This window comes from Mucilaginibacter calamicampi, assembly GCF_042676765.1.
Taxonomy (GTDB): Bacteria; Bacteroidota; Bacteroidia; order Sphingobacteriales; family Sphingobacteriaceae; genus Mucilaginibacter; species Mucilaginibacter calamicampi.
Genome location: NZ_JBHTHU010000019.1, coordinates 57,672 through 173,014 on the forward strand (window position 1 = coordinate 57,672; position 115,343 = coordinate 173,014).

Below are 115,343 nucleotides of genomic sequence, written 5' to 3' on the forward strand. Positions count from 1 at the left end.
CATTACCTGGGGCGATTTTGAAAAAGTGGAGCTACGTGTTGGCACCATACTGCAGGTATTGGATTTTCCCGAAGCGCGAAAACCTGCTTATAAAATTCAGGTTGATTTTGGCGCGTTCGGTATAAAATGGTCTAGCGCTCAAATAACAAAGCATTATACTAAAGAAGAATTGCCCGGGCGACAAGTTGTGGGGGTGATCAACTTCCCTAAAAAGCAAATAGCCAATTTTATGTCGGAGTTTTTGGTTACTGGTTTTGCTGATGAGAACGGGGATATAGTATTGGCTGCCGTGGATAAACCGGTGCCTAACGGAAATAAATTAGTATAGGGTATAGCGATGGGTTCAAACCCATCGCTGTATAAAATGCACAGGATATGACATTAACCAACTGGATATTTGGGCCACAGGCAATAGGGCTGCTATTTTTACTGATAGGCATCATAACCTATTTTTTTCCGGCTAAAACAGTTAATACCTGGTATGGCTTTAAAACGCCTTCGTCAAAGAACAATCAGCAAACCTGGGATGTGGCTAACCGCTTCGCGGCTATTTTCTGTATAAAGGCGGGTTTAACGCTGGTAGTGGGTGGTATACTGATCAATCTTTTGATCAGTAGCATGTTAATGCCTGTCAGAACTCAGCAAATGCTGCACATTATATCATTTATGGGCAGCGGAGTTTTTATTGGGCCGCTGTTGATGGTAGCCACAGAGAAGTATATAGAGAAAACTTTTAAGCAATAGCATGAGATACGTGAGTTTTGGCGATGAGCCTGCCGTTAAGCCCGATGACTTTTTTATGAACGAGGCGCTTAAAGAAGCCCGGGTTGCCTTAGGCGAGGATGAGATACCCATTGGCGCGGTGGTGGTTTGTAAAGGGCAGATAATAGGGCGGGGGCACAACCTAACAGAACGTTTAAACGATGTATCGGCACATGCCGAAATGCAGGCCCTTACCGCGGCCGCTAATTTTATGGGTGGCAAGTATTTAAAAGAATGCACACTATATGTAACGCTGGAGCCCTGTGTAATGTGCGCGGGCGCATCTTACTGGTTCCAGGTGGGCAGAATAGTTTTCGGCGCTTACGACCCACGTATGGGCTTTGGGCGACTTAACCAAAAGATCACTCACCCTAAAACCATTATAGAAGGCGGCATCCGCGAAAATGAATGCGCCGAGTTAGTTAGGGGTTTTTTCAAGAGCAAGAGGTAGGTTATTCTTTTTCATAAGATCATCTTAATCATTTGTGCAAGTGATATACCAATAATGGTTGTCAAAACCATGTATCTGAAAGCCGTTTCTGATGTACGATTTAAAATAAGTTTTCCTATGTAACTCCCTGCAATGCTTATGCCTATTAGGAAGGGGATGAGAATTAAATAGGCGGCTTTGAAATAGCCATTGCTTACATACACCACAGCACGACTGCTGTCAACCCCGAGGTCAATAAGTGCGGAAGTGGCTATAAAAACAGCTTTAGGGAGCTGAAATGCCGCCAGCGTTATACCTCTAACAGCGCCGCCGGTTCCGGTTAGCCCCGCAAGCAAACCTGATGAGGCCCCTCCGGCACATAAATTAAAATTAGTTTGTTTTACAGTTTTGTTAAAGTTAAAAAGTAAATAGCAGGAGAGCACCATTAAGCCTAGGTTCATTAACAGGGTTAATAACTCTGTAGGCAAAAATGTAGTAAGCCATGCACCTGCCAAAACAAATGCAACTGCCGGTACACCTAGTTTTACGGCTATTTGCTTATCTATACCCTCCCTGAAAAGCGTTATTTTAGATAGGTTGCTGAAAATATGAAAAACGGCAGTGATGCCCAACACCGCCTTAAAATCAAAAAATAGGGAGGCAATAGGTACGAATAATATAGATGAACCGAAACCAGATACCGTGCCGATAACTTCAGATACAAAGGCCAGCCCTACAAATAAGTAGTATTTTTCCATCATTTTTTAAAGTATTAAAGGTAATGTGTCTGTTAGGTTGATAAAGTGATGGCCGTCATTTGTTAAGGCGAGAGCGGTCAGATTCCACTTAAGATGGGATACTTTAAATCCTACAATCCTTAAATCCAATAAATCATAGTTCAGACAAACCCCCAAAAAATATATATTTGCCCCTATTATGAGTAACAATACCGACGAACTTTTCAAAAACGTTATAGCACACGCCAAAGAGTATGGCTTTGTTTTCCCCAGCAGTGAGATATATGATGGCCTGAGCGCTGTGTATGATTACGGGCAAAACGGTGCTGAACTAAAAAATAACATCAAAACGTATTGGTGGAAAGCCATGGTGCAGCTGAATGACAATATAGTTGGTATTGACTCTGCTATATTTATGCACCCCAAGATATGGAAAGCCAGCGGCCACGTTGATGGTTTCAGCGATCCGATGATTGATAACAGGGATTCAAAGAAACGTTATCGTGCAGATCAGCTGCTTGAAGACCGTATTGCCAATTACGATGCAGAAGGTAAAACAGACGAAGCTGAAGAGCTGCAAAAGGAAATGGACGAAGCCCTTAGAGCCGAAAACCTGGCCCGACTGCGCGAATTGATAATTGAGCATAAAATTCTTTGCCCTATAAGTAAAACAGGCAACTGGACAGATGTGCGCCAGTTTAACCTGATGTTCAGCACCCAGATGGGCGCTGTAGCTGATGATGCCGATGTGGTTTACCTGCGCCCTGAAACTGCGCAGGGGATATTTGTAAATTACCTTAATGTGCAAAAATCGGGTAGGATGAAAATTCCTTTCGGTATTGCGCAAATAGGCAAAGCTTTCCGTAATGAGGTGATTGCCCGCCAGTTCATTATCCGTATGCGCGAGTTTGAGCAAATGGAAATGCAGTTTTTTGTGCGCCCCGGCACGCAGAAAGACTGGTTTGATAAATGGAAAGCAACCCGCTTAAAATGGCATTTGGCCTTAGGTACAGACGCGGCTAAATACCGTTACCACGAACATACCAAGCTGGCACACTATGCTGATGCCGCTTATGATATTGAGTTTGAATTCCCATTCGGCTTTAAAGAAGTTGAAGGCATCCATAGCCGTACTGATTTTGATTTGAGCCAGCACCAGCAGTTCTCGGGTAAAAAAATGCAATATTTTGATCCGGAGTTAGATGAAAGCGGAAAGCCATACGGTAACTATGTGCCTTATGTTATTGAAACCTCTATTGGTTTGGATAGGATGTTCTTGTTGACGATGATCAACGCTTACGAGGAAGAGGATCTGAGTACGGAAGAAAAACAAGACAGCCGCACTGTGTTGCGCCTGCACCCTTGTTTAGCACCTGTTAAAGCCGCTATTTTCCCGTTAACCAAAAAAGACGGTTTGCCTGAAAAAGCCCGCGAGATAATGGATAAGCTAAAGCTTGACTTTAACCTGCAATACGAAGAAAAGGACGCTATAGGAAAACGCTACCGCCGTCAGGATGCTATTGGTACGCCATTCTGCATCACCGTGGATCACCAGACTTTAGAAGATAATACCGTAACCATTCGCCACCGCGATACCATGGCCCAGGAACGTGTTCCGGCTGATCAACTGGAAAAAATCATCGGCGATCTGGTTAGCTGGAAGAATTTGTTGGGGTAAAGCATTAAATCCACGCATCCGTGCGGCGAACGAGGCGATTTTTTAAATCCACATTTATTTTTTGTTTATTGTAAGCTTAGGTTTATAGTTAAATTGATAAGAAGAAGATGGATCATAAAGAAAGAATGTTAGCGGGTTTGCCCTACAAGGCCTGGCTGGATGGCCTTGCCGAAGAGCAGATGGCCAATAAAAAACGGGTTTATAAATTTAATCATTGCCCGCCCGAAGATCTGGATAAGATTGAAGAGTACACCCGCGATATTTTAGGACAAGCCGGAAAGAATGTAAAAATAATGGCGCCGTTTAGCTGCGATTACGGCAGACACATTGAAGTTGGCGATAACTTTTTTGCCAATTATAACTGCGTTATATTAGATGTGGCCAAAGTTACCATAGGCGATAATGTAATGCTGGCACCCAATGTTACTATTTCAACCGCGGGCCACCCCGTGCACCCCTTGTCGCGCAACTCGGGTTATGAGTATGGCATCCCTATAAAAATTGGCAACAACGTTTGGCTTGGCGCTAATGTAATGGTTAACCCCGGCGTTACAATAGGGGATAATGTGGTAATCGGATCAGGAAGCGTAGTAACCAAAGATATTCCGGACAATGTTATAGCGGTTGGTAACCCCTGCCGTGTGCTACGCGAAATTACCGACGAAGACAGGCATTACTATTATAAAAATAACAGGTTTGATATAGAGGATTATTGACTTTTTGGTGGGAGGCTTACAGGCGCTCACAGGGATTCACGAAAACGCTGAGCCCCCTTATGATCAATCAAATTTGGCAACGATCTGAATTATTCTTCATCAATTATAAAAGCCACCCGCCCCACCTGGCCGTCTTCCAACCTCACCTTTATACCGCGCGAATGAAAGGATGAGCTGGTAAGCAGATCTTTAACAACACCACGCGTTAGTTTACCACTACGCTGGTCTTTTTTTAAGATGATATCAACTTCAAGGCCGGCATATATATCGCTTCTGTTTTGTCCGCTCATATATTTTTTGTCATTGCGAGGTACGAAGCAATCGCGAACTTTGCATGCGCGCTTTCCTCCTTGCGATTGCTTCGTGCCCGCAAGGACAAGCGGCTTATCACTAACATCACTTTACCAATCGTGCTACTGCCCAGCTTACCTTTTCAAAATTAAAGCTGTTTACCAGCGTTTCCATTGCAGCTATTATACGGTCATTTTGCAGGTTGCCGATACTTCCTTCGTGAGTGTGATTAACTTGCTTTGCAGGGTCAAATTCGCCTTTTTCAATAGCCAGGCCAATTTGTTTATAAGCATCGCGGAAAGGCGTACCACTTAAAACCATGCGGTTAACTTCTTCTACACTAAACAGGTAAGCGTATTTTGGATCGTTTAATATTGCGGTGTTAACAGTAATATTTTGCAGCATAAAAGTTGCCATTTGCAGGCAGCTTTTCAGCTCAGTAAAAGCAGGGAAAAGCAGCTCCTTCAGCAATTGCAGTTCACGATGATAGCCAGATGGCAGGTTGGTTGTCATCATTGCTACATCATTAGGCAGGGCTTGTAAGCGGTTGCACTTGCCGCGCATTATTTCCCAAACATCAGGGTTCTTTTTATGCGGCATAATACTGCTGCCGGTGGTTAATGTATCCGGATAACTAACAAAGGCAAAGTTCTGACTTAGGTACAAGGTTTGGTCCATTGCCATTTTTGCCAGCGTAGCTGCTACTGACGATAAAGCCTGTGCTATTACGCGTTCCGTTTTGCCCCTGCCCATTTGCGCGTAAACTACGTTGTAATTAAGGCTTTCAAAACCAAGTAATTCGGTTGTCATGGTTCTGTTTAGCGGGAAAGATGAGCCATAACCAGCCGCAGAACCCAAGGGGTTTTTATTGGTGATCTTATAGGCTGCCAATATCATTTCCAGATCGTCCGTCAAACTCTCTGCATAGGCCCCAAACCACAAGCCAAATGACGATGGCATAGCAACCTGTAAATGGGTATATCCAGGCAGCAAAACATCTTTGTGTGTTTCGCTAAGCGCTATGAGTTCACGGAAAAGTATATCGGTTTCATTTACTACCTGTTGCAATTCATGCCTGAAAAATAATTTCAGATCAACCAGCACCTGGTCGTTACGCGAGCGGCCGCTATGTATTTTTTTACCGGCTTCGCCAATGCGCTGCGTAAGCAGCATTTCTACCTGCGAGTGAACATCTTCAACACCGGCTTCTATCTTAAAATTGCCCTTCTCAATATCCGCATAAATGTTTTTGAGTTCGCGTTGTACCAGTTCCAGGTCTTCGGCGCTCATCAGGCCGATGCTTTGCAGCATTTGAGTATGTGCCAACGACCCCAGCACATCAAAGGCAGCCATCTGCGCATCAAATTCAGTATCCCTACCTACGGTGAAATTCTCTACCAGTTTATTAACGTCGATGTTTTTTTGCCAAAGCTTACTCATGTCGATTTACGATTTTAGAATTACGATTTACGAATGCGTAAGTCGAATATTCAATTGCGGCGTAACGTATTAATTGCCGCGACAATTATAGAAAGAAGTTCATTACCTTCCTTATAAATAGGTGCTATTTTTTCTTTTAATTCGGGATTTAACTCCAGCAATAATTCGTTAAAGAATAATGTTTCGTCCAACTCCTCTTCAACAATCTTTAATTTATTAATAAAATCGGCTTTTGATTTCGCTCTGCACGCCGCTCTGTAATTGGCACCTGTAGAACTGGCACTTCTATTTAACTGGTCGGAGTAGTTGCGATTTACGACGTTATTAGGCAGACTCAAAACCAACCTGGCGTTTGCGATAGCATAATTTTTCGTCCGACTTTTCATTTCTTCTTTTGTCATTTCAAATAAGTTAGGTTCTGAAAAATACAAAAAAATATTGCGCCGATAAATCGTAAATCTAAAATCGTAACTCGTAAATTAATTCAAACTATTTTCTCCAACATAGCCACATACAGCTCAATTCCTTCTCTAATCTCTTCTAAATAAACAAACTCATCCGCCATATGTGATCGCGCTGAATCTCCCGGCCCTATCTTAATTGTTTCTATATCTAGTAATGATTGGTCTGAAGTTGTTGGCGAGCCGTAAGTGGTTCGCCCCAATGACAAACCAGCTTTAACTATGGGGTGCCCTTTATCAATAGATGACGGTTTTAACCGGGTTGACCGCGCCTTTACGTCGCATTTAACATGTTCACGTATTATATCTAAGACTTCTTCGTTCCTATACGCATCGGTTACCCGCACATCAACTACAAAGCTGCAACTTGCAGGCACCACATTATGCTGCGACCCTGCATTAATTACCGTAACGGACATTTTTATCGGCCCAAATGCCTCTGACTCCTTTGGGAACTTAAACCCGCGGAACCATTCAATGTCTTTCATGGCGTTATAAATGGCATTCTCGCCTTCCTCGCGGGCAGCATGCCCAGCTTTACCGTGGGCAACACAATCCAGCACCATTAGGCCACGCTCGGCAACGGCCAGTTGCATCAGGGTAGGTTCGCCTATTATACCAAAGTCAATTTTACCCAGATCAGGAAACACTAATTCAATGCCGTTAAGGCCTGATATTTCTTCTTCGGCTGTAGCAGCCAGGCAGAAGTTATATTTCAGATCAGCACGCTCGTAAAAATAAAGGAACACCGCAATTAGCGATACCAGGCATCCTCCTGCATCATTGCTGCCCAAACCGTAAAGCTTGCCGTCCTCAATTTTGGCATCCAATGGATCGCGTGTATAGCCCGAGTTAGGTTTAACCGTATCATGATGTGAGTTAAGCAGAATAGTGGGCTTTGCCGCGTCAAAATGCTTATTACGCGCCCAAATGTTATTGAGCTTACGGTTAGGCGTTATGCCCTTTTCTTTTAAAAAATTTTCAATAATATTAGCCGTGCCTTCTTCCTGTCTGCTGAATGATTGCGTGGCAATTAATTTTTGAAGTAACTCAACCGCTTGCTGGTAAAGGGTATTGATATCTGGCATATTAACAAATTGTACTAATCAAACAATCCCTTATCCCTATCCATAAACTGCGGACGGGGCAAATCAAGCCCAAGTTTTTTATTCATTTGTTCTGATACATAATCTGCCAGCTCCGGCGAGTAGCGCTCATCGTGCTGGTGCATAAAAAACCAAACAGACTGCAGGCCCATGTCCCGCCACTGCTTAATGCGGTCTACCCAATTATCAACGCGCTTATAATCTGTGCGGTGCAGGCTGTTGCCCACAAAACGGATAAACGCGTGGGGGGTGGGCAAGGTCATATGCACTACGTCGCGCCTGCCTGAAGCATCCGTTATTACGGCGCCAATGCCTAATTCATGCAATAGGTTAAACGCGCTTTCGCGGGCTTCGCTATTGGCGTACCATTCTTTATGCCGCAACTCAACAAATACGGGCACATCTTTAGGTAAATGTTCCAGATATGCTTTTACTTCAGGGAAACTTTTAGGTGTAAAATTATCGCTTAACTGCAAAAATAAAGGGCCCAACTTATCGCCAAAGGCCATAATGCCTTCATAAAATTGGGTGGTTATCTCATCGGCATTTTTTAAGCGGCGTATATGGCTTATGCTTTGCGAAAACTTAGGGCAGAACTTAAAATCGGGGTTACTATCCGCCTTTTCTTTCCATTTAGTAATAGTGGCGGCGGGGTACACATTGTAAAATGTTGCATTAAGCTCAATGCTATCAAAATGCTTTACGTATTCATCTAAAAAATTGGCGTCTTTTGTTTTAGGGGGATAGATCTTGCCCACCCATTCTTTACGGCCCCATTTAGCGCAGCCCACATGCACCGCAAAGGGCGATTTGCCTTTAGCTGCATTAAGCGTTTTAACGGTAAGTTCAGGGTCAGGCGGAAATGAAAAATCAATTCCGTCTAATTCTTCTGATGATACCCGGCCAAATTCCATATTTTGAGCTATTTTACCCGCAAGTTAATACTTTTACGGCACACCACATTTGCTATAATATTATTTTGCCGTAAGCGTTTCTATCTTGCATACCCACAAAAATTTAATACCATGTTTAACAGATACATAATTACTGCAGCGCTGGCTTTTTGTACTGTAGGCGCCAACGCTCAATTACTGATACAACAGCAGATAACCAATATTGCTAAAAATGCTAAAGGCATTGTAGCTGTAACGGCATTAAATATTGAGACCCGCGATTCAATATCCTACAACGGCGACGCGCAAATGGTTATGCAAAGCGTAATGAAATTCCCAATAGCCTTGGCCGTAATGAACCAGGTAGAAAAAGGTAAATTAAAATTAAACCAAACTATAAAAATTCGCGAGCGTGATCTGCACCATGCAAACGGACCGCTTTATGAGAAATATCCGAAGGGTGTTGAGATGACCATAAGCGAGTTGTTAAGCTATATGGTATCATTAAGCGACAATAATGCATGCGATATTTTGCTGGATAAAGTGGGGGGTGTTAAGCCTGTAATGGATTATTTAGGAAGTATTGGCATAAAAGGGATTGTAGTTGACGCGTCAGAAGCTGACATGGCCGCTGCTTGGGAGGTGCAATATACTAACTGGTGCAAACCCGCCGATATGGTGCATTTGCTGGATGTTTTTTATAAAGGCAAAGCGCTTAACAGAGCCGGTACTGATACTTTGATGAAGAAAATGGCGGAAACCACCACCGGCCCAAAACAAATAAAAGGGTTATTGCCTGCGGGTACTATGGTAGCCCATAAAACCGGCCGCTCTGCTACTAACAGCACGGGTTTAACACCCGCAACGAATGATGTGGGGATAGTTTTCTTACCCAATGGTCAGCACCTGGCTATAGCGGTTTTTGTTGGAAATTCAACTGCTGATCTGGATACCCGCGAAGCTGTGATTGCCCAGATTACTGAAGCCATTTGGGATAAAGCGGTTTCGAAAGACAGAGCGCTAAATAGTAAGTTTTAAACCATCATAGGCCAGTTCTATTCCCGCCGGTAATTCGGCCGAAACATCAGCATGTTTACCCAGGCGGTGACTTATATGGGTAAAATAGGTCGTTTCAGCGCCAATTTCCAACGCGAAATCAATAGCCTCCTGAAAAGTAAAATGCGAGATGTGCTCCTGTTTTTGCAGCGCGTTGAGTACCAGTATTTTGGTTCCTTTTAATTTCTCCTTTTCGCTGTCTGCAATGGTCTTGGCATCAGTTATATAAGTAAAATCATTTATCCTAAAGCCTAATACGGGCAGCTTGTAGTGCATCACTTCTATTGGGGTAAAGCCGATATCCCCAACGGTAAAAGGTTCAGTAGTTATGGTGTGCAGATTAACCTGCGGAATGCCGGGATATTTATGCTCATCAAAAACATACGGAAACTCTCGCTTTAATGTATTCTGTACGCGTGCATTGGCATAAATATCCATAGGTGCCTGTTGTTTATAATTAAAGGCCCTTATATCATCCATGCCGGCTACATGGTCTTTATGTTCGTGCGTAAAAACCAGCGCGTCTAATTTTTGAACGTTAGCCCGCAACATCTGGTACCTAAAGTCGGGGCCAGAGTCAATTACAACCGTAGTGGTGTCACTTTCAACCAAAACAGAGCTGCGCAGCCGTTTATCGCGCTTATCCGGCGAGGTGCAAACCTCGCAACCACATGCAATTACAGGCACCCCCTGCGACGTTCCGGTTCCTAAAAAAGTAATTGTCACAGTTGTAGTTTGGTTTGTTTAAGCTGCTGTAAAAAAGCGGTTTGCTTATCATCCAACAGGGCATGATCTATCTCCAGTTCGCGCAGCAGCTCGGCAATGGCCAGCACTTTGCTCTCCAGGTTTGAGAAACGGTTTATAACTATTATTTTGCTGTTTTGCAGCAGGCATGCCCCTGTTTTAAAGTTCCCCTTTTCATAACGCACTTTGTAACCGCCGGTTTTTAGCAGCAGTTCCATTTTTTCCAGTGTATGGGTGGTGAGGGTTAGCATAATTTCAAAAGTAGTGTTTTGTTGGCAAGTGCGGAAGACGGAAAGCAGGAAAGAATATTTACCGGTAAATTTGCGCTTGTTTTTCCATCTGAAAAAAACAAAAATGCAAACCCTGTGTTTTTTACCTACCAATTGGAGTACTACGAAAATGACAAAAAAGATTTTAGTGATTGATGATAATAACGATCTGCTCGACTTGATGAATGAAGCGCTTACCGCCGAAGGCTACGAAGTTGAGTGTGCATCGCATGTTGATAATATATACGAATGTGTACGCAATGCGCGGCCCGGACTGGTTTTAATGGATTATATATTAGAAGGCATTAACGGCGGCGAACTTTGTCATCAATTAAAGATCAATCCGCGTACCAGCCATATCCCCGTGATAATGATAACAGGTTATGGCCGTGTGCTTGAATCCCTGGGTAGCTACGGCGCAGATCATTTGTTAACCAAGCCTTTTGACCTGGATGAGATGCTGACTGTTGTTAACGGGTATTTTTCGGGTAAATTGGCTGTAGCCTGATATTGTTAGCTTGCTTTTGCAAGATTTATAGTAAAGGTAGTGCCTTGTTTTTCAATGCTGTTTACCTTTATATCTCCGCCATGTTTGGTAACTATTTGCCGTACTATGCTAAGGCCTAAACCTATTGACTCTTCGCCGCGAACACCGCGACGGCTGGCTCTTGAGAAACGCTCAAAAATAAAGGGGAGTAACTCTTCGGGAATACCCATGCCAAAATCCTTTACATCAATTAAAACTTCGTTATCTGCCACGCGCAATAATATTTCAATATGGTTGCTCGGCCCCGAAAACTTTATGGCGTTGCTGATAAGGTTATCCATTACCCGTTCCATTTTCTCAGTATTTATCAGGGCAAACACTTGCTTATCAAAGCCATAATATAAAATATTGGTTTGCCCATGTTTACTTTTAACCCACTCATCCACAATTTTTAGCAGAAACTGGTTAAGTTCAATTCTCTCCGTGTCAAAATCGTGGTGCTGCTCATCATGCGCGGTTTCCAGCAGATCGTTAATAATGCCCGCGGCTTTATCGCAAGATGATTGTATCATATCCAGGTTCTCATGGTCCGCATCTTCCATTTTTTCCTCCATCTTCATAATGGCGGCAATGGTTTTTATGGCCGAAAGCGGATTGCGCAGATCATGCGCCACAACACCTAATATTTCGTTCTTGGCTCGTATGGCCTGTTCAATCTCGCGATTTTTTTGTTCAATTGCCTTTAGTTTTAAGTAATTGTCGGCCCGGTAAGAGAAGGTATATCTTGATATGCAAAAAAACACGATCAGCAGTACAAGTGATGCCAGGTTATTCATCACAATCTCGTTAACGCCATTTTGGTAAAAAGGCAAAAGCAGCGAAAAACAAATACCGGTAACCAGCGCCAGGAAAATGGTTTCAAAATGCTCAAAAGTGTAAAATACTGCTATCATAATTAGCCCTATCAGATACATTACGAGTGTATTGCGAGGGTTATGCATGGTGAAAAAAGTGGCCCGCATAAAACTCAGCATAACAAAAAGCGCAAATATCAAAGTAAAAGCGCGCGCCAGCATTCTAATGGTAATGGTTTGTTGATAATGCTTAAGCAAAAAAACAGCCCCAACGTAAAAAAAGGGAGAAACAAGGATGGAGATCCAGTTGGCCTGGCTAAACTCGCTTATATGCTCAACATTCTCTACAGGCAGATCTGTTAATACTACTAAAAGCCTTAAGGATACGCTAACAATAAAGTAAACTAAGCTCAATACTTTTACAGAGCGCAGGTTTTGAAATGTACTATAATGATAGAAGGCAGAGCGATTAAGCGAATTGATCCGTGTGAAAAAATGAACCCTCATCAGATTACAATTAATACGCAGATACGGTTATATGTTAGGGGGCATACAAGCATTCTCATCAATGGATTAAATTGTCATAGGCGGTATAAATCTACTTATTATTTATTATTTACGTTATAACAACCCCAATTAGTTTTAAAAAAATTACAGAACTAAAACCATCTGATTTTGCTATTTTGTGCAGCTGAAAATTAGTAAAACAGATATTTAATTGTAATGACTTATTGCTTAGGGATTAAGGTTAAAGAAGGGTTGCTGGCCATTGCCGATACCCGCATAACATCAGGAACAGATACCACTGTAAAAAAGAAGATATCAATAGAACAAAAAGATAAATTTTCTCTTTTTATTATGACGAGCGGCCTGCGTTCCACCCGTGATAAGGCGATAGTATACTTTAACGAACTGCTGGAAACAACAGAATACAATAAGTTGTATAAGGCGGTAAACGCATTTGGCGAGCAAATAAAAAGGGTAGCTGCAGAAGATAGAGAGTCGCTTGAAAAGGCGGGTTTTAACTTTGATCTGCACTCCATAATAGGCGGGCAGCTTAAGGACGATGATGAGCATAAGCTTTTCCTGCTTTACCCCGAAGGCAACTGGGTTGAGTTGGGGCAGGGGGCGCCATTTATAATTATTGGTAACTCGGGCCACGGCAAACCCATACTTAACCGCACACTTAACGAAAACTCAAGCTTGCGGCTGGCGCTTAAGGCCGGGTTCCTTTCGTTTGATTCTACACGGGTAAGTTCAAACAATGTTGACTTCCCGATTGATGTTGTTTTATATAAAAAAGACAGCTTTGAAATAGTAGAAAAACGATACGAAAAGAAGGACCTTGAGAATATTTCAACACAATGGGCCGAAGAATTAAAAGCTGCGCTTGATAACATTGCAGAAGACTGGATGGACGCGGCGTTTGATAAGTTACCTTAAAAACAGATAAAATGAAATTCAACGTATTCACCGAAATGGAATACCAGGTGGGGGCAAAGAGTACGTTGATATTGAGCATCAACGCGCTGCGCAATCAGCACCAAACCGTACTAAGCGAGGAGTTTACCTTATCGCCTTACATAAAAACCGAAGAATTGCCCGCCGTTAGCGGCGAGAATCGCCTGATACGTTTTGAGGTTGAAGACCCCGTGCTGCTTAAGGTAAGTTATAAAGCCACAGTTGATAATTGCTTTAAACTGGTTGATTTTGCAGATAAGCCGGATATTCCTGTTGCGCAGCTAGACCCCTCTGTAATTCCATACCTTAACCCAAGCCGCTATTGCCAGTCTGATAGATTATTCAGATTAGCTAATAACCTCTTTGGTAATATTGGTAACTCATTTGTTAAGGTATTAACCCTAACACGGTGGATAAACAAGAACATAACTTATTTAAGCGGTTTTAGCAATACGCATACATCTGCATTTGATACCGTTACTGAACAAGCCGGCGTATGCCGTGATTTTGCGCATTTGGGCATTACCCTGTGCCGCGCATTGAATATTCCGGCGCGATACTTTACCGGCTATTCTTACCAACTTAAACCGGCCGACTTTCACGCGTGTTTTGAAGCTTATTTGGGCGGCGAGTGGGTATTGTTTGACGCTACGGGCCTTGCACCCTTAAACGGTATAGTTAAAATCTCAACCGGCAGGGATGCTGCCGATGCTGCTATTGCCAACTTGTTTGGCAATGTGCTGTTTACATCAATGCTTGTTGGCTGCGAATTAGCAGAAGGAGAGGTTTTTGAATCTTTTTACTATAACGGCAATGATACCGTAGGTATTTGCTACCTGTAAAATTACTTTTCACTGCTATAACTCCCTTTAAGTCAGACTTAAATGCAATTAACCTAAGGTTAATTATTGTACAAAACACACACGTGTGTTTAAAATACACTTATAAAATTATTTGGCCTGTACAAGAAAAATTTTTTGCCTTTTTGTAACATTATTGTGGTTAAAATGTTATATCTTTAAATAACCAATCAATTTAAAGGCTAAAATTATGAAAAACGCAATTTTTGTGTGCTTAATGGCTTTCGGTTTACAAGCTACAGCGCAATGCCCTATTAACGAGGTTTTAACTACCCGTAGTCCACAAAACATTACCAATTTGATTGAAAATAATACGGAATGCTTTAAGCAGGCGCTAACACAAAACCCGGAATACGCAGCGTTTAAAACCTACCTTGATTATATTTACAATACAGCAGCCGATTGGATCTACAATTCGTACCCGGAAAAAGACAAACAGTTTAATGAGTTTTATGCAAAGTGGGGCAAGGATTATCCTACCATGACCTCGCCTGCGCCAAATATCCCTGAGTTTTACCGCGAACTTGCCGCTATGGTAGCCGCCGACCCACAGTTTTTTAAGCAGGTAAGGCCTACCAAAATGCCTTTACGCTACATGCAGTGGGTGTTTGTTAAAAATCTGAAGCAAAAATACGGCGAACAGGTAGTTGTTAATTTAGCCAATGCAGCCGGTAAATTAGCCAACTTGCAAAAAGCTCCTGTTTACAGTTATTACGATATGCTGGCAGACAGCGGTTATTAAGATACCCTACTATATAGTTTTAGAGGGCTAAAGGTAAAAGGCCGGTTTTTAGGGACAGAAAACCAATAAGGCTTTTGCTTTTAGCCCTTCTTTTTTTAGCCTAAAATATCAGCAATTTCTGTGAATCCTTTTTCGCGCGCCAGATCAGCGGGTAGTTTGCCGCCTTCCATGCGGATATCAACAAGGGCTCCTTTTTCAAGCAGTAGAATTATCAGTTCCAGATTGCCGTTTTGTGCGGCGGAGTGAAGCGGCGTAACACCCATTTGTTGTTTTACATTTATATCCGCGCCATTTTCTACCAGCATGCGGGCAATATCTGTATAGTTGCCTGCCGCGGCCGAATGCAAAGGAAAAACGTTATAGCCATTTTTTGAAGGCAGGTTCACGTCGCCTCCTTTTAAAACCAAATATCGCGCAGCTTCAAACTGCCCAAAGTAACAGGCCAGGCCTAAAGCCGTAAAGCCGTCATCAGCATATTTGTTAATGGCATCGGGGCTGGTGTAAATAAGATGAGCAAGTGTATCAAATTTTCCCGTTGCCGCTGCTTCAAAAAGGTTCAGTTCGCCGGTGTAATTCAATAACAAGGTTGTAACATCGGGCTTTTTGTAATAGCAGGATAGCATTAAAGGCGATACATGAAAGCTGGTTATTTTGGTGGCCAAAGCCGGGTTTTCATTTAGCAACGCGGTTAAGCCTTCCAGGTTTGCCTCGGTAACATATTGCTCAAGTAGTTCTGTACTCATTGATTTCAATATTACTAAAAAATTTAAAACTTTAGCCGCATAGTTGTTTAATCTGTGTAACTTTATATTTGCATATACTACGCTATAATTTGGATGCCAATTAAAGGAAATCAATTTAAATCAAATAGTTTCAGGGAAGAAAATTCGCCGCGTCAGCCGTCAGACAAAGGCGCAAAGGTGCGTTCATCAAGGCCGGTGAGCGATAGTATGCCGGTTTTTAACCTGCAGGACGGGCGCGTTATTAAAATAGCCGGATTGTTCTTCCTAATACTTTCCATCTTTTTTCTCATCGCTTTTACATCTTACCTGTTTACATGGGAGCAAGATCAGAGTTATGTTTCTGCCAGCAACGGCGGCTGGAGCAATCTTTTTAAAACACAGCAGGAACTGTTGGATAAGGGAATTACTGATGCCGTGGTTGATAACTGGCTGGGCAAATTTGGCGCGCTGTTGTCAAACCAGTTTATATTTGAGTGGTTTGGTGTGGCATCGTTCGTGTTTGTATTTGTGTTTTTTATTATAGGGTACCGCATGCTGTTTAAGGTGCACATATTCTCTTTAGGCAAAACCCTAGGCTATTCTTTTTTTGTGCTGATATTTTTATCAGTCGCTGTGGGGTTTGTGCACGGCTTTATTATTGATTATCCTCACTTTTTAGAAGGGCAGTTTGGCTTTTGGAGCAACCGCCTGCTTGATGCGCAGATAGGCCAGGCCGGAACCGGCGGTGTGTTGGTTTTTGCAGCGCTTACCGTATTAATTATTGCCTACAACATAGATTTTAAATTACCGGAACGCAAGCCGAAACTGGCCATAGCCGAAGATGATGGCATAATTGCCGAACCTGAGGCTATTGAACTTATTGAGGAGATACCATCAAAGCCAGTAGAGTGGCCGCGTGCATCAGCCGCTAACACGGTAAAAACTGAAGCAGTTAAGCCGGTTGAACCCGAGCCGGTATTTCATGAAACAGTTGTATTGAGGCCCGATGATGAGAGTGCCGACCCTGAAATTGGTAACGATATCCCCCTTACTTTAGAGGTAGAACGCCCTACACCAGAGTTAAATGTTGAAAAGGCCGATGATGAAAAGGCCAAATCGCTGGTTGATCAGTTTGGCACGTATGACCATAAGCTGGACCTGGCATCCTACAAAATGCCACCCTTGGATCTGCTGGAAAATTATGGATCAAATAAAATACAGGTTAACTCAGAAGAGTTAGAAGCTAACAAAAACAAGATAGTTGAAACGCTCAATCACTATAATATTGAGATAGATAAAATAAAAGCTACTATAGGGCCAACGGTAACACTTTACGAGATAATACCTGCACCCGGCGTACGTATTTCAAAAATTAAAAACCTGGAAGACGATATAGCCCTTAGCCTTGCCGCTTTGGGTATCCGTATTATAGCGCCAATGCCGGGCAAGGGTACCATTGGTATTGAGGTACCTAATCAGAATCCTGAAATGGTTTCTATGCGATCTATGATGGCATCTGAGAAGTTCCAGACCACCACGATGGAATTACCCATAGCTTTGGGTAAAACTATCTCTAACGAAGTATTTATTGCTGATCTGGCCAAAATGCCACACCTGCTGGTTGCAGGTGCTACAGGGCAGGGTAAATCGGTAGGTATAAACGCTATATTGGTTTCGTTACTGTATAAAAAGCACCCTGCCGAATTAAAATTTGTGTTGGTTGACCCTAAGAAGGTGGAGTTAACCTTGTTCCGCAAAATTGAGCGGCACTTTTTGGCTAAGCTGCCTGATGATGGCGACGCGATCATTACCGATACAAAGAAAGTTGTAAATACACTTAACTCGCTTTGTATTGAAATGGATCAGCGTTATGACCTGTTAAAAGACGCGCAGGTACGTAACCTTAAGGAGTACAACGCCAAATTCATCAACCGTAAAATAAGCAACCCCGAAAAGCACCGTTACCTGCCCTTTATTGTACTGGTGATAGACGAGTTTGCCGATTTGATGATGACGGCCGGTAAAGAGGTGGAAATGCCTATAGCCCGTATTGCGCAGCTGGCCCGAGCGGTGGGGATACATTTGGTTATAGCAACGCAAAGGCCATCGGTAAATATCATTACGGGTACTATTAAAGCTAACTTCCCGTCAAGGTTGGCATTCAGGGTGCTGTCAAAAATTGATTCGCGTACAATATTAGATGCCGGCGGTGCCGATCAACTGATAGGAAGGGGAGATATGCTGTTCTCAACAGGCAGTGATTTGATACGCCTGCAGTGCGCATTTGTTGATACGCCCGAAGTAGAAAAAATATCAGATTTTATTGGCTCGCAACGCGGCTATCCGAGCGCGTATGAACTGCCTGAATACGTAGGCGAAGGAGACAGCAGTGGCCCTAAAGATTTTGACCCCGATGACCGCGACCCGATGTTTGAGGAAGCCGCGCGCCTTATTGTTATGCATCAGCAGGGTTCTACCTCATTAATTCAGCGTAAGCTAAAATTGGGTTATAACCGCGCAGGGCGCATTATAGATCAATTAGAAGCCGCTGGTATTGTTGGGCCGTTTGAAGGCAGTAAAGCACGCGAGGTATTGTATCCTGATGAATACTCTTTGATGCAATATTTTGAAACGTTGGAGAATAAGGATTAAATCTAATTTTTACCGAATGTCTTTTCGAACTGTGCAGAATATCGCTTTGAAAAGATTACCCATTATATTAAAAGGCACCCACTCCAATAAACGTTCCCAACAAAAAACAGTCCTACTTAAAATGAAGAAATTAATAATATACGCTGCTTTACTTTTATCGTCCGCTAATGTTTTCGCTCAAAAAGACGGTGAAGCCAAAAAGATATTAGATGCGGCTGCTGCCAAATACCGCACTTTTACTACTATAAAAACAGATTTTGTTTTTACCATTGATGCCCAGGCTTCGGGTATCAGGCAGTCGCAAAACGGCGTGCTGATAACGCAGCCTAAAGCCAACAAATTTAAGATCACACTTTATAAGCCGGGTTCTGCCGATCTGCAGCAGGAAATAACAAGCAACGGCAAAACTCAATGGACCTATTTGAAAACTGAGAAAGAAGTGACGGTGAATGACGCCGGTAAGGCCGCCGACAGCTTTAACCCTGCTCAGCTTTTTACCTTATATCAAAAAGGCTATAAATACCTGTTTACCGGTACCCAGAAAATAGGAGGTAAGCTATATCAGATAGTAGACCTTACGCCGGAAGACAGCAAGGCCTCCTTTTTCAAGATCAGACTTGCTGTTGATAAAACTTCAAAGCAAATTTACAGCGCAACTATTTTTGATAACACCGGCGGCAAGTACACCTACACTTTACGAGGTGCTGCAACCACTACTGATGCCCCTGAAAGTACTTTTATCTTTGATGCAAAGACCCATCCGGGTGTTGAGGTGGTGGATCTGAGGTGATTTCGGATTGGAAATTCTGCTAAAATACTTTTTGTCATTCTGATCAACAGCGAAGAATCTTATACGCTTTAACAAGCCGGGCGCTTGGTGTAACATTGCTTTATAAGATTCTTCGCTGTCGCTCAAAATGTCAACTAATCATCGTTTCAATCCCAGAACTTAATAACGCCATGTAAAAGGAATGTTATGCAGGCTTCATGTGCTTTACATTCCCTACTTTAGACACTGCAATATTTTTAATTAGAATGAAACCATCACTTTACTTTACTGCTGCTATTTTAACTTTAGCAGGGCTTACCAGTTTGACCATTAACTCCAAAAATATACTGCCGCCGGCTCCCACCATTAAAGTACCTGAAGGCTTTTCTGTAAATATTGTGGCCGATACCTTAGGTCCCGTTAGGCATCTTGCTGTTACGGCTAATGGTAATATCTACGTTAAGCAAAACAATGTACGTAACAGAAAGGGACTGTATTACCTTACCGATAATAACAAAGACGGTTATTTTGAAACCAAAGCCGGGTTTGGTGATTACCCTGGTACGGGCATAAAAGTTATTAACGGCTATTTATATTCTTCATCCAACAGTGCTGTATATCGGTATAAGCTTAACGCTAAAAATGAAGTTATTGATGCGGATAAGCCTGAGCTGATTGTTACTGGCCTGGTGGATAAGCGCGCCGATAATGCCAAGGCTTTTGTTATTGATGATAAGAATGATCTGTATGTAGCGGTAGGTTCTTATTCTGATGCCTGCAGGGCGCAGGGTTCAATTGTGGGGATACCTGGCTGCCCCCTGCGCGATTCGGTAGGTGGGGTATGGAAATTTAAGGCTGATAAAGCGGGCCAAACTTATGCTGATGGCATCAGGTTTGCCACCGGAGTTAAAAACTCGATGGGTATAGATTTTAACCCGGTTACCAAAACTATTTTTGTTACCCAGCATGGCCGCAGTCTGGATAATAAATTCCCACAATATTATACATCACAGCAGGTAGCGCAGTTACCCGCCGAAGCGTTGTACGAATTGAAGCAGGGTGCTGACGCAGGCTGGCCCTTTGCTTACTATGATAATTTTCAGAATAAATATGTACAATCACCGGAATATGGCGGTGATGGTAAAAAATCTCCGGATGTAAAATATCTTGAACCCTTAACTGTTATTCCTGCGCACTTTGCGCCAAACGACCTGCTTTTTTATACAGGTAAAAGTTTTCCTGCAAAATACCGTAACGGTGCCTTTATGGCCTTTCACGCGCAATCGCCTGAGATGCAAAAGGGATACCTTGTAGCTTTTGTGCCTTTTAAAAATGGTAAGCCATCAGGCAATTGGGAAGTATTTGCTGATAATTTTTCGGGCCAGGCAACAGGAAGCACGGGCATTCAATACCGCCCAACCGGTTTGGCACAAGGGCCGGATGGATCACTTTATGTTGCGGATGATTTGAAGGGTACCATTTTTAAGATAAGTTACAGCGGCAAATAAGTAAAGCCCTAAAACAATAAAAGGCGACCAAGGCCGCCTTTTATACACAGGTATTTAAATAATATATATTACGGCTCTACAATAGGAACAGCCACAACTTTATAGGTGTTGGTGCCCGGGATCTCTTGATAATAATATTGATCAGGCGATACTAAAAATGTCTCTCCGTTTAACTTCACCCTTCTTGTATCAGGTGGCAGATCGGTTACAATTTCTCCTACATGTGATTCAGCGATAGTAGGCGCAGGCATATCGGCCATATTGCTGGTATCCAGTTGGCCGTCTTTGCCTACAACTTCGTAAACTACACTGCCGTCATCACGGGTAGTAGCTAAATAGTAAACGCCGTTCAATTCATAGTACTGCTCGCCATTAATTATTATAGATTCTGCACCATCAGGCAAACTACTGATAGCTGCGCCAAGTGGCGGTTCAACCACAGTATACTGATTGTTGTTATACTGATAGTAATAACCACCGCTCAGGTAAAACTGTGAGCCACCCCAGTAAAACGGATAATAGCCGTAAGGTAATACACCTAAACTAAAACCAAGGCGGGGATAATACAGGGTGCTGTATAAGCCGCGGTTAAAGTAATAACCACGAGAGCCTCCCCAACGGCCGTAAGTGTTACCGTAATAACGATTACCATAACCTCTGTTGCCATAGTTTACACCGCCCCCATAATAACGGCCACCTCTGTAAAAACCACCACGACCCACATTGGCGCCCGAACCATACCGGCCGGTTGCAACGTTAGGGCCTACAGTACCACGACGTCCGCCATAAACTCCGTATGCATTGTTATTAGCGCGTGGCGAAACAGCATTAGGCTGGCGGGTTGCCATATCGCGGTTAAAGCCACCACGGCGTGCATCGGCTGAATTGTTTGAGCGTGGAGAAGTAGCATTAGGCTGCTGGGTAGACATGTCGCGGTTGAAGCCACCACGGCGGGCATCGTTACCACCGCTTTGTGGTCTCTGCGAAGGAGAAGAAAAACCACCCCCGCGGTTAAAGCCACCACCACCTTGCGCTCCTCCACCACGAGAAAAGCCACCACCGCCGCCGGCAGCGCCGCCGCCACCACCGCGAGAAAAGCCACCGCCTCCTCCACCGCCACCACCGGTTCCGCGGCGTTGGGCGTCGGCCGGCATGGCTAAACTAACACACAATAAACCACTAAAAGCGGCCACTGCTAAATATTGAGATATCCTTTTCATAATTGATTAAAAAATTTATAATTCATTGCAGAATTATCTGCCATATTGTATAGACTATATTTTTGTTAACGGTTTAATCGATAGTAAATTATTTTAATGAAAAAACAGCGCTGATTGGCGTTTACAAACTGGCTTTGCTATATTTATAAGAACTTAATATGGAGATATATGAAAGTAAAAGCATTTGTTTTTAGCCTGGCTGTACTTTGCTGCTCAGCCATGATAGCGCACGCGCAAACTAAACCCGTGTTTGATGCCGCTTTAGCTAAGAAGCTGGGCGCGGACGATTATGGCATGCGCCACTACGTAATGGCCTTTTTAAAAACAGGCCCCACAAAAATTACAGATAAGGCAGAGCTGGCCAAACTGCAAAACGCGCACCTGCAAAACATACAGCGGTTGGCCGATGAAGGCAAATTAGCTGTTGCAGGCCCTTTTACTGATGGCAAGGAAATAGAGGGAATATTAATTTTTAACGTTAAAACGGTTGAAGAGGCGAAAGCTTTAACAGAGACCGATCCGGGGATAAAGGCCGGCGTTTTCGCGATGGAACTACACCCGTTTTATTGCAGTGCCGCGTTAGTAGAGGTTGCCGCCACGCACGAAAAAATACAAAAGAAGGGCATAACGGATAGATAGCCACCAAGGCAATACAGGCCGCCTGGTGTGTTAATAAAAAGTTACGATAAAATAACCCGTGAACGGCAAATATCACGTTTTGCTAATACGCCATTTCTTTTCAGCTTTGTTTGCAAATTCTTTTTTTGGGTGATGGCTTATAGATATTATTTGTTATTTAACTCATTGTAAATCAGTATTTATAATGAGTTTTTGCTGAGTAGTTTCAATAAAAAACAAGACTTTTTAAGTGTTCAAAAGTTTTAATAAAACCCCACATTTGATAATCTGAACTTAACATTGGCTTAATGGTGCGCCGGTAATTTTGGCGGTATTATTAAGCACTATGTTGAAATCAAAGTTTACCCTCCTCACAGTTTTTATAGTTTTCATAATAAACTTAAATCTTTCGGCCCAGAATGCGGGTAAGATATCAGGCAAAGTAACCGACCAGAAAAGTGGCGAAACACTTATTGGCGCTACCATTGCTATTGATGGCACAACCAAAGCTGTTGCAGCTGACGTTGACGGCAAATACCTGCTTTCAGGCCTTCAGCCGGGCAAGTATGCTTTAACTATCAAATATATTGGCTATCAAAGCAAATCTATATCTGATGTTGAGGTTAAAGCGGGTGATGTTACCAACCTGGATATTATATTATCAGAAGCTGCAACGCAGGCACTGGGCGAAGTTGTTGTAAAAGCAACGTTCCGCCAGGCATCTGCAGCGTCACTTTATGCTCAGCAAAAAAACAGCGTTTCTATTTCAGACGGTGTATCGTCAGAGATCATTAAACGCTCGCCAGACAGAAATACTGCCGACGTATTAAAACGCGTTAGTGGTGCAACTGTACAGGATAATAAGTTTGTAGTGGTACGCGGGTTAAGCGACCGTTACAATAATGCTATGCTGGATGGCTCATGGTTGCCAAGCACCGAGCCAAACAGAAAAGCGTTTTCGTTTGACATTGTTCCGTCAAACCTGGTTGAAGCGCTAACAATTACCAAAACAGCTACACCAGATCAGCCTGCTGATTTTGCCGGTGGTTTGATAAATATCACTACTAAAGATATTGCCGATAAAAATTTTATATCGTTTAGCATTGGTGGTGGCTACAATACGGCATCAACCTTTAAAAATTTTAAAAGCGGTACCCGTAACGGCTCTGACTATTTAGGTTTTGATAATGGCGATAAGCAATTACCTTTAGGGTTTCCATCAATTGCCACGTTAGGTAACGGCCTTAGTTCTGACCAAAATAAAGCTGCCCTGGTAAAATTTTTACCAACACGCAACTTTACTGTGTTTAACAATACAGCGCTGCCTACCCAAAACTACCAGTTTACTGTGGGCAAGGTAAAGGATTTTGAAAACGGTAACCGTTTCGGGGCCATATTTGCTTTAACGTACCGTAACTCGCAAACCATACAGAACAATGTACTGCGTCGTGATTATAACAATGAGTATAATGACAACGTCTACAAATTCTCAACTAACGTTGGCGGTTTATTAAACCTGGGATATTCTTTCGGAAAGAGTAAGATCACGTTTAAAAATATCTACAATAGGATATATGATGACCAATACTTACAAAGAACCGGTACAAACGAGAGCTCAACTGCCGACGTAAGGTATTTTGCGTTTGACCTTCTGCAAAAAGCTTTATTAAAATCAACATTGGAAGGTAACCACCCTGTGGGCGAAAAAGGCGCTAAAATAAACTGGGTATTAGGTTACAATAATGTGCTGAACGACCAGCCTAACCAACGTAAAATAAGCTATAATGGTCCTTACCACGGTAACGGCCCTTTCTATGCCAACGTTACAACTTTAGGTAAAGACAACACAACCTTATTTTCTAAACTTAACGAAAACTCTTTTACAGGTGCAGTAAACTTTACTTTACCGGTTAAAGTATTTAAGCAAAGTGCGTCTTTCAAAACGGGAGTGAGTTCTCTTTACAGAGACAGAACGTTTAACGCGCGTTTCCTGGGTGCGGTGCTTAACACAAGCAATCCTAATATAGAGCCTAATGATGTAAGACAATTGCCATTAAATCAATTATTTTCTAAGGATCTGATTGGTAAAGGGGCTTATACCTTAAGTGAAATTGTATCACCAATAGACTCTTATTCGGCTACTTCGTCTACCAATTCGGCTTATGCCATGTTAGACAATAAGTTGGGCAAAAACCTGCGTGTTGTTTGGGGTGCAAGGGTAGAGCAATTTAATTTAGACCTTTCAACCAAAGACAATGATCCGGCTAACAGGGCAAAACGTAATTATGTAGATATATTGCCATCTGCCAACATAACTTACAGTATTACCGAGAAAACCAACTTTAGGGCTTCTTATTCTCGTACCCTGGCCAGACCGGAGTTTAGAGAGATGGCCCGTGCCCAATACTATGATTACGAAATACTTGCCACTATAGTAGGTGACCCGAATCTTAAAAAATCAACTATAGATAATTTTGACTTGCGCCTGGAGTTTTACCCTTCGGCCGGACAGATCATTTCAGTTTCGGGCTTTTATAAAAAATTCCAGAATGCTATAGAGACTTATAATGACGACGCAGCTTCTTCAACCCGTCAGATCAAGTATTTCAATTCAACCAAGGCTGATGTTTACGGACTGGAATTTGAGTTCCGTAAATCACTTGATTTTATAGCTGACAATGATTTCCTGAAAAATACTACAGCTTACACCAACGTAGCCATTATCAAATCAAATGCCGTTAACCCTAACATCGGTTTAACATTTAAAGAGAAAGAACGCCCTTTGGTTGGCCAGGCTCCTTACGTAATAAACGGTGGTTTAACACACACGTTTCTTGATAATAACTTAACATTTAATGCGCTATACAACAGGGTTGGCCGCAGGCTATCTGTCGCTGCAGGCGCGCAGTACGAAAGTATTTGGGAAGCCCCAAGAAATGTTTTGGATATGCAGTTAGGTATTAAGGTATTAAAAAAGAAAGGCGAGTTAAAGTTAAATGCCGGCGATATACTTAACCAGAAGGCTACTTTTTACTATGACATGAACAAAAATAAAAAGTATGACCCTCAAAACGGCGACTATACCCAAAGTAGCTACAAACCGGGCAGCAACTACTCATTTGCCTTTAGCTACACTTTTTAATGTTAACGCAGGGTTAATAAACCACCGTGTTATTTAATATTTATTTAAACAGCATATAACATTCAGTTCAATCGCCGTAGGTTACTTTGAGCCATAGAAAACATTAAAAAAAGACTAACGTAACATTAAAGCAACAAAAATGAAAAACATTCTATTATTAACGGTTGTGGGTTTAGGCATGCTTGTATCAAGCTGTTCAAAAACAATTGACGACGACATTATAAACCCGCCGGCGGCGGAAAACGTAGTAACTGTATCTGCAGACATAACGACAAATACAACATGGTCTGCAGACAAGATCTACTTTTTAAAGGGTAACGTTTTTGTAACCAGCAATGCTACATTAACTATTGAGGCCGGAACGCTTATTAAAGGCGATAAATCAACAAAAGGTGCTTTGATAATAACCCGCGGCGCTAAAATTAATGCTGTAGGTACAGTTGATAAACCAATTGTATTTACATCAAATGTTGCAGCAGGCGGCCGTTCACAAGGCGATTGGGGTGGTGTTATCCTTTTAGGTAAAGCTCCAAACAACCAAGGCGAAAGCGTTGCAATTGAAGGTATATCTGATGCTACCGATAAAGGTAAATACGGCGGTACTGATGCAAATGACAACTCAGGTACTATGAAATACGTTCGTATTGAGTATGCCGGTATTGCGCTTAGCCCTGATAACGAGATCAACGGTTTAACTTTTGGTAGCGTTGGTGCAGGTACTACAATTGATTACATTGAAGTTTACCGCTCTGGCGATGACGCTTACGAATGGTTTGGTGGTACTGTAAACTGTAAACACTTATTAGCCATTGATACTTTTGATGACGATTTTGATACAGACTTTGGCTTCTCTGGTAAAGTTCAGTTTGGTTTAGCTCAACGTTTAGCTGCCACTGCTGACGCATCAGGTTCTAACGGTTTCGAGTCTGACAACAACGGCGCAGGTGACGCAAAAACTCCTCAAACCAGCGCTGTGTTTTCAAACATGACCATCTTAGGCCCACGTGAAGCTAATCCACAGCCATCAGGTGTAAGCATCAATGCTAACTTCCAGCACGCTGCACAGATTCGTCGTAACTCATCTATAAGCATATTGAACTCTGTATTTGCAGGTTATGTTCAAGGTGTATTTTATGATGACGCTTTGCCAACAACCGGTACTGCAAACTCTTCAAATAACTTGCTTTCAGGTTCATCAGTATTTGCTAACAACATTATTTACGGTACAGGTTCAAATAACATAAAGGCTTCAAATGCTACAGCGCTTGGAAGTATTACTACCTTAATAAACGCTTCAACCAACTTATTGAACGACGCGCTTTACGCAAACGCGGTATATACTGATCCTTACAAATTTTCAGCTGACATAGCTGGTGGAACAAGGGCTGGTACACCTAACTTTACTCAGATTGCAGCATCACCTGCTTTAACAGGCGCGGCATACACTAATGCTAAAGTTACAGATGCTTTCTTTGATAAAACAGGTACTTTCAGAGGTGCATTTGGTACAAGCGACTGGTCTGCTGGTTGGGCTTCATACAACCCACAAGTATTAGCTTATGATAAACCAGGTGCTGTAAAGTAATCGGGAATAATTATTAATATAAAAAAGTCGCCCTCATATAGAGGGCGACTTTTTTTTGTTATATGCCTTTTTAGTGAGATTATTTAAGGGTAAAAATTGTCAGGCCGCGCCCCGGTTGTATTTGTGCTTGTAGTCAATAGGAGAGAGCCCTGTTATCTTTTTAAAAACTGTTCTGAAGGTTTTAATGTCCAGATAGCCAATATCATACATTACTTCGTTCACATTCTTCCGGGTGTTTTCCAGCTCTTTTTTAGCAGCTTCTATTTTTACGCGCTGAATGTACTCGGCCGGGGTGTTGTTAGTTGCTTTTTTAAACCGGCGCGCAAAGTGCCTTGTGCCGATAGCAAAGCGGGACGCCAGCTCATCAACCGATATTTTTTCTGTGATGTTTTGCTCAATAAACTCCTGCGCTTTTTTTATCGGTTCGTCCTCGTGCTTCTTTTGGCCATTAAACATAATAAACGGCGATTGACTTTTACGGTCAATCTCTATGGCGAAGAATTTGCTGGCGCGGATTGACATTTCGCGCCCTGCATATTTTTCAATCAGATGTAGCAGCAGGTTCCAGTAAGATGCCGCGCCGCCGCTTGAGTATAATCCATCCACTTCTGTAATAATACTTCCGTCGGTAAGTGTTACATCCGGATACATCTCTCTAAACTCGTTAGCGAAGAGCCAGTGAGTTGAGCATTCCTTGCCTTTTAAAAGGCCGGTAGCTGCCAGCAGAAAAGCCCCCAGGCATAATGAAACTACTTCTGCGCCATTTTTTTGCTGCTTAACTATCCACGGTATAAAATCTTTATTCATTTCAACAGCGGCCCGCATATTGCCCGACAGGGCCGGGATAATAACAATATCCGTTTTTGAAACATCCTTACAAAGCACATCTGTATTTACAGAAAATACCCCGTCGTTTAACGGTACATGCTTATCAAAGCCAACTAATTGCACACTAAAGGCAGGTTCGCGCCCCATTTCTTTAAGAAAATGGTTAACTGCCGTAAACATATAACGAGGATCAACAATCGCTGCCGGAACAGCCTCATAGGGCACTAAGATAGATACGTGTTTCATACAGGTTTTTTGCTGTTGGTATACCAAATTTAATAAATAAGTTGGCACAATTACAGCACGTTGGGGGCATAAAGTCGTAATCGCATCCTTAATAAGTCGCATTTGCACATTACTGGCCTGCTAATATGCTGGCTACTTTTGTATCGTAACAATTAAAACTTAAAGCGATGAAACCAAAAACCATTAAAATTTTATACTGGGTGTTCACCATCCTGTTTGCATTTGTAATGCTTGGGTCGGCCATTCCTGATATCCTGGTGATGCCACTGGCTGTTAAAGGTATGCATGATGGGCTGGGTTATCCGGTTTACTTTATACCTTTTATAGGAACGGCTAAAGCTATTGGCGTTATAGCCATTTTGGTACCGGGCTTTCCGCGTATAAAAGAGTGGGCGTATGCCGGTTTAATGTTTGACCTGATAGGCGCGACGTATTCAATAGCCATGGCGCCAAATCCCGATGGCCCATGGTATGTAATGCTTGTGCCGTTAACCTTAGGCGCGTTAGCTTATTTCTTTTATCAGAAAAAACTTAGGGCATCTGCCGTATAACAAACGGTAGGTATGCGGAAATTGATAATATCGGTTAATGTAACGCTGGATGGATTTATGGCGGGGCCCGACTGTGAGTTGGACTGGCACTTTACCCGGTGGACCCCCGAAATGGCCGAGGCGCAAACCAGGCAATTAAGCCGTGCCGGCACCATACTATTAGGGCGGGTAACTTATAATGCCATGGCAGCTTATTGGTCGGCAATAAGGTCTGATCTTAGCTTTCCACGCGAGGACCTGGCATTTGCTGATTTGATGAACAGCAGGCAAAAGGTGGTTTTTTCGCGTACGCTAAAAGATCTGACCTGGGAAAATTCACTACAGGTAAGCGGTAATTTGGGTAGCCAGATATATAAGTTAAAAAAGCTGGAGGGTGATGATATTATAATTTATGGCAGCAGTAAGCTAACCGGTGGCCTTATGCGACTGGGCTTAATAGACGAATACATTTTGTGGATACACCCGGTAATACTTGGAACCGGTAAGCCGCTATTTAGAAAAGCTAAGGATATTACCAACATGCGGCTTAGTAATATGCAACAGTTTGATTCGGGCGTAATGTTGTTGCATTATAGCCGGACTTGATAGAGAATAAAGCATCTTTTCTTTGTTATTCATAAAGGTTATTATCTACCTTTATTAGGTAATAGAAAAGAGGTTTCATCAGAAGATGAACCTGCTTCTTATCAATTAAACAGTATATAAACTTTATGAAAAAGTTACTATCAGTAAGCCTTGCATTGCTTTCGTTCATGCTTAATGCAAATGCTCAGCAAAAACCTGTAAAGCAATTTCAAGCTACCGATGAATCGCTTAAGCAATATCAATATCCGGCGTGGTTCAGAGACGCTAAATTTGGTATATGGGCGCATTGGGGGCCGCAGGCGGTTCCGCGCCAGGGCGATTGGTATGCCAAAAACATGTATGTTGAAGGAAGCAGACAAAATACCTACCATGTTGAGCACTATGGTGCGCCATCGAAATTTGGTTATAAAGACATTATACCGTTGTGGACCGCGGAGCGCTGGGATGCAGACAAGCTAATGGCTTTATATAAAAAAGCCGGAGCTAAGTATTTTGTTACTATGGGCTCTCATCATGATAATTTCTTCCTTTGGAACTCAAAAATACACAAGTGGAATTCCGTTAATATGGGGCCGCATAAAGATGTGGTTGGCCTTTGGCAAAAAGCGTCAAAAAAATACGGAATGCGGTTTGGCGTATCCGAGCACCTGGCAGCTAGTTTTAACTGGTTTCAACCAAGTCACGGTGCAGATAAAAAGGGACCCAACGCAGGTGTGCCTTATGACGGGCGCGATCCGAAATATGCTGAGCTTTATCACCAGGCGAATCCTGACTCAACTGATATGAAAAAGTGGATAACCGATAACGCGGGTTGGAAAAAAGAATGGTTAAGTGATGTAAGCGAATTGATAGACAACTATCACCCTGATCTTATTTATTCTGATAGTCCGCTTCCGTTTGGTGATGTGGGCCGGGCTATGGTTGCTCATTTTTATAACGACAATGTAGCAAGGAACGGTAAACTGGAAGCGGTATATACACCCAAGGAACCGTCTGAAGGCAAATGGGCACAGGACGTAGAGCGTGGCGTGCTTGATTCAATTAGTGTGTACCCATGGCAAACAGATACATCAATAGGCGATTGGTATTACCGCACCGGACAGAAATATAAAACTGCTGATGAGATAGCTCAGTTGTTGCTGGATGTTGTTAGTAAAAACGGGAACCTGCTGATCAATGTGGTGCAAACGCCCGAGGGCGATCTGGAACCGGATGTGCTGGCTATACTAGACAAAATAGCAACCTGGACCGCCGCCAACGGCGAGGGCATTTACGCCTCGCGGCCCTGGAAGATCTATGGTGAAGGCCCGTCTACCATTAAAGCCAACCAGCGCAAGGGGCAGTTTGGTGGTTTAAGCGACTCGGGCGGATATGGCTCTGCCGACTTTCGCTTCACTACAAAAAACGGCAACCTTTATGCGTATAACATGAATGTGCCGGATGGAGATATCAAGATCAACTCGCTTGGCAAAAAATCAGCTTTGCTTAATAAAAAGATTGCTGCAGTTGTAATGTTAGGCAGCAAGGAAAAGTTAAAGTGGACACAAACAGATGATGCCCTGATAATTAACAAACCGGCCAATATGCCGCAGGGACTGGTAACAGGCTATAAAATAGAATTCAAGAAATAAAAAACCCGCCTTTGAAAATGGCGGGTCGGTTATGATAAATTATTTCGGGTTACAAATAGCAACCGTAGTTTTAGCTGCAGTACTATTTGTTTCTGCCGCTCTTGACTCATTACCACATTTACCCAGCAGGGTGTAAATTATAATAAATATTACTATAGTTGAGAGGCATCCGCCTCCCAACTTTTTAGCGCCCCAGGCAGCTATAATACCTCTGAAGAAATTATTCATTATGACTGCTTATCGTTAAAGTTTTGCTTTAAATTATCTACGGTTTGCGTAGCAAACTGCTTGGCGTCATTCAACCAATCAGGGCCGTTATCTGTAAGATCGTCTAAAATGCTGGTGCCGTCTTCACGTTTTTTAGTAAGATAGTTAACACCGTATACTACTGCCGCGCCTACTAAGGCTAATTTTATAATGTTCATATCGTTTCTGTTTTTTTAATATGAACATAGGAAGACGTATTAGGTTTGCAGAAATAAAAAAAGCCGCGAAACGCGGCTTTTTTTTAAAGTGCTCCCGACGAGATTCGAACTCATATCGATGGTACCGGAAACCATAATTCTATCCGTTGAACTACGGGAGCAATCAGGGGCAAATATATTAAAATTAGCTGTGTTTTCATTTCTTGATCTACATCAAGTGCGGGCCTTAAAATGCGGGGTACATTTGTAGTGTAATAATTAAATATCACTCACAAATAAAATAAACACACAATGAAAAATACAATAAACGGCATTCACCATATAACAGCAATAGCAGGCAATGCCAAACGCAATTTTGATTTCTACACCAAAGTTTTAGGTTTACGCATGGTTAAAAGAACCGTAAACTTTGACGACCCCGAAACCTACCACTTTTACTATGGCGATGAGTACGGCACCCCCGGCACCATATTAACTTTTTTCCCCTGGGCTAATATAATGCAGGGCAGGCGGGGCGCAAGGCAGGCAACCGAGATTGGTTACGCAGTACCCGCCGGAAGCCTTGATTTCTGGCAGCAGCGCTTTGAAGCCCACAATGTGATCTACAACAAAGTGGCCGAAAAATTTGGTGATAAATACCTTACCTTTTTAGACCCCGATGGTTTAAAATTGGAACTGATAGAAGCCAAAGCTAACGATGATAGGAAAGGTTGGGAAACCGGCGAGATCAAAGCTGAACACGCTTTAAAGGGGTTTTACAACATTACCATCACCACCAACAAAATGCAGCCTACTGCCGACATTTTAACCCAGGTTTTTGGTTACCGTTTGCTTGAACAAAATGTTAACCGCTACCGCTTTATTACAGATGCCACAGACACTGCTAATATTGTGGACCTGGTGGAGGTGGCAGGCGAAGTGGCAGGCCATGTTGCAGGGGGTAGCGTGCACCACGTAGCTTTCAGGGTGGAGAATGAGGAGGTGTTGATGCAGTTTAGAGACAAGATAGTGGCTTTGGGCCTGCACATTACAGAGAAGATAGATCGCAATTACTTTTATTCACTCTACTTTCGCGAACCGGGTGGAGTATTGTTTGAAATTGCTACCGATAACCCGGGCTTTGATGTTGATGAGCCTGTTGCCGAGTTGGGCAGTCATTTAAAGTTGCCTGCTCAGTATGAGAACCGTCGTGATGAGATAGAAGCCGTATTGCCAAAATTAGATTGAGATGTACACACACGATAATAATTACATAAGCGCCGGTACGCCGGTGCAGCAAGCCAAAACCGCCCTTGTTATGCTGCATGGCAGGGGCGGCGGTGCTGCCGATATCATAAGGCTGGCAAAGTTATTTAATTTACAGGATGCCTCCATTTATGCGCCGGAGGCTACCAACAACAGCTGGTACCCATACAGCTTTATGGCGCCCGAAGCGCAGAATCAGCCGGCATTGGATTCGGCAATTGAGGCGGTTGATCATTTGGTTAAGCAAATTGAAGCGGACGGCGTGGCGGCTGACAAAATATACTTCCTTGGCTTTTCGCAGGGGGCCTGTTTAACATTGGAGTATATTGGCAGAAATGCCGGGCGTTATGGCGGCGCGGTTGCCTTTACCGGTGGATTAATAGGGCAGGAGTTAATAACCGAACGTTATAAAGGTGATTTTAACGGTACACCCATATTGATCACTACGGGCGACCATGATCCGCACGTGCCGCTTAAAAGGGTAGAGGAATCGGTTATGATATTGAAAGGTTTGGGCGCTGATGTTACCTTAAAAGTGTATCCCGGTAAGCCGCACAGCATATCGCCGGATGAGATAGCGCTGGCTGACAGCGTGGTGTTTAACAGGTGAACTTGTCTCGCTTGGGTGTGGGACAAGTTGAGACAAGGTGGGACAGTTTTTTGAGTAAACAGTTGGAAGTAAGTGGTTTGGAGTTTTGAGTTGGGACAAAGTGAGACAACTTATAAGTCAGGAAAATTAGCTGTAAAAATTGGTTAAACGACTGATAATTAGAATGATGTAAAAGTGAGAAATTTTGTCCCACTTTTTTGTTTCGTAAGGTGGTTTCATGGTTGGGGAGCCATTTGCGGCCTTAGGTTTTAATTTGTCTGATTAACTATTCTAATCACCACTCACCAAATACAATTTTACTATCTTGGCTTGTCAACCCGGCATTCACAGCATGTTAACCGATATCATTTTAAAAAGCATTGGCAGGCACATCCAGCTTACCGACGATGAAGTAGCTTATTTCGTCAGCTTACTACATCCTAAACAATTAAACCGCAAGCAGTTTTTGTTGCGGGAGGGCGAAGTTTGTAAATATTCCGCTTTTGTTAACAGCGGCTGTTTGCGTGGCTATACCATTGATGAACACGGGCAGGAACACGTTTTAAACTTTGCCCCTGTTGGGTGGTGGATAGCTGATATGTATAGCCTGATAAGTCAGCGCCCCGGCAATTTGTACATTGAAGCATCGGATAGCTGCGAGATTTTACTGCTATCCAAAATAAAGCAGGACCTGCTCTTTCATGAGGTCCCCAAGTTTGAGCGCTTTTTCAGGATAATAACAGAAAATTCATTGGTCGCCTACCAGCAGCGTTTAATGGATAATCTGAGTCTAACGGCCGAGGAGCGCTATAATAACTTTTGTAAACGTTATCCAACACTTATTAATGATCTGCCTAAAAAAGATATAGCATCCTACATAGGTGTTACGCCTGAGTTTTTTAGCAGGATGATGGGAGCGAGGCTTAAGCTAAAAGCTGAAAGTTGAGTACAAAAATGTCATTTCGATGAGCAGTGCAAAGGACAAAGTGATGGGGGCGAAGAGAAATCCTTTTGAAGCGGCGGGGATAACCGGTCAGTTCGAAAAGATTTCTCCGTCGCGCCCGCACACAGCCCCACCCCTGCTCCATCGAAATGACAAAAAATATTATTCAGTTCGAAAAGATTTCTCCATCGCGCCCGCGCACAACCCCACCCTTGCTCCATCGAAATGACAAAAAATATTATTCAGTTCGAAAAGATTTCTCCGTCGCGCCCGCGCACAACCCCACCCTTGCTCTGTCGAAATGACAAAAAATATTTATAAAAACAAAAACAGCGATGGTTAAACCCCATCGCTGTTTTCATAAAACATGTACATGTTTATTAACTCAGCTTCAATGGGATCTTCTTGCCGGTTTTAACTGCTTCGTAAACAGCGTCAATTATTTTGGCATCCTTTACAGCTTCTTCACCGTCAACGGGTACAATCGGGCTTTTTCCTTCTAAAAATATGCCCGCCATTTCATCCATTTGGATGGTTTGCTGCATGGGTGGCGATACTGCTTTCAGATCTCCTTTATTGGTTCGGCCTTTTAATGGTCCGTAACCGTTGGCCGGGTTTAACTCCGCATATCCTCTTTCACCGATCAGTAAAAAGCGGTCAACATTGTTCATGGCATAGGTAGAAAGGCAAGATGCAACGGCACCACTCGGAAAGCCCATCTGGAACATAATAGTTTCATCTACACCTTCTTTAAATTTAACCGGATCGCTCTTTGGCGGCTCTTGCGCGGTAACCCATATAGGGTCTTCGCCTACCATATAACGGGCACCGTTAACAGCGTAAATACCAATATCCATCATAGAGCCACCGCCGGCTTTTTCTCTGTCTAAACGCCATTGGGTTGGGTCGCCAATTCTAAAACCGCCGTTGCCGGTAAAATACTTTATCTTACCAAAATCGCCTGCGTTACGCATGGCAATTATTTCCAGGTTTTTAGGTTCAAAGTGCATGCGGTAGCCTACCAGCAATTTAACACCGGCTTTTTTACAGCCGTCAACTATCTCCTGCGCTTCTTTGGCATTCCTACCCAGCGGTTTTTCGCTTATTATAAACTTGCCTGTTTTTGCGCCTCTTAATACATAAGGTTGATGCAAAAAGTTGGGTACAGTAAAATATATAGCATCAATGTCAGGGTTGTTCTTTATATCTTCAAAGTTGTCGTAGTTGTATACGTTCTTATCGGGTATACCGTATTTTGTTTGCCAGTCTTTAACCTTTGATGGCGTACCACTAACAACACCTACCAGTTTAGCTTTTGTGCTTGCCTGTAAAGCGCGTGCTACTATGTTACCATAGGTGCCTATGCCTACCATTGCTACACGTAAAACAGGTCCGTCATAAGGTTTATCGCTTATTACGGGTTTGTTTTTTGCCCAACCGGTTACGGGGGCCAGATTTATTGCCAGAGCCGACAGGCCAAGCTTCTGTAGAAAGTTTCTGCGAGAGTCCATAAATTATAGGTTAAAATTGGTACTCAATTATACAAATAATGGTTTGATAAACAAAACGCTATCCTTTTTATTAGTTGTGTTAAGTAATTCTGTTTTGGTGTATTGATCAGTACATCAACCTGAAGGAGGCAAGCCAGGTATATTACTGTAATGCCAGAAATAGCTTCATTTCTTCGGGCATTGGATAAGTTTTACATAACCTTCTCATCAAAACTATCTCACCTAAATGGAAAGACAAATGGTTAGACATATCCTGTAATGTTTTTAATTTAAAGCTTATATCGTGCTGATGCGATGATAAGGTGGGTGGTATTGCTTTTATAGTAAGTAACTGAGTGTTGAAAATGGCAACAGCGTTATCTATTTCATTTTGATCTGCCGGTTGCTCTGCTTCAATCCAGGTTTCTGTTTCTGTTATAGATGTTTCCGGTTTATTACCTGTTAGCAGTGATATTTGATTTTTTTGCCAGATAATTAAATGATTTAAAATTTGCCACAGCGTTTTTGGCGTTTCCGGGGTTTTGGCGGCAACAATACTAACTGTTAAATTCTCAAACACCTTAAAGGTATCAAAGGCTTCAGAAAAGAGATATTCAAACTGCATGATTATTAAATAAGATTAACTAAATATAGCTGTATTATTCAGATTAAGCAGCCATGCCGTGGCCCCCAAAAACAAAAACACCGGTATGATTTTACTCACACCGGTGTTTTATATTGTTTAACACTATAAAGTGTTGGTATTATTATTCAAAGAAAGGTACGCCTTGTGTAGCATACTTTTTCAATCCTTCAACGTTAACGTCAACACCAATACCTGGTTTGTCAGATACGGTCATGAAGCCTTTTTCAATGAATGGTTTGTCGTACACAACCATGTCTTTCCACATTTGGTCGGTATCGCTTTTTGTTTGCCACTCTAAAATCTGGAAGTTAGGTACTGCAGCACAAACGTGAGCAGAAGCCATAGCACCAACCATTGTACCCACCATGTGCGGAGAGAATGGAGTGTAGTAAGCATTAGCCAATGCAGCAATACGCTGACCTTCGCCTAAGCCACCGCATTTCTGCAAGTCGGGCATAATGTAATCAACCATGTTTTCAGACAATAAGCGTGTAAACCCATAAGTAAGGTAAACGTTCTCGCCACAGCAAATAGGTGTGCTGGTTTCGGCGCTTATTGATTTGTATATTTCAGGATTATCAGCCGGAATCGGCTCCTCTAACCACATCAGGTTATAAGGCTCTAACGCTTTAGCGGCTTTACGGCCGGTAGGCGCATCGTAACGGCCGTGCATATCGCAGCAAATATCAATTTTGTTGCCTACTTGTTTCCTGGCAGCAGCAATAGAGTTAACCATTCTGTCAATCTCCATTTGGCTGGCGGTCCAGTTAGTACGATCCCATTTGTTAGGGTCATTGGCCTCATCAAGGTCAAATTTAATAGCAGTATAACCACGGTTTACTACGTCTTGTGCTGCTTTAGCAAAAGATTCAGGAGTTTTACCACCTACAGCGTAGAATTCAGTATCGCAGTAAACACGCACTTTATCGCGAAATTTACCACCCAATAACTGCCAGATAGGTAAACCAAGGGCTTTACCGGTTAAATCCCACAAAGCACATTCAAGAGCCGTTAACGTAGCAATAAAAGTACCTCCCTGCGCGCCACCGAACACACCGCCTTTACGAATTTGTTCGAAAATTACATTCGGACGTAATGGGTTTGCAGTTCTGGTTAAGTTACCAGCCATACGTTTAAGCAAATAATAGCTGCCAACGCTGGCATCTACAGATTCGCCCCAGCCTGTAATGCCCTGGTTAGTTTCTAATTTAACAAACATACCACCTGCTCTTGAATAAGCTACTTTAACTGCAGTTATTCTAAGGTCAGACGGTGCTGACATCATTGAGGTTCTTTCTTTTGCATCCTCCAGGCCTGTGCCGAAAGTTTGGATCAAAGGCGTTGAAGCTAAAGCAGCGGCGCCTACGCCGGCTTTAGTTAAGAACGAACGCCTATTTTGTTGTGTTGACATAATAAGTTATTTAAAAAAAAGTTGGTTATAATTTAGTGTACGTTAGCTACTTCGTTAGCTGCAATTATTTCATCAACCTGAGCTTTTGCAACAGGTAGTTTTATTTTTTTGTCTTTAGCGGCTGCCTTTAACCAAGCCAAATAATCAGCTCTGATAGCAGGTGGCCAACCGGCATCCATTTGTCCCGCTGTATATTTGCCTTCAGCGGTGCGGATGTGAGCGAACATGTCTTCAAGGCGTGTTCTTTCAGATGCTTTAACTACTTGTTCTGCCAGATGTGGCGGAATGAAGATAACTACACCTTGTTTGCCTAATACCACATCGCCCGGCATAACAGTAACCTGGCGTATGCGGGTAGGTTTGTTAAAACTCAATATCATGGTGTTTTGGTCGCTGCCCGGGTTGTGGTACGATGGCGTATAGCTATCTATGAATGAGGTAAACCCGCCCATTTCTTTTAACCCTTCAAGGTCTCTAACAGCGCCATTATATACAATACCTGTTCCGGTTCTTTTATAAATATCTGCTGCCACACGGTCGCCAATAGTTGGGCCGTTTTTATGCAAGCCAAACTGATCTGCCACGTAAACGTCGCCTTTTTGCAATTGCTCAACGCCCCAAACGTTTTGCGCACGGCGACCTTCTTTTTTACCTCTATCATCTATTGCTTTCCACATATCAGGCCGATAAGGCACAAATTGGGTTGTGAAAGCGCGGCCACAAAGTACGCTGTCCGGATTTATTTGAATGGGCCAGTCTTCTGCCAATTGATAGTTGAATCTTGAACCGCCCATGGTAGCCCATGCTTCTTCAATACTAACCGATTTCATACGTTGGATGATATCGTCTGCTACTTTAGGGCGTCCGTCCGCAAAACGCTCACCCTTCCACGAAGGGGTAAGGAAGATAAGCTCATCCCTGTCGGCCTGGTTAACCTGGGGGCCAGCAGGAGCCTGCGCAGCAACTTGAGCTGATGCGTTAACAGCAACACCAAGTATTAAAGCAAGGGCAACTATCTTCAGGTTTATCTTCATTATGGTTATATAATAATTGGTTAAATAATTATGGCCCCTAAGCTACATAAATATTTTACACCTATATTTTTAGGTTACGTAAAATTTTTAGGATAAAACTATTTTATTTATTAGGTGTTACAACGTTTTTGCAAAGGATAAAAAACAGTAAAAAACAATCTACCATTTATAAACAGTGTTGAATTTTGTACAAAATTTATACTTTAGCGGCATATATTTGTTACATTATTAGCCGCTTACCCCCTCTCGGCTTATAAACCAATTATTATATAATTTATTTAGATCTGAATGAATCAGTTGTTACTTCAACAAGATACTTCAAAGGAATTGGCAGACTTTGCGCATATAAAGGAGTTTGCCTATAAAAAGAATACCACCATCCAACTCAACTCATTTAATGTAGGGCCGATGGATTGCATAGGTATTTATTATGTATTAGAGGGTAAACACAACTGGGTTATAGGCGCAACAGAGCATACACTTTATCCGGGGGATATAGCGGTTATACTACCCGGCGAAAATTTTGGCGGAAAAAACAACATACTCAACATAGGCTCTTTAATGTGGGTTAAGCTCAATGTTCAAAACCATAGGCAGTTGATAGGAGACTGGAGCCAGTTAAGTAAAAAGGAACGAAACGCGCTTGAACAGATATTATCGGTAAATAAAGATCTACTGGTTCTGAACATTAAAGAGGCTCAGTCTTTGTTTTTCGATCTGAAGTACGAACTTCAGAACGCGGAGGTAGGATTTTGCACGCGCATTACGCAATTATTAGATCATCTGTTTATTATTATATGCCGGCAGCTGATACGCCAAAACCACTCGCGCCGCGATTTTCCCACAACCTTTTTAAGGCTTGAGCAAACCTTGCGTCAAAACCTGGCAAGGCAGTGGACAGTTGAAGAGATGGCAGCTTTCGCCGGGATGGGTACAACCGCTTTTACCGAGAAGGTTAAAAATTACTCGGGCTTTTCGCCATTGAACTATCTTATAAATTTACGTATTACCGAAGCCATTAAATTATTAAAGCGTAACGAGGTAAATGTTACAGACATTGCCCTTGCTATTGGTTTTTACTCATCGCAGCATTTTTCAACCACATTTAAAAAACTTACCGGATATACGCCAAGCGAGTTCAGAAAGAACAATATTCAAACTAACAACCTACAACCATGAACAGTATAATAGCCATTGAATTAGGAACTAACGCGGTGCGGATATTTGCCTTTGACCTTATGGGCAATATCATCGGCTTCGCAAAAGGGCATTATCCTACTTTTCATGAAGGGCCTGACAATAGCGAGCAAGACCCCGAGCAGGTTTTTATAACCATGCTCTACGTTTTAAAGAATTTATTGAACGAGACGCTTTATCCGCAAAAGTATGTTGTGGGTTGTATATGTTTTAGCGCTTCAATGCACAGTTTGCTTACGGTAGATAAAGATGGCGTTCCGTTGGGCAACGTAATGACCTGGGCTGATAACCGCGGAAAGGAAGAGGCTGTAGAACTGAAGGAGTCTGAACTTGGGCGTAAAATATATGAAGCAACCGGCACGCCGATACATCCCATGTCATCAATGGTTAAAATAGCCTGGCTTAGAAGGAATGATCCGGATAAATTTAAACGGGCCAGCAAATTCCTGCCTGTTAAAAGTTACATCATTCAACAGCTTACCGGCGCATGTATAATAGATTATAGCATTGCTTCGGCAATGGGCCTGATGAATATGCATAAACTGGAATGGGATGCTACCGCGCTTGATTTTGCCGGTATAACCGCGCAACGGCTGCCTGAGCTTGTGCCGGTGTTCTACTCAGGGGCCAGGCTTAAAAAAGAGTTTCAGAAAGCGCTGCGCCTGCAGCCCGAAGTAAAGATCATTGTGGGATCAAGCGATGGATGTTTGGCAACGCTTGGCGCCGGCGTATGGGAGGAAGGGAAGGCCACCATTACCATTGAAGACAGCGGTGCATTCAGAATAATTGGCGACACCATCATTAAAGATCATAATAAGCAGATATTTAACTATGTGCTTACCAAAGAGCACATAGTAAGTGGCGGGCCAACTAATAGCGGTGGTGTTATTTTTGAATGGTTTACCAAGCGCTTTGGCGATTTTAAAAAGGCGTTCGATATAGATCACTCCATGGGCAATTTGATAAGGGAGGCTACTGATGTTGCAGTAGGATCAAACGGCTTGTTATTTCTTCCGTATTTGCTGGGAGAAAGAGCCCCGATTTGGAACGCTAATGCCAAGGGTTGTTATTTTGGAATTAACATACGGCACGAACGGAAGCACTTTATAAGGGCTACTATTGAGGGTATACTTTATGAAATGTATAGCATTGGCAAAACCTTTGAAAACCATCGCGCTATAAATAGTTTGTCTATTAACGGCAGTTTTGCCTCCATTCCTTTTTGTACCCAGATAATTGCCGATATTTTTAACAAACCTGTTAGTACAATAACTCATGGAGACACCATAGGCGTGGGGGCATTTTTATTAAGCGGAACCGAAATGGGCATGTACAAAAATCTGCGCGAAGCATCAAATACGATAAAAATGCATCAAATATTTCTGCCTAACGCTAATGACAATGCTACTTACATGCAATATTTTGCAGTATTTGAAAGTCTTATAGAGAAAATAGGTGTAGAGTTTGACAATATATCTAAGTTGCAAAATATAAAATAAGGCAGGTATCTATTGTATTTTGATGCTTAATTGTTGTTTTTGTTGCCAATAATTAATTTTTACATGTCAAAAGGTAAAAATATTATAAAATTGAATTTTCCCACTAGGGTAGGCTAAAAAAGCCATCCCTAGTTTTTTTGTGTAAAAATCACCGCTGGTTTTATTTAGTAGACTTGCTTCTTTATTTTGTCATTCTTTGTAACAATTATAAAACAATTGTAAATTATTACCCCGGTTTAAACTATTAGTTGCCACGCTATTAAACAAATAGCAAATATGTTGCTGTTTAATTAATACGATGTTGTACGACCTTTAAAAGATTATAACCGATACATTTTTTCAAATCAGGGCGTTCAGAAAGCAGTGTATGGTAATTGTATATTTTTTTAATAAACAATTATGCAGTTGGGTGTGCGTTATAACAAAATTAGATGTTGTAACTCAGTTAATAAATTTAAATAACCTAAATATTAGTAACCAAAACCATAAAATATGAAGAAAAAAGTACATTAATCTCCCATTGTTAGCGTTTCCGGCGCAACAAAAAAGCCTCTGCCAAAATGGTCAGATTTTGATAAAGGCATCAATCAAAAAAATATAAGTCATTGATTTTAAACCAAAATTATGAAAAAAAGAAGAGGAACACCTTCGTACAATCGTATTGTTACAAGTGTTTTCGCATTACTTTTGTGTGCATCTGCAGCTCAGGCAGACAGCCCAAAAACGAATAAAAACAGCGGTGCCTCCGCAAACGTTTTAGGTAACGTATTACAGGCAAAAACCGTAACAGGTAAAGTTGTTGACGACAAGGGCGAGATCCTTGTGGGGGTAACCGTAACAGAGCAAGGTACCCAAAAAGCTACTACTACTGATGCTAACGGTAATTACACCTTATCTGTAACCAGCGACAATTCTATATTGGCGTTTAGTTACATAGGTTTTGAAACTCAAACACAAACTGTTGGCGCACGTACAGCAATAAACGTAACATTAGCACCTACCAATGGCGCGCTGCAAGAAGTTGTTGTAACCGCTTTGGGTATTAAACGTGAAGCAAAGAAATTAGGTTATGCCGCAACTACTGTAAAGGTTGACGAAATAACTCAAAACCGTACTACTAACGTTATGTCTTCATTAGAAGGTAAAGTTGCCGGTTTGAATATTTCTCCTCCTGCAGCAGGTCCGGGTTCAAGTACCCGTATCCGTTTGCGTGGTCAGGCTGCTTTTGGTGGTAACAACGTTAACACCAGCAACTCTCCGCTTATTGTTGTGAACGGTTTGCCGATGGATCAAGGTGAGCAAGCCGTTGGCCCTAACAACACTACAGACAGGGGTGATGCGCTACAACAGATCAACCAGGATGATATCGAGTCATTCAACGTGTTGAAAGGTTCTACCGCGGCAGCGTTATATGGTTCAAGAGCAGCAAATGGTGCAATCATCATCACTACCAAAAGCGGATCTAAAAACAGCAAATTTGGCGTTGAGTTTAATTCAAACTTTGCATCAGACCAGGTATTAGATTACAACCGTTACCAAACTCAATATGGTATGGGTTTATGGGATACCGGTTTAGGCGGTGGCAAAATGCCTACAACTGTGGCAGAAGCCATAGCCGGTGGTGGCCAAACCTGGGGTGCTAAACACGATCCATCAAAAAACGCAATGTATTTTGACGGTGTGTTAAGACCATACGTAGCTCATCCAAACCGTATTACTGAATACTACAGAACCGGTACTTCGTTTAACAATACCATAGCTTTATCAGGTGGCAACTCAACTACCAGCTATCGTATGTCTTATTCAAATCAGGATGCTAAAGGTATCTCCCCGGTTAATGATTATCATAAAAAGATAGTTAACCTTGGTTTGAACAGCAAGGTTGGCGAAAAGTTAACCCTTACCTTTAACCTGAACTATGCTAACGAGATAAACAACAATCCACCGCAGGTAGGTTTCCAGGGCGCAGGTGCTCCCAACTTCTTCTATCGTATGAGCCCGTCAATTCCGATTGATGCATTAAGAGATAGCGCGGTTGACCCTGCTACAGGTGCTGAGCGTGTAACATCAGCTTTCCAAACTACTTTGTTAAACCCTTACTTTTCTAACCCACGCCAGTTTAACAAAAGAAATGGCGACCGTTACCTTGCAACAACTACAGCCAGATACGATTTCAATAAATATCTGTATTTACAAGGCAGGGTTGCTATGGATCACCAAACACTGCTTACAGAAGGCAACACGCCACATGGTGTTGGTTCTGCCAACCTTTTGCAAAATGGTAACGGCCCGGCTTACAATGGTAACTACAACGTTAACATGTCAAGACAGCGTAACATGAACTACGACTTCCTGATGGGTACTAACAACCACAAGTTTGGCGATTTTAGCGCTGAGTTAACTGTGGGTGGTAACATTCGTGATGACCGCGGTAGTGGCATAAGAAGCCAAACTGCAAACGGCTTGGTTATCAGAGATGTTTATACCATTGAGAACGGTGTTCAGAAAAATGTTAACTATGATTATAACAATCTTGGTGTTAACTCTTTATATGGCATTGCCGATTTTGGATATAAAAACTTCCTGTATTTAACCGTTACTGATCGTGTAGACTGGTTCTCGGTATTAACTTTCCCAAGCACTCTGGTTCAAACCAAAAATAACGCGTACAATTACCCATCGGTAAGTGGTAGCTTTGTTTGGTCTGAGCTGCTACCTAATGTAAGCTGGTTAAACTATGGTAAATTAAGAGCCAGTTATGCTGCTACCGGTAGCGCATCTGGTATAAACAATTTCTCTGGCGTACTTAATTATAACTTAGCTGCCAACCAGTTTGTGGCAAACGGCATAAGTTACAATACTGCAAGCTATGGCGCACAAAATCCAAATCCTTTGGTTGAGCCTTTCGGTGTAACCGAGAAAGAAGTTGGTTTAGAGATCAAAACACTGGGCAACCGTTTAAATTTTGATATAGCCGCTTACGATAAAACAACCAACAAACAAATCCTGATCGCACCACTTTCAGCTGCTTCTGGTGTTACCTCAACTCCTGTAAACCTTGGTAAATTGCAAAATAAAGGTTTGGAGTTCTTAGTAGAAGGTACGCCAATCAGAACTCAAAACTTCACATGGGTTTCTTCAATGAACGCATCGTACAACGAAAGCCGCGTTTTACAATTAGCTGCCGGTGCAACAGACCAGTTGGTTAACGAGTTTAACGCTAACGGTAACGAGTTTTTGGGTAAACTGATGTATAAAACAGGAATGGCTATGAACCAGTTACAGTCATTCACGTACTTAAGAAACGCTGCCGGACAAATAGTAGTTGGAGCTGACGGTAGATTGTTAAGATCTGCAAGCGAAGTAACTTTTGGCCAGGCTGATCCGAAATGGATAGGTGGTTGGCAAAACACATTCCGTTACAAAAGGTTAAGCTTATTGGTACATGTTGATTATAAATTTGGTGGTAAAACATTCTCTTCAACCGCGCTTAACGGTTTAAGACAAGGTTTAACACAAGCATCATTAGTTGGTCGTGAAGGTGGTGTAAAATTCCCTGCTGTAATTCAGGGCACTGGTGCAAACAATGCCGACAGAGCTGTTGGTGTTATCCCGCAAACCTTCTACACAGACTATCGTAACTTACAGATAGCTGATCCGTTCGTGTTTAACAGCGACTTTATAAAACTAAGGAACATTACTTTAACATATGATTTCTCAGACATGATCAAAAATGTTAAAGGTATAAAAGGATTAACCCTATCTGCATCATGCCGTAACGTTGCAATACTGCACAAAGCTATCCCGGATGTTGATCCGGAATCAATGGCTTCTACCGGCGATACAAGACTGGGATATGAGCAAAGTGCGCTGCCAACAACACGTACTTTTGGTCTTAATTTAAACGTAAAATTCTAAATCGGGCATTATGAAAAGAATAAATAGTATTAAATTTTTATGCGTAGCGGCTACGGTTTTTGGCCTTGCCAGTTGCGATAAAGGTTTTGTAGAAAAAAATCAAAATCCGTACGCGTTTACAACCGTGGAGCCAAGCATATTATTAAGCTCAGCCGAACGCTTTGTTAGTGCCGGATCATGGGAAGTTGAGGGTACCGTAGCGCAACAATTTGTAAATGCTTACAACTCTGGCGCAACCATCGGTTATCAGTTTAATAACCTGAATGGTGCCGAGACCTACAACAACACCAGGTGGAACCAGATGTTTAACCAGCCCAACGGCGCTCTGCGACTTTTAGATCGTGCGCTTGAATTGGCTAAGGGAGACGCTAACAAAGCCAACCTGTTGCAAATGATAAGGATATTAAGAGCCATGAACTATATGATATTAGTTGATAGCTATGGCGATGTGCCATACACAGAAGCTAATAAAGCATATACAGGTACGGCTGTAAGTATTTTAACCCCTAAATACGACAAGGGAGCCGATATTTATACCGACTTGTACAAGGAACTTAAAGAAGCAAGAGCGGCTTTAACCACAACTGCCTCTGCTACAAACACTGGTGTTGCTGTAAATACTGATATACTTTACGGAACCAGTATTACCAGTACCGTTGCAACCGTACAAATACCTAAATGGCAAAGGTTTGCAGGTAGCTTAATGCTGCGTTTGGGTATGCGTTACTCTAAGTTAGATGCTACTAAAGCGCAAGCTATTGTAGCAGACGCGTTAAGTGGCCCGGGAGTTATGGCATCAACAGCAGATGATGCGTTCGTTCCGTTTAACGCTACTGATGGTAACCCGTTAAATGCTGGTCCGAGAGGCACAAACCCTTTCAACTATTATTTGTACGACTCATTTGTTAACCAGTTAAAAAACACCCGCGACCCACGTGGTAAGTATATTGCGGCTTATTATCAAAATCCAAATACAATTGGCGGCGCACCGCAGGATACTGTATTGGCCAACCAATTTGGTTTCCCTCTGGGTTATGATAACTTAACAATAACAGCCAAAGCTGATTATAAAGGTGCTGCTCAGGCAGGTGCAGGTTTTAGATACAGCCAGTTAAACTACAACAGCTTTGGTAGCAATACCGCGCCAATTTTTGTTTGTACTTATGCGCAAACACAGTTGTTGCTGGCAGAAGCGCGTTTAAGAGGCTGGATAGCCACCGGAACTACAGATGGCTACTACGCTACTGCGGTTAGGTCAAATATGGATCGCTTCGCATCATATCCTAACGCTGCTGCTATCCCTGCACTTAACTATGACTCTTACATGCGTCAGGCATCTGTTGCTTTAACAGGCGATTTTAATACTGACCTTGCTAAGATAAATACGCAATATTGGGTAGTATCATTAGGTAACACCGCCGAAGTTTTTGCTAACTTCAGAAGAACCGGTTTACCTGCGTTAACGCCTAACCCTTATGGCACACCGCTGCCTGCATCAACCGGTGGTTTTGCACGTAGAATGCCATACCCAAGCATTGAGCGCTCAGCAAATGCAGCAAGCTATAACGCGGCTGTTGCAAGCATGGGTGGCGATGATGTAACACAACGTGTTTTCTGGGACAAACCATGATAATTTACCAGATGTAATTTCATCTGCTAAAACCCGGGCGAAAGCCCGGGTTTTTTTGTTTAAGCGGGTATACCTGCTTTTGGCCCTGCTTTTTGCAATTTATTTTCAAGTGTATTTATAACAATTAAAAATGGTTTTATACATTAGCGAAAAGAAAACCAAACGTTATAACCTGGTTATTGTGTGTAATTTGCAGCACGTATAAACCATTTAAAAATCGCCATCAGCCCTGATTTTTTACAGATTGTGTTATGAAATGTAATTGGCTGAATAAAAGTGTATTAATACCAAACTTTAATATAATATGAGAAATCTTGTTCTGGCGTGTTGCCTGGTAATTGCCTCAGGGGCAACTAAGGCGCAGCTTGTGTTGCCCAAAAGCAAGCAAACAACTATCATCAATCCGGTAAACCTGAGTTACCGTTTCGCGCTTGACGGAACGTCTCGTCGTGAGGCAGCGGACCCGGCAATGATAAATTTTAGGGGAGAGTATTATCTGTTTGCATCCAAATCAGGCGGTTATTTTCATTCTACTGATCTTGTAAACTGGGACCTGATAAAAACCAACGATCTGCCGCTTGAAGACTATGCGCCAACTGCAATGGTTTACAGAGGCGAAGTATATTTTATGGCATCGGGCAATAACCCACTTAAAATTTACAAAACGGCAGATCCTAAAACAGGAAAATGGACCGTAGTTCAGGACAAGTTCCCCATAACTATGATAGACCCGTTTTTATTTGCCGACGATGATGACCGGGTATATTTTTATTACGGATGTTCAAACGTTAACCCATTGTATGCAGTTGAGCTGGATCCAAAGACCATGCTTCCGTTAGGGCAGCCAACCGTGTTTTTTAACAGCGATAAAGAGAACCATGGCTGGGAGCGCCGCGGCGATTACCAAACTGTTGATGGCCGCCCGTGGATAGAGGGAAGCTGGGTTACTAAACACAACATGAAATATTACTGGCAATATTCTGCACCGGGCACAGAGTTTAAAAGCTATAACGACGGTGTTTATGTGTCTGACAAGCCGATGGGCCCATTTACCTTAATGCCTAATAACCCGGGCTCAATGCGCCCCGAAGGTTTTGTAGCCGGTGCGGGCCATAGCGGTACCTTTAAAGATAACTATGGTAACTACTGGCGCGTATCTACCGATGTTATATCAGTAAAACATATGTTTGAGCGCCGCCTTAGCCTGTTCCCTTTGTTTTTTGATAAAGATGGTATATTCCATACCTATACAGATTTTGGCGATTTCCCGCTTACCTTGCCAAAAAAACAACTTTCAAGCCCTGCTGAGTTAAAGCCTAAATGGATGTTGTTATCCTATAAAAAGCCTGTTGAGGTTTCGTCAGCTCAGGAAAAATATCAAAAAGAGAATGCTTCTGATGAGGATATACGCACTTATTGGAGCGCTGCCACGGGCGATAAAGGGGAATGGATTACCATGGATCTTAAAAAAGTCTCTACTGTAAATGCAGTGCAAATTAATTACGCTGAAAACGAGGCCAGTTCCTTCGGCCGTAGCGATAACGATTATTACCAGTATTTGCTGCAATACTCAACAGATAAGAAAACATGGAAAACCCTTGCCGATAAACGCACTAATAAGATAGATGCCCCGCACGATTACCTGGAACTAAGTGCACCTATAAAGGCGCGTTACATTAGGCTAACCAATTACAAGGTACCATCAGGCAAATTTGCCATTGCAGATCTGCGCGTGTTTGGAAAAGGCACAGATGGCGTAATGACCCAAAAGAACGACATATTTGTGAGCCGTTCAAAATCAGATCCATGCGTGGCAGACATATCATGGATAAAAACGCCAAACGCGGTAGGTTACAATGTGCGTTACGGTACAGCGCCCGATAAGTTGTATCATACCTATCAGGTTTTAGGAACCGAAAAGGTAACCATTAGAAGCCTTAACAAAGCGGAGAGTTACTACTTTACTGTTGACGCGTTTAACGAGAGTGGTATTAAATCAGGTAATCCTGTTATTAAAGTTGACTAATTAAATACTTACACAAATTAATATATGAAAAAAACTTTGTTATCTGTAGGCACGCTGGCGTTATGGGCCCTTGGCGCATCGTCGGTTTTCGCTCAAAGTGCAAAAGCTACAATAGGCAATGATAATGGCATGGTTATAAGCCGCCACATTTACGGGCAGTTTGCCGAGCATTTGGGCCGTGGCATTTATGATGGTTTTTGGGTTGATGCTAAAATGCCTGTTAAAAAGCAGGATAGGGTTAGATTGGATATTGTAGACGCGTTAAAAAAGATAAAAATACCTAACCTGCGCTGGCCCGGCGGTTGCTTTGCCGATGAATACCACTGGCGCGATGGCATTGGGGTACGTACCGGCAGGCCCAAAATGGTTAATACTAACTGGGGCGGGGTAACCGAAGATAACAGCTTTGGCACACACGAGTTTCTGGAACTTTGCAAACTGTTAAACACTGAGCCTTATATAACCGGTAACGTAGGCAGCGGCACCGTTCAGGAAATGTCTAACTGGGTAGAGTATCTTAACTTTGATGGGAAGAGCCCGCTTAGCGATCTTCGCGCTAAAAATGGCCACCCAAAACCATACAACGTAACATTTTGGGGCGTAGGTAACGAAAGCTGGGGTTGCGGAGGCAACATGACGCCGGAGCACTATGCCGACGAGTACAAACGTTACGCCATCTTCGCTAAAGACTACGGCAATAACAAGCTAAAGAAAATTGCTACCGGCCCTGCCGGTGATAATTACAACTGGACCGAAGTTGTAATGAAAAACGTTAAAAAGGATATATGGGGCATTGCCTTGCACTACTACACACTGCCTACCGGCGATTGGAACGATAAAGGCCCGGCTACCGGGTTTACCGAGGCTGCCTATTTTAATACATTAAAAAACGGCCTCAGGATGGAAGAGTTTGTTACCAAACACTCGGCCATTATGGATAAGTATGATCCGGATAAAAAAGTTGCTTTGGTGGTTGACGAGTGGGGCGTTTGGACCAACTCTGAACCAGGCACAAATCCGGGATTTTTGTATCAGCAAAACAGCTTACGCGATGCATTGGTAGCGGCAACTACGCTAAACATTTTTAACAACCATGCCGATAGGGTAAAATTGGCCAACCTGGCGCAAACCATTAACGTTTTGCAGGCATTGATCTTAACACAAAAAGAAAAGATCATTCTTACACCAACCTATCATGTTTTTGATATGTTTAAGGTACATCAGGATGCTAAACTACTGCCAATTAAACTGGATGTTCCGGATTACGAGTTTGACGGAAAGAAACTGCCTGCGGTTAATGTATCAGCATCAAAAGATGCCGCCGGGAAGATCCACCTTACTATAGTGAACATTGACAACAATAAAGCAATTGACTTTAAGGCTGATTTAGGCAATGCCACCTGGAGCACAGTTAGCGGCCAAATACTTACCGGTACAGATGTTACAAATATTAATACTTTTACTAACCCCAATAATATTAAACTTGTAGCGTTTAACGATGCGAAAAAGGACGGTAACAATATATCTGTTAAATTGCCGGCGCATTCAATCGTATCGCTTGAATTAAAGTAAACCAAACCATAAATAAACTGGATAATGAGAACACAATCAAAAATTTTCGTGGCAGCTTTAATAGCGGTTGCAGCTGTAGGTAACTATGCCTGTACGCCACCCACTGAAGAGAAAACAACAACAACAGAGAATACTATGGAGCAAACAAGTGCTGCACTTCCTGACAGCAGTAATTTTACAGGTACAGTAAATGGGAAAGCTACCCATCTTTATACCTTATCTAACAAAAACGGTATGACGGTAGCCATAACTAACTACGGCGGCCGCATTGTAAGTTTAAATGTTAAAGATAAAACCGGCGCGTTTAAAGATGTTGTGTTAGGTTACGATGACGTAAAAACCTACCAAAAACGTGGCGAGCCTTACTTTGGCGCGCTGATAGGCCGCTACGGCAACCGAATTGGAAACGGCAAATTTACTTTAGATGGTAAAGAGTATACCCTTGAGTTAAATGATGGAAAAAATACCCTGCATGGTGGTGCCCATGGCTATTGGATGCAGGTATGGGATGCAAAACAGGTAGGTAACCAAAAATTAGAATTAACTTATCTTTCTAAAGATGGCGAAGCAGGCTACCCGGGAAATTTGAATGTTAAGGTGGTTTATACCTTAACTGATGACAACGCAGTGCAGATTGATTACAGTGCTACAACTGATAAAACTACAGTAGTTAACTTAACCAACCACGCCTACTTTAACCTGAATGGTGCAGGCGATTCAACCATACTTAACAACGAGCTACACATAGCTGCAGATGGCATTACACCGGTTGATAATACATTGATCCCAACCGGAAAGATCACTCCTGTAAAAGGTACCGCGTTTGATTTTACTACATCAAAAGCTATAGGTAAAGATATTGGCGCTGCCGAGGAGCAATTAAAATTTGGTAAAGGTTATGATCATAACTTTGTGCTTAATAAACACACATTAAAAGATGTGGTAGCAACTGTTAAAAGCCCTGTTACCGGTATTGTTATGGATGTTTACACCGAGGAGCCCGGCCTGCAGTTTTACAGTGGCAACTTTTTAGATGGCCGTACTAAAGATGGTAAAGGTAAAGTAGCTTATGGATTGCGTTCAGCTTTATGTTTGGAAACACAACATTTCCCGGATGCACCTAACAAGCCAGAGTTTGCCTCAACCACTTTAACCCCTGGCAAAACTTATAAAACTACAAGCATTTACAAATTTAGCGTAGCTAAATAAGGTATTTTGCATTGATAAATATCAAAGCAGACCGGCTTCCGGTCTGCTTTTTTTGCTTTTAAGCAATTTTATCTGGTTATGCATAATTATATTCGGCCGCAATTTAAATTGATATGAACGCATCTGCCCTTGATAAATTAGAACAACTAACCAACCTCAGTAAAGGCTATAAGGCTTTTCTGTATGATTGCGACGGTACGCTGGCAGATAACATGGCAGCCCATAAAGAGACCTATTTAAAAGTAGCCCTAAGCAAGGGACACGTTATTAACGGCGATATTATTGATGAATTAGCTGGCTGGCCCGTTATAGATGTTATTAACGAAATGAACACACGTTTCGGCACTGATTTCGATGCAGCCGAGTTTAAGGAATTAAAATACAAGCTTTTTTTGAGTGAGTACATACACCTTACTCAGCCTGTAGAATTTGTTGCAGAACATTTAAGGGCCCATGTGGGCAAGGTTATGATAGGAGTGGTGTCGGGCAGTGGCCGCCAGGCTGTTGAAAAGACGCTACAGGTTTTAGGATTGCTTGATCTGGTTAACGTAATAGTATGCGCCGGCGAAACAGAAAGAGGCAAACCTTACCCTGATCCGTTTTTGGCTGCCGCTAACCAGCTTAATATACCTGCTGCCGATTGCCTTGTTTTTGAGGACGGAGCCGCAGGCGAGGATGCCGCCAAAAGTGCCGGTATGCAATGCATAAGAATTGATAAGTTATAAAGTAAAAACTTACAACTTGAACTTTTGTGCTAATTGTAAAACGTTGCAAAACAACTCCCGTGCAACTATTGCGTTTGCGTAAAAATCTTCTCTTTTTAGCTTTCCAACTATTTCGTTTGCGTAAAATTCTATATCGTTTGCGTAAATTTTTAGCCCAATAAAGCACCTCTTTAAACATTTGTGATATAATTTTGGTGATATGTGATAGTGCAAAACAAGCGTCCGCCGCAAATTAGTGGCGGTAATTAAAGGCATTATCACTATAAATTATAGACCAATATATCACCCTGTGATACTTAACCATTTCTAATTGTTTTATCTGCTATGTTGTTTTTACAGTAAACAAGTTTTAACTGTATTCAACCTATTTAAATAGAATAAAATGCTATGTGTGGTATGCCATAAGTTAAATTATTAGTAACCCGATTATAAATTAAACCAGTAACCAGTTAAATGACAAAAAAAGAAGAGACATAATAACCCGCTAATTAATCGCATGTCAAGGACAGGTGGTTATTTTAAATTATAATGAATCTTAAATAGTAAAACTAATTATATGAGCAAACTTCAACTTTTTATTAATGTAAAGTGGTGGAAAACGATATGCCTGATCGCAATGATCAGCCTGGTTTCCGCTGCTGCCTTTGCGCAGGGAATAGCGGTTAGAGGCCGTGTTTTAGACGACAAAGGCGAACCGCTTGTTGGCGCAACCATTAAGGCAACAGGCACACAAAATGCCGTTACTGCCGACGCCAGCGGTAACTTTTCAATCACTGTACCCACAGGTACAGCAAGCATAACCATTACCTTTATTGGGTATGTAGATGTGGTTAAACCTATTGCTACCGGCAATCCCAATCTTGGAACTATCACTATGGCTGCTAATGCACGCGACTTGAACGAAGTTGTAGTGGTTGGTTACGGTGCTTTGAAAAGAACTGATGTAACCGGTACTGTTACTTCAATTGATGCAAAAGTATTACAGGAAATACCTGCAGCTACGGTTACCCAGCAATTAGTTGGCCGTGTTGCCGGTTTAGATATTGTTAACGGTAACATTACCATAAGGGGTGCCCGTACAATTACAGCAGGTTCAAACAACGTAGACAGGCCGTTAATTGTAGTGGATGGGGTGCCTTTTTATAATGACATCAGTAATATTAATCCAACCGACATTAAAAGCGTTGATGTATTAAAGGGCGCATCATCAACTGCTATTTATGGTTCACGCGGTTCGGGTGGTGTTATCCTGATCACAACTAATAGAGGTCGTGTTGGCAGAAGCCAGGTTTCATACGACACGTACATAGGTGTTAACAGGTTACAAGGCAAACTTAAAACTGAAGATGCCGAAGGGTACGCCAGACTTAAGGATGTAACTTTAGAAGGCGCTATCCTTCAAGGAAACGCAGGCGCAACCCCTTATGGCCTAACTCCGGCAGAAACCGCTGCCCGGGCTAAGGGAGTGAACAATGACTGGGTGAACCTGTTAGTTAAAGACGCTATTATATGGGACCAAAACCTACGCGTTTCAAGCGGTACAGAAAAAACACAGTTTAATACTGCCTTGGGTTATCGTACATCATCAAACGACAATCTGCAACCTAATAACAGTACAAAACGTATTACCTTCAATATAAACATTGACCATCAAATTAGTAAAGCCCTTAAAATAGGTGGTTCAATCCGTAATACACTCAGGCTTCAAGATCGTTCTGGCGGCGACCAGTTAGGCACCGCCCAGTGGTACAGCCCCTTGGCAGAAGTATATGATGCAGCTGGTAATATGATTGTAAGGCCGCTTGTAGGTCAGAATGATGAATCTACAGGTAATCCGTTGCTGCGCGCGCAACAACGCGATCAGTATTATGACTATGAGAGAGCTTTAGTTAGCGATAACATAGTTTACGCAGAACTTAAGCCGATTGATCATTTAACTTATAAGTATACTATTAACTATAACTATTCGCAATCAAACCGTGGCCAATACAATGGTATTAACGGCACTAGCATTGCAAATATAGCCGCAACTACGGCGAGTACAACCAACAACTCGTTCTTCAGGGTAGCGCAGGAGCACTTATTAACGTATGACAATACTTTCGGCAAACACCACCTTAACTTAACGGGTGTATTCACTGCTGAGCGTAACCACACTGAAAACTCTAACGTAAACGCGCAGGGCATTCCATCTGATGCTAATAAGAATTCGCGCCTTTCAATGGGTACTGTTACCGGTACAGGTGGGTCATGGAGCGAGTTAGGATTTTTGTCATATGTTGGCCGTGCAAATTACACCTTTAACAATCGGTATAACGTTACAGCAACAATGCGTGCTGACGGTAACTCAACGCTGGCTGATGGAAAGAAATGGACTTCATACCCATCGGTTGGTTTAGGCTGGACCATTACTAACGAGGATTTCATGAAGAAATATGACTTCGTAGATAATTTAAAACTGCGTGCTGGTTATGGTGAAAACTCAACCATAAATAACAGCGCCTATCAAACTTTAGGTCAGTTAGACAACGCAGCATACCAATACGGCGGCTTAACTACAGGTAATTCACAAGGTGTACGTTCTACAAATCTTGTAAATCCTACCCTTACCTGGCAGCGTACGGCTGAAACTAACATCGCATTAGATTTTGCCTTATTCAGAAACCGTATCAGTGGTAGCATCGAGGTTTTCCGCCAAAAAACTACCGGTATCATCCTTCCTAACATCCTGCCGTCTACTTTAGGCGCAGCAAGTCAGAATGCCAATCTAGGTACTACTGAAAACAAGGGTATTGAATTTACGTTAAGCACGGTTAATATTCAAAACTTAGGTGGTTTTAGCTGGTCTTCAGACTTTAATATCGGTTTCATACGCGAAAAGATCCTTGAATTGCCTAACGGTTCAATGCAGAATATAAATTCTGGTCAATTTGTAGGTCAGCCATTATCTGTTATCTATGATGTCAGAAAGATCGGAATTTGGCAGTTGTCTGATGCTACGCAAACTGGTACGTTGACTTATCCGGCTACAACCGGCACCACTTACCCAGTTTATGGCAACGTTAGGGGCCAAACTTCTCCATTGCAGTGGCCAGGTCAGATCAGAGTAGAAGACGTTAATAAAGACGGAAAGATTGATTTTAACGACAACCAGATAATTGGCCACTTTAACCCTAATTACACCTTTGGGTTCACTAACAGGGTATCATACAAAGGTTTTGATGCAAGTTTGGTGATTACCGCTCGTATGGGCTTTACTACGCTGGTTCCTTATGTATCATCATCTAACTCAGGTACAACAGGCTGGCAGTTTTTAAACACGGGCCGTCATAATCAGCCGGTTATTGATTACTGGACCCCGCGTAACCCTACCAACGCGTTCCCTATGCCAAATAACCAGCGCTTTCCTGACTACATGTCAACGTTGCAATATTATGATGGATCATTCATCCGTGCAAAAGCGCTTAATTTAGGTTATAATTTACCGTCTGGTATAGCCAAAACTATAGGCTTATCCTCGTTAAGAGTTTATGCTAACGTAACTAATCCATTTGTTATCTACTCGCCTGTTAGCAATTACAGTTTCTCAGTTGTTGACCCAGAGTCGGTTAATGCCACTCCAGTGGGCAGCAGCACCAATGGAAACATAGCTCAGGGGCCTGGTAATACAGGCAACAGATCTGTAGGGCTTAATGCCGGTACGCAAAGACGTGAGTTTTATTTTGGAATAAACGCTAGATTTTAATTAAAGGAGACATATTTTATGAAAATATTTAAAAAAACAGGAATTATTCTTGCCTCCGCAGCAATAATAGGTACAGTTTCCAGCTGTAAAAAGCTGTTGGTTGAAGAACCAAGGGATCAATTGTATCCCAATTACTTTAGTACCGCAGGTGGTATAGCAGCGGGCGTCACCGGTGTTTATAGTGACCTGAGAGACTATTATCAAGGTGATAGAGCCGATTTTTGGCTAGGTACAGATGAAGCGATATTGGGCGAATTGGGATCTGGCGTTGGTAACAACAACCAAATGGTAGATTGGAACGGTCTTACCAGTTCAAATGGGCCAGGTTTCGGCGGCTTATGGTCTGATATCAATACATTGAATGGAGTTTTGCAATATGCTGAGGCAAGTACTCAATTAACTGCGGTGCAAAAAGCTCAGTATATTAACCAGGCCAGATTTTTACGCGCATTTATATACTTCCGCCTGGTGCAACAGTACGGTGGTAAAACCGCTACACAGCCAGGTGGTATACCTTTACACACCACTTTTATTACTGAAGCTACAACTGCTGATGCCCCTGCTAACGCAGCTGACATTTATAACCAGATAATTAAAGATCTGAATGATGCTATAACCGGTTTACCTGCTAAAGTTGATGCAAGCAGTCCATTTTCTGCTGCGGGTGTTGGTAAAACAGGTACAGTTGGTGTAGCCAAGGCTTTATTAGCAAAGGTTTACTTAACGCGCGGTTATCTATCAGAGATAGCCCAGCCGGGTGATTTCCAGAAAGCGGCTGATCTTTGTGCTGATGTGATAACCAATAAAGTTACTTATGGGTTTGACCTTTGGCAGGACTATGCTGATGAGCACAAGGTTGAAAATGACTACGGTAAAGAAAATATGTTTGCAGTAGACTACGGTCTGGGTGGCGCAGACGCTCAATACACAGCTTATAACCAAGGTCCATCCGGCGGTTATGGTATCAATCTACTGTATGTTATCTGGCGTTGGAACTATATAGGTTCTGCAGGTATTGACAATGTTGGCGGTATAGATAACATACCACAAACAGTTAATACAAGCAAGCAGCCTATGGTTCGCGACAACTATAACGGTCGTCCGTATGCACGTGTTGCTCCAAATGGCCCGTATATTTACAGACTTTGGCCTGCAGGTCAATACCCTGACAGCCGTTTTGATGCAACATTCCAAACATTCTGGATATGCAACAAAACTTTAGCTGCCGGTACAACCAGCACAGGTGGTTCAAAAGGCGTTTTAACTAAAACCAGCAATTTTTCTGAAACATCATACAACATTCCGGTTGATGGTGATACCGCTATCCTTATTGCACCAGGCGATGTAACTATGGCCAGAAGAGACGCTTTCAAAGGATTAATAATTGAACCGTTACAGGTAAACAACATTAGGTGGCCGACGGTAAAGAAGTTTGACGATACGCGTCGTATCAGATTGAACGACTTCTCGGCACGCCCGATAATATTGATGCGTTTTTCAGAAGTTTACCTAATGCAGGCTGAAGCAAACTACATGGCTGGCAACACCGCTGCCGCTATTACTGCACTTAACGTGCTTAGAACACGTGCTGCTTACCGTGTTCCGGCTGATGGCGATCGTATCCCAAAAAGTAATTTTAGGGTTACCAGCGCAAATATGGCTGCAGCTAATGCCGCAAACGCACTCGCTATGCAATTAAGCGCTACTGAGATAGCTCAAATGGGCGTTGCTTATAGCAATACTGTGGGGTCACCATTAAACGGTATGGACATTATATTAGACGAATACAGCAAAGAGCTGTTCGGCGATCAACGTCGTTGGGAAGACCTGTCAAGAACACGTCAGCTTGTTCGTCGTGTTAAAATGTACAGACCAGGTAGCCTTGCAGCCACAAACGTTAAAGATGATTATATGCGCAGAGCTATACCTCAGGATTTGATTAACGCCGTGTTAACAGGCCCTAAATATCCTCAAAACAACGGTTATTAATAAGGTTTAGCTACTTAAGTAGTTTAATTAACCCGCTCTATTATTAGAGCGGGTTTTTTGTTATGTAATATTTACCTAAAAGTTAGTTAATATGGTATGGTGACGGTAGTGGTAATACGCGCGTATTTTTTATATTTGACCTTTAGTCACAAATCAAAAAAATGCAAAAGTACCATAACCAAACTCGTTTATTATTAGCGGTAGATTGCATTGTTTTTGGATTTGACGGCGAATTGTTAAAAATATTATTGATACAGCGCGGTTTTGAACCCGAAAAAGGCAACTGGAGTTTAATGGGCGGCTTTGTGCAGCCAGATGAAAGCCTTGATCAATCGGCCAACCGAATACTTAAACAATTAACCGGATTAGATGGCGTATACCTGGAGCAGTTGCAAACTTTTGGCGATCCGGGCCGTGATCCTAAAGAACGTACTGCATCGGTTGCCTACTTCGCGCTGATAGATACATCAAAATACGAGAAACAGATAAGCCACGACTATCATGCCGAATGGTTCCCGCTAAAAAAAATACCTAAACTAATATTTGACCAGCCCGCTATGGTTGAGATGGCGCGAAAAAAAATACGCTACAAAGCAGCGCTTCACCCTATTTTGTTTGAGCTTTTGCCTGCCAAGTTTACCATACCGCAACTGCAAAATTTATACGAAAGCGTTTATAATACCACAATTGATAAACGGAATTTTAGCAAGCGGGTATTAGCTACAAAATTGCTTATAAAATTGCAGGATAAAGATAAATCGGGATCAAAGCGGGGGGCTTATTACTATCAGCTTAACATGCAGAACTATTACGCTAAGTTTCAGGCTTTTTTAAATTTTATACCTAATCCGGATAATCTTACAACGTAATTTTCTGGCTTTTAAGCCTGCAATGTTTGGAAAAAATATTTCATTTTATAAAAAATTAAGTGTTATTTAGACACGAATTTTAACCATCTATGGAACTTAATAAATATGTAATTGGTGTTGATTATGGCACTGATTCTGTGCGCGCAATTATAGTTGATGCCGCTAACGGAAAAGAATTGGCATCGTCTGTTCACTACTATCAGCGTTGGCAAAAGGCACTTTTTTGTGATGCGCCTAAGAATGTTTTCAGGCAGCATCCGCTTGACTACCTGGAGGGCATTGAAATAACCATTAAGGATGCTATACAAAAAGCAGGCGGTAAGGCCGTTGCCGATAATATACGCGGTATATCTGTTGATACAACAGGCTCAACACCTATAGCGGTTGATAAAACAGGAAAGCCTTTATCGCTAACGCCTGAGTTTGAGAACAATCCTAACGCCATGTTCATTTTATGGAAGGACCATACAGCCATTAAAGAGGCTGCAGAAATAAATGACCATGCTACAAAATTTGATATCAACTATTTAAAATACGTTGGCGGTATTTACTCGTCAGAGTGGTTTTGGGCCAAGCTTTTACACATTATCCGTGTTGACGAGCAGGTGCGCAAGGCAACCTACTCATGGGTAGAGCATTGCGACTGGATACCGTTTGTATTAACCGGTGGAAAGGACGCTTCGCAAATAAAAAGAAGCAGATGTGCTGCAGGGCATAAAGCCTTATGGGCCGAAGAGTTTGGTGGTTTACCGCCGGATGAGTTCTTTTCAACTTTAGATCCTTTACTGGCCGGCTTCGCTTCGCGGTTGTTCAGAGATACTTATACGTCTGATGTATCTGCCGGAAGCATTAGCGCTGAATGGGCAGCTAAACTGGGCCTTCCTGCCGATGTTAAAATTGGTGTTGGCGCTTTCGATGCGCACATGGGCGCCGTTGGCGGGCAAATTGAGCCTTACTTTTTAAGTAAGGTTATGGGTACATCAACCTGCGACATACTGGTTGCCCCTAATGCCGAAATGAAGGATAAACTGGTTGCAGGTATTTGCGGCCAGGTTGATGGTTCGGTTATACCGGGTATGGCGGGTTTAGAAGCAGGTCAGTCTGCTTTTGGCGATACTTATGCATGGTTTAAAAATATTGTATCATGGCCGTTAAATAACCTGTTAAGCAGCTCAAAGGTTATTGATGAGGATACCATTGAAGCCTTGAAGAACGAAATTTTTGAAGAGATAATTCCTGAGTTAAGCCGCCAGGCGGCATTGTTACCTATTGAAGAAACCAACGAACTGGCTATTGATTGGTTTAACGGCCGCCGCACGCCTGATGCTGATCAGTCGCTTAAAGGCGCTGTTATCGGTTTAAATTTGGGTACAGATGCACCACGCTTTTTCAGGGCCATTGCAGAAGCTACCTGTTTTGGCGCCAAAAGCATTGTTGAGCGTATGATAGATGAGGGTGTACCTGTTAAAGGTTTAATAGGTATTGGGGGCGTTGCTAAAAAATCAGCATTCATTATGCAAATGATGGCTGATATAATAGGCATGCCTATTAAGATACATCAGCACGTGCATACCTGCGCGTTAGGCGCTGCCATGTTTGCATCAGTAGTTGCAGAACTGCATCCTAATGTAGAAGCAGCAATGGAGGCAATGGGCGGTGGCTTTGATGTAGTGTATGAGCCAAACGCAGAACTTAGCGACGTATATGCCAAACGCTACAAGCAATATAAAGGCCTTGGCGATTTTATAACTTTCCAAACCAGGCAAATAGAACAATCACTTTCAGCATGAGTACCTATCAGCATATAAAAGAGGAAGCTTACGCGGCTAACATGCAGCTTCCAAAATTGGGCTTGGTGTTGTTTACCTTTGGCAACGTTAGCGCGGTTGACAGAAGCGCCGGTGTATTTGCTATTAAACCAAGCGGTGTGCCTTACGAAGACCTTACACCGGATAGCATGGTAATAGTTGACTTTGACGGTAATACTGTTGAAGGAAAGCTAAGACCATCATCAGATACTAAAACCCACGCTGTGTTGTACAAGCATTGGGATACCATTGGCGGCATTGTGCATACGCATTCCACTTATGGCACTGCATGGGCACAGGCACAAAGAGATATCCCAATTTTCGGCACTACACATGCCGACCATTTAACAACCGATATTCCCTGTGCGCCGCCCATGGATGATGAAATGATAAAGGGCAATTACGAGTATGAAACCGGTTTCCAGATCATCAATCACTTTAACAAATTCAACCTGGATTATAAAGAGGTAGAGATGATACTGGTGGGTAACCATGCACCGTTTACCTGGGGTAAAACAGCTGCTAAAGCCGTTTACAACAGCGCCGTTTTAGAAACCGTGGCCCAGATGGCTTTTTTAACCGAGAGGATCAATCCGCAGGCACCAAAATTAAAAGATACCCTAATAAATAAACATTTTCAGCGTAAGCATGGCCCCGATTCTTACTACGGCCAAAGCTAAGATACGCGACGCACACCCGACCGATAATAAATACTAAATAAAAAATGATTGATTTAAAAAAACTAGAAGTCTGGTTTATAACCGGAAGCCAGGACCTGTATGGCGAAGAAACCCTAAAACAGGTAGCCGTACACTCACAACAAATTGCAGCGGGTTTAAATACCGCCGGCCAAATACCGGTAACTGTTGTCTACAAACCGGTAGTTAAAAGTACAGACGAGATATATAATACCATTGCCGAGGCTAATAACGCGGCAAACTGTATCGGTATCATCACGTGGATGCACACCTTCTCGCCTGCTAAAATGTGGATCCGTGGTTTAAGCATTCTAAAAAAACCGATGCTGCACCTGCATACCCAGTTTAACAGGGATATTCCATGGAACTCAATTGATATGGATTTTATGAACCTTAACCAAAGTGCCCACGGCGACCGCGAGTTTGGTTTCATGGTATCGCGAATGCGTTTGGAGCGTAAGGTAGTTGTTGGCCACTGGCAGGAGGATGAAGTTGCTGAGCAAATTGGCAGCTGGTCTAGAGCAGCCGCGGCCTGGCACGATTGGCAAGGTGCTAAATTTGTTCGTTTTGGCGATAATATGCGCTATGTTGCCGTTACTGATGGTGATAAGGTAGAAGCTGAACTACAGTTTGGTTTCTCTGTAAACACCCACGGTATTGGCGACCTGGTTAAAGTGATTAACGAGGTAAGTGATGCCGCGGTAAACGAATTGATTGCTGAATATGAGGCAACGTATGATATGGATGCTTCATTACGCAAAGGCGGAGCGAAACACCAATCTGTATTTGACGCAGCTAAAATTGAGTTAGGCTTGCGCTTTTTCCTGGAGGAAGGAAACTACAAAGGCTTTAGCGATACGTTTGAAGATCTGCACGGCATGATACAGTTACCGGGAATTGCTGCACAGCGTTTAATGGAAAGTGGTTACGGCTTTGCCGGTGAAGGCGATTGGAAAACAGCTGCTTTGGTACGTGCCTGTAAAGTTATGGGCAGCGGCTTAGCTGGCGGAAACGCTTTTATGGAAGATTACACTTACCATTTTGATCCTAATAACTCATTGGTGCTGGGTTCGCACATGCTGGAGGTAGATTCATCTTTGGCTAGTGGTAAAGCAACTTTAGAGGTGCATCCTTTAGGCATTGGCGGTAAAGCTGATCCTGCGCGTTTGGTATTTAATGTTGCCGGCGGCCCTGCGCTTAACGCATCATTAATTGATATGGGCAACCGTTTCCGTTTATTGATAAACGAAGTGGAAGCTGTTGAGCCAACCAACGAGTTACCTAACTTACCTGTAGCACGTGTGCTTTGGAAACCGTTACCTGATATGAAGACGGCCTGCGCGGCGTGGATCTATGCAGGTGGTGCCCACCATACAGCTTACAGCCAAAATTTAACGGCAGAGCATCTGTATGATTTCGCATCAATTGCGGGTGTTGAGTTTATACGCATTGGTAAGGATACCCGTATTGACCAATTACGCAATGAATTAAAATGGAACGACAGGTTCTACAAATAAAAATTATGCAACTTGATTTTAAAAGCCGTCCCAGCAATACTGCGGGGACGGCTTTTTATTTAGTATTTTTCCTGAGACGCTTTCAGATAGTACCTCAGGCTCAATGTTATTAAGTTGAGGTGAAATGCATCGTAGATGCAAAAGGTCGGTAAAAACAATAAAAGACAATTACAGGCATGCCAACTGAGTTGCGTACCTACGGCACGGAAGCCTTGTTTTCTCTTTTCTACCGACCTTTAACTCCTACGGAGTTCTTTTTAAGATAGATGATATTGGGCTCACAGGGCTCACGGTAGCTCACAGGGCTCACGGTGGCTCACCCAGCTCAGAGCCACCCCATTGTTATTTATTTTCCCCGCTTATCATTCAAATACCCCGACGGCAGCATCCCGAATTTTCCCTTAAACATCCGCGAAAAATAGCTTGGCGTTCCAAAGCCGGTCATGTAAGCTATTTGTGCTACGTTGTAGTCGCTTGTTTGCAGCAATGCAGCGGCTTTTTCAAGTTTAACAGATCGCATGTATTCAATAGGCGTGAGGCCGGTTAACTCAATTAGTTTGTAGTATAAAGAGCCCCGGCTCATACCCGCATGTTTGCTTAACTCCTCAACAGACAAATTGGGATCGCTAAGGCGCGCATCCATAAATGATATCAATGAATTGAGAAGTTTTACGTCTGCCGACTCTGTTTCGGGCAGTTGCTCTGCCACCATATGGATCTGTTTGGAGTAAGTATCTTTAAGGCTCTTATTTAACTCGAGCAGGTTGCTTATACGCGCGTGCAAGATCTGGAAGTTAAAAGGTTTGGTCAGATAATCATTTGCGCCGGCGTTAAGGCCTTTAAGCTGTTCGTCTTCACCATTTGCAGCGGTTAGCAGTATTACGGGGATATGGCGTGTGCGTTTGTCGGCTTTTAGTTTTTTACTTAACTCCACACCATTCATTTGCGGCATGCTCACATCACTTACCACTAATTGCGGATGTGCCGACAGCGTTTTTTGCCAGCCCTCTTTACCGTTTACCGCTTCAATTATTTGATAATATTTTTCCAGGTGTTCGGCCAGGTACTGCCTAAATTCATCATTATCTTCTACCAGCAATATGCGGGGGATCTGTTCCAAAGTAATTGCCCGGTCTGTTTGGTCATCATCAGTTTGCTCTTCCGTTGCAACGAGTACTCTATCTTGTTGCGGTGCGCTAACCGGTTTTGGCGCCACAGCAGCGGGTTTTAGCGGTAGTTCAACGATAAAGCGCATGCCGCGTTCGGGTAAAAGTTGGGCAACGATACTGCCATTGTGCAACTCAACAAATTCTTTTATAATGGATAAGCCAATGCCAGTGCCCTGGTTAAGAATATACGATGGCTGTCGCGATTGATAGAAACGGTTAAAAATATTCGCGAGGTCCTCTTCAGGCACGCCAACCCCGGTGTCTGATACAATAATTGTAATGTATGGAGTAACGGCATTTTCATTCACTTCTGTCTCCAGGGTGATCAACCCTCCGGCAGGGGTAAACTTAAAGGCGTTTGATAGCAGATTGAAAATTATACGCTCCAGCTTGTCATGATCAAACCAGGCTTGCCAATTAGGGCGCGCGTTTTTTATTTCGAGCGATATTTGCTTCTTTGTGGCTATGTCCGTGAATGAATCTGCTGTTTCCGTTATAAACTTTATCGCATCAGCAGCAGTTAGATCAAGTTTTAGCTGATGCTCCTCCATTTTACGGAAATCCAACAATTGATTTACTAAATTGAGCAAGCGCCGTATGTTTCTGTTTATTACATTCAGCTCTTTATTGGCCTCGTCTCCTAATTTTTTACCTATTAATTTTTCAACCGGAGCAGCGATAAGGGAAATAGGAGTTCTAAACTCATGACTAAGATTGGTTAAAAACTGAATTTTTTCCTTGTCCAACTCATGCAATTGCGCTGCTTCCCTTCTTTCTGTTTCAATCATTTGTTCAACCCTAAGGTCTTCCTGTTCACGGGCAAACTGTCTTTTTAGATTGTTAATACCTCGTTGTCTTATCCAAAGAATAAGCACGCAAATAGCCACGGCATAAATAAAATAGGCATAAATGCTTCGCCAAAAAGGCGGCGAAACAATAATTGTAACAGATGTTATAACGTTATTAGAAAACTTGTCGTTGTTGTCTGCCTTAACCTTAAATACATATTCGCCCGGGGCTATATTGGTATAATTAGCTACCCTTGTTTTGCGCACATTATTCCACTCCTTATCAAACCCCTCTAATATATAGGCATAGTTGTTTTGCATTGGCGACGTATAATCCAACGCAACGTAGCCTATTGAAAAGTTTTGCCCGTATTTTAACTGTATTTCTTTGCTGATAGCTATCTGCTGTTGTATGGGCGCGTCCTCGCCGGGTATAATCGGTACATTGTTAACTTTCAGATCAGTTAATATTACCCGTGCCGGCGCAGTAGCCTCAGGCAACGCAGCAGGATTAAAGAAATTAAATCCTTCTTCGCCACCAAAATAGATGTCGCCGCTCAATGTTTTTACAACGGAGGTTCTGTTAAAAGAGCCTTGTTGTACACCATTCTCATTGGTAAAATTGCGGAACGTTTTTTGCCTCCTGTCAAACAAACTGATCCCCATATCCGTGCTTAACCAAAGACCACCGCGCTCATCCTCGGCAATTGCTTTTATGCTTGCATTGGCAAGTCCGTTTTTTTCGGTATAGGTTGCAAATTTTTTTGTATTGGCATTAAAGTAGCTCAGTCCCTGGTTGGTGCCTGCCCACACTGTGCGGTCTTTTGATACATAAATGGTTTGAACTATATCGTCAGAAAGGTTATTGTTTAATTTGTCATACCTTGATACGGCACCGTTTGATATATGATAAACAGCAATGCCGGTGCCGTTTGATGCTATCCACACATCGCCGTTGGGCCCCCGGGTTATAGCATTGATGAAATCGTTTAGCGGAGATTTTTGCGCAAAGGCAGAAGCTGATTTATTGTTGAACTGATTAAATTTGCCTGTAGCAGGGTCGTAAATACTAACACCGCGTCCTATGGTACCAATCCATATTTTTCCGTTCCCATCTTCCATCAAAGCCGACACATCGTTACCGGCTATGGTGTTAGCTGTTCCATCCGCGGTAAACTGCCGGTAGGTGCCGCTTGCCGGATCAACACAAAAAAGCCCGTTGTTGTAAGTGCCTGCCCACAGATTTCCCAGGTGGTCCATATGTAAGCTTAATATAACACCCGCCTGTTTGCCGGTTACTTTGCTTTGCAGCGGGTAACGTTTAAGTAAACGCGTATTTTTATCAAACAGCGACAGGCCCCCACCGTCTGTGCCCAGAAATACTTTTTCGTTTTTATATTCTGCAAAGCAATTAACCAGCGGCGAACTGAGCCCCTGCTGGTCAAACGAATTACTTAGCTTTAAGTCAAAAAGGGGTAAAGCTTTGTCATACTTAGCTACACCGCCCCTAAATGTGCCCACCCAGTAAATACCAGCCGGGTCAATGTAAATACTGCGTATAGAATTGTTTCGGATACTAAATATATCGCGGGGGTTATTTACGTGGTGATAAAAGGAATCAGTAGCCGGGTCATAAATGTCAAGGCCGTTTTCTGTGCCCACCCAAAGCTTGCCGTACGCATCCGGATAAATGGCAAAGATCACATCGTTCCTGATACTACGCTCGTCCGGCCCGGCATGATATACCTTAAAGCGGCCATCGCCTATCCATTTACTTAGCCCATTCTGCGTTCCGAACCAAATATTTCCATTGGTATCTTCGGTTATTGTTTTTACAGCGTCATCACTAATGCTATTGGCATCTGTGTTTACATGTGTAAACCCCTTAAAGTCGTCTGTTTTGCGGTTGTATAAAAACAAGCCCTTGTTGGTGCCCAACCAAAGGCGATGGCGGCTGTCTTCAAATATGGATAATACAACAAACGAACCGGGCTCGTCCACCTTTTTATTCCTGACCGGCTTACTTGTAACCTTTGAAGTTTTAAGATCAATTATAATCAGATTTCCATAAGTGCCTATCCATAAATTTCCCTTATGGTCCTGGTAAAATGCCCTTGCAGAAGTATTTTTTATTTGCGGCGATGGGCCTTTAGCTTCAAACGCGATAAAACTGTCCGAATTGCGATCATAGTAATACACTCCTCCATTGCTTGAACCTACCCACAAGCGGCCGCTCTTCTCCTCGTAAAGCGATACGATGTCGTTAGTAGGCAGGCTATGCGGGTTCCCAACCTCGTGCCGGTAAACCGTAAAGTTGCTGCCATCAAACCGGCTTAAACCGTTGCTGGTGCCAAACCACATTAAGCCGTATTTATCTTTAATAACGGCATTAACAGTGTTTGATGGAAGCCCTTCTTTTGCCGTAATGGCCGTGAAATTGATATCGCTCTGCGCCTTTACGGCTTTAACCCCAACCAGCAAAATAAACCATACAATAAAATGGCTTACCCTTATTTTAAACATATAAACAAATTAAATGGCTGCAACTTAGATTGTAACGCGTTGAATAATTTAACAGTATTAGCGAGGCTATAATAACAAATATATAAAAATTACGAAAGGGGACTCACCCCGACGTTGCTTCGCTCGTCGACCCCTGCCCTTCGTAGAACGAGGGGCAGGGGTGAGTAAAACACCCAACCGTATCAAAAAAGTTACCCCCATAATTACTCAATTTGGCTATAAAATTTTACTTTAGATGCTCTATTCAACAAAAACCAAAAGGGCATAAAACATCTTTGCCCGCAATTTTACATTAATCGCTTATCGGCAAAAAAAAATATAACGTACTCTAACGATGTAGTTACGTTTATATGTCCGGATCCGGGCTGCCTGTCCGGGTAAAATTTAAAACAGGCTTTAAAGAAATTTCGCTGGTTGTTTAATCAATTAACAATTAAAATACGCGTGTGGCGTCGTGTAAACCAAAATATGAACATGAAGATAAAATATATAAAATCAAATTTGCTTATCGCCTTAAGCCTTATCGCGGGTTCGGCATTAGCACAAGGCCCGGGCCACGCAAGCTATGTAGCCGAAAAGGCCGGAGCCGGCTATTTCCAATTAGTTGCCAACGGCAGCGCATCGCCCATATTGGTGAGTGATGGTGAATGGCCCGGCGTAAAAAGAGCTGTTAATAGTTTTATTACTGATGTAAAGGCCGTGACGGGGTCTACAGCGGCACTGGCAACTACGCCTAAGGGTAAACAAATAGTAATTGTTGGTACGCTTGGTAAAAACCAATGGATAGACCAACTGGTAAAACAAAAAAAATTAAACGTAGCAGATATTGCCGGCAAATGGGAAACCTACCTGGTGCAGCCTGTAGCTAACCCATTCCCGGGTGTTAGCAGCGCGCTTGTAATTGCCGGCAGCGATAAACGCGGAACCATTTACGGTGTGTATGATATGTCATCGCAAATAGGGGTATCGCCATGGTATTGGTATGCTGATGTTGCGCCTAAAACAAAAAAGGCTATTTATGTAGCACCGGGCAGACATACAGATGGTAGCCCGGCAGTTAAATACCGCGGCATATTTATAAATGATGAAGCGCCTGCTTTTTCAGGATGGGCCAAAGAGAAATTTGGAGGTGTTAATCATCAGTTGTATGAGCACATGTTTGAGCTTATTTTGCGTATGAAGGGTAACTTTTTGTGGCCGGCCATGTGGGCTAATGCTTTTAATGATGATGACAAGCTAAACCCAGTTTTGGCCGACGAGTATGGCATTGTTATGAGCACATCGCATCACGAACCAATGGACCGTGCACAGCAAGAATGGAAACGTTATGGTAAAGGCGAGTGGAACTACGATAAAAATAAAGAAGGTTTAAAAGAGTTTTGGCGTAAGGGTATAGAAAATATGGGCAACAAAGAAACTGTAGTTACCCTGGCTATGCGCGGTGACGGCGATATGCCAATGAGCCAGGGCGCTAACATTACCCTGCTTGAAAACATAGTGAAGGATCAACGCGATATAATTGCCGATGTTACTAAAAAAGACCCATCGGCAACACCACAGGTTTGGGCCTTGTACAAAGAGGTGCAGGACTATTACGATAAAGGCATGCGTGTTCCGGATGATGTTACCTTGTTGTTGTGCGACGATAATTGGGGTAACATACGTAAACTGCCTGCTATAACAGATAAGCCGCGTAAGGGTGGTTATGGTATATATTATCACTTTGATTATGTGGGTGGGCCGCGTAATTACAAATGGTTAAATACCAGCACCATATCAAAAACGTGGCAGCAAATGAACCTGGCCTATGAGTATAACGCCAGACAGATATGGGTAGTAAATGTAGGCGACCTGAAGCCGATGGAATATCCTATCAGCTTTTTCCTTGATTTTGCCTGGAACCCTAAACGCTGGCCGGCTAACAAACTGCCACAATATGCGGTGGAGTGGGCAAAACAGCAATTTGGCGCTGAACATGCTACCCAAATAGCAAGCATGCTTACTAAATATACCCGTTATAACGAGAGGCGTAAACCTGAGTCGTTAGACCAGAACACGTACAGCCTTGCAAATTACAACGAGTTTGCGCGTGTGGTAGCAGATTATAATAAGTTAAGGGATGAGGCTGAAAAGCTGGCAACCATTATGCATAAGGAGCACAAGGACTCGTTTTACGAGTTGGTACTTTACCCAATCCAGGCCTGCGCTACTTTAAACGAAATGTATTACGAAGTAGCCAAGAACAGGTACTATGCTCAGCAAAAAAATGCCGTGGAAGCCAATAAAGCTGCCGAAAGAGTAAAGGAGCTGTATGCTAAGGATGCGGAGATAAGTAAATATTATAACACTGTACTGGCCGATGGAAAATGGAACCATATGGCCGATCAGCAGCATATAGGTTATAACAACTGGCAGCAGCCTGTTGCTAATAAAATGCCCGCGCTTACTATTTTAAACCCGGATAGCGCTAAAAACACCGCGTTATTGCCGGTTGAGCAGGATGGCAGCACACCAAAGGTAAATGGTTTATTCAGCGACAAAAATGGCCATCTAGCTATTGAGGCTGAACATTATACCAAGGCAGTTGCAGGTAACAATATCAACTGGACGATCATTCCTGATTATGGTTTAACATTATCGGGTGTAATGCCTTTGCCGGTTACTGCTCCTCGTATCGCTGCACCGGGTGGCTCAAGTCCGCATTTGGAGTATGATGTTAATCTTAAACAGGCGGGCGATGTTTCTGTTACCGCTTTTATTGGTAATACCCTTGATTTTAAAAATGGGGGCGATGGCTTATTCTACGCCATATCAATTGATGACGAGGCACCCCAACGCGTTGATGTTGCATCAAGAGTTGATGGCCGCGACTGGACCCAAATGGTTTTAGGTAACGCCCGTAAAGTAACAACAAAACATAAAATTGCAGCGGCCGGAAAGCATACCATTAAATACTGGTTTGTTGATCCTTCGGTAGTATTGCAACGTGTGGTAGTTGATACCGGCAGCCTAAAAACAAGTTACCTGGGGCCGAAAGAATAAGTATTCGTGTTATAATAAATTAAACATCCCGCTCGGCATTGCTGGGCGGGATGTTTTGTTTTTGGGGAGAGGCCACTCAACCCTTTTTCAACGGCAGTCTTTTGCCATAACTTAATTGCCGCCATACCCACTCAATGGGGCCGTAGTTAAAATAACTTAGCCACCATTTACTAATAAATATCTGTAAGGTAAAAACAACCACTGCCGTAGTAAAGTAAAACCAATAAGGCATGGTATTAAATATACCTAAGCCCACATTCATAAATATAAATATGGCAATTACATTTTGCACCATGTAGTTGGTAAGCGTCATTCGCCCCATGTTTTGTAGTGCTGCAAAAAAACCTTTTAATTTTTTATTAAGATATAACAGACATATGCCGGTAAGTATGGTCGTCATGGTGGCAAAAACCAACCAATAGCGGGGCTTAAAATAGTTAAATACAGGCGCGTTGCCTGCCATACCCATCAATGTAGCAACAACAGCCATGGTTATCCAGGCCACGTAAAAAGTGGTGTTTATTTTCTTTTTAAAAACATCCATATGGTTAAAAAAGTCAACGCGTTGTGCTGCAAGGCCAAGCAACATGCAGGCAAACATCATAACATGCACTGATATGGCATACTGCGGAAAAATTATCTGCAAGTAGTAAGTGCCTTTTAAATGAGATATAAAAACGTCTATCAAACTACTGCTGTATAGCGTTGGCACCACGTGTTTATTAACCGCGCCCATGTAATCATAAGGCAGGGCAAAAGCTACCCCCGCCTGTATAAACGGTAGCAGCAACAGCATTACCGCTGCCGTAATAAAGGCTTTTTTTGCCGATATATTTCTAAATAGTATCAGCAAAAGGCCCATTAAGGCGTAGTCCTTCAAAATATCGCCAAACCAAAAACACGAGTTGATGAAGGCAATAATCAGCAGCCAGAACATGCGTTTGCCAAAAAACACCAGCGGGTCTTTGTCCTGCTGTTTCATTTTAGCTATTACCACGGCAAAGCCGTAGCCGAATAGCAAACTTAACATGGTCCATGATTTTGCTGCAAATACAACCTGGTTTACACCCTGAAGAATATTAGAAACTAAGTCGGGTTTAACGGTTATAGGCTTCCCTATAAATGTATAATCAGAATAGTTGCCTATAACAACGCCAAGTATGGCCCAGCCACGCAAAATATCAACTATAGCAGTACGATTAATGGCCTGAATGGGCTGGACAGTTTCGGTTGACATGACAGATCGGTTAACTCATTAAATATAAATAATTTATTGTTTCGTTGGGTTCTTCGCCAAACACGCGTTCAATCAGCACATAGGGTATTCTCATTAGTTGTATACGCTTTGTAGCTAAATTGGCCTTTTTTCAGCAAAATTTATATCGATTTTGCAAAACTTAAAATTTCAATTAATTGATTATCAATTACTTGATTTTAAACTGTATACAGTCAAATGGAACTGAGTGTATACACCTGTATACGGCTACAGAGCTTAATTATTAGCAAAAATTGCTGTTTCATTACGCTAAATGTGTTAATTTGGTACACCAATTTGATCTTACCAACTCGTGTTATGAAATTTTTAAAAGCTTTTTTACTGGCAGCTCTCTTAAGCCCGGCTGCTGTGCATGCGCAGGATACTTTGAAGTTATATTCAGGAGCCATTCCTAATTCAAAACCAACAACACTAACCAATTTTGGTGGCGGGCAGGTTAGGCGTGTTACTACCCCGGTACTTGAAATTTACCTGCCCGAAGCCGGCAAAGGCAACGGAACAGCAGTAATTGTCATTCCCGGTGGTAGCTACGTAGGGTTAAGTTACCAGGGTGAAGGCATACGGACAGCAAAGGAGTTTGCTAAGAACGGCGTTGCTGCTTTTGTGTTGAAATACCGCCTGCCTAACGATGCTTTTATGATTGATAAAACTATCGGTCCGCTGCAGGATGCTCAGCAAGCCATAAAAGTGGTTAGAGAAAATGCGGCTAAATGGCAGATAGACGCAAGCAAGGTTGGAATAGCAGGCTTCTCGGCCGGAGGCCATTTGGCGACCACAGTAGCCACACACTTTCAAAAGGCTTATATAGATAATTCTAATAACACCAATCTCCGTCCTGATTTTTGTATTGTAGTTTACCCGGTTGTAAGTATGCAGGATGGTGTCACTCATATGCAGTCACGCAACAACTTATTGGGCAAAGATGCCGGTAAAGCCTTGATAGACGAGTATTCAAACGAGCTAAAAGTAACCGCCAACACCCCACCAACCTACATTACCCACACCGGCGACGATAAATTGGTTGACGTTGATAACAGCATTTTTTATTACGAAGCTTTGCGGAAAAATAACGTCCCTGCGGAAATGCACCTTTACCCAAAAGGCGGGCACGGCTTCTTAATTGGATGGGCCCCTGATAGATGGATGCCTAATATGCTCACCTGGTTAAAGAGCATCAATATGGTTAAGTAAAAACGTTAAAAATTGTTAATGAACAGCAGTATTTGAAAAATCTGATTTACATTGGTAGCGTAAATGAGGTTTTTAATACTGCTGTTATTGTTTTCCGGATTTTGTGCCGCGGCTTTTGCGCAGGGCAGGGTACGTGGTAAAGTGCTAGAGGTTAAGACATATAAACCCGTTGAGGCGGTAACTGTCGAAAATCTTACTAATCGCGCGGCAACAAGTAGCGATGCCGCAGGTTCTTTCTCGGTAGTAGCAAAAAAAGGCGATCTGCTTAGATTTTCAAGCATGGGCTATAGGGCAGATACCGTTTATTTAAAAGACCTTGATATTTTAACGGTATATCTTATACCCCAGGAAAATATGTTGGGTGAGGTAAAGGTGAAAGAACTGGAGTTCCCGCCCGGCGCGTTTGCCATGCCTGCGTTAATGGGCCCTTTGGGCAGCAAGGTAGTACGCTATCAAACAGACAAAGCCGGCAATCCCATAGGCGGGCTTAAAATGAGCCTCGGCGACCTGTTCGGCGGCGGCAAAAAGACAACGGAAAAAAAATTAGAGATCTATAAAAAACAGGAGCAGATAGCCAGGGTTTTTAACGCTACCACGCTTGGCAAGTATTTACCCTTTCAGGGGCAGGAACTTAAAAACTTTGTAATATTATATATGCCTGATGTAAATACCTTTTACGACAAGAATTTTAACATTACCGAGTATATCAGCGTCAGCTACCGCAAATTTATGGAGATACCGGAGGAGAAACGCAGATCAAAAGAGTTGGTGGAGCTTAAGTAACTTGCCTTACACCATCTTGTCATTTCGACGAACAGCGAGGGGTTGAGTGGTGGAGTAAGGAGAAATCTTTTCGAATAGCTACATGCTTTATCGCTTCGAAAAGATTTCTCAGTCGCCCTGCCGCGCTTTCATTCCCGCTGCTCTTTCGAAATGACAACGAGTTTTTAGAAAAATAACCACAAACCCTGAAATCCGAATAAATTCGAAATCGAACATCCGAAATCCGAAATCCGAATAAATCCGAAATCGAACATCCGACATCCGAAATCAAAAACTACACGTTAAACCTAAAGTGCATAATGTCGCCATCCTGCACAATGTAGGTTTTACCCTCAATGTTTAATTTGCCTGCCTCTTTTATCGCGCTCTCTACCCCGTTATGTTTTACAAACTCGTCGTATTTAATAACCTCGGCGCGTATAAAGCCTTTCTCAAAATCTGTATGGATAACACCTGCGGCCTGTGGCGCGGTAAAGCCTTCTGTAATGGTCCACGCGCGTACTTCCTGCACACCCGCGGTAAAATAGGTGGCCAGGTTAAGCAGTTTGTAAGCCGCCTTTATCAGTTTATTAACGCCCGATTCTTCCAATCCCAGATCATCCAAAAACATCTGGCGCTCTTCAAACGATTCCAACTCTGCAATTTCAGCTTCAATTTGAGCCGATATTACCAATACGCCTGCGTTCTCGTTTTTAACAGCCTCTTTAACGCGGTCAACATAAGCATTGCCGGTTTTAACAGCAGCCTCATCAACATTACATACATAAAGTACCGGTTTGGCGGTTAATAACCACAGGTCGGCAATGTATTCTTTATCTTCGTCGGCAACGGGCGCGGTACGGGCAGATTTGCCGCTTAACAAATGCTCCCGGTAAACGGTTAGCACCTCAAAGGTTTTTTTAGCCTCTTTGTCGCCACCGGTTTTAGCCATCTTCTCCACTTTTTGGATCTTTTTCTCTATAGAATCCAGGTCCTTCAGTTGCAGCTCGGTATCAATAATTTCTTTATCGCGTATGGGGTCAACGCTACCGTCAACGTGTATTACATTGTCGTTATCAAAGCAGCGCAGTACATGCAAAATGGCGTTGGTAGCGCGTATATTGCCTAAAAACTGGTTGCCTAAACCTTCGCCTTTGCTGGCACCTTTAACAAGGCCCGCAATGTCAACAATCTCAATAACGTTAGGCACTATGCTTTTGGGGTTAACAATTTCGGTTAGCTTAACCAGCCGCTCATCGGGCACGGTAATTACGCCCACGTTAGGCTCTATAGTACAAAACGGAAAGTTAGCCGCCTGTGCCTTTGCATTTGATAAACAGTTAAAAAGTGTTGATTTACCCACATTTGGCAAACCCACTATACCACATTGTAATCCCATTTGTTTTTTATTAGAGTCAAGAAGCAAGAGTCAAGAAACAAGAAAGGTCTTGACTCCTGCTTCTTGATTCTTGTATCTCTTAAAAGGCGCAAAGATAACAGAAAATACCACCTTGTTTTTTGAAAAAATAAACGACTTTTGTGGCAGATTTTTTAATGCAGTAAAACCGATGTAAAAACAGGTGTATTATGGAAGAAATGGTTGAGCAAATTGAATTATTGCTGGAGGAAAATAACGACGAAAAACTGCGCGATTACCTTAACAACCTCAATATATCTGACGTTGAAGAACTAATAGATGAGCTTCCGGAACATGGCCCTAAATTTATTGAAACGCTTACCCTCAACAGGGCAGTAAATGTTTTCAGGATACTGGATTTCCCTACGCAGGAGCGGATCTTTAAAAAACTTTCCGGCGATAGGATAGCCGAAATAGTAACAGATCTGCCCCCCGATGACCGTACCGCGTTTTTCTCTGAACTGCATGGCGATGCCGTTAAAAAGCTGATACTGCACCTTTCTGCTGCCGACCGTAAGGAGGCGCTATCCCTTTTAGGCTACGACGAATATAGCGTTGGCCGCTTGATGACGCCTGACTATATCACCGTTAAAAAAAGCTGGACGGTTAGTCGTGTGTTGGAGCACATTCGCCAATACGGTAAATTATCTGAGACGATTGATGTGATCTATGTGATTGGTGATAAAGGTGTTTTATTGGATGATATAAGGATCCGTGAGATATTATTGGCCGATCCATCAACCAAAGTAAGCCAGCTAATGGATGGGCGATTGATAGCGCTGCATGCTTCTGATCCGCAGGAAGAAGCCATAAATGTTTTCAGGATGAATAACCGCGTGGCACTACCTGTTACTGATGATGATGACGTGCTGCTGGGTATTGTTACAGTTGATGATATTTTATGGATAGCCAACGAAGAATATACCGAAGACATTCAAAAAATTGGTGGTACCGAAGCGCTGGATGAGCCTTACTTGGATATATCATTATTAAAGCTGGTTAAAAAACGTGTAGGCTGGCTTATCATATTGTTTTTAGGCGAGATGCTTACGGCTACGGCGATGGGTTTCTTTCAAAAAGAAATTGAAAAGGCGGTAGTACTGGCGTTGTTTATCCCTTTAATTATCTCCAGCGGTGGTAACAGCGGGTCGCAGGCATCAACGCTTATTATACAGGCCATGGCATTAGGAGAGGTTACTATAGCCGATTGGTGGCGCGTAATGCGACGCGAAATTCTATCCGGCCTTATGTTAGGTATAACGCTGGGAATAATTGGTTTTTTACAGGTGATCATCCGAAGTGAGTTGAGCGATATTTACGGGCCACACTCCACATTGATAGCCATAACGATAGGATTTTCTTTGGTAGGGGTAGTTTTATGGGGATCGTTAATGGGTTCAATGCTGCCACTTTTATTGAAAAAACTGGGTGCCGACCCTGCCACATCATCTGCCCCCTTCGTAGCCACCCTGGTTGACGTAACAGGGCTGGTTATTTACTTTAGCATAGCGGTGCTAACCATGCATAATTTGTTGGTGAAATAGCTGGTAAAACAAAAAAACCTGTCCGTTTACCGGGCAGGTTCTCCATTAGATTATAATTGGTTTAGCGTGATTGGTCTTTATAAATTATCAAAAGAGAAATCTTCGTCTGCAGACGCTTTCGCGGTCTCCGGAGCGTCGCTAAATTCATAGCGTTTCTCAACAACTTCCTGGTGGTCTTTTATGTAGTCAATGGTTCCGTTCAGGCCTTCAATAAACTTTTCAAAATCTTCTTTGTACAAAAATATTTTATGTTTAATAAATACTCCGTCTTCCAATCGTTTTTTGCTTTCAGTAATGGTTATGTAATAATCATTTGACCGTGTTGCCTTTACATCAAAAAAATAAGTCCTTTTCCCCGCTCTTACCTTCTTTGAAAAAACCTCTTCGCGCTCTCTGTTGTCGAAATCTCCCATGTTAAAAATGTGTTGTAATTTAGTTTGATTGGCATAAATATAAATAAATTTTCAATCTGCAAGTATTAATTCAAATAATATTGAAAATTTATAAAACAATTAAGCAAAACTGTGTAAAAAACTACTAATTAAGGCTTTCCGGCTCTTCTTCTTCAAGCAATTGTTTTTCGTACAGCTCAAAATACGTTCCCTGCAGGCTTAAAAGGTGTTCGTGGGTGCCCTGTTCTATTATTTGGCCATTATCCATAACCAGTATTTTATCAGCATTTTTAATGGTTGATATACGGTGCGCTATAATAATATTGGTTTTTCCCTGCATAATGCGCCCCAGGTTATTAAGTATCTCCTCCTCGGTACGGGTATCCACTGCCGACAGGCAATCATCAAATATTAGCACCTGCGGATACTTAGCTATTGCCCGCGCTATTGACACACGCTGTTTTTGCCCGCCCGAAAGCGTAACGCCACGTTCGCCAATAAGTGTTTCAAAGCCATGCTCCAAACCAATAATGTTATTAAAAACTGCGGCGTCTTTCGCAGCCTGTTCAATGGCAGGCATATCAGGGGTATCGGCGCTAAAGGCAATGTTATTGGCAATGGTATCAGAAAACAAAAACACCTCTTGCGGAACGTAGCCCACCTGGTGGCGATAATCAGTTAAATTAAGCTGTCTGACAGATTTTCCATCTATCAGGATCTCGCCCTGCGTACTATCATACATGCGCAACATTAAATTGGCTATGGTTGATTTGCCCGATCCCGTGCGGCCAATAATAGCCACCATTTCTCCGGGCAGCGCGGTGAAAGATACATTTTTAAGCGCCTGTATGCCGGTATCCGGGTAGGTGAACGTCACATCTTTAAACTCAATAGCACCTTCCAGTTTATGCGGCGTAGTAATAACCGACACTATCTCGGGCTTTTCACTTAAAAATTCGTTAATGCGTTTTTGCGAAGCAGCGGCACGCTGTATTAATGAAGTTACCCAGCCCAACGCCATTACCGGGAAGGTAAGCTGACTAAGATAAACTATAAACTCGGCAATATTACCGGGGGTGATGTTCCCCTTCATTACCTCTACGCCGCCTATGTATATAATAATAACGTTGCTCAAACCCACCAGCAGCAGCATAATGGGGTAAAACATGGCTTGTACCCTAACCAACGACATGGAATGGGTTTTATAGTGATCGCTCTCGGTAGCGAACTTTTCGCGTACAGAAGCTTCGCGCACATATGATTTCATGATACGGATGCCCGAAAAATTTTCCTGCACAAAGCTGGATAGTGACGACAAGCGCTCCTGTATTTTTTCGCTGCGGAAATTGATAATATTATTTACATAATATATTATAACTGCCAGTATGGGTAGGGGCAAAACAGAAAATATAGCCAGACGCACGTTTACGCTTAACATGGCATATATCACCAAAACAAACAACACCACCGTGTTAATGGTGTACATAATGCCCGGGCCCAGGTACATACGCACCCTGCTAACATCTTCGGTAGCACGGTTCATCAGGTCGCCGGTGTTATGCCTGCGGTAAAATGCGAGAGACAGCGCCTGGTAGTGATCGTATATCTCATTCTTCAGATCGTACTCTATATGCCGCGACATGAGTATGATGGTTTGCCGCATAAAGAAAAGAAACAAACCCCTTATTATAGCTAAAACAAGCACCAACGCACCAAACAGCAACAGACTTGCGCCAAAAATATCGTAAATAATATTTTGCCTGTTAAAGCCCGAGAATAATTGATAGGTGCTTATGTTTTCGTTAACCAGATCAAATGCCACGCGAACAACCTGCGCGGGCAGTACGCCAAAAATATTAGAGATAATAACAAATAATACGCCCGGAATAAGCCTCCAGCGGTATTTGTAAAAGAATTTATTTAAGTAGGAAAGATCTCTCATAAAGTCGGAAGGTCCGCGCGCCGGCGGATGTCCGTTAGTCAAAAGTAGATTAATACAATTGATTTTTCAAGCTAAGCGTTTGTTTCCCTTACTAAGGTTACAATAACGCGGCGATTTTAATACTGCTGAAACGCGACCAACGATGATCAGAACGCCTTATCCCCTTAATTTATCAAGCAGATCGCTCAATACACCCGCTTCTTCAGACGTAAGGTTGTCTTTCAGAAAGTCTTTGGTTTTAAATTCCGCATCCATCTTAGCCAGGGTCTCTAATCCCTTTTCGCTTATGCGGATATCAACAGCACGGCGGTCTTTATTGTTGGTGCAGCGGGTTATCAGCTCTTTTTGTATCAGCCTGTCAACAATGCGCGATGCATCACTCATCTTATCCAGCATACGTTCCTTAAGCAAATTTACAGTTGCCGGTTTGGGGTATTGACCGCGTAGTATGCGCAGAATATTAAATTGCTGGTTGGTTAAATTGTATTTTTCAAAGTGGCAACGCAGGGTATTATTAAGCCATCCTTCGGTATAGGCTATGTTAACAACTACTTTATGGTAGTTGTCTTCAAAGTTTGAACTCTTAATTTCGTCGTCTATCCGCATAGGCTTATTAACTTGGGCAATACAAATATGTTTATGTTTTCTATCACTTTATCAGGTAGTTGCGTATTAAAATACAACAAGTACTTGCCAAAACTAAAAGCAGCTACCAGATCAGTTGAGCAATTTAACAAAAATATTGTCACCAAAATAAGTTTGCAAGTGTTTTCCGTTGCCGTGCAGCGTCCATATTTGTTTGGGGTTAACCTGCTTTACCGCCGTTAGTATATCGTTCCAGTCAACATGATCTGATATAAACAGCGAGTCCTCCCGGTTAACCTGCAGATTGTCCCAACCCGACGCGAACAGTCGCTTTACATCAGTTGCACGTATATAGCTGTTAAAAGTAAAAGGGGGTACAATGTAAACAAAGTTATCCTGCGCTTTCATCAATTTACGCCCATACAGTTGGTAATTGCCCAACGCTATGCCGGCGGCTTCGTATATTTTATTTATAGGCAGTATGCGATGGTGCACCAGGATCTTTTTTTGTGGCGCGTGGTCGGTTATCATCCTTATCAGCCGTTGACTTTTGCCTGTAGCATAAGCACCCAATAGAATATTGCTTTGTATGCTATTTAGCTTTTGTATTTCGGCAACAGGGTCGGGGTGAATAACTTTCGGATCGGCAAAAGTGCTTTCTGTTATTAGTACGTCAGCTGCTCCCAGCTCAATTGGTTCGCACGTTGCGTCGGGTTGCAGTTTATAGTCGCCGGTATAAAGGTATTTAGCGCCGTTGTATTCCATCAACACCATAGCAGAGCCCAGCATGTGCCCTGCGGATATAAATGTGAGCTGCACGCCGTTTACATTGAATGATGTATGGTAAGGCACTATGTTAAAAATCTTAGCGGCATAGCGGCTGTAGCGCAGCTCCATAAAGGCGCGGGTAGGGGCAGTGCAATAAACTTCTGTATTTCCGCTTATGGCGTGGTCGGCATGAGCGTGGGATATCACCGCGTTTTTTACGGGCAGCGAAGGATCAAGGTAAAAATCGCCATATTTACAATACAGGCCGTTTGCATTAATAAAAACAAAGTCGTCTGCTATCATCTATACCAACTGTAAAAACTGACGATGCAGCTCCAATATTTGCGGAATTAACAATTGGGTGTCGTCATTATAGAGGAGATAATCGGCCAGTTCTTTTTTTCTTTCTTCGGTAAACTGCCTGGCTTCGCGTGCTTCTACCTCCGCGCGACTTATGTGGTCGCGATCCATCACTCTTTTTAGTCTCATTTCTATGGGTGCGGCAACCAAAACAGTTTTATCGCAAAATTTGTAGGAGCCGCTTTCAAACAACACCGCGGCTTCTTTTATAACGTAAGGCTCATTGGCAAAGGCCGTTGACCATTCATTAAAAGCCCGGAACACGGCAGGGTGAACAAGCGCGTTAAGGTTTTTCAGCTCCACTTCGCTATTAAACACTATATCTGCAATATATTTTCTGTTGAGGGTTCCGTCCGGAAGATAAGCATTATCGCCAAAGGCTTTTTTTATCCCGTCTATAAGTAACTCGTCATAGGTCATTACCTTTTTTGCTTCTGCATCAGCATAAAAAACAGGAATGCCTAAAATTTCAAACACACGCGCCACGGTGCTTTTGCCACTGCCTATATTGCCTGTTATGCCAATTTTTAACATTATTTCTTTACAATAAAGTCTATGTTGCGCGGTTCAATGCGCACTATTTTGCAAAAATCGGGCACCCTGATAATTTTAACCGGGAGTGTGCTGTAGCCATATTTTTTCCAATAATCCAAATCTGCCTGCGCCTCAAACAGGTCCGGATCTATATCTGCATACCTGTCAAGCGATGTGGTAAAGGTAACCTTAATGCGTTGCGGCACCACTTTGATGTTATAATAATAAGTGTTGTTGATGATCTTTACCGGGATCTGTATCGTTTTCTCTGTAAACTCATTTACAGGCACTTTTATCTGCACAATTTTTGGATAGACAGTGATATTGCCCTCGGCAGGCGGCTTAAGGTTAATTGCCGCATTTATAGTTTCATCAACATCTTTAGCTTTTAACGAATCAGTAGGCCATGCCCTCATAGCATCTATTTCGCCACTGGGGCCGCTCACTGTAACGTATGATGGCTGGATGATGATATTGTCTGACTGCGAAAATTGCTTCTGATAGTTTATATCGCTTAACAGCTTAACGGGTATGCGGCGTATGCTGCGGTTAGAGAAGTCGAAATACAGCGTATCCGGATTAAAAGATTTGATAGGATTGTTACGCGGCATTTCGGCGTTGATGCTCTGTAGCTGGCTGCTTAATGTTACATAAGGCCGCTGGTCAAGCGATTGCAGATCAACCGTGATAGGGGCACTTTTTTCTTTAACCCTTGCGAAAAGCATCTGCCAGCCGGTACCTGTTACAACTGCTTCAATTGTATCTGACTGCAGCGAATGAAAGGAGCGCTTAAGAGGAACATTTTTATACCGGATGATCTTTTTTGTGGTGTAAGAATAGGTGCTTGAAAAAGCTACCACCAGCCAGGCACAAACAGCCAGCACAAGGCAGGTTAAAAAAACGGAGATGCGCCTGCGCTCTGTTGCCGATAGTTTTATTATTGCCATTTTTTAAGGTAAAAAAGGTAAAAGGCGAAAGGTAAAAGGTTTTGCCTTTTCGCCTTTCGCCCTATCTTATAATACTTTATTTTCTAATGATAAAAAGCAACTTTTACTCTTGTATTCAGGTCTTAATTAATTTAAGCCTTTTACCTTTCACCTTAAGCCTTTTACCTCTATTTAGCCGGTGTATTTAACGGTTTTGATGCATCAAGCGATATTGCAGATTTATCAAAACGTAGTTTGCTGCCCAGCTCAGTATCAATTACTATGGTTGTGTCGTTTACTTCGGCAATGCGGCCGTGTAAACCAGCAGTAGTTATAACTTTATCGCCTTTTTTTAACTCGTCAGCAAATTTTTTCTGATCCTTTTGCTTCTTCATTTGCGGGCGTATCATAAAAAAATACATCACCAGGATAATTAATCCTAACGGTAATAATTGCTGTAAGCCAAACCCACCCGCTTGTAATAAAATAGTTGTTGTCATTGTTTAAAATTTATTTTTTTGGCAACACTTCGCCTATTAAATGCACTACACTTTGCGCAGGGTCGGTATTAGCTGTTACTGTAATTTGTTTGTCTTGTAAGCCTTGTTTGCCTGCGCTGTTAAATGTAACCGAAATTACACCCTCCTTACCGGGCAATACCGGTGTTTTTGGCCAGTTAGGCGTAGTGCAACCGCATGATGCCACCGCATTAGTTATAATTAATGGCTGCATGCTGCCGTTATAAAATTTAAAGCTGTAGGTTACCTTTTCACCTTCGGTTATTTTGCCAAAGTCGTGGCTCTCCTCGTTAAATTTAATAATTGCCGGGTCAGCTTTAGCTGTAGCGGCAGCGTTTGTGTCAGCTGTCGCACCTTCAGCGCTTTTCCCTGAATTGTTGCAAGCCGATAAAGTGCCTGCAGCAAGTAATATTAAAAAAAGCTTTTTCATATTATTCAATAAGCCCTCTGCCTGTTTTACGTATTTTTTTATCTTCTTTTAATTCAATTAAAATTTTGTCTAAAATACCATTTATAAATGAATTACTTTTTGGTGTGCTAAACTCCTTCGAAATTTCAAGGTACTCGTTAATAGTAACTTTAACAGGTATAGAGTTAAAGTTCAGAAATTCAGAAATGGCCATCTTCATCAATAAAGTGTCCATCATGGCAATACGTTCAGGCTCCCAGTTTTGCGTTTTAACGCCTATCATTTCCTGGTAGTCTTTATCATGTTTAATAGTAGCCTGCAACAGGTTTACAATAAACTCCCGGTCCTCGTCCCAATTGCCTGTTGTTTCTGCTAATTTATTTTTAGCAGGTTCGTCAAAAGAAAAGTTTTTAAAGGTTTTGGCAATCAGCGCCTGTAAAACTTCCTTATCAACCGGCCAAAAAATAAACTTTTCTTCAAAAACCTGTTCAGCTAATGTTGATTTAAGTATTACCTTTTTAAAGATGAATTTGATAATGTCCTTATCGGTTTGAATGGTATCGCCGCTTTTTTGCAGATATTCTTCATACTCGGGCGCCGCTTTCAAAGCCTTAAAAAGGCCTTTAACCAACTCGGGATCAAAATTCCATTCTACTTTGTATTTTTTAATACCAGCCAGGTATTCTTTATTCTGTATAAGCGAGGTGTAAAAGCGATTGCTCAGGATTTTTAAATTGGCATTCAAATCATCGGCGGTGGGTAAATGTTTGTGCGCGCGCTCTTCGGCATCCCTTGTAGCATATTCAATAACTTCTGTTATTAGCGATAGCATCCAGATATACATTTCGTATACCTTGTCAACATTTTGGAGTAGATTTTTTTCATGCTGACTTACACTATTTGCTCCCGTTTGATGGTACGCGTATAATGCCTGTAATACTTTTACCCGTAGGTGTCTTCTGTTTAACATACTGTAAGAACGATTTTAGGACGAATCCTGTTTATTATTTATTTTAATAGGATGATTTTACTTTATTTATATCGGCTAAGCGCTTACTTACTATTTTATTGGCTGCCTGTATAGTTGGTATATTCTCTGCTTTTGAAAGTTTTAATACGTTGCGCGTGGCTTCGTAAATGTTTTCGGTAAGCTGTAATGAATGTTTTTTACTAAAGCCCATCAACTCTGAGTAGCAATTAATAACGCCGCCGGCACTAATAACGTAATCAGGGGCAAATAGTATACCTTTCTCCAATAACATTTGCCCGTGCACGGCTTCATCTTCCAGCTGGTTATTAGCCGAGCCGGCAATTATGGCACATTTTAACTTTTTAATGGTTTGCGAGTTTACGGTAGCACCTAACGCACAGGGCGAATAGATGTCTGCATCTATATCAAATATACTGTTGTTTGAAACCGCCTGCGCGCCATATTTTTTTGATACAAAGCCGGTGCGCTCGTCATTAATATCACTCACATACACCTTAACGTTTTCGTCGCGAAGTAGTTTTACCAGGTTTTCGCCAACGTGGCCTATGCCTTGAACTATTACCGATTTTCCGGTAAGGTTATCGGTGCCAAAAAGTTCCTTAACCGATGCCTTGATACCCATATACACACCCATTGCCGCTATAGGGGTAGGGTCGCCGCTGCCGCCCATTGTTTCGGGCAGGCCGGTTACATGCTGGGTTTCCATGCGGATATATGCCATATCGCGCGGGTTGGTGCCCACATCTTCTGCTGTTATGAATTCGCCATTCAAATTTTTTATGAAACGGCCAAACTTGCGTAGCAAAGCCTCGGTTTTATCGCGGCGCGAATCGCCTATTATCACCGCACTGCCACCACCCAGGTTGAGGCCTGATATGGCAGCTTTGTAAGTTATGTTTTTAGACAGCCTTAGTACATCATCCAGCGCGTCATCCTCCGTTTTATAGGCCCACATACGTGTGCCGCCTAAAGCGGGGCCCAATGTAGTGTCATGAACGGCTATGATGGCTTTCAAACCGGTATCCGGGTCGCTGCAAAACACAATTTTCTTGTGTCCGTAAGTTTCAATTTTATTGAACAGGGATTCGGTGGCTTCCTTTGCTGGCATTTGCTGTTTTTAGGCTCAACAAAAGTAGAGGTTTTTTTGAATGCGGCAAAGGTTTTTTAAAGGAGACACCGAAAAGGAAATAGTAGCTATTTAAACTTTTGATAACAAGTAGTTTATATTGTTATTGATAAGCGTTTTATCTGCATCTGTTTTGGCAATTTTTAAAGCCTGCTGGTAGCTAAACAGCGCCTGTTTGGTATCTATATCTGTGTATAAATAGGCCATTAACATTTGGTAGAACAGGTTGTTTTGCATGTTTAATTTTTCAGCTTCTGCAATGGCGTGTGCCTTACCGGCGGTTTTTGAAAGTACGTAGGCGCGGTTCAAGGCCGCCACCGGCGAATAGGCCACCATCAGCAGTTTATTATAAAGCCCAAGCACGGCCTCCCATTTTTCTATAGTGTCTGTTTTTTGCGTGCGCCACCAGGCAATCATAGCTTCCAGGTGATATTTTGATAAATTGTTGCCATTTGCAGCGCGATGCAGATACATAGCGCCGGTGCTTATCATTTCACTGTCCCATAAATCGGTATCCTGTTCATCATACAAAATATGGGCTCCTTGCCGGTTAACGCGGGCATCAAGTCGCGAAGCATGAAAGTACATTAAAGCAAGCAGTGCATTAACAACAGGCTTGTTAGTATTGGGGCTTTCAGCTAACATTGAGCACAAGCGGATAGCTTCAAAGCAAATATCTTTGTTTACAACTGCGTTGTTATTTAACGAGTAATAACCTTCGTTAAATAACAGGTAAATAGTTAAAAGCACATTTTCAAGCCGGGCATCTATTTGCGTTGCCGACGGTATTTCAATCTTAATGTTTTCTGCTCTTAGTTTTTCTTTGGCCCTATACAGGCGCTTGCCTATAGTTTCTTTGTTTGATAAAAAAGCGTCGGCAATTTCATCAATGCCAAAGCCGCAAAGAATACGTAAAGCCAGGCCAACCTGTGCCTCGGCAGGAATAGCCGGGTGACAGATGGCGAATATCATCTGCAACTGACTGTCGTTAATATTTTGCGGTGACAGGTCTATTTCGTCCTCAAAAATCTGGCTTTCTCTTTGCAGGTGCGGCGATATTTTGCTATCAAATAAATTACTGCGCTGCAATGCCGTTTTTGCCTTGTTTTTGGCTACAGCGTATAGCCAGGCAACGGGGTTGGGTGGAATGCCGTTAACGGGCCAGTTTTGGGTGGCGGTTGCAAAGGTGTCGCTGGCAATGTCTTCAGCAGTTTCCATTTGTTCAAAACCGAAACGCCTGTATAATACAGATACTATTTTGCGGTACTCGGTCCTGAACAAATGGGGGATGATCTCCTGCTGTTGCATTTTTTATGAAGCCCGGGTATCACGCGGGCCTTTGTTTTTAGGAATGTACGCCATCGCCCTTCGCCAAACGACGCACCTCTACCGTATTACCCTCGCCTTGTAAAACCGGGCAGCCTTTTGCGCATTCGGCAGCCTCTTGTGCAGAGTTTGCCTTTACTACCACATAACCGCCCAGTGTTTCTTTTATTTCGCCAAAAGGGCCGTTGGTTACTGTTTTGTCGTGATGAACAACAAGCGCGTCGTCAAAAATAAGGCCGTCGCCCTTGCCTTCAAAGTTACCTGTTGCTTTAAGGCCGTTAAGCCAGTCCATAGTTTGCTGCATCCAAATCTGCATTTGTTCCGGCGACGCGATTTTGCCTCCGTCCTGGTGTCTGAAAATAAGCATGTACTCTTTCATTGTTCTGTTTTTAAATGTTAGTGTATAATTCGATTATACTCACTTATCAAACGGGCTATGTTAAACCGGACAATAAAATTAAAATAAATATCAATCCTGCAACCGTACCATGCACTGAACGTCTTTATCGGTCAAATACCATTCCACGCAGTAACCTTGTGGGTCAATATCAGGACGGGCTATCATTTGTTGAAATGTTGCTCCGATGGCTGAAGGATCATCCATGAAATTATGTAGCGTTACGCTAACATAATTGCCCTTTTTTATGTCGATGGTTTCCAGGTTTAATTTTTCGGCTTCTCCGGGCTCAAGTTGTTCAGCTGCGGCTTTGTAAATAATTTCACCGTTACCGCTTTCAGGGCGCGAAAGGCCAAAATATTTCCGTTCAGTTGAATGTGGTGTAAGCGAGTGCATCTTTTGATGCGCGGCCATTATCCCGGCAGGAAAAGATGTGGCGGTAACGCACATTACTTTGATGTCCTTTTCTAATTGGATTGTTTCCATAGTTAAGCATTTTTATATATAACAAATTTATGCTGCTATGTTTCAATCCTTAATGGGGGATAAGGACAATTTTAGGGGTGGGATGAGACGTAGCGGTGGCAGTACTTTTTATATATCCACCCAAACAACCACCCTACCAGGCTGCCATAAATGGCACCCACGGTAACATCAATAGGATAATGCACACCAACATACACCTGCGCAAAGCTGATAGATGCCGCCCATAATAAACTTGCGGGTAATACCCATTTATACCTCTTGTAAAAAATAATGCTTAGCAATACGGCTACTGCAAAATGGTCGGCAGCATGGCTGGACGGGAAGCTGTATCCGGGTCCGCAGTCTACACGCTCAATTATGGTAGCATCTAAAGCAGGAGTATTACAGGGGCGTACCCGTTTAAATAAAGACTTAATAATGGTTGCGCTGCCAAAATCGGCCAATCCGGCCGCTAAGGCCAGCAGCACTATAATAATAAGGCCCCGCTTTTTATATCGCCAAAGGCAAAAAACAAAAATGAAAATGTAAAGGGGTATCCACACACGCCTATCGCGCAAAACGGGCATCAATAAATCAAAAAACCAATTACCCATATCGTGGTTAATGAAATGGAATAATTGCTGATCAAGATGTAGCAGGTAATCTGGCATCTACGGCAAATATAAACTAAGATTTATAGGATAGGAGGATTTTAGGATTTTATAAGCTGCCTTATAGGATCCCTTTAACCGATGCAGACTATAAATCTTAGTTCAGACAATAAAAAATCCTATTTTTGCACCACTTTATTTTTTGAACTTTGACACTTATAAAATCAATTTCGGGTATACGGGGTACCATAGGCGGCGCGGCCGGTGATGGTTTAACACCTCTTGATATAGTAAAATTTACATCGGCGTATGGTGCTTGGATAATAAAAAACGGAGGCGCAAAAAAAATAGTTGTCGGCCGCGATGCACGCATATCCGGCAGTATGGTGAATAACCTGGTAACAGGCACCTTAATGGGCTTAGGTATTGATGTGGTTGATATTGGCCTTTCTACAACGCCAACCGTAGAGGTTGCAGTACCTTTAGAGCAGGCAGGTGGCGGCATTATATTAACTGCCAGCCATAACCCTAAACAGTGGAACGCTTTAAAGCTTTTAAATGCCAAAGGCGAGTTTATAAGTGATACTGATGGTAAAGAACTTCTTGACATAGCCGAAAGCAGCGATTTTGACTATGCCGAGGTAAACGCTTTAGGTAAGGTAACTTACGATGACAGCTATCTGCAAAAACATATTGACCAGATACTGGCCCTGCCATTGGTTGATGTTGGCGCTATTGCCGGTGCCAACTTTAAGGTGGTGATAGATTGCGTAAATTCTACCGGCGGTATTTTTGTTCCGGCGTTATTGCAGGCGCTTGGTGTTAAAACCGTGCATAAATTGTTTTGCGAGCCTGATGGCGAGTTTCCGCATAACCCTGAGCCGCTGCCCGAGAATCTTACTGCCTTATCTAAAGAAGTGTTAGCAAAAAATGCTGATCTGGGTATAGCGGTTGATCCGGATGTTGACCGCCTTTGTTTTGTTTGCGAAGACGGCAATATGTTTGGCGAAGAGTATACGCTGGTAGCGGTTGCCGATTATGTTTTAAAGAATACAAAAGGCAATACGGTATCTAACCTTTCATCAACCCGCGCTTTACGCGATGTTACTGAACAGGCAGGCGGCGAGTACCACGCGGCGGCTGTAGGAGAGGTGAACGTTGTAAATAAAATGAAGGAAGTGAACGCGGTGATAGGCGGCGAAGGTAACGGCGGGGTGATCTATCCCGAATTGCATTATGGCCGCGATGCTCTAGCCGGGATTGCCTTATTTTTAACCCATTTGGCAAAATTTGGCAAGCAGGTTTCGTTGTTGCGCAAATCATACCCCAATTATTTTATCTCAAAAAATAAAATAACACTTACACCCGAAATGGATATTGATGCCTTGTTATTAAAGGTAGAAGAACGTTATAAAAATCAACCCTACAGCACCATTGACGGACTGAAAATAGAGTTTGATAAGCAATGGGTACACCTGCGCCGTTCAAACACCGAGCCTATTATCCGTATCTACTCAGAAAGCGAATCTGAAACGGCAGCTAATGGTTTGGCGAATAAGATAATTGCGGATATAAAGGAGATACTACAACTTAGTTAATGAGTGATTGAGTGAATTAGTGATTGAGTGAGTTAGTTAATGAATGAGTTAGTGAATTAGTGATTGATAATTATAATTGCCTGAATTTTGATAAATTGAGGTATGGAAAAGATTAGTAAAAATGAGTTTGCGGAAAAGTTTCGTGAGCGTACTAAAAAATTTGTTGTTGATAATATTCACTTATATCAATCATTGCCTAAAACCGAGGAAGCTAAGATAGTTGGCAGACAATTACTGCGATCATCATCTTCTGTAGGATCAAATTACCGCGCTGCTTGCCGTTCGAGATCACAGGCTGAATTTCATTCAAAAATTTCTATCGTTGTTGAAGAGGCAGATGAGAGCGTTTTTTGGATGGAAGTAATGATTGAAGCGAACATAATAGCTTCTGAAAAAATAGAAAGATTAATGGGTGAAGGAAACGAAATATTAAAAGTTGCCGCTTCAGCCCGAAAAACAGTAAGCGAAAATAAAAAATAAGATACCATCAGATCATTAATTAACCAACACGCAAATCAAATTAATCGCTAATTCACTCAATCACTAATTCACTCATTAAAAAATGCGCGTATACTTAGACAATGCTGCTACTACTCCGCTTGATCCTGAGGTTATCAAGGTGATGTGCGGTGTAATGGAAAGTCATTTTGGTAATCCATCGTCTATACATGCGCATGGGCGCGAGGGGCGTACGCTGGTGGAAAAAGCGCGTAAAACAGTTGCTGCTTTACTACATACATCACCTGCCGAGATATTTTTTACCGGCAGCGGAACGGAAGCTGATAACATGGCCATCCGCTGTGGTATTATTGACAATAACATTAAGCATGCAATTACCACGCAGGCAGAGCATCACGCTGTTGTGCATACGCTGGAGGCCATGGAAAAAACCGGTGTTATTAAACTGAGCTTTGTTGATATTGACGAAAAAGGTAACATCAGCTATGAACATTTGGAGGAACTGCTTAAAAATAATGACCGCAGTTTTGTGTCGTTAATGCAAGCTAATAACGAGATAGGGACACTTACTGATATTGAACGGGTAGGTAATCTGTGCGAGCAGTATAGTGCTGTTTTTCATTGCGATACGGTACAAACCATGGCGCATTATCCGCATGTGCTAAACCAGTTAAAAGTGCATTTTTTAACCTGCGCGGCACATAAGTTTCATGGCCCTAAAGGTGTTGGCTTCTTATACATTAACCATAAAATAAAAATAAGCCCGCTTATATACGGCGGCGCGCAGGAGCGAAATATGCGTGGCGGTACCGAAAATGTTTACGGCATAGCGGGTTTAGCAAAAGCGCTTGAGCTGGCCTATGCTGACATGGATAAACACCGCGACCATATTCAGGGCTTGAAAACCTATATGATAGCGCAACTGCAAGCCAACGTTCCGGATATCCAATTTAATGGCGAGATAGCTGCGGATAAAAGCCTGTATACTGTGCTAAACGTATCGTTCCCAGAAACAGACATTGCAGATATGCTGCTGTTTAAGCTGGACATAGCCGGTATTTCTGTATCAGGCGGTAGTGCCTGCAGCTCGGGCACAGATATAGGCTCTCACGTGCTTACAGCTATCGGCGCAAGCGACTCAAGGCCGTCTGTAAGGTTCTCTTTCTCAAAGTATAACACTAAGCAAGAGGTTGATTTTGTAGTGCAAAAACTTCGCGAACTCTTCGCCTAATAATCCTCCGGTTTCCTTTATTTATCTACAACCCGTTAGCATATTGGCATGGTTATGGTTTATTAATTTGTAATTAAAATAATAAACCTATGAATATCGAAAATCAAAATTCCGGAAACGGTAACCGCCCAGATGAAACTCCTGAAAGAAAACAATCAGAACAGGAAGGTTCAGGATATAGCCCTCAAAGAGAGCAACAGCAACAAGATTCAGGTAGCAATACATCTTTTAGTGAACAAAACGATGTAACACCACCTAATGAACACGAATTTCCGGCTGAAGGACCTGCAAGGGCCGACTTTCAGCCCCAGCACCATAACCGCAGCACCGGCAGAATGGTGGGCCATGAGCCCGGTACAGAAAGTTTGTAAACAGTAGCACTTACCATAAAAACATACACCTATGATTTTGGAAGAAAACAAATTCGGGTACGACCCGGATAATTATGATGATGAACCATCAGACTATGTAAACAGTGATAACGCCTACGATGCCGACGATCTTTCAAGAGATAACGCAGAGGAGTCTGATGACGACGATAACGAACTTATGGATGCCGACGAGGACGACTTTGAAGATGATGAAGATCCGGAAGTTGACTATGACGAGGATGATAGCGATGTAACGGAAGATGATCCGATTAATGATGATGTAACAGATTATCCATCGCAACCAGCAGCATTACATAATGAAGGTAAAAAGCCGGTTTATATTAAGGACATGCCGTATATAGACCACGCTACGCCAGGCGTAACATCTAACTAACATCAATAAAAATAAGTATAAAAGCAAAGGGCTTACCAAACGGTAAGCCCTTTGCTTTTTATATTTTAACGAAGTTTAGTTCCGCATCATTTTTAAAAACGCGCCTAACTCTTCCTTCATTTCGCGGCGGTCTACAATAAAATCTAAAAAGCCGTGTTCCTGCACAAATTCGGCAGTTTGGAAACCTTTAGGCAGATCTTTCTTAATAGTTTCTTTAATAACACGTGGTCCGGCAAAGCCAATTAAAGCGCCCGGCTCGGCAATATTAATATCGCCCAGCATTGCGTATGATGCTGTAACACCACCCGTGGTCGGATCTGTCAATAATGATATGAACGGTATTTTAGCCTGGCCCAATAACGCAAGTTTTGCTGATGTTTTAGCCATCTGCATTAGCGAGAAAGCTGCCTCCATCATACGCGCACCGCCAGATTTGGAGATCATCAGAAAAGGAATTTTGTTGGCAATACAATGATCAATAGAGCGGGCAATCTTTTCGCCTACTACAGAACCCATTGAGCCGCCTATAAAATTGAAGTCCATACAAGCAATAACCAGTTCCTGTCCGTTTATTTTGCCAACGCCTGCGCGTATAGCATCTTTCAATCCGGTTTTAAACTGGGTTTCGCTTAGCCTGTCAGTGTATTTTTTTGAATCAGTGAACTGTAGCGGATCGCCGGAAGTCATGTCAGCAAAGAGCTCAGTAAACTCGTTATTATCAAACAGAACCGAAAAATATTCCTTTGAACCAATACGCAGATGGTATCCGCAGTAATGGCAAACGTATTGATTTTCAACCTGCTCAGAATAGTGAAGGGGTTTTTTACATTGAGGGCACTTGTTCCATATTCCGTCAGGTGCCTCTTTTTTTTGATCAGTAGTAGTAATTATCCCTTTTGATTCTCGTTTAAACCAACTCATATCTGTTTCTAACTCTTTCAAATTGATGCAAAGAAACGAAAAATTTTAGACTTGCACTGTTATAAACCAACAAGCTTCGTTTTTTGGTATGTAACATGTTAAAGCGTTAAAATGTTGCACTTAAACCTTATTTTTCGCCTCAAAATGCTAACTTCGGGCTTTAATTAGATATAATGAGCTTAAAAGATTATAAAGGCGTACTGCACGGCGATCAGGTGCAGGAGCTGTTTGAAGCGGCAAAGAAACATCAGTTTGCTTTACCTGCTGTAAATGTTACCGGCACTAACACCATTAACGCGGTAATGGAAACTGCTAAGGCGGTTAATTCACCTGTTATTATACAGTTATCAAATGGTGGCGCGCAGTTTTACGCCGGTAAATCATTAGATAACTCAAAATTGCAGGCCTGCATTTTGGGCGGTGTATCTGCTGCAAAACACGTGCATTTATTAGCAGAGCATTATGGTATTGCTGTTATTTTGCATACAGACCACGCTGCTAAAAAATTGCTACCGTGGATAGACGGCCTGTTAGAGCACGGGGAGAAATTTTTTGCAGAAACCGGAAAGCCTTTGTTCTCATCGCATATGCTTGATCTTTCTGAAGAGCCTATTGAAGAAAACATTGAGATCTCTGCCAAATATTTAGAGCGCATGGCCAAAATGGGCATGACGTTGGAGATTGAATTAGGTGTTACCGGCGGCGAGGAAGACGGCGTTGATAACTCTGACGTTGATAGCTCACGTTTATATACACAGCCTGAAGAAGTTTCCTATTCATATGAGCATCTTTTAAAGGTTAGTCCGCGTTTTACCGTTGCGGCAGCTTTTGGTAACGTACACGGTGTGTACAAACCGGGTAATGTAAAATTGCAGCCGGTTATATTGCATAACTCGCAGGAGTACGTGAAGAAGAAATTTGGTTTAACGGAAGAAAAACCTATCAACTTTGTATTCCACGGTGGCTCAGGCTCAAGTCAGGAAGAAATTCGCGAGGCGATAAGCTATGGCGCAATTAAAATGAATATTGATACCGATTTGCAGTGGGCATTTTGGGAAGGCATTAAAGATTACTATAAATCAAAAGAAGGTTACCTGCAAGGCCAGATTGGTAACCCTGAAGGCGAAGATTCACCAAACAAAAAATATTATGATCCGCGTGTTTGGTTGCGTAAGGCAGAGGAAACCTTTGTTAAAAGGTTAACCGCCGCTTTTGAGGATCTGAATTGCATTAACGCTACAGATAAACTGTAGTAGCAGCCACAAAGTATATAAAAGCGCCGGTGTAAAACATCGGCGCTTTTTTTTAGTTTTAACCATAGCAATCAGCAATATATGGCTAAAAAGAAAAAGAATTTATTTGAAAGGTTTGCCAATTGGGCCACCAATGCAACCGGTAGCTCAACAGCTTTTATAATGGCTATAGGCATAATTATAGTTTGGCTGGTTACAGGCCCTGTTTTTAATTATTCTGATACCTGGCAGCTAATAATAAATACGGGAACAACCATTGTTACTTTTTTAATGGTGTTTTTGATCCAGAAAACGCAGAATAAAGATTCAAAGGCGATACATTTAAAGTTGAATGAACTGTTGGCATCGCACGCGGGAGCCAGCAACCGGATGGTGGATATTGAAGATTTGACAGAGGAAGAACTTGATCGTTTACATAAGTTTTATGAGCAGTTGTCTGATCTGGCGGAGGAAGAGGACGATATTTTGTGCACCCACTCAATAGACGCGGCAGAAGAAAACCATAACCTGAAACTAACCGGACACATGACCAAGAAACATTACGTTGATGCCAAAGCCGTTAGAAATAAAAGTAAGCAAGGTAAATAATCCGCAGACGCTTGAAACCGTGTTTGCGATACGCCGCGAGGTATTTGTAGTTGAACAACACTGCCCGCCTGAGTTGGAATGGGAGCATGAAGAAGAGTCGCACCATTTTTTAGCAACGGTAGACGGAGAGCCTGCCGGTGCCTGCCGCTGGCGTAAAACAGAACAAGGTTATAAACTGGAGCGCTTTGCGGTGCTGAAGCAATACCGGGGGCAAGGTGTGGCGCATGTGATGGTGACCACAGCACTGAATGATCTGCCGGCAGATGCAGACTATATTTACCTCAATGCGCAAATAGATGCTATGCCCTTATACGCAAAATCGGGCTTTGAAAAAACAGGGCCGCAATTTGAAGAGGCAGGTATACAGCATTTTAAAATGGTGAAGAAGTAACTTTTTGATTTCGGATTTCGGATGTTCGATTTCGGATTTGTTTTTTGATTTAGAATTTGGTTGTCATTCTGAGCGATAGCGAAGAATCTTATACGCTTGGCTAGCCGGGCGCTCGGCCTGTAGGTTGTACAAGACTTCGCTATCGCTCAGAATGACAATGGGGTAATTTATTCATCCGCCCAAACCTTATTCTCCACACTTATCCTTACATACAGCATTGCCGCGTTGAGTATTGAGAATATTATAGCAGTGTAATACAGGTTAAATACCAGCGGAATTATGGCTATCTCTAAAACCACTTCCATATAGTTAGGATGCTTAAATATTTTATAGGGCCCTTTTTTTACCGGGTAAACGCCCGGCACACGGTAGATCCTGGTGTTCCAATACTTTCCTAATGAGGATAGCGCCCAAAACTTAAAGGAAAGTACCGCAATGAAGGCCAGCAGGAAATAATAACTGAAGGGGGTGTTATCCCTAACATTGTATTCAACTATTAACGATACGATGAACAACGTATGCATACCCACCATAAAAGGGTAGTGGCTTTGGCCGTATTGCACGGCGCCTTGCTGCAACAGCCATTTCTCGTTTTGGCGGGCTATGTACAACTCAGACAGGCGTTGGGTGATAAGGAAGGCAAGGAAGATCCAGAAATACATTGATTAGTTGTTAGAAAGCTTTAAAAGTACCATCTCGCTCGAAAAGCCCGGCCCCATGGCCATCATTAAACCGTAGCCATCTTCAAAGCCCTCGGTAATAAATTTATCCAGCACATATAATACTGTGGCGCTGGACATATTGCCGTTATCATTCATTACCTCGCGGGTTTTTTGTAAAAAGTCGCCTTCTACCTGCAAGGCATCGGCATAAGCATCTAAAACCTTTTTACCACCCGGGTGAAAAATAAAATTCTTGATATCGCTTAGTTGCAGATCATGTTTTTGCAGAAATTCTCTTATATCCTGCTTAACGTTCTCGTGTATAAATGTAGGGATATCCTTAGAGAATAATACTTTAAAACCGGTATCCTTAAATTCCCAGCCCATCACATCTAACGAATCATAATATAATTTGCTGCTTGCTCCCATGTAAGCTACTTTGTGTGCAGATGTTGTATAGTTGTCGCCCTTGACAATGCAAGCCGCCACGCCGTCTGAAAACAGGCTTGAGCCTATAAAATTGCTTTTACTGTAGTCGCTTTTAATTAAGGTAAGCGAGCACAGCTCCACAGCCACCAGCAGCACTACAGCATTTGGATTGGCTATAGCGATGGTATTAGCCTTAGCCATACCTGATACCCCGCCACCGCAACCCAGGCCCCAAATGGGCGTACGGTTAATGTGCGGATTCAATCGCATGGCATTTACTATTAAAGCATCCATGCTTGGTGTAGCCAATCCTGTTGTAGTAACAAACAGAATATCCGTAATGTCTTCTTTGGCTAATGCCGCTTTGGCAATACAATCCTCAATAGCTTTGATAGCATATTCCAGCGTTATTTGCTGATAGTCATTATTTCTCTCCTCAAAAGTGGTGGGCATGGCGTACCAATCCAGCGGTTTGCAAAAATTGCGGGTAACTATCTCCGTATTATCAAAAGCGAAGATGAGCCTGTCGGTTTGCGGAAAGTTGGCCGAGAATAGCGCATGAGCCTGCGCTTTTACGGCCTGCTGCTCTATTTTATAGGGGAAATTGATGGTAGATGTTGCTGCTATATGGGGCATATTTACAATACGTGAGCTAATTGCTTTACGCTGCCTTAATAAGGCTTTAATCTGTTAATTGTTTTGCCGGGGTAGATCTATAACGCAAAAAAGCGTCCCGTTTTAGCGGGACGCTTTTATATAAACATTGAATTATCAGCAATTAATAGAATACAGTGTAAAGCGCAGTTAATATACCTATGATGATAAGCGCACCCACAGCAAAACTGTTGGTTGTTTTAAACATAGATGCATCAACTTCCAATCCGTTTGTTTTCTTACCGCGTGCTGCATCAATTAAGCTGATGACGATCATCGAGATCATACAGATTACAAATACAAAACCCATACGGTCTAAGAAAGGAATTTCCCATAAGCCGCTTTGCGTGTTGAAGAAAGAAAAACCTGTACCTTTTAACGGCTCAAGATTTGCAAATTTTGGCAGGAACTTGAAGAAAACAGAGAAACCAAAACCACCAATTGTTGCGAATAGCGCCGCGTTTGAAGATGCTTTTTTCCAGAAGAAACCTAAAATAAACATGGCGAAGATACCCGGAGATACAAAGCCGGTATACTCCTGTATAAATTGGAACCCGCCTTTTTTATCAATACCCAGGAACGGAGAGATTACCACACCCAAAACCATAGCCACAACAACACTTATCTTACCTACGTTAACCAGGTTTTTCTCGCTGGCTTCAGGGTTAATTTTTTTCTTGTAGATATCCAGCGTAAAAATGGTAGCAATACTGTTTGCCTTACCCGCTAATGATGCTACTACAGCAGCAGTTAACGCGGCAAAGGCCAAGCCCTTAACGCCTGTAGGCAACAGGTTTAACAATACCGGGTAGGCATTGTCATGGTTCTCATTAATGCTGCCTGCGCTGCCTGCATCAAATACCTGCTCCTTAAATAAAACATACGCAGCTATACCGGGCAATACCACTATAACCGGCATTAAAAGTTTTAAGAAAGCCGCAAATAATATACCGCCACGGGCAGTTTTTAAATCTGCACCTAAAGCACGTTGGGTAATGTATTGGTTACAACCCCAGTAGTTTAAGTTTACTATCCACATACCGCCTAACAGCATGGTTAATCCCGGCACGTCGCCGTAGCTGGCGTTATCCTTTTTAAGGATCATGTGGAAGTGATCATTGTAGTTGGTATACATGGCAGAAAGGCCGGCAGATATACCGGTTACGCCGTAGTGGTCTGCTACTTTTGTTATAGCGATATAGGTAGTTACCAAACCACCCAATATCAAAAAGAACACTTGTATAACATCTGTAAAACCAATAACCTTCATACCGCCCAGGGTAATAATTATTGAAAATACCGCTAACAAGCCTATACATAATTCGAAATTAATACCTGATATACCGTGGATGGCAATAGCGCCCAGGTAAAGTATTGATGTAAGGTTTACAATAACGTATAAAAGCAACCAGAATATAGCCATGATCATTGCAACCGTGCTGTTGTAGCGCTGATGCAGGAACTGCGGCATGGTGAATATCTTATTTCTAAGATACACCGGAATGAAGAACACCGCAACAATCACCAATGTAAGCGCGGCCATCCACTCGTAAGTTGATATGGCCAAACCCATAGTAAAGCCGTTACCACTCATGGCCACAAATTGCTCTGCAGAAATGTTAGATGCAATTAGCGATGCGCCGATGGCCCACCACGTTAAAGAACCCTCTGCCAGGAAATAATCCTTTGATGAAGATACGCCAACGATTTTTTTACGGTTATAAACCCACAAACCGTAAGCAGCGACAATGATGAAGTATACAAGGAATACTCCCCAATCGCCAAAAGATAATTCTTTCATATATTTTAAATTGGTTTTTGCCAACAATTATAACCTTTATGTTACGGATTAGCAACAGCGCCGAACAAATATTATCGATAAAGGTTTGTGTTTTTTACACAGACTGCTTTCCGGTGTTTTTTTCGGGCTGTTTATAGCGGAAAAGGGGGTTATCAGATGCTCAGGTTGCAAGCCTAATTGATGCTATTGTTTTAAAGCGGTATGATAATCATCAAGCGCTTTGTCAAACGGTTGCCCCTTAAGGTGAATACACTCGCAAAACACATTACATGCGCCGGGATTTTTAGCATCATCACATTGGGTTTTGCAATCAGTTACTGTATTGCGCGGCATCAGATCAAACACATGCGTTATCGTAAACACAAATAAAACCAGGAACGCGAATACGCCTGAAAAAAATTTAAATGGAAATTTGTTATCGGTGATTTTGGGTTGAGTAACCACAACCGTCCCCGAAAATAAAATGGCCTTTAGTTTATGGTAATCCCAGCAAAGCAGGTAAATACAGGATATTACCATTAACGGCGCGGTTAAAAGCGATCCTTCAAAACGCACCGCAAGCGAAAGGATGCAAATGTTTAGTATGATAGGAAAATAAATGAGTACGCCTAATAGCGCGGTACGCGGAATTAGCAACAGCATAGCTGCTACAACCTGTAAAATACCTATTGTGGTGTAGTAATAACCCGTATGATACAGTGCCTCCAGATAATGCCCCATTGGCTGATTGTTATGCAGATCAGTAAAGCGTTCGCCCATGATCTTAACACCACCTGCAGGTAAAAAACCAGCCGCTAACGCCACACGGTTAAATACGGTAAAGTAATTGAACCATTTATTTTGCCTTACTTTTAAATGCAAGGCATCCAATTTTGAAAAACTATTCATAAATTAAAAGTACTTTGTTTGGCAAAGTTAGCTAACGGATGACAAATCGCAAATTATTTTTTTGTTTGCTTTAAAGTTTTTGAAAATATAGAGAAACAAAAAAGCGATGGACTTTTTAACCCATCGCTTTTAAAAAAATATTAAGCTAAAAGCTATTAGATGTAACGGTTGATCAGGTTTTCAATGTATTCCTGTTTGCCGCTGATAACAGCAGGCTCGCCGTTTTGGATAGCATACTCGCGCAGGTCTTCTAAAGACAATTTGCCTTCTTCAAATTCTTTACCTTTACCGCTATCGTAAGATGCGTAACGTTCTGTGCGGATCTTTTCGTAATCTGATTTTTGCAGGATGTTATCAGCAGTTACCAACGCACGTGCAAAAATGTCCATACCACCAACGTGAGCGTAGAACAAGTCAGCCGGATCAGTTGAGTTTCTGCGGATCTTAGCGTCAAAGTTAACACCGCCACCTTGCAAACCACCTGCTTTCAGGATGATCAGCATAGCTTCAGTGATCTCGTTGATGTCATTCGGGAACTGGTCAGTATCCCATCCGTTTTGAACATCACCACGGTTAGCATCGATAGAACCTAAAAGGCCAGCATCAGCAGCAACCTGTAATTCGTGTTGGAAAGTATGACCGGCTAATGTAGCGTGGTTAACTTCAATGTTGATCTTAAAGTCTTTCAACAGATCGTATTTCTGTAAGAAACCAAATACAGTAGCGCTATCATAATCGTACTGGTGTTTAGTAGGCTCGCAAGGTTTTGGCTCAATAAAGAAGTTTCCTTTAAAGCCTTGTTTGCGTGCGTAATCTTTTGATGCATGCAAGAATTTAGCTAAGTGCTCCTGCTCGCGTTTCATATCGGTGTTCAAAAGGGTCATATAACCTTCGCGGCCACCCCAGAATACGTAGTTTTCGCCACCTAAAGCAATAGTAGCATCTAAAGCAGCTTTAACCTGAGCAGCACCATGTGTTAACACGTGGAAATCAGGGTTGGTAGAAGCGCCGTTCATGTAACGTGCGTGCGAGAACAGGTTAGCAGTACCCCAAAGCAATTTTACACCACTTTCAGCTTGTTTTTGCTTAGCGTACTCAACCAAAGCCTGTAAACGGCGATCGTTCTCTTTAATATCATTGGTATAATCAACCACGTCCACATCATGGAAGCAGTAGTACGGCAGGTTAAGTTTAGTAAGGAACTCAAAAGCAGCGTCCATTTTGTCCTTTGCGCGTTCAACCGCATCAGCTTTTTTGTCCCATTCAAACTCATGAGTAGGGCCACCAAAAGGATCGCCACCATTACCCACAAATGAATGCCAGTAAGCACCTGCAAATTTGAAGTGCTCTTTCATGGTTTTACCGGCTACAACTCTGTTTTCATCATACCAGCGAAACGCTAACGGATTGTCTGATTCCAAACCTTCAAATTTGATCTGGCCGATCCCTTTGAAGAACTCTTTTTCGCCTGTTACTATTTTTCCCATTTTTTATTTGTTAATTACTTATTACTTAATATAGCGGATTATTAATTTACTGTGTGTGGGTGTTTGTTTTGCAGTATATTTAGCTGTTGAGCAAGTAAGCCTTTCCACTCCTGGTAAACCGGCTCAAACATTTTTGATGTAGGCTCTATCAACTGCACCGGATGCATATTACTGAAGGCTTCGGCCGGATTGTTAAATATACCCGCGCCAATGCCTGCACCCAAAGCCGCGCCTACACTGCCATCATTTTTGTACAACTCAACAGGTATACCTGTAGCGTTCACAAAGGTTTGTGCAAAAAGGTCGCTTAAAAATAAGTTAGCCTTACCTGCACGTATAACGGTTGGGCTCATGCCATTTTCGCGCATAATATCTACACCATAGCGGAACGCGCAGGCTATGCCTTCCTGTACCGCACGGAAAATGTGTGCCTGGGTGTGCAGGTTCAGATCAATATGATGGAAATGTACGCCAACCAGTTCATTATTCAGCATACGCTCCGCGCCGTTACCAAATGGTAAAATGCGCAAACCATCGCAGCCAATAGGCGCGTGGTTGGCTATCTCATTCATTTGCTGGTAGCTTACTGCAGAACCAAACAGGTTTTTGGTCCAGCGGTACATGCTGCCTGTGCCGTTAATGCAAAGCAATACGCCGGTTCTTTTTTCCTCTTCAGAATAGTTAACGTGCGCAAAGGTGTTTACACGCGATTGCGGATCATAAGTCAAGTCATCGCTAACACCGTATATAACGCCTGATGTACCTGCAGTTGCAGCTACCTCACCGGCATTTAATACGTTTAATGAAAGCGCGTTATTAGGCTGATCGCCTGCTTTGTAGGCTACCGGTATACCTGCTTTAAGGCCCAGTTTAGCAGCAATGGCAGCACTTACCTGGCCATGATCAGAAAAAACAGGTTTTACAACCGGGAAGAAACTTTCTTCAAAGCCGTAATAGTTTATGATCTCTTTTGAAATGCTGTTGTTCTTAAAATCAAAGAAAACACCTTCAGACAAGGCTGATATAGAAGTAGTGATATCGCCCGTCAATTTCATGGCGATGTAATCGCCGGGTAGCATTATTTTATCTATCTGGGCGTAGATCTCCGGCTCATTCTTTTTTACCCACGCCAGTTTTGATGCGGTAAAATTGCCCGGAGAGTTTAGCAAATGCGATAAGCAAACATCATGACCAATGGCATCAAATGCTTTGTCGCCCAGCTCAACCGCGCGGCTATCGCACCAGATAATGCTGTCACGCAGTAATTTTTGTTCTTTATCAACCAAAACCAAACCGTGCATCTGGTAGGCTATACCAATGGCCGATATATCTTTCGGATCGTACTTTTGAGTGCTGTTACACAAGCCTATTGCCTGCTGCGCCTGTTGCCACCACATTTCCGGCGATTGCTCGGCCCAGCCCAGTTGCAAAGATGTTATTGGCGATTCGGTATCCGGATATGCGGCTGACGCGATGGTTTTTTGTGTTGCAGCATCAACAACTGATACTTTAACTGATGAGGTGCCGATATCTATTCCGAGAAGTAACATGTTTTATATTAATGAGTTATATGCAATTTTCGCTTTACGAATTGGTTGTTTGTGTTGGGAACGAAATTAAATCTTTTTTTTAATATGCAATCGATTGCAGGAAATTATTTTTATCATATTTGCAATAATTTCAATGAAACCTAAAAAGCGCGTTACCATTTACGATATAGCCGAAAGGTTGAATATTACGGCATCGTCTGTATCGCGGGCGTTGAACAACAGCAATCACGTAAACGAGGAAACTAAAAAGCTGGTGCTTAAAACCGCCGCCGAGCTTAATTACAAACGTAACGTATTGGCATCAAACCTGCGTATGGGAAAAAGCCATACCATAGGGGTTGTGGTACCGCGCATTAATCAGAACATATTTTCTAACGTTATAGCCGGATTGGAAGAAGTTACCAACCAGCAAAATTATAACATGATCATCTGCCAGTCTAACGAGTCGGTAGCTAAAGAGATAAAATGCGTTAACGCTTTGGTTAACCAACATGTTGATTGTATAGTGATATCCATGTCGGTTGAAACTGAGGATATAAGCCATTTGCGGAATGTGATAGACCATGGCATACAGTTAATTCAGTTTGACCGCGTAGCTACAGAATTAGAGACACTGAAAGTTATTAATGATAACGAGCAGGCGTCCATGGAGGCCGTAGAACACCTGATAAAGCAAGGTTACAAACGCATAGCTTTGTTGGAAGGCCCCCAGAACCTGAACATTTTTAAGCAACGCCGCGATGGTTATTTAAAAGCGCTTAAAAAGCACAACATTGCCGTTGCTGATGAGTTGATAATGAAAAACGCGTGGACAAAAGAGTTGGGTGCCACGGCCACCCGCCAGCTACTAAGCCTGCCCCAGCCACCTGATGCCATATTTGCTTCCACATCTGACTTCTCCGCTTTAGGTGTATTAGATGTTGCGCATGATATGAATATCCAGGTACCCTCGCAACTAGGGATATGCGGCTACGCCAACGAGGCGTTTACGGAGTTAACCAATCCATCCATTACCACTATAGATCAGTTTAGTATGCATATGGGGCGCACCATTGCTAACTTGTATTTTGATGAGCTGAACAACAGTGAAGTTGCTGTTACACCTAAGGTGATAAGCTTGAAGCCTGAGTTGATCATTAGGTCTTCGACCTTGAGGAAGGGGTAAGATTTATGTGGTTACGCCGACTATTCAAGCCCCAATCTAATCTCAATATTCTTCGTACTAAAAAAGAAGAATTCATAGCCATATTATCTACTATTTCAAATGTTTTAATTGATAACAACCATAGTGCGCAGGCACGCGTTGTAGATAACTTAAGTTCGTTAATAGGCAGAGATGAATTTGATTCTTTTATAAAAGCCATAAATAGCGTTGATATGTGGGGAGGATCGGGAGCTGTTTGGGAAGTTTATATAGAGAACCTAGACATGGCTAGAGAGTTTGAAATAAAGATGTTAGAACTTATTTGTTTGATGGAAGAAACTGAGATTATCGGCCCTGGTATTAAATCATTAAAGCAACTTTTCCAACGTAATTTGCGAAATTGAACACTCCGTTATAGAGCAAGTCTATTCACCCCGTCATGGCGAGCGATAGCGTGGCCATCTCTTTAAGCTGAGCCGCTTTGTATGTCCGCAGTGAATTTCCGCAGGAGATGGCCACGCTACACTCGCCATGACGCGTGCGGGAAATTCACTATAAAAGGGCTGTAATATTTAGCGAAGTCATAAATCATCAATAAAACACTCGAAGAAGGGCATCTCACGGTGAACTACCGCTTCAGCGTAGTTTTCCGGTCTTGTCATTTGAGTCTCTCTGTGAGAAACCAACTCTCCCGACTTTAAAACATAACTATGATTAATTATTTCTGTTATATCATCAACTGAGTACTCATCAGGCATCTGAAAAAATTCCCAACGGAAATTAGTTCCAAATCCCAAATACTTTCCGTCTTTCATTTTTGCAGAAAATCCCGTCCATCCCATCGTGGTCTCGCCCTTTATTTGCATTTGAAAGTCTATAGGAAAGGCATGTCTGCTTTTTTCAACTCTCTGAATATCATACTCATTGACGCAGTTTCCGGTTGCTACAAAGCCTTTAACAAGATTGTAATAGTTTGATTTAGGTTTTCGTGAGAAAATGCTACCACCCACCATTTCTTCTTTAAATCGCTTTATCGCCAAATTTACAATAGCTCTCGGATTGCGAAAGATAACACATGGCAAGTATGTACCATCAAGCAAGTAAGCAGATGCCCTGTAGCCAGCACCTAATGTCACATCATTTAATGGAGCTACATTTTCCTTTAAAAATGCTATTATATCCTTTTTTTCTTGTTTCATGGTAATCTTGATAGACTTATCAAGTTTACGAAAATTCATCAATATATTTCGTCCCGCTACACGCCGCTTAGCGCTATGGGAGCGTGCAAAGGCCTGGCTTGTGCTTTATTGGCCTGATCCGGCTTGCTAACACCTTGCCCTTATGATGCGGCAGCACAAGTCAGGCCGCAACTGCATGCGGCCTGCTAAGACTTGCGCTATGATGCAACTAAACCTTTTTCCTCCGGCTTGAATTGTTAAAAACTGTTAAGCACATCATAATCACACACAAAATCACTAACTATGTGTATGATGAAACCTTTGCTCTCATTCATATCCATTTTGTTAGCAGCTAACAGCTACGCGCAGATCTATCTGAACCCAGGCGTTGATACATCGCTTACCGAAGTAAAGCAGGCGCTGCGGTTTTACAATAAATATGTTGCTGATTTTAACGGAAAAGCTATCCCTGACATGGCCAAATACTGGCCGCAAAGCGAACTTAAACTGCGAAAGGTACCCGACCAGATGATCTATGCTATTAATGATTATCCGTTGTACTCCATGGGCTGCCGGCTTACCATTTTATACATACGGCCCACGGCTAATTATGTACATATTAAAACCCAATTTTCGGTTCCCGATTCGCAGAAGAATGTAATGACGATGGCTATAACTAACTACTATGTAGCCTTTGATAAAATCCACGAGCCGTACTTTAAAAACCCGATGACCGAAGCATTGGCCAAATGGCGCACCAAAACCGTCAGGAATATTATTTACCATTATCCGCCCTATCATATTTTTAATGCAAAGCGTGCCGATACTTTAGTAAGAAATATAGCCGGCCTTGAAAAGGAGTGGGGATTAAAGCCGATTAACATAAACTACTACCTGGCTAATAATAAGGATGAGCTTTATCAGGTACAGGGCTTTGATTATACGGTGATGATGGGTAATAAGGCGGCTCCATCCGGAAAATCTGACGATAAGGATAACCAGGTTTTTTGTGGTGGTTTAGGCGAAAATTACTTTCACGAAGTGGTACACCTGTATCTTAATCACCTTTATCCAAAATCGCCATTGCAGGAGGGATTAGCAGTTTTTTACGCCGGTAGCATGGGCCACTCCGTAAAATGGCATTTGAAAAGGGTAACCCAATACTTAAACAAACACCCCGAAGCAGACCTTACCGATGTTGACAATTTTTGGTATACCGACCCTTTTACCAACCCCAGCAGCGCTATTCAGGGAATGATATGCAGCATGGTTTTTAAAAAAGAAGGCGTACCGGGTTTAAAGAGATTGATGCAATACAATAGTTATAAGGATATTTTTAAGAAAGAATTTAACATAGACAAAGAGCAAATAAATGCATTTTTAAGGAAAAGCATTGCCGATGAAAGTGTTAAGTAAAAGCAAACGTCATGAGGCCCTTAGCCCGTAAGTTCATCCGAACAACATGTATACACTGCAATATCATGTCGCATTAATCAGCGCTGTAGTCGCAGTTTTATAACTGCTTGTATACTTTACTTTTAAGGATATTTTATACTACCTATACTTGTATGTGGTTTTAAATTGTATCCATATAAGTTAACAAATAATGACAGTAAAATCCGTATGTACTAAAATGACGTTCTGCTATCAATTATTTGTCGCGGTACTGCTTATGTTTCCGGTACTGCTAAACGCCCAGGCCATAAGGGGAACGGTTACTGACGAAATAACCGGCAAGCCTTTAGCGGGCGTCAGCATTTATTTTGACGGTACATTCAAAGGAACATCAACAGATAGTGCCGGCAATTTCGCTATAAGCAATACTTTAAAAACAAGCTCACCGCTGGTAGTTAGCTATATGGGTTACCAATCGCAAAAGATAGCCAACTATACTGATGCTAACTTAACTATCGCCCTAAAAAGTAAAGCAATTGTATTAAGCGAAGTTGTTATTGGGGGCGACGAGATAAGCAGGGACAAAGCCATGAAGATATTTTTGAAGGAATTTATTGGCGAGGATTCGAAAGATTGTGTGATTGAAAATCCGGAGGAAATATATTTCCGCTATTTCAAAAAGAAGGACCTGCTAACAGCTGATGCCGATAAGCCTTTGATCATCAGCAATAAGATATTAGGTTATAAAATAACTTATTTTTTAACCTCGTTTAGTCACAGTCCATTGCAAACCAAATATAAGGGAAACTATTTTTTTACTGAAGATATAGACGGTCTTAAACCCGCTAAAGTAAAGGAAATCCTTAAGGAGCGCGACGAAGCCTATTTTGGTTCAAGAATGCATTTTATACGCTCTTTGTGGGCTAATGAACTGTCGCAAAATAACTTTTTGGTTTACAGAACGCCAAAAGGTATTACCGATGCCAGCAGTTTTAAGCTGGATGCCGCTAACGTGCTGTCGTCTGATGATATTATTCAGAATGCTGATAGCGAAAAATTTATGATGCTTGCAAAAGAGGCAGACGCAAACAGTGATAAATTTAACAACAACGAGATATTTATTACTTACAAACACGGCAACGACTCTTTTATCCAACAAGAAGATAGCTACGCGGGCGTTATTATTGACAAGAACGGCTTTTATGACGAAGGTTTGGAGTGGAAAGGAAATATCGGTGTTTATCGTGTTAGCAGGTTGCTGCCTTTTGAGTTTGTGCCTTCAAAGTAAAATCCAAACAGTTAAGATCCAAAAGTGTCCGTCAAGGCTTTGTAGTAAGCCTGGGTGTTGCAAGCAATGCGAAAAAAACAGCCAATATTTATGTGTTTACAATTGTTTGATATACAATATATTATATATTTTTATAGCTAATATTCCAGACGAATATGTCTGTTGCAAAGTGTTGCATGTTTAAACATATAAAAGTTGTAAATATTTAATTATCAAACAATTGCAAAAAATGCTGTTGCAAGTGTTGCAAACTGTTGCATATTTTCTGCAACAGCTCCGTGGTTGGTTGCAAAACTTCGGGCACAAAAAATGCCCCGGGCCTTGCGCCCGGAGCATCCAAATCAAAAACTAAAGTTCTTGATGCCAGTTACGGCATATTCTTTTTGTCAACTTTCCAGTTCTTATCGGCAGCAAGGCCCGGTGGGTTACCCGTAAACCATTTGGCCGCTTCCTTGTCGCCTTTTAATTGCCATTTATACCAGGCAGTGGCAACCTTGGCAAACTCGCCGCCATGTGGCTGTCCGTAAGTGCCGCCGTGGCCAACATCCATATTGGCAACAAAAACAGGCACATGGTTAATGTTTTTAAAATCGTCCATGCCGTTAGCGTAAGCAATATCCTTTTCGCCACCCAGCACATACAAAGTAGGTGTGTGGAGTTTTTTCAAGTGTTCTTTCGGCAGATCAGGCATGCCGCCTACACCACTGCCACGTACTACAAACAAGCCGCTGTTGTAAATAACAGCCGTTGTTACACGTTTGTCCGGTGCCATTTCTAATGTTTGTAAGCCACCGCATGACATACCGCTTACCGCAATTTTAGTAATATCTATTTTGTTATACAGCGGACTTTTTTTGTCGCCGTTTTGCGCAATGGCCCAATCAATAGCATCAGTTAATTGCGTTGATTGTGATCTGCCGCTGCCTTTTTCGCCCGCTAAGGGGAGCGGACCTATCGCTACCACCAGAAATCCGTTAGATGCAACTTCCGACAAAAAGTTAACGTGTTCCCACGGCGAGTTAGCACACGCGCCATTACCCCAGGCTATAATAGGCAGCTTTTTATTTGGCCCAAAGCTGCTCAGATCCTGCGGACGAAAAACGGTATGCGTGGCAAGCGAGCTTTCCTGCAATGCTATTGCTTTGTAAGGGCCCGTGCCGCCGTCTTCAATAACCCGTGATGTAGCCCTTGTGGCCGGTGCCGCGGCCGGTGCTGTTTGTGCTGAGGCTGAGTTAACCAAACTCAAGCCTAATAGCGCTGCACCTAATAAAAATGAAAGATTTTTTTTCATGACATTATCTGTAATAAATGATGATTTCTATTTAAATAACTTTGGTAATGTAGTAGCCAGGTAAAGCTTGCAGTTCATCCAGGTATGCCCACCCGGAACGATCAACGATTCAAACTTTACACCTTTCTCTTTAAACATTTCCATATTCTTTTTGGTGCTTTCGTACAAAAAGTCTTCGGTGCCAACGCTGAAGCTGAACAATTTATATTGCTTGTTCAATTTGGCTGCATCCGGTTTCCAGTCAGCAAAAATTTCTCTGAATTCTGCTGTTTCCGGATATGGCGCATAAGCACTTACATAAGCAAATTTGTCGGGATTGCTTATTCCTACTTCCATTGTCTGGCCGCCACCAACAGAAAAGCCCGCAATAGCGCGGTGCGGCTGATCTGTCAACACCGGATAATTTGCCTGGATGAAAGGAATAATATCGTTAACTACCTCATCATTAAATTTAGCCATAGGCGCTGGGCGTGTATTGGCATAAGGCATAACAATTATCATAGGTACGGCCTTTTTCTCAGCTATCAGGTTGTCTGCAATTAAATTGGCCTGACCAACCTTGGTCCAGGTCTCCTGCGTGTCTGATCCGCCGTGGATAAGGTAAAGCACCGGATATTTTTTGGCCGCATTAGCATCAAAGCCCGGTGGGGTATAAACCAATAACTGGCGGGTGGTATTTAACGAAGCTGATTTATATAAACGGTAAGTAACTTTGCCATGCGGTACATTTTTTACCGCGTGCACCAATGGTGTGCTACCCTTAACGTCAACCAGGCTAAATTTAAAGCGCTCGTTAGCAAATATGCGGGTGTTGTTAGGGTCTGCTACCTGTATGCCATCCACTACAAATGCGTATGGGTAAATATCAGGTTTAATGTTAGGTACGGTGATGGTCCATATACCGGCAGCGTCTTTCGCCATAGCTTGTTTCTCTTTCAAAAACTCGCCGGTAAGGAATACTTCTTTAGCGTTTGGTGCCACAAATCTGAAGATCGCGCTGTTATCCGCGTTTACCTGTGGCGAAACAGGAGGGACCGCACGGGGAGCCTGCGGCATTGCCGACAAGCTGGCAAGTACTAATAAAATAAGGTTTAATATCTTTTTCATGTTGATTTTCTGTCTGTGATTATTTAAAAAGCAAAGGCGCTGTAGCGGCTACATATTGTTTAACATTCATCCAGGTATGGCCACCGCCGGTAATAAGGCTTTTGTAATTTACATTATGGGCCTTCAGGTAATCCAGAAACTCAACGGTTGATTTATATAGAAAATCTTCACTGCCCACACTTACCCAAAACAGTTTAAATTTTTGATTAGTTACCGCTGGTTTGCCGGCCACGTCTTTGTATTCGGTTTCCATTTCTTTAGGCGACAGGTAGGCGCTATAAGTACACACATAAGCAAATTTGTCCATGTTGCCTAAAGCGGTACGCAACGTTTCGCCCCCACCGCGAGAGAAACCACCAATGGCACGATTAGCCGCACCAGGTAAAGTACGATAGTTTTTTTCTACGTAAGGGATAACTTTAGTAACAAGATCATTTGCGAAGTTCTTCGCGCGTGTTATAGCTTCTTCGCTTTCTCTACCTGCGGGATCGGCTGGTTTTAGGCCACCTTTTTGGTCGGCAACCCGCGCTTCAATATTGCCGTTTGGCATTACTATAATCATGGGTTTAGCTTTGCCTTCGGCGATTAAATTATCCAGTATGAGGTTAACTCTGCCTACTTTAAAAAAATCTTCTTCTGTATCGGTAGTACCGCTTATTAAATAAAAAACAGGATATTTTTTGTTTTGGCTTTTGTCGTATCCGGGTGGCGTATATACTACTAAGGATCCGGTTGTGTTTTCAACACCTGGATAGTATTCATAAGAGACAGAACCGTGTGGAACGTCTTTCAGGGCGTGTATCAATGGCTCGTCGCCCTTAACATCTAAAAGGCTGCCTTTAAAACGCTCATTAGGGAAGAAATCTACGTTTGCAGGATCCATAACAGATACGCCATCTACAACAAAATTGTAAGGGTAAATATCCGGTTTTACAGGGCCAACAGTTACGCTCCACATGCCTTGTTCATTTTTGGTCATAGCTGCCGCGCCGGTTAAAAACTGGCCGCTCAACTTTACATCTTTAGCATTTGGAGCAATGTAGTTGAATGTTACCGTCTTATCGGCGTTAACCCTTGGCGACATTGCTAAAGGCCCGCGCGGTGGTTGCCCTTTTACCAATACAGGTAAGCATAGCAGGCAGATTAAAAGCGCTTTTAGAGCTTTGTTTTTTTTCATAATTGGTTAGTTTATAAGCCATTGCTTGGCAGTAATAGCTTTGGTTTTTCGGTTTAAGTGTCAAAAATACAATACGAAATCGAAATAGTAACAAAAAAGTTAAAATTCTTTGTATCTGCATGTTACGTTTACTATTGTTCAACTATGTTGACAAAAATGAGCGGAATTGGCACGTTATAAATAGTTGTGATTTTACTTAACGCCACAAAAAAAAGCACCTTCCGGAGAAACCCGCAAGGTGCTTTATAACCACATTGTTTGATATTAAAATTTCTTCGACCCTGCGGGAGGTGTTGCCTTGGCCTTGATTTATATCAATCACTCTTTATGGGAATATAATTTTCGCGTGGCATTAAACTTGTTTACAATAGGTTAAATATAAACATATACCTATGAAAACTAAAATTCTATCAATAGCCGCTGCGGGGCTGTTATTATTAGCTGCCTGTACAGGTAAAACTATGGAGGATACTGCGGACAGTTCTGCAGCAGCAGATTCTGTTAATAAAGACACATCCGCTAAAACCATCAAACCCAGCGAACCTGCACCTGCATGGGCACCTTCAATAAAACCCGAAATGCAGGCGGTAATTGAAAAACTGGCCAGTTATGGAGATAAACCTATTCCCGAGCTATCTGCAAAGGATGCCAGAAAGAACCACACACCTACCGACGCTGTGATGGATCTGATGGCAGAACACAACATCCCTAAACCTGTTTTTAATGTAGACACCATGGGGAAGGACGTTTTGGTTGAAGGCGGCAGTGTGCACGTACGGATTTATACGCCTAAAACAGATAAAACCGCTTACCCGGTAATAGTATATTATCATGGTGGTGGTTTTGTGATCGCTAATTTGGATGTGTATGATGCATCGGCCAATGTTCTGGCAGATAAAACTGAAGCAATAGTAGTTTCTGTAGCATATCGTTTAACTCCTGAACATAAATTCCCGATAGCACACAATGATGCTTATGCCGCTTACGAGTGGGTATTGAAAAACGCCGCTTCATTTAAAGGCGATGCCAAAAAAGTAGCAGTAGCCGGCGAAAGTGCAGGGGGTAACCTGGCTATAAATACTGCCATAAAAGCACGCGATAATAAGGTGATGATACCTACAGCTATTTTAGCGGTGTACCCTGTTGCAGGTTCTGATATGAACACCCCATCATACAAAAAGAATGAAATGGCAAAACCGTTGGATAAGCCAATGATGATGTGGTTTGTGAAGAACTATTTAAAAAGCACGGATCAGGCAACAGATCCGCGCATAAACTTAGTTGCTGCTAACTTAAAAGGCTTGCCGCCAACTACAATTATTACCGCAGAAATAGATCCGCTGCAATCAGAAGGTATGTTGTTGGGTGACAAACTGAAAGCCGCAGGTGTAGCTGTTGATAGTAAAAACTATGATGGCGTTACGCATGAGTTTTTTGGAATGGGTGCTATTGTACCGCAAGCTATGGATGCAGAAATGTATGCTGTAGAACAGTTGAAGAAAGCCTTTGGAATGTAGGTTGTAAAATATATTTAAATAGAAGCGCCTCCTATTTCGAGAGGTGCTTCTGTTTAAATTAAAATTTCTTTGACCCTGCAGGAGGTGTTGCCTTTGCACTGCCCAATTTTTTAGGCACGTTTATAACCGCGTTAAACGCCGGCTTTTGTTTCCATTGCCTGTCCCAAAGCAAGGGGTAGTTCATCCGGTTGGCTATCGGCGATCCGTTTTTCCAGCTTTGCCCGTCCTGTATTCCCCAGAAGGTTACGCGTGCTATCTGGTCGCGGTGGCGGTAAAATATCTCAAAAATCTCCTCGTATCGTTTAGTAAGTTGTTTTTGCACCTCATCCGGCAGGCCATCTCTGTAAGGATCAAGGTAGCTTTTAAATTCAGGCAACTGCAACTGTCTGTCGGGGTTTAAGGTCCAACCGGTTAGCTGGCCTTCACGGCTAAGCGGCAGCAAATCAATATCAAGCTCGGTTATCATCACCTTAATTCCTAAAGCAGAATAAGCATTTATAGCGTCTTCAATATATTGGTTTTTAGGGTAATTAAGCCCCCAGTGGCTTTGCATGCCTACACCATCAATGCGGATTCCTTCTTTTTGCAGCATTTTTACCATGCGTATTATACCATCGCGTTTTTCGGGGCGCCAGGCGTTGTATTCGTTGTAATATAATTCAGTATTAGGTGCGTATTGCGCGGCATACTTAAAAGCGTGCTTTATCAGCGTATCGCCGCTGCCTACAGACTTTATCCAATTGCTGTTAGTGCGATAATTTCCATCTTCGCCCATTTGCTCGTTCACAACATCCCAGGCGTTAATGCGGCCTTTGTAACGCCCTGCTACAGCTTCAATATGGCTTCTTAACCTTTCTAACTGCTCTTCCTTTGTATTTGGCTTGCCCTCCTTATTGGTGAAAAACCAATCGGGTGTTTGTTGGTGCCACACCAGGGTATGCCCCATAATCCACATCTTATTCTTTTCACCAAACTCCACATATTGGTCTGCCGGTGCCCAGTTATATTCACCGGGGCGGGGGTTTACCACCCCTGCTTTCAAATTGTTTTCAATGGTAATGGTGTTAAAATGTTTTAGCACGGTATCCATCAAAGTTTTACTGCGCTCAGACGTAATGTTAGGCGATATGGCGGTTCCCATTAAAAAGGCATCTTTATAAACATCCTTTAACGCCTGTGCCTTAGCAGTATGCGGCAATATCAAACAATTTATAAACAGGGTTGGTACAGCAATTAGGAAATACTTTAAACGTGTCATTATTTTTTACTGAGGTTAATTGGTTGCGCAAAAGTAAAGAAACATAAATTACCCGCCTTACCCAAGTCGACTATGTAATAACTTAGTTAGTATAAACAAAAAAGCCCCACCCAATATTGGGCAGGGCTAGTGAATTTATTTAATCGATATTAATATAAAGCAGGAATTGGGTTCAGCTTGGTGTTTTGGCGCTGGTGCCAGTAAGGATAAATTGGCTCGCGGTTGCTTGCGGCATCCAGTTTTTTAAGTTGATCTACAGTAAGGTTCCAGCCCACAGCGCCCAGGTTTTGCTTTAGTTGCTCCTCGTTACGGGCGCCTACTATCAGGTTGACAACTGTTGGGCGCTGCAGCAGCCAGTTTAGGGCCACTTGCGGTACCGTTTTTCCGGTTTCTTCCGCTACTTCATCCAGCGCATCAATAATAGGGTACAGGCGTTCAAAATCAACCTTAGGGCCGTGGCCGCCGCCCTGGCTTATGCGGTTGTCAGCAGGCATGCCGGTACCACGCCTAAACTTGCCGCTTAACTGGCCCGACGACAACGGACTCCAAACAATAGTGCTCACCTTTTGGTCTACCCCTAGCGGCATCAGTTCCCACTCAAACTCACGGTCAAGCAGGGAGTAGTAGGCCTGGTGGGCCACATATCGCGCCCAGCCATACCGCTCAGACACCGACAGCGATTTCATCAGATGCCAGCCCGAGAAGTTGGAGCAGGCTATATAGCGGATCTTGCCCGCGGTTATCAGGTCTTGCAGGGCGTGCAGGGTTTCTTCAACGGGGGTGTTGCCGTCAAAGCCGTGCATGTGGTAAATGTCAATATGGTCTACACCCAGGCGTTTAAGACTGGCGTCGCATTCTTTGATCAGATTATAGCGGGATGAGCCCACATCATTCGGGTCATCACTCATGGGGAAGGTGGCTTTGGTAGAGATCAGCACCTTATCCTGCAATCCTTTAATGGCTTGCCCCAGGATCTCTTCAGACATGCCGCGCGAGTACACATTGGCCGTATCAAACAGC

At 42.5% G+C, this 115,343-nt stretch carries 101 protein-coding genes and 1 tRNA gene (2 of these 102 cut by a window edge); 53 read left to right on the forward strand and 49 right to left on the reverse strand.

What is annotated here, in order from left to right; genetic code table 11:
* The 3 genes in view from ACFQZS_RS14275 to ACFQZS_RS14285 are tightly spaced (at most 47 nt apart) and all read left to right on the forward strand, a layout consistent with a single transcriptional unit that may run on beyond the window.
* A protein-coding gene (locus tag ACFQZS_RS14275) for a tRNA-binding protein (RefSeq protein ID WP_377101573.1) crosses the window boundary here: on the forward strand, positions 1-328 show its 3' portion. It extends 8 nt beyond the left edge of the window; 328 of the gene's 336 nt are visible here — the last part of the coding sequence; the start codon falls outside the window, past its left edge; the stop codon is at positions 326-328.
* Positions 329-375: 47 nt separating this feature from the next.
* Positions 376-744: an SdpI family protein gene (locus ACFQZS_RS14280; RefSeq protein ID WP_377101348.1), complete on the forward strand. Its 369-nt coding sequence runs from the start codon at positions 376-378 to the stop codon at positions 742-744.
* Position 745: 1 nt separating this feature from the next.
* Positions 746-1,213 (forward strand): nucleoside deaminase, encoded by a 468-nt coding sequence (locus ACFQZS_RS14285; protein ID WP_377101350.1) that lies wholly within the window; start codon positions 746-748, stop codon positions 1,211-1,213.
* A gap of 11 nt (positions 1,214-1,224) precedes the next feature.
* On the opposite strand, the gene ACFQZS_RS14290 is transcribed toward ACFQZS_RS14285, so the two are convergent.
* Positions 1,225-1,953, reverse strand: coding sequence for a sulfite exporter TauE/SafE family protein (locus ACFQZS_RS14290; protein WP_377101351.1), 729 nt, complete (start codon positions 1,951-1,953; stop codon positions 1,225-1,227).
* Positions 1,954-2,128: 175 nt separating this feature from the next.
* Between ACFQZS_RS14290 and ACFQZS_RS14295 the strand changes: the two genes are divergently transcribed.
* Complete coding sequence (locus ACFQZS_RS14295; RefSeq protein WP_377101353.1) at positions 2,129-3,607, forward strand: glycine--tRNA ligase; 1,479 nt, start codon at positions 2,129-2,131, stop codon at positions 3,605-3,607.
* A gap of 107 nt (positions 3,608-3,714) precedes the next feature.
* Entirely contained in the window at positions 3,715-4,323 is a 609-nt protein-coding gene (locus ACFQZS_RS14300) for a sugar O-acetyltransferase (protein ID WP_377101355.1), read from the forward strand.
* Positions 4,324-4,412: 89 nt separating this feature from the next.
* Here ACFQZS_RS14300 and ACFQZS_RS14305 read toward each other — a convergent pair whose 3' ends face one another.
* The 5 genes from ACFQZS_RS14305 to ACFQZS_RS14325 form a co-directional block, all read right to left on the reverse strand.
* The gene (locus ACFQZS_RS14305) at positions 4,413-4,613 is read right to left on the reverse strand and encodes a YwbE family protein (protein ID WP_377101356.1); all 201 of its coding nucleotides are present in this window, start codon (positions 4,611-4,613) and stop codon (positions 4,413-4,415) included.
* 106 nt (positions 4,614-4,719) lie between these two features.
* Positions 4,720-6,054: an argininosuccinate lyase gene (gene argH, locus ACFQZS_RS14310; RefSeq protein ID WP_377101358.1), complete on the reverse strand. Its 1,335-nt coding sequence runs from the start codon at positions 6,052-6,054 to the stop codon at positions 4,720-4,722.
* 50 nt (positions 6,055-6,104) lie between these two features.
* On the reverse strand, positions 6,105-6,455 hold the full coding sequence (locus ACFQZS_RS14315; protein ID WP_377101360.1) for a four helix bundle protein: 351 nt from the start codon (positions 6,453-6,455) through the stop codon (positions 6,105-6,107).
* Positions 6,456-6,538: 83 nt separating this feature from the next.
* Complete coding sequence (locus ACFQZS_RS14320) at positions 6,539-7,603, reverse strand: M20 family metallo-hydrolase (protein WP_377101362.1); 1,065 nt, start codon at positions 7,601-7,603, stop codon at positions 6,539-6,541.
* Positions 7,604-7,617: 14 nt separating this feature from the next.
* Positions 7,618-8,535 (reverse strand): DUF72 domain-containing protein, encoded by a 918-nt coding sequence (locus tag ACFQZS_RS14325; protein WP_377101364.1) that lies wholly within the window; start codon positions 8,533-8,535, stop codon positions 7,618-7,620.
* 111 nt (positions 8,536-8,646) lie between these two features.
* Here ACFQZS_RS14325 and bla point away from each other — a divergent pair, with 111 nt between their 5' ends.
* Positions 8,647-9,552 (forward strand): class A beta-lactamase, encoded by a 906-nt coding sequence (bla, locus tag ACFQZS_RS14330; RefSeq protein ID WP_377101365.1) that lies wholly within the window; start codon positions 8,647-8,649, stop codon positions 9,550-9,552.
* Here the strand turns inward: bla and ACFQZS_RS14335 are convergent.
* Both ACFQZS_RS14335 and ACFQZS_RS14340 read right to left on the reverse strand, forming a co-directional pair.
* Positions 9,535-10,296 (reverse strand): MBL fold metallo-hydrolase, encoded by a 762-nt coding sequence (locus ACFQZS_RS14335; RefSeq protein WP_377101367.1) that lies wholly within the window; start codon positions 10,294-10,296, stop codon positions 9,535-9,537. The genes bla and ACFQZS_RS14335 overlap by 18 nt on opposite strands.
* Entirely contained in the window at positions 10,293-10,565 is a 273-nt protein-coding gene (locus ACFQZS_RS14340) for a hypothetical protein (RefSeq protein WP_377101369.1), read from the reverse strand. The genes ACFQZS_RS14335 and ACFQZS_RS14340 overlap by 4 nt, the downstream gene beginning before the upstream one ends.
* A 148-nt stretch (positions 10,566-10,713) precedes the next feature.
* Here ACFQZS_RS14340 and ACFQZS_RS14345 point away from each other — a divergent pair, with 148 nt between their 5' ends.
* The gene (locus ACFQZS_RS14345; protein WP_377101371.1) at positions 10,714-11,091 is read left to right on the forward strand and encodes a response regulator; all 378 of its coding nucleotides are present in this window, start codon (positions 10,714-10,716) and stop codon (positions 11,089-11,091) included.
* A 5-nt stretch (positions 11,092-11,096) separates the two neighbouring features.
* On the opposite strand, the gene ACFQZS_RS14350 is transcribed toward ACFQZS_RS14345, so the two are convergent.
* Positions 11,097-12,431, reverse strand: coding sequence for a sensor histidine kinase (locus tag ACFQZS_RS14350; RefSeq protein WP_377101373.1), 1,335 nt, complete (start codon positions 12,429-12,431; stop codon positions 11,097-11,099).
* A 216-nt stretch (positions 12,432-12,647) separates the two neighbouring features.
* Between ACFQZS_RS14350 and ACFQZS_RS14355 the strand changes: the two genes are divergently transcribed.
* The 3 genes from ACFQZS_RS14355 to ACFQZS_RS14365 all read left to right on the forward strand — a co-directional run bounded on the left by ACFQZS_RS14355 (position 12,648) and on the right by ACFQZS_RS14365 (position 14,987).
* A complete protein-coding gene (locus ACFQZS_RS14355) occupies positions 12,648-13,367 on the forward strand; it encodes a peptidase (RefSeq protein ID WP_377101375.1) in 720 nt (239 codons plus the stop codon).
* Positions 13,368-13,378: 11 nt separating this feature from the next.
* Positions 13,379-14,227, forward strand: coding sequence for a transglutaminase-like domain-containing protein (locus ACFQZS_RS14360; protein ID WP_377101377.1), 849 nt, complete (start codon positions 13,379-13,381; stop codon positions 14,225-14,227).
* Between the two features lie 208 nt (positions 14,228-14,435).
* Positions 14,436-14,987 (forward strand): hypothetical protein, encoded by a 552-nt coding sequence (locus ACFQZS_RS14365; protein ID WP_377101379.1) that lies wholly within the window; start codon positions 14,436-14,438, stop codon positions 14,985-14,987.
* Between the two features lie 95 nt (positions 14,988-15,082).
* Here the strand turns inward: ACFQZS_RS14365 and ACFQZS_RS14370 are convergent, their stop codons facing one another.
* Positions 15,083-15,730: an ankyrin repeat domain-containing protein gene (locus ACFQZS_RS14370; protein WP_377101381.1), complete on the reverse strand. Its 648-nt coding sequence runs from the start codon at positions 15,728-15,730 to the stop codon at positions 15,083-15,085.
* A 93-nt stretch (positions 15,731-15,823) separates the two neighbouring features.
* On the opposite strand from ACFQZS_RS14370, the gene ACFQZS_RS14375 reads away from it, so the two are divergent.
* From ACFQZS_RS14375 to ACFQZS_RS14385, 3 genes are all read left to right on the forward strand, one after another.
* A complete protein-coding gene (locus ACFQZS_RS14375) occupies positions 15,824-18,361 on the forward strand; it encodes an FtsK/SpoIIIE family DNA translocase (protein ID WP_377101383.1) in 2,538 nt (845 codons plus the stop codon).
* Positions 18,362-18,482: 121 nt separating this feature from the next.
* On the forward strand, positions 18,483-19,151 hold the full coding sequence (locus ACFQZS_RS14380) for a LolA family protein (RefSeq protein WP_377101385.1): 669 nt from the start codon (positions 18,483-18,485) through the stop codon (positions 19,149-19,151).
* Between the two features lie 245 nt (positions 19,152-19,396).
* Positions 19,397-20,638: a PQQ-dependent sugar dehydrogenase gene (locus ACFQZS_RS14385; RefSeq protein WP_377101387.1), complete on the forward strand. Its 1,242-nt coding sequence runs from the start codon at positions 19,397-19,399 to the stop codon at positions 20,636-20,638.
* Positions 20,639-20,706: 68 nt separating this feature from the next.
* Here the strand turns inward: ACFQZS_RS14385 and ACFQZS_RS14390 are convergent, their stop codons facing one another.
* Positions 20,707-21,858: a DUF6515 family protein gene (locus ACFQZS_RS14390; protein ID WP_377101389.1), complete on the reverse strand. Its 1,152-nt coding sequence runs from the start codon at positions 21,856-21,858 to the stop codon at positions 20,707-20,709.
* Positions 21,859-22,026: 168 nt separating this feature from the next.
* On the opposite strand from ACFQZS_RS14390, the gene ACFQZS_RS14395 reads away from it, so the two are divergent.
* The 3 genes from ACFQZS_RS14395 (at position 22,027) to ACFQZS_RS14405 (ending at position 27,203) form a co-directional block, all read left to right on the forward strand.
* Positions 22,027-22,497: a YciI family protein gene (locus ACFQZS_RS14395; RefSeq protein WP_377101391.1), complete on the forward strand. Its 471-nt coding sequence runs from the start codon at positions 22,027-22,029 to the stop codon at positions 22,495-22,497.
* A 325-nt stretch (positions 22,498-22,822) separates the two neighbouring features.
* Positions 22,823-25,618 carry a TonB-dependent receptor gene (locus ACFQZS_RS14400; protein ID WP_377101393.1) on the forward strand — a complete coding sequence of 932 codons (2,796 nt, stop codon included), beginning with the start codon at positions 22,823-22,825 and terminating at the stop codon, positions 25,616-25,618.
* Positions 25,619-25,757: 139 nt separating this feature from the next.
* On the forward strand, positions 25,758-27,203 hold the full coding sequence (locus ACFQZS_RS14405; RefSeq protein WP_377101395.1) for a hypothetical protein: 1,446 nt from the start codon (positions 25,758-25,760) through the stop codon (positions 27,201-27,203).
* 99 nt (positions 27,204-27,302) lie between these two features.
* Here the strand turns inward: ACFQZS_RS14405 and ACFQZS_RS14410 are convergent, their stop codons facing one another.
* Positions 27,303-28,277 (reverse strand): GlxA family transcriptional regulator, encoded by a 975-nt coding sequence (locus tag ACFQZS_RS14410; protein WP_377101397.1) that lies wholly within the window; start codon positions 28,275-28,277, stop codon positions 27,303-27,305.
* 167 nt (positions 28,278-28,444) lie between these two features.
* On the opposite strand from ACFQZS_RS14410, the gene ACFQZS_RS14415 reads away from it, so the two are divergent.
* The 3 genes from ACFQZS_RS14415 (at position 28,445) to ACFQZS_RS14425 (ending at position 31,044) form a co-directional block, all read left to right on the forward strand.
* Positions 28,445-28,828: a DoxX family protein gene (locus tag ACFQZS_RS14415; RefSeq protein ID WP_377101399.1), complete on the forward strand. Its 384-nt coding sequence runs from the start codon at positions 28,445-28,447 to the stop codon at positions 28,826-28,828.
* A 12-nt stretch (positions 28,829-28,840) separates the two neighbouring features.
* Positions 28,841-29,413 (forward strand): dihydrofolate reductase family protein, encoded by a 573-nt coding sequence (locus ACFQZS_RS14420; RefSeq protein ID WP_377101400.1) that lies wholly within the window; start codon positions 28,841-28,843, stop codon positions 29,411-29,413.
* Between the two features lie 125 nt (positions 29,414-29,538).
* Positions 29,539-31,044 carry an alpha-L-fucosidase gene (locus tag ACFQZS_RS14425; RefSeq protein ID WP_377101402.1) on the forward strand — a complete coding sequence of 502 codons (1,506 nt, stop codon included), beginning with the start codon at positions 29,539-29,541 and terminating at the stop codon, positions 31,042-31,044.
* A gap of 39 nt (positions 31,045-31,083) precedes the next feature.
* Here ACFQZS_RS14425 and ACFQZS_RS14430 read toward each other — a convergent pair whose 3' ends face one another.
* From ACFQZS_RS14430 to ACFQZS_RS14440, 3 genes are all read right to left on the reverse strand, one after another.
* On the reverse strand, positions 31,084-31,272 hold the full coding sequence (locus ACFQZS_RS14430; protein ID WP_377101404.1) for a hypothetical protein: 189 nt from the start codon (positions 31,270-31,272) through the stop codon (positions 31,084-31,086).
* Positions 31,272-31,469, reverse strand: coding sequence for a YtxH domain-containing protein (locus tag ACFQZS_RS14435; RefSeq protein ID WP_377101406.1), 198 nt, complete (start codon positions 31,467-31,469; stop codon positions 31,272-31,274). Before ACFQZS_RS14435 ends, ACFQZS_RS14430 begins: the two co-directional genes overlap by 1 nt.
* Positions 31,470-31,558: 89 nt before the next feature.
* Positions 31,559-31,630 (reverse strand) — tRNA-Arg (locus tag ACFQZS_RS14440).
* Between the two features lie 130 nt (positions 31,631-31,760).
* Here ACFQZS_RS14440 and ACFQZS_RS14445 point away from each other — a divergent pair.
* The 3 genes from ACFQZS_RS14445 to ACFQZS_RS14455 all read left to right on the forward strand — a co-directional run bounded on the left by ACFQZS_RS14445 (position 31,761) and on the right by ACFQZS_RS14455 (position 34,249).
* On the forward strand, positions 31,761-32,696 hold the full coding sequence (locus ACFQZS_RS14445; RefSeq protein ID WP_377101407.1) for a ring-cleaving dioxygenase: 936 nt from the start codon (positions 31,761-31,763) through the stop codon (positions 32,694-32,696).
* Between the two features lies 1 nt (position 32,697).
* The gene (locus ACFQZS_RS14450) at positions 32,698-33,324 is read left to right on the forward strand and encodes an alpha/beta hydrolase (RefSeq protein ID WP_377101409.1); all 627 of its coding nucleotides are present in this window, start codon (positions 32,698-32,700) and stop codon (positions 33,322-33,324) included.
* 331 nt (positions 33,325-33,655) lie between these two features.
* Positions 33,656-34,249, forward strand: coding sequence for a Crp/Fnr family transcriptional regulator (locus ACFQZS_RS14455; protein ID WP_377101411.1), 594 nt, complete (start codon positions 33,656-33,658; stop codon positions 34,247-34,249).
* Positions 34,250-34,626: 377 nt separating this feature from the next.
* On the opposite strand, the gene ACFQZS_RS14460 is transcribed toward ACFQZS_RS14455, so the two are convergent.
* The 4 genes from ACFQZS_RS14460 to ACFQZS_RS14475 form a co-directional block, all read right to left on the reverse strand.
* Positions 34,627-35,757: a Gfo/Idh/MocA family protein gene (locus ACFQZS_RS14460; protein ID WP_377101413.1), complete on the reverse strand. Its 1,131-nt coding sequence runs from the start codon at positions 35,755-35,757 to the stop codon at positions 34,627-34,629.
* Positions 35,758-35,899: 142 nt separating this feature from the next.
* On the reverse strand, positions 35,900-36,361 hold the full coding sequence (locus ACFQZS_RS14465) for a hypothetical protein (RefSeq protein ID WP_377101415.1): 462 nt from the start codon (positions 36,359-36,361) through the stop codon (positions 35,900-35,902).
* A gap of 142 nt (positions 36,362-36,503) precedes the next feature.
* A complete protein-coding gene (locus ACFQZS_RS14470; RefSeq protein ID WP_377101417.1) occupies positions 36,504-37,793 on the reverse strand; it encodes a mandelate racemase/muconate lactonizing enzyme family protein in 1,290 nt (429 codons plus the stop codon).
* Positions 37,794-37,825: 32 nt separating this feature from the next.
* Positions 37,826-38,827: an RraA family protein gene (locus tag ACFQZS_RS14475; RefSeq protein ID WP_377101419.1), complete on the reverse strand. Its 1,002-nt coding sequence runs from the start codon at positions 38,825-38,827 to the stop codon at positions 37,826-37,828.
* A gap of 288 nt (positions 38,828-39,115) precedes the next feature.
* On the opposite strand from ACFQZS_RS14475, the gene ACFQZS_RS14480 reads away from it, so the two are divergent.
* From ACFQZS_RS14480 to araA, 14 genes are all read left to right on the forward strand, one after another.
* On the forward strand, positions 39,116-40,006 hold the full coding sequence (locus ACFQZS_RS14480; protein ID WP_377101420.1) for an AraC family transcriptional regulator: 891 nt from the start codon (positions 39,116-39,118) through the stop codon (positions 40,004-40,006).
* Complete coding sequence (locus ACFQZS_RS14485; RefSeq protein WP_377101422.1) at positions 40,003-41,523, forward strand: gluconokinase; 1,521 nt, start codon at positions 40,003-40,005, stop codon at positions 41,521-41,523. The genes ACFQZS_RS14480 and ACFQZS_RS14485 overlap by 4 nt, the downstream gene beginning before the upstream one ends.
* Before the next feature lie 624 nt (positions 41,524-42,147).
* Positions 42,148-45,441, forward strand: a complete 3,294-nt coding sequence (locus ACFQZS_RS14490) for a SusC/RagA family TonB-linked outer membrane protein (RefSeq protein WP_377101424.1) — start codon at positions 42,148-42,150, stop codon at positions 45,439-45,441.
* A 10-nt stretch (positions 45,442-45,451) separates the two neighbouring features.
* Complete coding sequence (locus tag ACFQZS_RS14495) at positions 45,452-47,071, forward strand: SusD/RagB family nutrient-binding outer membrane lipoprotein (protein ID WP_377101426.1); 1,620 nt, start codon at positions 45,452-45,454, stop codon at positions 47,069-47,071.
* A gap of 304 nt (positions 47,072-47,375) precedes the next feature.
* Entirely contained in the window at positions 47,376-49,097 is a 1,722-nt protein-coding gene (locus tag ACFQZS_RS14500; RefSeq protein WP_377101429.1) for a family 43 glycosylhydrolase, read from the forward strand.
* 24 nt (positions 49,098-49,121) lie between these two features.
* Positions 49,122-50,669: an alpha-N-arabinofuranosidase gene (locus tag ACFQZS_RS14505; protein WP_377101432.1), complete on the forward strand. Its 1,548-nt coding sequence runs from the start codon at positions 49,122-49,124 to the stop codon at positions 50,667-50,669.
* Positions 50,670-50,693: 24 nt separating this feature from the next.
* Positions 50,694-51,878: an aldose epimerase family protein gene (locus ACFQZS_RS14510; protein WP_377101437.1), complete on the forward strand. Its 1,185-nt coding sequence runs from the start codon at positions 50,694-50,696 to the stop codon at positions 51,876-51,878.
* A 113-nt stretch (positions 51,879-51,991) separates the two neighbouring features.
* Complete coding sequence (locus ACFQZS_RS14515) at positions 51,992-52,603, forward strand: HAD family hydrolase (RefSeq protein ID WP_377101440.1); 612 nt, start codon at positions 51,992-51,994, stop codon at positions 52,601-52,603.
* Between the two features lie 556 nt (positions 52,604-53,159).
* On the forward strand, positions 53,160-56,348 hold the full coding sequence (locus tag ACFQZS_RS14520) for a SusC/RagA family TonB-linked outer membrane protein (protein WP_377101443.1): 3,189 nt from the start codon (positions 53,160-53,162) through the stop codon (positions 56,346-56,348).
* 18 nt (positions 56,349-56,366) lie between these two features.
* Entirely contained in the window at positions 56,367-58,337 is a 1,971-nt protein-coding gene (locus tag ACFQZS_RS14525; protein WP_377101446.1) for a RagB/SusD family nutrient uptake outer membrane protein, read from the forward strand.
* A 161-nt stretch (positions 58,338-58,498) separates the two neighbouring features.
* On the forward strand, positions 58,499-59,206 hold the full coding sequence (locus tag ACFQZS_RS14530; protein ID WP_377101449.1) for an NUDIX hydrolase: 708 nt from the start codon (positions 58,499-58,501) through the stop codon (positions 59,204-59,206).
* An 89-nt stretch (positions 59,207-59,295) separates the two neighbouring features.
* Positions 59,296-60,996: a ribulokinase gene (locus tag ACFQZS_RS14535; protein WP_377101452.1), complete on the forward strand. Its 1,701-nt coding sequence runs from the start codon at positions 59,296-59,298 to the stop codon at positions 60,994-60,996.
* Positions 60,993-61,694, forward strand: a complete 702-nt coding sequence (locus ACFQZS_RS14540) for an L-ribulose-5-phosphate 4-epimerase (RefSeq protein ID WP_377101454.1) — start codon at positions 60,993-60,995, stop codon at positions 61,692-61,694. Before ACFQZS_RS14535 ends, ACFQZS_RS14540 begins: the two co-directional genes overlap by 4 nt.
* A 44-nt stretch (positions 61,695-61,738) precedes the next feature.
* Positions 61,739-63,229 carry an L-arabinose isomerase gene (gene araA / locus ACFQZS_RS14545; protein WP_377101457.1) on the forward strand — a complete coding sequence of 497 codons (1,491 nt, stop codon included), beginning with the start codon at positions 61,739-61,741 and terminating at the stop codon, positions 63,227-63,229.
* Between the two features lie 346 nt (positions 63,230-63,575).
* Here araA and ACFQZS_RS14550 read toward each other — a convergent pair whose 3' ends face one another.
* Positions 63,576-67,709: a hybrid sensor histidine kinase/response regulator transcription factor gene (locus ACFQZS_RS14550; protein WP_377101460.1), complete on the reverse strand. Its 4,134-nt coding sequence runs from the start codon at positions 67,707-67,709 to the stop codon at positions 63,576-63,578.
* Between the two features lie 474 nt (positions 67,710-68,183).
* Between ACFQZS_RS14550 and ACFQZS_RS14555 the strand changes: the two genes are divergently transcribed.
* Positions 68,184-70,751 carry a glycosyl hydrolase 115 family protein gene (locus ACFQZS_RS14555; RefSeq protein WP_377101463.1) on the forward strand — a complete coding sequence of 856 codons (2,568 nt, stop codon included), beginning with the start codon at positions 68,184-68,186 and terminating at the stop codon, positions 70,749-70,751.
* 76 nt (positions 70,752-70,827) lie between these two features.
* Here the strand turns inward: ACFQZS_RS14555 and ACFQZS_RS14560 are convergent, their stop codons facing one another.
* Positions 70,828-71,988 carry a DUF418 domain-containing protein gene (locus ACFQZS_RS14560; protein ID WP_377101466.1) on the reverse strand — a complete coding sequence of 387 codons (1,161 nt, stop codon included), beginning with the start codon at positions 71,986-71,988 and terminating at the stop codon, positions 70,828-70,830.
* A gap of 336 nt (positions 71,989-72,324) precedes the next feature.
* Between ACFQZS_RS14560 and ACFQZS_RS14565 the strand changes: the two genes are divergently transcribed.
* Entirely contained in the window at positions 72,325-73,218 is an 894-nt protein-coding gene (locus ACFQZS_RS14565) for an alpha/beta hydrolase (RefSeq protein WP_377101469.1), read from the forward strand.
* A gap of 63 nt (positions 73,219-73,281) precedes the next feature.
* Complete coding sequence (locus ACFQZS_RS14570; protein ID WP_377101470.1) at positions 73,282-74,001, forward strand: hypothetical protein; 720 nt, start codon at positions 73,282-73,284, stop codon at positions 73,999-74,001.
* A 274-nt stretch (positions 74,002-74,275) separates the two neighbouring features.
* Here ACFQZS_RS14570 and ychF read toward each other — a convergent pair whose 3' ends face one another.
* Positions 74,276-75,379 (reverse strand): redox-regulated ATPase YchF, encoded by a 1,104-nt coding sequence (ychF, locus tag ACFQZS_RS14575; RefSeq protein ID WP_377101473.1) that lies wholly within the window; start codon positions 75,377-75,379, stop codon positions 74,276-74,278.
* Between the two features lie 188 nt (positions 75,380-75,567).
* Here ychF and mgtE point away from each other — a divergent pair, with 188 nt between their 5' ends.
* Positions 75,568-76,941, forward strand: a complete 1,374-nt coding sequence (gene mgtE / locus ACFQZS_RS14580) for a magnesium transporter (RefSeq protein WP_377101475.1) — start codon at positions 75,568-75,570, stop codon at positions 76,939-76,941.
* A gap of 77 nt (positions 76,942-77,018) precedes the next feature.
* Here the strand turns inward: mgtE and ACFQZS_RS14585 are convergent, their stop codons facing one another.
* The 14 genes from ACFQZS_RS14585 to ACFQZS_RS14650 all read right to left on the reverse strand — a co-directional run bounded on the left by ACFQZS_RS14585 (position 77,019) and on the right by ACFQZS_RS14650 (position 88,351).
* Complete coding sequence (locus ACFQZS_RS14585; RefSeq protein WP_377101477.1) at positions 77,019-77,354, reverse strand: DUF3276 family protein; 336 nt, start codon at positions 77,352-77,354, stop codon at positions 77,019-77,021.
* Positions 77,355-77,478: 124 nt separating this feature from the next.
* Positions 77,479-79,275, reverse strand: a complete 1,797-nt coding sequence (locus ACFQZS_RS14590) for an ABC transporter ATP-binding protein (protein WP_377101480.1) — start codon at positions 79,273-79,275, stop codon at positions 77,479-77,481.
* 156 nt (positions 79,276-79,431) lie between these two features.
* On the reverse strand, positions 79,432-79,881 hold the full coding sequence (locus tag ACFQZS_RS14595) for a MarR family winged helix-turn-helix transcriptional regulator (RefSeq protein ID WP_377101481.1): 450 nt from the start codon (positions 79,879-79,881) through the stop codon (positions 79,432-79,434).
* 111 nt (positions 79,882-79,992) lie between these two features.
* Positions 79,993-80,931 (reverse strand): MBL fold metallo-hydrolase, encoded by a 939-nt coding sequence (locus ACFQZS_RS14600; RefSeq protein WP_377101483.1) that lies wholly within the window; start codon positions 80,929-80,931, stop codon positions 79,993-79,995.
* Positions 80,932-81,522, reverse strand: a complete 591-nt coding sequence (gene coaE / locus ACFQZS_RS14605) for a dephospho-CoA kinase (protein WP_377101484.1) — start codon at positions 81,520-81,522, stop codon at positions 80,932-80,934.
* Positions 81,522-82,469, reverse strand: a complete 948-nt coding sequence (locus tag ACFQZS_RS14610) for a YbbR-like domain-containing protein (RefSeq protein WP_377101486.1) — start codon at positions 82,467-82,469, stop codon at positions 81,522-81,524. Before ACFQZS_RS14610 ends, coaE begins: the two co-directional genes overlap by 1 nt.
* A gap of 167 nt (positions 82,470-82,636) precedes the next feature.
* Positions 82,637-82,948 carry a preprotein translocase subunit YajC gene (gene yajC, locus ACFQZS_RS14615; RefSeq protein ID WP_377101487.1) on the reverse strand — a complete coding sequence of 104 codons (312 nt, stop codon included), beginning with the start codon at positions 82,946-82,948 and terminating at the stop codon, positions 82,637-82,639.
* Positions 82,949-82,958: 10 nt separating this feature from the next.
* Positions 82,959-83,396, reverse strand: coding sequence for a DUF1573 domain-containing protein (locus ACFQZS_RS14620; protein ID WP_377101489.1), 438 nt, complete (start codon positions 83,394-83,396; stop codon positions 82,959-82,961).
* A gap of 1 nt (position 83,397) precedes the next feature.
* Positions 83,398-84,345, reverse strand: coding sequence for a transcription antitermination factor NusB (gene nusB, locus ACFQZS_RS14625; RefSeq protein ID WP_377101491.1), 948 nt, complete (start codon positions 84,343-84,345; stop codon positions 83,398-83,400).
* Positions 84,346-84,388: 43 nt separating this feature from the next.
* Positions 84,389-85,474: a Glu/Leu/Phe/Val family dehydrogenase gene (locus ACFQZS_RS14630; protein WP_377101493.1), complete on the reverse strand. Its 1,086-nt coding sequence runs from the start codon at positions 85,472-85,474 to the stop codon at positions 84,389-84,391.
* A gap of 90 nt (positions 85,475-85,564) precedes the next feature.
* Entirely contained in the window at positions 85,565-86,800 is a 1,236-nt protein-coding gene (locus ACFQZS_RS14635) for an RNA polymerase sigma factor (RefSeq protein ID WP_377101495.1), read from the reverse strand.
* Positions 86,801-86,837: 37 nt separating this feature from the next.
* Positions 86,838-87,197, reverse strand: a complete 360-nt coding sequence (locus tag ACFQZS_RS14640; protein ID WP_377101497.1) for a YciI family protein — start codon at positions 87,195-87,197, stop codon at positions 86,838-86,840.
* A 90-nt stretch (positions 87,198-87,287) separates the two neighbouring features.
* Positions 87,288-87,701 carry a transcriptional regulator gene (locus tag ACFQZS_RS14645; protein WP_377101498.1) on the reverse strand — a complete coding sequence of 138 codons (414 nt, stop codon included), beginning with the start codon at positions 87,699-87,701 and terminating at the stop codon, positions 87,288-87,290.
* A gap of 71 nt (positions 87,702-87,772) precedes the next feature.
* On the reverse strand, positions 87,773-88,351 hold the full coding sequence (locus tag ACFQZS_RS14650; protein WP_377101500.1) for a phosphatase PAP2 family protein: 579 nt from the start codon (positions 88,349-88,351) through the stop codon (positions 87,773-87,775).
* Positions 88,352-88,500: 149 nt separating this feature from the next.
* Between ACFQZS_RS14650 and glmM the strand changes: the two genes are divergently transcribed.
* The 5 genes from glmM (at position 88,501) to ACFQZS_RS14675 (ending at position 92,344) form a co-directional block, all read left to right on the forward strand.
* Positions 88,501-89,889: a phosphoglucosamine mutase gene (glmM, locus tag ACFQZS_RS14655; RefSeq protein WP_377101502.1), complete on the forward strand. Its 1,389-nt coding sequence runs from the start codon at positions 88,501-88,503 to the stop codon at positions 89,887-89,889.
* Between the two features lie 102 nt (positions 89,890-89,991).
* Entirely contained in the window at positions 89,992-90,369 is a 378-nt protein-coding gene (locus ACFQZS_RS14660; protein WP_377101505.1) for a four helix bundle protein, read from the forward strand.
* 82 nt (positions 90,370-90,451) lie between these two features.
* The gene (locus tag ACFQZS_RS14665) at positions 90,452-91,579 is read left to right on the forward strand and encodes a cysteine desulfurase family protein (RefSeq protein WP_377101508.1); all 1,128 of its coding nucleotides are present in this window, start codon (positions 90,452-90,454) and stop codon (positions 91,577-91,579) included.
* Positions 91,580-91,668: 89 nt separating this feature from the next.
* A complete protein-coding gene (locus ACFQZS_RS14670) occupies positions 91,669-91,950 on the forward strand; it encodes a hypothetical protein (protein WP_377101510.1) in 282 nt (93 codons plus the stop codon).
* 31 nt (positions 91,951-91,981) lie between these two features.
* Positions 91,982-92,344, forward strand: a complete 363-nt coding sequence (locus ACFQZS_RS14675) for a hypothetical protein (RefSeq protein WP_377101513.1) — start codon at positions 91,982-91,984, stop codon at positions 92,342-92,344.
* Positions 92,345-92,419: 75 nt separating this feature from the next.
* Here ACFQZS_RS14675 and accD read toward each other — a convergent pair whose 3' ends face one another.
* Positions 92,420-93,265, reverse strand: coding sequence for an acetyl-CoA carboxylase, carboxyltransferase subunit beta (gene accD / locus ACFQZS_RS14680; protein WP_377101515.1), 846 nt, complete (start codon positions 93,263-93,265; stop codon positions 92,420-92,422).
* Between the two features lie 173 nt (positions 93,266-93,438).
* Here accD and fbaA point away from each other — a divergent pair, with 173 nt between their 5' ends.
* The 3 genes from fbaA to ACFQZS_RS14695 all read left to right on the forward strand — a co-directional run bounded on the left by fbaA (position 93,439) and on the right by ACFQZS_RS14695 (position 95,497).
* On the forward strand, positions 93,439-94,518 hold the full coding sequence (fbaA, locus tag ACFQZS_RS14685; protein ID WP_377101518.1) for a class II fructose-bisphosphate aldolase: 1,080 nt from the start codon (positions 93,439-93,441) through the stop codon (positions 94,516-94,518).
* An 81-nt stretch (positions 94,519-94,599) separates the two neighbouring features.
* Positions 94,600-95,106, forward strand: a complete 507-nt coding sequence (locus ACFQZS_RS14690; RefSeq protein ID WP_377101521.1) for a low affinity iron permease family protein — start codon at positions 94,600-94,602, stop codon at positions 95,104-95,106.
* Positions 95,066-95,497 (forward strand): GNAT family N-acetyltransferase, encoded by a 432-nt coding sequence (locus ACFQZS_RS14695; RefSeq protein ID WP_377101522.1) that lies wholly within the window; start codon positions 95,066-95,068, stop codon positions 95,495-95,497. The genes ACFQZS_RS14690 and ACFQZS_RS14695 overlap by 41 nt, the downstream gene beginning before the upstream one ends.
* 167 nt (positions 95,498-95,664) lie before the next feature.
* On the opposite strand, the gene ACFQZS_RS14700 is transcribed toward ACFQZS_RS14695, so the two are convergent.
* The 6 genes from ACFQZS_RS14700 to ACFQZS_RS14725 form a co-directional block, all read right to left on the reverse strand.
* Positions 95,665-96,159 carry an isoprenylcysteine carboxyl methyltransferase family protein gene (locus ACFQZS_RS14700; RefSeq protein WP_377101524.1) on the reverse strand — a complete coding sequence of 165 codons (495 nt, stop codon included), beginning with the start codon at positions 96,157-96,159 and terminating at the stop codon, positions 95,665-95,667.
* Between the two features lie 3 nt (positions 96,160-96,162).
* On the reverse strand, positions 96,163-97,224 hold the full coding sequence (locus ACFQZS_RS14705; RefSeq protein ID WP_377101527.1) for a type III polyketide synthase: 1,062 nt from the start codon (positions 97,222-97,224) through the stop codon (positions 96,163-96,165).
* Positions 97,225-97,366: 142 nt separating this feature from the next.
* Positions 97,367-99,043 carry a sodium:solute symporter family transporter gene (locus ACFQZS_RS14710; RefSeq protein WP_377101530.1) on the reverse strand — a complete coding sequence of 559 codons (1,677 nt, stop codon included), beginning with the start codon at positions 99,041-99,043 and terminating at the stop codon, positions 97,367-97,369.
* 183 nt (positions 99,044-99,226) lie between these two features.
* The gene (locus ACFQZS_RS14715) at positions 99,227-99,931 is read right to left on the reverse strand and encodes a hypothetical protein (RefSeq protein WP_377101532.1); all 705 of its coding nucleotides are present in this window, start codon (positions 99,929-99,931) and stop codon (positions 99,227-99,229) included.
* A gap of 155 nt (positions 99,932-100,086) precedes the next feature.
* A complete protein-coding gene (gene xylA / locus ACFQZS_RS14720) occupies positions 100,087-101,418 on the reverse strand; it encodes a xylose isomerase (protein WP_377101534.1) in 1,332 nt (443 codons plus the stop codon).
* Positions 101,419-101,459: 41 nt separating this feature from the next.
* Positions 101,460-102,968: a xylulokinase gene (locus ACFQZS_RS14725; RefSeq protein ID WP_377101536.1), complete on the reverse strand. Its 1,509-nt coding sequence runs from the start codon at positions 102,966-102,968 to the stop codon at positions 101,460-101,462.
* Between the two features lie 133 nt (positions 102,969-103,101).
* On the opposite strand from ACFQZS_RS14725, the gene ACFQZS_RS14730 reads away from it, so the two are divergent.
* Together ACFQZS_RS14730 and ACFQZS_RS14735 are read left to right on the forward strand one after the other, a co-directional pair.
* Positions 103,102-104,133: a LacI family DNA-binding transcriptional regulator gene (locus tag ACFQZS_RS14730; protein WP_377101539.1), complete on the forward strand. Its 1,032-nt coding sequence runs from the start codon at positions 103,102-103,104 to the stop codon at positions 104,131-104,133.
* Between the two features lie 5 nt (positions 104,134-104,138).
* Positions 104,139-104,516, forward strand: a complete 378-nt coding sequence (locus ACFQZS_RS14735) for a hypothetical protein (RefSeq protein WP_377101540.1) — start codon at positions 104,139-104,141, stop codon at positions 104,514-104,516.
* A 177-nt stretch (positions 104,517-104,693) separates the two neighbouring features.
* Here the strand turns inward: ACFQZS_RS14735 and ACFQZS_RS14740 are convergent, their stop codons facing one another.
* A complete protein-coding gene (locus ACFQZS_RS14740; protein WP_377101541.1) occupies positions 104,694-105,311 on the reverse strand; it encodes a hypothetical protein in 618 nt (205 codons plus the stop codon).
* A gap of 288 nt (positions 105,312-105,599) precedes the next feature.
* On the opposite strand from ACFQZS_RS14740, the gene ACFQZS_RS14745 reads away from it, so the two are divergent.
* Together ACFQZS_RS14745 and ACFQZS_RS14750 are read left to right on the forward strand one after the other, a co-directional pair.
* Positions 105,600-106,706: a hypothetical protein gene (locus ACFQZS_RS14745; protein WP_377101542.1), complete on the forward strand. Its 1,107-nt coding sequence runs from the start codon at positions 105,600-105,602 to the stop codon at positions 106,704-106,706.
* A 190-nt stretch (positions 106,707-106,896) separates the two neighbouring features.
* A complete protein-coding gene (locus ACFQZS_RS14750; RefSeq protein WP_377101544.1) occupies positions 106,897-107,973 on the forward strand; it encodes a carboxypeptidase-like regulatory domain-containing protein in 1,077 nt (358 codons plus the stop codon).
* Between the two features lie 367 nt (positions 107,974-108,340).
* On the opposite strand, the gene ACFQZS_RS14755 is transcribed toward ACFQZS_RS14750, so the two are convergent.
* The 3 genes from ACFQZS_RS14755 to ACFQZS_RS14765 are packed head-to-tail and all read right to left on the reverse strand — an operon-like array spanning position 108,341 to position 111,548.
* The gene (locus ACFQZS_RS14755; protein ID WP_377101546.1) at positions 108,341-109,264 is read right to left on the reverse strand and encodes an alpha/beta hydrolase family protein; all 924 of its coding nucleotides are present in this window, start codon (positions 109,262-109,264) and stop codon (positions 108,341-108,343) included.
* A 27-nt stretch (positions 109,265-109,291) separates the two neighbouring features.
* Positions 109,292-110,371: an esterase gene (locus tag ACFQZS_RS14760; RefSeq protein WP_377101548.1), complete on the reverse strand. Its 1,080-nt coding sequence runs from the start codon at positions 110,369-110,371 to the stop codon at positions 109,292-109,294.
* A gap of 19 nt (positions 110,372-110,390) precedes the next feature.
* A complete protein-coding gene (locus ACFQZS_RS14765) occupies positions 110,391-111,548 on the reverse strand; it encodes an alpha/beta hydrolase-fold protein (RefSeq protein WP_377101550.1) in 1,158 nt (385 codons plus the stop codon).
* A 392-nt stretch (positions 111,549-111,940) separates the two neighbouring features.
* On the opposite strand from ACFQZS_RS14765, the gene ACFQZS_RS14770 reads away from it, so the two are divergent.
* Complete coding sequence (locus ACFQZS_RS14770) at positions 111,941-113,065, forward strand: alpha/beta hydrolase (protein WP_377101552.1); 1,125 nt, start codon at positions 111,941-111,943, stop codon at positions 113,063-113,065.
* A gap of 58 nt (positions 113,066-113,123) precedes the next feature.
* Here the strand turns inward: ACFQZS_RS14770 and ACFQZS_RS14775 are convergent, their stop codons facing one another.
* Both ACFQZS_RS14775 and ACFQZS_RS14780 read right to left on the reverse strand, forming a co-directional pair.
* Complete coding sequence (locus ACFQZS_RS14775; RefSeq protein WP_377101554.1) at positions 113,124-114,323, reverse strand: endo-1,4-beta-xylanase; 1,200 nt, start codon at positions 114,321-114,323, stop codon at positions 113,124-113,126.
* Positions 114,324-114,472: 149 nt separating this feature from the next.
* On the reverse strand, positions 114,473-115,343 hold the 3' portion of the coding sequence (locus ACFQZS_RS14780; protein WP_377101556.1) for an aldo/keto reductase. Its footprint extends 161 nt past the window's final position; 871 of the gene's 1,032 nt are visible here — the last part of the coding sequence; its start codon lies beyond the right edge, outside the window; the stop codon is at positions 114,473-114,475.

Bases quoted from the DNA above. Each gene is read 5' to 3' on its own strand.
- ACFQZS_RS14425 (WP_377101402.1), top strand. From the start codon at position 29,539: ATGAAAAAGTTACTATCAGTAAGCCTTGCATTGCTTTCGTTCATGCTT.
- ACFQZS_RS14445 (WP_377101407.1), top strand. From the start codon at position 31,761: ATGAAAAATACAATAAACGGCATTCACCATATAACAGCAATAGCAGGC.
- ACFQZS_RS14725 (WP_377101536.1), bottom strand. From the start codon at position 102,968: ATGTTACTTCTCGGAATAGATATCGGCACCTCATCAGTTAAAGTATCA.
- ACFQZS_RS14370 (WP_377101381.1), bottom strand. From the start codon at position 15,730: ATGAGTACAGAACTACTTGAGCAATATGTTACCGAGGCAAACCTGGAA.
- ACFQZS_RS14555 (WP_377101463.1), top strand. From the start codon at position 68,184: ATGAAGATAAAATATATAAAATCAAATTTGCTTATCGCCTTAAGCCTT.
- araA (WP_377101457.1), top strand. From the start codon at position 61,739: ATGATTGATTTAAAAAAACTAGAAGTCTGGTTTATAACCGGAAGCCAG.
- ACFQZS_RS14530 (WP_377101449.1), top strand. From the start codon at position 58,499: ATGCAAAAGTACCATAACCAAACTCGTTTATTATTAGCGGTAGATTGC.
- ACFQZS_RS14500 (WP_377101429.1), top strand. From the start codon at position 47,376: ATGAGAAATCTTGTTCTGGCGTGTTGCCTGGTAATTGCCTCAGGGGCA.
- ACFQZS_RS14290 (WP_377101351.1), bottom strand. From the start codon at position 1,953: ATGATGGAAAAATACTACTTATTTGTAGGGCTGGCCTTTGTATCTGAA.
- bla (WP_377101365.1), top strand. From the start codon at position 8,647: ATGTTTAACAGATACATAATTACTGCAGCGCTGGCTTTTTGTACTGTA.
- ACFQZS_RS14420 (WP_377101400.1), top strand. From the start codon at position 28,841: ATGCGGAAATTGATAATATCGGTTAATGTAACGCTGGATGGATTTATG.
- ACFQZS_RS14280 (WP_377101348.1), top strand. From the start codon at position 376: ATGACATTAACCAACTGGATATTTGGGCCACAGGCAATAGGGCTGCTA.
- ACFQZS_RS14465 (WP_377101415.1), bottom strand. From the start codon at position 36,361: ATGCAGTTTGAATATCTCTTTTCTGAAGCCTTTGATACCTTTAAGGTG.
- ACFQZS_RS14345 (WP_377101371.1), top strand. From the start codon at position 10,714: ATGACAAAAAAGATTTTAGTGATTGATGATAATAACGATCTGCTCGAC.
- xylA (WP_377101534.1), bottom strand. From the start codon at position 101,418: ATGGGAAAAATAGTAACAGGCGAAAAAGAGTTCTTCAAAGGGATCGGC.
- ACFQZS_RS14635 (WP_377101495.1), bottom strand. From the start codon at position 86,800: ATGCAACAGCAGGAGATCATCCCCCATTTGTTCAGGACCGAGTACCGC.
- ACFQZS_RS14730 (WP_377101539.1), top strand. From the start codon at position 103,102: ATGAAACCTAAAAAGCGCGTTACCATTTACGATATAGCCGAAAGGTTG.
- ACFQZS_RS14360 (WP_377101377.1), top strand. From the start codon at position 13,379: ATGAAATTCAACGTATTCACCGAAATGGAATACCAGGTGGGGGCAAAG.
- ACFQZS_RS14395 (WP_377101391.1), top strand. From the start codon at position 22,027: ATGAAAGTAAAAGCATTTGTTTTTAGCCTGGCTGTACTTTGCTGCTCA.
- ACFQZS_RS14760 (WP_377101548.1), bottom strand. From the start codon at position 110,371: ATGAAAAAGATATTAAACCTTATTTTATTAGTACTTGCCAGCTTGTCG.
- ACFQZS_RS14670 (WP_377101510.1), top strand. From the start codon at position 91,669: ATGAATATCGAAAATCAAAATTCCGGAAACGGTAACCGCCCAGATGAA.
- ACFQZS_RS14525 (WP_377101446.1), top strand. From the start codon at position 56,367: ATGAAAATATTTAAAAAAACAGGAATTATTCTTGCCTCCGCAGCAATA.
- ACFQZS_RS14745 (WP_377101542.1), top strand. From the start codon at position 105,600: ATGATGAAACCTTTGCTCTCATTCATATCCATTTTGTTAGCAGCTAAC.
- ACFQZS_RS14740 (WP_377101541.1), bottom strand. From the start codon at position 105,311: ATGAAACAAGAAAAAAAGGATATAATAGCATTTTTAAAGGAAAATGTA.
- ACFQZS_RS14350 (WP_377101373.1), bottom strand. From the start codon at position 12,431: ATGAGGGTTCATTTTTTCACACGGATCAATTCGCTTAATCGCTCTGCC.
- ACFQZS_RS14475 (WP_377101419.1), bottom strand. From the start codon at position 38,827: ATGAAGATAAACCTGAAGATAGTTGCCCTTGCTTTAATACTTGGTGTT.
- ACFQZS_RS14610 (WP_377101486.1), bottom strand. From the start codon at position 82,469: ATGGCAATAATAAAACTATCGGCAACAGAGCGCAGGCGCATCTCCGTT.
- ACFQZS_RS14390 (WP_377101389.1), bottom strand. From the start codon at position 21,858: ATGAAAAGGATATCTCAATATTTAGCAGTGGCCGCTTTTAGTGGTTTA.
- ACFQZS_RS14325 (WP_377101364.1), bottom strand. From the start codon at position 8,535: ATGGAATTTGGCCGGGTATCATCAGAAGAATTAGACGGAATTGATTTT.
- ACFQZS_RS14640 (WP_377101497.1), bottom strand. From the start codon at position 87,197: ATGAAAGAGTACATGCTTATTTTCAGACACCAGGACGGAGGCAAAATC.
- yajC (WP_377101487.1), bottom strand. From the start codon at position 82,948: ATGACAACAACTATTTTATTACAAGCGGGTGGGTTTGGCTTACAGCAA.
- argH (WP_377101358.1), bottom strand. From the start codon at position 6,054: ATGAGTAAGCTTTGGCAAAAAAACATCGACGTTAATAAACTGGTAGAG.
- ACFQZS_RS14705 (WP_377101527.1), bottom strand. From the start codon at position 97,224: ATGCCCCATATAGCAGCAACATCTACCATCAATTTCCCCTATAAAATA.
- ACFQZS_RS14430 (WP_377101404.1), bottom strand. From the start codon at position 31,272: ATGAATAATTTCTTCAGAGGTATTATAGCTGCCTGGGGCGCTAAAAAG.
- mgtE (WP_377101475.1), top strand. From the start codon at position 75,568: ATGGAAGAAATGGTTGAGCAAATTGAATTATTGCTGGAGGAAAATAAC.
- ACFQZS_RS14540 (WP_377101454.1), top strand. From the start codon at position 60,993: ATGAGTACCTATCAGCATATAAAAGAGGAAGCTTACGCGGCTAACATG.
- ACFQZS_RS14285 (WP_377101350.1), top strand. From the start codon at position 746: ATGAGATACGTGAGTTTTGGCGATGAGCCTGCCGTTAAGCCCGATGAC.
- ACFQZS_RS14765 (WP_377101550.1), bottom strand. From the start codon at position 111,548: ATGAAAAAAAACAAAGCTCTAAAAGCGCTTTTAATCTGCCTGCTATGC.
- ACFQZS_RS14295 (WP_377101353.1), top strand. From the start codon at position 2,129: ATGAGTAACAATACCGACGAACTTTTCAAAAACGTTATAGCACACGCC.
- ACFQZS_RS14660 (WP_377101505.1), top strand. From the start codon at position 89,992: ATGGAAAAGATTAGTAAAAATGAGTTTGCGGAAAAGTTTCGTGAGCGT.
- ACFQZS_RS14590 (WP_377101480.1), bottom strand. From the start codon at position 79,275: ATGAGAGATCTTTCCTACTTAAATAAATTCTTTTACAAATACCGCTGG.
- ACFQZS_RS14585 (WP_377101477.1), bottom strand. From the start codon at position 77,354: ATGGGAGATTTCGACAACAGAGAGCGCGAAGAGGTTTTTTCAAAGAAG.
- coaE (WP_377101484.1), bottom strand. From the start codon at position 81,522: ATGTTAAAAATTGGCATAACAGGCAATATAGGCAGTGGCAAAAGCACC.
- ACFQZS_RS14410 (WP_377101397.1), bottom strand. From the start codon at position 28,277: ATGAAACACGTATCTATCTTAGTGCCCTATGAGGCTGTTCCGGCAGCG.
- ACFQZS_RS14400 (WP_377101393.1), top strand. From the start codon at position 22,823: ATGTTGAAATCAAAGTTTACCCTCCTCACAGTTTTTATAGTTTTCATA.
- ACFQZS_RS14340 (WP_377101369.1), bottom strand. From the start codon at position 10,565: ATGCTAACCCTCACCACCCATACACTGGAAAAAATGGAACTGCTGCTA.
- ACFQZS_RS14630 (WP_377101493.1), bottom strand. From the start codon at position 85,474: ATGCCAGCAAAGGAAGCCACCGAATCCCTGTTCAATAAAATTGAAACT.
- ACFQZS_RS14675 (WP_377101513.1), top strand. From the start codon at position 91,982: ATGATTTTGGAAGAAAACAAATTCGGGTACGACCCGGATAATTATGAT.
- ACFQZS_RS14490 (WP_377101424.1), top strand. From the start codon at position 42,148: ATGAAAAAAAGAAGAGGAACACCTTCGTACAATCGTATTGTTACAAGT.
- ACFQZS_RS14595 (WP_377101481.1), bottom strand. From the start codon at position 79,881: ATGCGGATAGACGACGAAATTAAGAGTTCAAACTTTGAAGACAACTAC.
- ACFQZS_RS14435 (WP_377101406.1), bottom strand. From the start codon at position 31,469: ATGAACATTATAAAATTAGCCTTAGTAGGCGCGGCAGTAGTATACGGT.
- ACFQZS_RS14365 (WP_377101379.1), top strand. From the start codon at position 14,436: ATGAAAAACGCAATTTTTGTGTGCTTAATGGCTTTCGGTTTACAAGCT.
- ACFQZS_RS14775 (WP_377101554.1), bottom strand. From the start codon at position 114,323: ATGACACGTTTAAAGTATTTCCTAATTGCTGTACCAACCCTGTTTATA.
- ACFQZS_RS14535 (WP_377101452.1), top strand. From the start codon at position 59,296: ATGGAACTTAATAAATATGTAATTGGTGTTGATTATGGCACTGATTCT.
- ACFQZS_RS14520 (WP_377101443.1), top strand. From the start codon at position 53,160: ATGAGCAAACTTCAACTTTTTATTAATGTAAAGTGGTGGAAAACGATA.
- ACFQZS_RS14355 (WP_377101375.1), top strand. From the start codon at position 12,648: ATGACTTATTGCTTAGGGATTAAGGTTAAAGAAGGGTTGCTGGCCATT.
- ACFQZS_RS14570 (WP_377101470.1), top strand. From the start codon at position 73,282: ATGAGGTTTTTAATACTGCTGTTATTGTTTTCCGGATTTTGTGCCGCG.
- ACFQZS_RS14470 (WP_377101417.1), bottom strand. From the start codon at position 37,793: ATGTCAACACAACAAAATAGGCGTTCGTTCTTAACTAAAGCCGGCGTA.
- ACFQZS_RS14560 (WP_377101466.1), bottom strand. From the start codon at position 71,988: ATGTCAACCGAAACTGTCCAGCCCATTCAGGCCATTAATCGTACTGCT.
- ACFQZS_RS14380 (WP_377101385.1), top strand. From the start codon at position 18,483: ATGAAGAAATTAATAATATACGCTGCTTTACTTTTATCGTCCGCTAAT.
- ACFQZS_RS14450 (WP_377101409.1), top strand. From the start codon at position 32,698: ATGTACACACACGATAATAATTACATAAGCGCCGGTACGCCGGTGCAG.
- ACFQZS_RS14665 (WP_377101508.1), top strand. From the start codon at position 90,452: ATGCGCGTATACTTAGACAATGCTGCTACTACTCCGCTTGATCCTGAG.
- ACFQZS_RS14550 (WP_377101460.1), bottom strand. From the start codon at position 67,709: ATGTTTAAAATAAGGGTAAGCCATTTTATTGTATGGTTTATTTTGCTG.
- ACFQZS_RS14750 (WP_377101544.1), top strand. From the start codon at position 106,897: ATGACAGTAAAATCCGTATGTACTAAAATGACGTTCTGCTATCAATTA.
- ACFQZS_RS14320 (WP_377101362.1), bottom strand. From the start codon at position 7,603: ATGCCAGATATCAATACCCTTTACCAGCAAGCGGTTGAGTTACTTCAA.
- ACFQZS_RS14505 (WP_377101432.1), top strand. From the start codon at position 49,122: ATGAAAAAAACTTTGTTATCTGTAGGCACGCTGGCGTTATGGGCCCTT.
- ACFQZS_RS14690 (WP_377101521.1), top strand. From the start codon at position 94,600: ATGGCTAAAAAGAAAAAGAATTTATTTGAAAGGTTTGCCAATTGGGCC.
- ACFQZS_RS14645 (WP_377101498.1), bottom strand. From the start codon at position 87,701: ATGGAAACAATCCAATTAGAAAAGGACATCAAAGTAATGTGCGTTACC.
- ACFQZS_RS14455 (WP_377101411.1), top strand. From the start codon at position 33,656: ATGTTAACCGATATCATTTTAAAAAGCATTGGCAGGCACATCCAGCTT.
- ACFQZS_RS14385 (WP_377101387.1), top strand. From the start codon at position 19,397: ATGAAACCATCACTTTACTTTACTGCTGCTATTTTAACTTTAGCAGGG.
- ACFQZS_RS14375 (WP_377101383.1), top strand. From the start codon at position 15,824: ATGCCAATTAAAGGAAATCAATTTAAATCAAATAGTTTCAGGGAAGAA.
- ACFQZS_RS14315 (WP_377101360.1), bottom strand. From the start codon at position 6,455: ATGACAAAAGAAGAAATGAAAAGTCGGACGAAAAATTATGCTATCGCA.
- ACFQZS_RS14735 (WP_377101540.1), top strand. From the start codon at position 104,139: ATGTGGTTACGCCGACTATTCAAGCCCCAATCTAATCTCAATATTCTT.
- ACFQZS_RS14695 (WP_377101522.1), top strand. From the start codon at position 95,066: ATGCCAAAGCCGTTAGAAATAAAAGTAAGCAAGGTAAATAATCCGCAG.
- accD (WP_377101515.1), bottom strand. From the start codon at position 93,265: ATGAGTTGGTTTAAACGAGAATCAAAAGGGATAATTACTACTACTGAT.
- ACFQZS_RS14700 (WP_377101524.1), bottom strand. From the start codon at position 96,159: ATGTATTTCTGGATCTTCCTTGCCTTCCTTATCACCCAACGCCTGTCT.
- ACFQZS_RS14305 (WP_377101356.1), bottom strand. From the start codon at position 4,613: ATGAGCGGACAAAACAGAAGCGATATATATGCCGGCCTTGAAGTTGAT.
- ACFQZS_RS14710 (WP_377101530.1), bottom strand. From the start codon at position 99,043: ATGAAAGAATTATCTTTTGGCGATTGGGGAGTATTCCTTGTATACTTC.
- ACFQZS_RS14480 (WP_377101420.1), top strand. From the start codon at position 39,116: ATGAATCAGTTGTTACTTCAACAAGATACTTCAAAGGAATTGGCAGAC.
- fbaA (WP_377101518.1), top strand. From the start codon at position 93,439: ATGAGCTTAAAAGATTATAAAGGCGTACTGCACGGCGATCAGGTGCAG.
- ACFQZS_RS14405 (WP_377101395.1), top strand. From the start codon at position 25,758: ATGAAAAACATTCTATTATTAACGGTTGTGGGTTTAGGCATGCTTGTA.
- ACFQZS_RS14485 (WP_377101422.1), top strand. From the start codon at position 40,003: ATGAACAGTATAATAGCCATTGAATTAGGAACTAACGCGGTGCGGATA.
- ACFQZS_RS14460 (WP_377101413.1), bottom strand. From the start codon at position 35,757: ATGGACTCTCGCAGAAACTTTCTACAGAAGCTTGGCCTGTCGGCTCTG.
- ACFQZS_RS14770 (WP_377101552.1), top strand. From the start codon at position 111,941: ATGAAAACTAAAATTCTATCAATAGCCGCTGCGGGGCTGTTATTATTA.
- ACFQZS_RS14715 (WP_377101532.1), bottom strand. From the start codon at position 99,931: ATGAATAGTTTTTCAAAATTGGATGCCTTGCATTTAAAAGTAAGGCAA.
- ychF (WP_377101473.1), bottom strand. From the start codon at position 75,379: ATGGGATTACAATGTGGTATAGTGGGTTTGCCAAATGTGGGTAAATCA.
- ACFQZS_RS14620 (WP_377101489.1), bottom strand. From the start codon at position 83,396: ATGAAAAAGCTTTTTTTAATATTACTTGCTGCAGGCACTTTATCGGCT.
- ACFQZS_RS14495 (WP_377101426.1), top strand. From the start codon at position 45,452: ATGAAAAGAATAAATAGTATTAAATTTTTATGCGTAGCGGCTACGGTT.
- ACFQZS_RS14510 (WP_377101437.1), top strand. From the start codon at position 50,694: ATGAGAACACAATCAAAAATTTTCGTGGCAGCTTTAATAGCGGTTGCA.
- ACFQZS_RS14300 (WP_377101355.1), top strand. From the start codon at position 3,715: ATGGATCATAAAGAAAGAATGTTAGCGGGTTTGCCCTACAAGGCCTGG.
- ACFQZS_RS14565 (WP_377101469.1), top strand. From the start codon at position 72,325: ATGAAATTTTTAAAAGCTTTTTTACTGGCAGCTCTCTTAAGCCCGGCT.
- ACFQZS_RS14600 (WP_377101483.1), bottom strand. From the start codon at position 80,931: ATGATAGCAGACGACTTTGTTTTTATTAATGCAAACGGCCTGTATTGT.
- ACFQZS_RS14650 (WP_377101500.1), bottom strand. From the start codon at position 88,351: ATGCCAGATTACCTGCTACATCTTGATCAGCAATTATTCCATTTCATT.
- ACFQZS_RS14415 (WP_377101399.1), top strand. From the start codon at position 28,445: ATGAAACCAAAAACCATTAAAATTTTATACTGGGTGTTCACCATCCTG.
- ACFQZS_RS14515 (WP_377101440.1), top strand. From the start codon at position 51,992: ATGAACGCATCTGCCCTTGATAAATTAGAACAACTAACCAACCTCAGT.
- nusB (WP_377101491.1), bottom strand. From the start codon at position 84,345: ATGTTAAACAGAAGACACCTACGGGTAAAAGTATTACAGGCATTATAC.
- ACFQZS_RS14755 (WP_377101546.1), bottom strand. From the start codon at position 109,264: ATGAAAAAAAATCTTTCATTTTTATTAGGTGCAGCGCTATTAGGCTTG.